The organism is Kibdelosporangium banguiense, assembly GCF_017876405.1.
Taxonomy (GTDB): Bacteria; Actinomycetota; Actinomycetes; order Mycobacteriales; family Pseudonocardiaceae; genus Kibdelosporangium; species Kibdelosporangium banguiense.
This window is the reverse complement of the sequence record NZ_JAGINW010000001.1, coordinates 5,041,493-5,155,354: the sequence shown is the minus strand read 5'-3', so window position 1 is coordinate 5,155,354 and position 113,862 is coordinate 5,041,493. Positions and strand designations below refer to the sequence as shown.

The window sequence follows — 113,862 nt, the reverse complement described above, 5'->3', positions numbered from 1 at the left end:
TCTTCAGCTCGCCGACCACGCGCGGTTTGGCGGGCTGCGACAAGTCCAGGGTGTACAACGGATCCACCTGCCGGAACGTGACCACGTACCCGACCGGTCCGAAGAATCTGACCGCGTAGATCCGCTCGCCCTTGCCCAGCCCGTCCACGCGGCCGACCTCGGTCAGCGAGTTCGGGCCACGCGCGAGGACAGTCACCATGCTGTGCGACTGCTGCGGAGCGTTCGGACCACCCGGCTGGCCCACAGTCGTGGCGACCCGGAGATGTCCATTGTGCTCAGACAGCGAGAACTGGTTGAGCAGGGTGCCTTCGACCTCGCCCGAGCCGGCGTATTTCGGCGGGCCGGAGCCGGCGATGTCGAACCGGTGGATCTGGGTCCTGTCCGGCAGCCGCGGGATTCCGGGCGTGGTCGTCCGGTCGAATGTCATCGGGACCATGCGGCTTTGATGATCATCGGCGATGTAGAGGCTCGAGCCGGACCCGTAGACCGTATCGCCGTCCGCGGCAACGGAAACGGGGTCACCGGTACCCAGATCCCGCGTCAGGTCAAGCGTGAGCACGGTAAGCATGCCCGTACCCGTGTAGTACGCGGGGTGGCTGATCCGGTTGCAGTCGACCAGGCGGCCTTCGGATTTCGCGCCCTCGCGTTCGAGCTGATAGCGGGGCAGCCAGTCGTCGATCGGCGCACTCGACACGATTTCGCGGTTCTCACTCAGCAAGGAGGCGGGTGTCCGTGTCCCGTCGGGATAGGCGAACTTCAGCTTCGGCTGACTGCGCACGACAACCCGGGCCACACTACCGATCTGGCGTGCGTCCACGTATCCGCCGTCAACCGCCAGGCTACCCAGGATCCGAGGCGTACCAACGAGATCGACGAGCAGCAGTTTCGACCCCATACCGAGCGGCATGCCCGGCATGGGCTTGCCACGGCCAGGCGGCATCGGCATGTCGTAGACGATGGCATTGCTCTGGTTGGTCACAAGCAGGGCGCGGTCGCCGGAGATGAGCATGTTCGACACATACACATCGGGCACGTCGAGGGTGCCTGTCACCTTGCGGGAGGCCACATCGACGACTTTGAGCCGTCCGTCGGCGATCGACACCAGCCTTCTGCCATCGGTCTTCACGATGTCCGGCTCGTCCACACCGGCCTCATGAGTGTTGGTGGTGGAATGGCCGGGTGTCTGGCGAGTGCCCTGGCCGGCCGCGCTTTCGCTTTGCCCGGCGGCGGCCTTCCCGCTCTGTTGCTGAGGCGCTCCGGCAGCCATCGGCGCGGCAGGCACGGCGTCCAGTGCGATGCCACCGCTGCGGGAGTCCGTTGCCATGTAGGACGGGCCACTGAACCCATACAGTCCGACGTACGGCATCGCGGCCCGCCTGAAACCGTTCAGAGCGGTCTCGCAGGAGTTGAACGACACAAGCGAGATCGCACCGGACGGTGTGTCAATAACCACATCCACTGGTTGCATGGTCAGACTTGCCGGCGCCGCGGCGGCCGCCGCACCAATGGCGATCGCAATCGCCCCACCAGCAACGATCCTGCGCGTATCAACTCTCGGTAGTCCCGCTCTGCCTGCCATACACACAAGACGGTGACAGCGCCGGAATGCGTTGCCGCTGACATCGATAACGGTTAGATTTCGGCCCGTGATCGTCAGCGGCGACAGACCCGGTACCTGGCAGCCATCCGATCATCTTCTGGCTCCCAGTCCACCGCCGCCACCGGACGAACCGGTGGACCCTGGCCAAGCCGAGGAGTTCGTCAGGCTGTTCCACGCGGAGCACCCGGACGCCGGTGACGTCGACCGGCGTGTGGCCTGGGTGCACGCGGAGATCGACCTGACCGGCACCTACCAGCACACCACTGCCGAGCTGACTTTCGGCGCCCAGGTGGCGTGGCGCAACAGCGCACGCTGCATCGGTCGCCTGTACTGGCGGAGCCTGCGTGTCCGCGACCTGCGGGCCGTGCGCACCGCTGATGACGTGGCCGAACAGTGCGTACAGCACCTTCGGCAGGCGTGGAACGGCGGCAAGATCCGGCCCCTGATGTCGGTCTTCGCCCCGGAGGGCCCCGGCAGGCCTGCTCCGCGCATCTGGAACGAGCAACTGATTCGCTATGCGGCGTACCCACAAGAAGACGGGAGTGTGATCGGCGATCCCCGATACCTGGGCTTCACCGACTCGGTAACGAAACTCGGCTGGCGCCCGGCCGAGCCGCACGGCGCCTTCGATGTCCTGCCCGTGGTCATCGAGACCGCCGAGTCAGGTCCCCGGCTGTACGAGTTGCCTTCCGACGCGGTGCAGGAAGTCCCCATCACGCATCCTGATCTGCCTTGGCTGGCCGAACTCGGCCTGCGCTGGCACGCCGTGCCCGCCATCAGCAACATGCGCATGGTCATCGGCGGCGTCTCCTACCCCGCCGCCCCGTTCAACGGCTGGTACATGGGCACCGAGATCGGCGCCCGCAACCTCGCCGACACCGAACGCTACGACCTGCTGCCCGAGATAGCCCGCCGCCTCGACCTCGACACAAGCAACGCCACCACCCTCTGGCGCGACCGCGCCCTCGTCGAACTCAATCGTGCCGTCCTGCACTCCTACGCGGCAGCCGGCGTCACCATCACCGACCACCACACCGAATCCGACCGCTTCATCAAACACCTGGAAAAGGAACAACGCGCCGGCCGCACCTGCCCCGCCGACTGGAGCTGGATCGTCCCGCCCATGTCGCCCTCCCAGACCCCCGTCTTCCACCGCTACTACGACACCGACCACTTACGCCCCGAATTCCTCCTCGACGACTCTTCCGCCCACCGCGCCACCCATGGCGCCCCACCCCAAACCGCCCGCACCCAAACCGAATCCCCCACCCTCACCCAGACCGCCTGCCCCTGGACATACCTCCGCTGACAACCATCCACCAACAAAGCAAGCCAACCTGCGGGTCCATGGCGGCCGCCTCCCGTGGCGCGATGCCGAAGAAGTCGCCGTCGAACTCGGCGGCGTCTGCACTGAACTGACAGCATCTGGCCCGCATCGAACCCACAGCTACGGAAGGACGACCAATATCAGAACCACGACCATCACGAACAAGGTCGACCACAGCGCCGCCCATTTCTTGCCTGCCCGCCAGTTCACCAGATTCTCGGCCAGCAGCAGCACCGCGGCCACTATCCCAGCCAGGCGGAGCCCAGTTTTCCCGGGACGTCCACGAGCATCGGCTGCTCGCGCGACCGGTCGACAGCCGCGGGCTGATCAAACGACTACTGGCTCGCAGACGGCCACAGTCCAGGTAGCAGCTTTCATTTCGTGCAGACGTCGTTGGTTTCCGAGGGAGTTGCTGCTGGAGTCCGGTCACCCGGGACGATCCGGGTCCAGAGTCCGGCTTGGCTGTGACTGAGCGTCAGACGTGTGATGGTCCCCTCTGGCATTCGGGTCAAGGCTCGGGGTTCGCTTGCCTGCGAAGCAGGGCAGCGTAAGCAGGCCTTTGCTGCCGGTCGGCACGGGTTTGGCGGCCGATAGCCAGAACGCGAACGAACCCCCTGGAACAGCATCCGGCTCCCGTCGGTGACCGCGCCGGAGGTCGCTATCCCGGCGGCCAGTGAGTAAAAGTCTGGCTGCACGCCATGAGTGGTTCACGGCGACGGGCGTGAGTTCAGCCTGGGCCGGCAGCGCAGTCCTCGGTGGCGCGAGTGTCCACTCCACACAGGATCGAATTGCCCGAGGCATCTGGAGGCAAGCTACGACCGTCCCTTGCAGACTTCGCCAGGACACCTTCCTGATGTCCTTACCAACAAGCGCGTCAGGCCCGCGTGAACTCGTCGAGAGTGACGCCCAGCAGGGAGCAGGCTGTGCGCACAGTCGCACGGTGATCACCAGGTATGGCGTGGATGTGGTTGGCACCGAACCTGGACAGGAACATCTCGGCCGGTGCGTCAAGCCTGGCGAAGGCGTGCGGCCATTCAAAAGTCGACTGTTTCATCAGGGCCTGATTGGTGTCCTCGTCGTATGACTCGAACGAGCCCAGCATCAGTTGCATCCTGTATGCGCCGTCTTTACGGGTCAGGCGGCCCAGGGTCATCTCGCCCGGCGCTGCCAGGTGGTGCACGGACGCGCCTCCCGCTGGGAAGAAGAACACCTCTGGATATAGGTGTACCCGCGCGAGGTTCTCGGCTGGGTCGTCGCTGCGGGCGGCGAACCAGGTTGCGTGCTGCCCGGAGTTGCACAGGTCCCAGATGTCCCGGTCGCTGTGGTAGTGCCGGACGTCCGCGAACAGTACCGGCGTATGGGCAATCTGCTTGAATAGTTGCATCGTCAACGCTCCGTCCATGTCCGCCTCGGTCGCGCAGACATGAGACTCTTTCGGACCGTTCCAGTCGTACGGATCGTTCAGCAACGCCTCTGCTATGTCCATCGTGGCGAAGTACTGCGTCAGCTCCGGCTGCCCCTTGATCCCGGTGAAGTCCAGGTTCCACTCGTCGATCAGCTCGCGCATCGCCATGTAGGAGCCGATCTGCCGTTCGAGCAACGCGGGCGTGAGCTTCTCGCCGTCGTAGTGAACGTTTGCATGCTGCTCCAACCACTCCCGCGCCTTGACTTTCTCCCCGGCGTCGGCGAGTTCGGCACGCCGGACGATCTCCCACTGGTCGATCTCCTCGACGTCGATACCGAACTGCCGTTGCCACTGATCCGTGTTGGCCACCGCGGTGTTCATCCCCATCGGCCGGCCTCCGATCCGACCGAAGGTGGCGCCGCGCAGGCTCGCGACCGCGGCGGCGGCCTTGGCGTGCACGCCGATCTGGATGATCAGCTCAGCCGAGTCCGGGTCACCCCACAGGCGGATGTGCTCGCGTCCAATCTGGTCCAGAGCGCCACCGGCGGCGAGCATGCCCACCATGCCGGGCTGGACCGGATCAACGTTGGACAGCAGCAACAACGGGCCGGGCAGCGACCCAGCGGCCAGCATCGTGAAATGCGGGAAGGCCCAGACGGCATAGTGCAGCACAGTCAGATCCACGCCCACCGCCGCGACTTCCCGTGCGACGGAGGTGGCCAGCGTGTTGGTACTGACCGGGGCGCTGCCGCGGATCACCGTGTGCCCGGCCGCGCCGAGCCGGTCGGCGAGTTTGTCCTCAGCGGTACGGATGAAACCGGCGATCCCGCCGTGTACGTAGTCTCGGCCGTCGGAAATGCTGATCACACCGATCCGGGCCACGAATCCTCCAACACGTTCGGGCGACACTGCCCTAGAGTCGAGTAATCGATTACTCATGACGCTATTCTCCAGCCGGAGTAGTGTCAACATGGTGCGGCTCGGGGGATGCCGTCATGACGTGCCGCAGTGGGTATTCTGGTTCCAACTCGAGTGAGGCCGGTGGGTTGTGGCGACCATCAATGACGTGGCGACCAAGGCAGGAGTCTCCACGGCGACCGCGTCCCGGGCCCTGAACGGCAAGTCCACAGTAGACCCGATACTGGCCGCGCGGGTGCTGTCGGCAGCCGCTGAGCTGGGCTATCAGCCCAACGGCCCGGCCCGCAACCTGCGCCGCCAGGAGACCGCGGTACTGGCCTTGATCATCTCCGACGTGGAGAACCCGTTCTTCACATCGATTGCGCGCGGTGTCGAGGATGTCGCACAAGCAGTGGGGTATTCCGTGGTGCTGTGCAACGCCGACGAGAATCCGGACAAGGAGCGGCGTTACATCGACGTGGCGATCCAGGAGCGGGTGGCGGGCGTCGTGCTCTCCCCAACAGGGACAGCGACCAATGTAGACGCGCTGACCACACGCGGGACCCCGCTGGTCGCGGTGGACCGCCACCTGCCGGACGCGTCGGCCGACATGGTACTGGTGGATACCAAGCAAGCAGCCAAAGAAGCGACCGCCCATCTGATCTCGCAAGGCTATGACCAGGTCGGCTGCATCACCGGCCCGATCGGTATACCCACGGCCGACGATCGTCTCGCCGGCTACAAGGACGCCACGCGGGCGGCAAAACGGCGCTATTCAGCCAAGTTTGTCCGCCGCACCGCGTACCGTGCCGACGGCGCCCGTGACGCCACCATCGACCTGCTGACCCAAGACGAACGTCCGGACGCTTTGCTCGTGGCCAACAGCACGATGGCCATCGGGGTGCTGGAGGCACTGTCCGAACTAGACCTCAGGCTCGGCGAGGACGTCGGCGTGGTCGCGTTCGACGACGCCCCGTGGGCACCGCTGGTCAACCCTCCTCTCTCGGTCGTGTCGCAACCTGCCTATGACATCGGCAAAGTCGCGGCCGAACTGCTCATGGCACGCATCGCGGACAGCACACGCACCTTCACCACGACTACCCTCCGCGCCAACTTGATCACTCGGGGCAGTTCGACCCGCAAGCGGTGAAGGCCACCAGGCAGGTGACCTTCACCGCGGCTGTCACACGGTCTTGGTCAGCATCCGGTACCGGGCAGCCGTCCAAGCCGGCGGACCAGCCGGCACAATCTGGATACTCACCGAAGTCTTGCCTGCCACCATGCTCTCCGGCAGCTCGAACGAATCCTCCAGCCAGCGTGACGACGTGTTGCCCAGTGGCTGCAGCCAATTACCGATCAGAACACTGTCGACGAAAACGCTTGCCTGCTGGTAGCTCTCGTTCTGATCGCCCATCCGCAGCAGCCGCGCGCCGGTACTGCCCGGGCCCAGCCTGGCGTTGAACGTGATCGCTCCCGTGGTGACGGCGACACCGTCCGTGACAACGACTCGATCGTCCTTGCCTTCGAAAGTCGACTGCAGCGTCCGTCGCGTCTCGCCTGTCGCCTGGTAGCTGTGTGCCGCGCGGCTGGCGTCGTCGGTCACGTCAAGAACGTCTGTCTCCGATATGGCCGGCTGCGCCTGGCTGTACCAGTAGGACGTCGAACTGTAGTTGGCCGGCGCGTCGTTGACAGGTCCATGCTGAATGTCGAACCGCAGGCTGGAAGAGAACGACACGGCCTCACCGACCATCAGCCGGTATGCCCCGGTGCAGTCATGCGCGCACCCGTCGGCGTTCAACTCCCACGCCGGGTTTCCGGCGAGCGGCATGGAGTACGTGATGCCGTCGCGGAAGTACCAGCCGGACTCGTAGAAGTCCTCGGTCCCGGTGCCGTAGATCGTCGGCGTGGCCGCGCCGTCGACGTAGACCCGTTCATCTCCTTCCAGGTAGAGCCGCATGTTGCCGTTGGGGATGTCGCCGCGCATGGAGTGGGTGACGCCGTAGTAGACGCCGCGCCCGCTGGTCTCCAGGAAGGTGAAATCCCGGCCGGGCACGGTGTTCCCGGCCTGCTTGGTGGCCCGGAAGTAGCCGAGCCGGCCTGCCTGCAGCGCCGGGGCGACCGCGGGATCGTCGATGTGTTCGGTTTCCACGGTCACATCGCCGAGCGCGATGCCGCTCTCGTTCACCAGCACCACGGTCGCATTACGGCTGTACGGCATCGGCCACCAGGACGTGTACCAGCCGTCAGGTGCGGTGTCGATGGACGACATCAGAGAACGCGTGTCGTACTCGCCGAGTCCCGAACCGAAGAACTCACCGAGCGGTGCGTCCACCCCTGTCTTGCCGTCAAACGAGATCACCACCCGGACGCCGGCCAGCAGAGCGTCGGACCGGGTCACGTCGGCGGTCGCGACCGGGTACCGGAACACCCGAAAGCCCTGCCAGTTCAGGCCGCGGATGGTGTACCCGTGTGCCTGCTCGTCGCCGGGATGATTCGGGCCGACGTCCATCACGTCGGTCCGGCGCCAGTCCCCGCCGACATCGCTGTGGATGTCGTACCGGAACTCGTTGACGTCCAAATCAGACGAAAGGTACTCGTTCAGCACGGTCAGCGACGCGCGGCCCGCGGTCAGCGCGGGCGGCACCATGATCGTCTGGTCGCGCCACTGACCAGTCGAAATCCGGGCACCGCTCTCCCAGAACCCGACTTGGGTGCCGTCGACGGACAAGCGCGCCCGCTGGTTGCCCACCTGCGGGTCATAGCGCCGAGTGATCCGCACGCCCTGGTTGGCCGGATCGATCGCCACCTTGAACGTGGACGACCCGCCGATCGCGAACGCCCGGCCGTCGTCGCCGACCCGGGGACTGCTGAGGATCTGCGGCACCTTGACCCGCAGCTGGCTGATCCACCCCGAACCCGCCATCGTGGCCACGTTCTTCGAAGCACCAGTGGCGATCGAACCCGTGGCTACCGGCAACTGCTGGGCAGCAACGCCCTTGGGGTCGCGAATGCCGTGCGCCCGAAGTTTGGCGATCACGTCGAGCGCCTGGTCGGCGGGGTTGAAGGTCTGCACGCCGTCGGCGTCCGCGAAGTCGCGGAAGCTCACGTGGTAGAAACGCGGATTCGCTTGCAGCGTCACGCGCATCGACTCGCGGTACGGCATGGGCACCTTGATCACCGCGCCGCCGGACGTATCCTCACCGTTGCCGACAAGCGGCCAAAGGTAAGGCGCACCGGCCTTTCCGTCGACAACCTCCTGCAGCAGCCGGTCCAGGACAACAGCGCCGTCCAGCTCGACCTTGATCCGGCCGTTGGCCGCCATCGAGCCGAAGTCCCGGGTGAACCACATCGAGTCGATCTGCCCGGGCCCAGCCCGTTCGGCCAGCACGCACCCCGTCGCCGTGGTGCGCAGACACGAATAGGTGCCTTCGAACCCGTCGTCATTGCCGCCGGTCCGGTCGAAACTGGAGAACTGGCGCGACACAGCACCTGGTCTCAACCTGGCGAGCTGGCTGACATCGCGATAGACCTGCCAGCCGATAGGGCCCTTGTCGAGCGCACTGACCGCCCGCGGCGCGGCCTCGGCCGCACCCGGCGCCAGAGTCAGGACAAGAGCGGAGATAAGTGTCGATGCGAGCAGGGACCCGAAGCGCATCCCGCCTCCTCATTATGGTGTTGTCCGGTCAGACACCCTCCGCACATCGATCAGAGCCGCCACCCTGGTGAGAAACCCAGCGATATCCCGCCGGCCATCACAGCGACATCCCGCGACATCACAGCGCCCATTTCAGCGCCCACCGCGGGCATCCCGACGCCAACCACAGAGACATCCCCAAGACATCACGGCGACATCCTCGGGCGACCATCGCAATGGCATCCTGGCAACGATCCCGGTAGTCATCGAAGTGGTCATCGGAGCACCCGTTCACGGCGCCCGATTTCAGCACTCGTTTACAGCGCCCGTTTCGGCGCCCGTTTCAGCGCCTGTTTTACGGCGCCCATTGCCGGGTCCTGCACAGCACCCATTGCAGTGGCATTTCGGCCAGGGGACCCCTGATCTTCACATTACCGAAGGGGTCTGACAGTTTTAAGTTTTCGCAGGTCAGCCGCCATTTGCTCGGGCATACACCTCCGTTGCGTTCGCCTTGGTGATCAATTGGGTTTGCAGTGTCTGGGTTTTGGGGATCTGCTGGCAGTCCACCAGGATCTTCTTGGCCGACTCGACGGCTTCCCTGCCCGCGGTGGGGTAGATGAGGGTTGCCGAGAGTCGGCCTGCCTCAACGGCTTTCAGGCCACCTGATGGGATCGGCAGGCCGTCTATCCCGATGAACTTCAGGGTGTCCTGCTTGCCCGCGGCTCGTGCAGCCAGGTAGGCGCCTTCGGCCATCGGGTCGTTGTGCGCGTAGATCACTGAGATGTCCGGATTGGACTTCAGGATGGCGTCCGCCTTCTCCTGGCCTTTCTCCCTCAGCCAGTCGCCGTCCTGGCTGACCACGATTTCGATGTTGCGGCCGCGGATGGACTCGCGGAAGCCGTCGCCGCGTTCCTTGGCCGGAGTTGAGCCTGCGAGGCCGCGGATCTCGGCGATCTTCCCGCCATTGGGCAGCAGTTGTTCCGCGACATACTTGCCTGCCTGACGGCCGATTTCCACGTTGTCCGCGCCGATCCAGCCGGTGTAGGCGTCGCCTTCGACCTTGCGGTCCAGCACGAGGACCGGAATTGCCTTGTCGTAGGCCTTCTTCACGACCGCGGTGAGCGGTTTGGCCTCGTTCGGGCTGATGATCAGCAGGTCGATCTGCTGGGTCATGAAATTGTCCACATCGGATACCTGGCGGGCGTTGTCCTGTTGTGCGTCGGCGAACCGGACCTCGAACTGTGGCACGCCGCGGGCCGCTGCCCGGATGTCGTCGTCCATTCGCTGCCGGTAGGGCTCGGCCACGTTCGCCTGGCTCATGCCGATGACATACTTTCCGGCCGGGCCTTTGCAGTTTGCCGGCGCGCCCTGTTGCTGTGTGCCGCCGCCTCTGTTCTCGCTCGTGGTCCCGCAGCCCGCAAGGACCACCAGGGCCACACCGGCGATGGCGCCGCCGCGGAGTAAGGACATGTTTCTCCTCCTTGCCGAGGGTCAGGCAGCCGGCCGGAGCTGTTGCAGCCCGGCCACGACCACGATCACGAATCCCTTGATGAGCAGCTGGATGTCGTTGTTCACACCGTTGAGCGACAGAATGTTGTTCAGTACGCCCAGAAGCAGCGCACCGGCGACCGTGCCCAGCACGGAACCCCGGCCGCCGGCCAGGCTGGTCCCGCCGATCACCACGGCCGCGATGGCGTCGAGTTCGTAGCCGATGCCGTCGTTGGGGCTGCCCTGGTTGAGCTGGCCCGCGTGGATGATCCCGGCCAATGCGGTGAGCAGCCCGCAGATTCCGAACACGATGATCTTCACTCGGGTGACCGGGACACCGGACAGCCGGGCAGCCTTCTCGTTGCCGCCGATGGCATAGACGTGCCGAGAGAACGCCGTGCCCCGCAGGAAAAGGATTGCCGCGACCGCGATCACGATGAAGATCAGCGCCGGAATCGGTACCAGCCCGTTGAATGTCCGTTCACCGAGCAACGAGAACGTCATCGGCGCCTCACCGGGACCGTCGCCGTACGCGATCGCGACGCCTTGACCGCCCGACCAGATCCGCGCCAGCCCACGCGCGATCTGCAGTCCGGCAAGCGTGACGATGAACGCCTGGATCTTGAACACCGCCGACGCCACGCCCTGCAGCAACCCGAAGACCAGACCGACCAGCAGTACGATCGACACCGCCGGGACCAGGCCGAAGTCGTTCTCCACCAACAGAACCGCGGATCCGACGGCGGCCAGGCCGAGCAGCGCGCCGACCGACAGGTCGATCCCGCCGATCAGGATCACGAACGTCATCCCGACCGCGATGATCCCGATCTCGGACACCGCGCGCACCACGTTGAACAGGTTCCCGCTGGACAGGAACACCAGGTCGCCGTTGCGGCTGGGCGAGAACACGATCGCCGCGACGAACACGGCGACCAGCCCGAACAGGCTCTGGAACTGGAACACCATCGACAGGACACTCGGCCGCCTGACTGCTACGAAGTCCGTGGTCTCCTGCATCTGTTTTGTCACAGCGGCACGACCTCCCCCATCGAAGCGGCGAGCAGGTCGGCCTCACCGGCATGTGCCGTCGTCAGTTCGGCGACAGTGCGCCCGCCGCGCAGGACGATCACCCGGTCGCAGACCCCCACGAGCTCCGCCAGCTCGGAAGACGCGAGCAGCACACCGATGCCGCGTTGCGCGGCTTTGCCCAGCAACTGGTAGATCTCGGCTTTCGCACCCACGTCGACACCGCGGGTCGGCTCGTCGAGCAGCAGCAGATCCGGCTCGGTGAGCAGCATCCGGCCGAAGACGACCTTCTGCTGGTTGCCGCCGGACAGGGTGGCCACTGCCGAGTACACGGTCGCCAGCTTCACCCCGAGCTCCCGGACGATCTTGCGGGTCTGACCGACCTCGGAGCGGCGCGGCACCACGCCGAGCCGGGCAATTCTGTCCACAATGGATAACACAGTGTTCGCGAGGACCGAATGATCCAGGCAGAGCCCGGAGATCCGGCGGTCCTCGGGGACGTAGACCAGTCCCAGCCGGATCGCGTGCCGGGGGTTTCGCGGCCGGACAGGGCGGCCGTTGACGAACATCTGGCCGGTCCAGCGCCTGCCCGCGCCGAACAGCGTCTCCAGCAGCTCTGTCCGGCCGGACCCCAGCAGTCCGGCCAGGCCGACGATCTCGCCGCGCCGGACCGTGAGGCTGATCCCGGCCGGATCGCGGCGGCCGGGCCGCGACCGGGGCACGACAAGGTCGTTGACCTCAAGCAGTTTCTCGCCGGCCTCGTCGGTGTGGTGCGCGGTGAACATCGTCCGCACCGGACGTCCGATCATCGCCTCAGCGGCCTGGTCCGCGGTCATGTCCCTGGCGTCGAACTGCGCCACCACCGAGCCGTTGCGCAGGACCGTTGCCCGGTCGGCGATCCGGCCGATCTCGTCCATCCGATGGGAGATGTAGACGATTGCGGTGCCACCCCGGCGCAGCTCGGCAATGGCGGTGAACATCCGGTCGACCTCAGCGGAAGACAGCGCGGACGTCGGCTCGTCCATGATCAGGACCTTGGCGTCGAGCGACAACGCCTTGGCGATACTGACAAGTTGTTGCTCGCCGGTCCGTAGCTCACCGACCATCCGTCGCGGGTCGAGGTCGATTCCGGTGCGGCGTAACAGATCGCGGGTCTCACGGGTCATCGCGCGACGGTCCAGCGTGCGTAACCGGGTGCGGGGTTCACGCCCCAGGAAGATGTTCTCCGCGACCGAGAGCCCCGGCACGAGGTCGAGTTCCTGGTGGATCATGGCGATCCCGGCTTTCTGCGCGTCAGCCGGACTGTGGAAACGCACGGCGTGACCGGCCACAGTGATCTCACCGCTGTGGTCGGTCACATCGCCGCAGAGCACGCGCATCAGCGTCGACTTGCCCGCGCCGTTCTCACCAAGCAGGGCATGCACTTCGCCGGAGTGCACAGTGAAATCCACGTCGTGGCAAGCCCTCACCCCGCCGTAGGACTTGCCGATCCGGACCAGTTCAACCAGTGGCACGACGCCGTTGTCCATCCACAACCCTCGCCAGGAGGCCGAGAAAACGATTACTCGCGACGCTAGGGAGGACCCCGCGACGTGTCAAGAGCAGACAGATCGATTACAGGTTGGTTGTTATCCGACAACCGCCCGGCCACGGGCCGAGAGCCGGTAGCCGACTTCGAGGCTCTCGGTGAGGCCCAGGTCCTTGAGCTTGCGGACGTCCGCTTTGAACGGCCGCGTCTCCAGGCCCAGCCGCGCGGCGAGAGCGGGCGCGCGCACACCCGGGTTCTCGGCGATCAGCCTGAGCACAGTGAGGGTCCACGGTCCACGCCTGCTTCGCTCGTCCATCCGGCGCAACCGGTCCCGGATCTCGCCGAACTCCGCCACGTCCGGCACAGACTCCCGCAGCGACACCCGCGGGTCCTCGCCGACGAACCGCAACTCGACCCGATAGACGTCACCTTCCCGGCCTGCCAGGAACGCGGTCAACTCCGAGAGGGTCCGATAGCCCGCTTGACGGGCGTCCTTGGCCGTGATCCGCCGCAACGCGACCGGCTCGACGCTCACGACAGCCAGTACGCCGACCGCGGTCCGTAGCATTCCGCCCGCCTTGACAGTCGGTCTGCGCCAGCGACGAAACGCCAGTGTGACGTCGCCGCTGCGGATCGCCTCCAGGACGTTCAGCCTGATCAGCATCGCCGCACCTCTCGACAGAGCACCCTCCGCCCGGCATAGTGGGAAGAGTTGCACACACCGTGTTGAACTATGTGCGATCTGTATTCATCTTCGTGAAATTCTTCACAAACCCGCACGAACCCGCACATCCGCGCTAGTCTATGCGCATGAGCATCGCGCTGGAGACGGTTTTGGCCAAAGCGGGGCTACGCGTCACCCCCGGTGAGTTCCTGGGCCTGGTCGAGGACGCGGCACGGCGGCTTTCGCCACCCAACCCGAACCCGGCCGAGTACTTCTCGGCCGACCAGCGGGAGACACTCACCGAAGTGGGCCTCGACCTGCACCCCCGCCGCCCGGACGAAGTCGATTCCCGGGCCAGGACGGTGGCCGCGCAGGCCGTTCTGCGGGACTCGGCGCTGACTGTGTCCGACGCGGCGGCCACGGTCGGTGTGGACACCAGCCGCATCCGGCACAGGCTCGCAGCCGGGCGGCTCGTCGGCTGGAAGGACCGTGGCGGGTGGCGACTTCCTGCCTGGCAGTTCACCGGCTCAGGCGTGCTGCCGGGCCTGGAGACCGTGCTGGCGGCACTGCCGATCGACCAGCCCCCGCTCGTGGTCGCGGCATTCATGACCACCCCGCAGGAAGACCTCGTGCTCGGCGGCGAACCGGGTACACCCCGGCAGTGGCTGCTGGCCGGCGGTGATCCCGATAGGGTTGCGGCGCTAGCCGCCGTCCTCGGAACCCCGGCGTGACGGCAGGACGACTGACAGGCTGACGACAGAAACGTATGGCTCGGCTCCCCCAGCCACCAACTCCGGCTGCGCTCAGATCACTGCTGCGGGTCGACGAGGACGTGGTCGCTGTACACAGCGGCACGCGCCTGGTCCGGATCTTCGCGGCGGGCGGCGCACACCGGCAGCGGTGGAACTCCTTCCGGTACACCGGCCCGTTGCCGCACGGCCGGTTCGACCCGCACCCGCTCGGCCCGGAGGGCCGCCCGGCCGACAGCCCCGGCAACGGCGTGCTGTACTTCGGCCTCTCGGTGCGCACGAGCCTCGCCGAGGTCTTCCAGTCGACATCCATCGTGGACAGGTCGACCAGACGGCCGCACCTGGTGGTCTTCCGGCCCCAGCGCACGTTACGCCTGCTGGACCTGTCCGGGCTCTGGCCGACCCGCGCCGGTGCCTCCCAGGAGATCAGCAGCGGCTCGAAAACCGTGACGCAGACGTGGGCACGCGCCATCCGCACGGCACATCCCGAGCTGGACGGCGTCTGGTACCGCTCCTCGATGGACATGGGCGAACCGGCGATCTGCCTGTTCGACCCGCCCGCGGGCACCGCCATCCCGCCCGCGCCGGACATGCTGCTGCCGCTGGACCACCCCGGCCTTGACCTGCCGTTGGGCCGGATCTGCGAAGAGCTGAACTACACGCTGCTCGGCTAGCCGAGGTGGCGGGACCACCATTCGAGCACGGCCTCGAACCGCTCGGCCCTGTGCCTGGGCTGGCCGGAACGGGTCAGCTCATGGCCTTCGCCGGGGAACAGCAGGAATTCGACGGGCGTGCCCTGCCGGTGCAGCGCCACGAACATGCGCTGGCCCTGTTCGACCGGGCAGCGCCAGTCGTGTTCGGAGTGCACGACCGCGAACGGGATCCTGATCTGGCCCGCGTGCGTCAACGGGCTCGTCTTGAGCTGGGTCTCCAGGTCGGTGCCGACGTAGCTCTCGGTGAACCCCCAGCCGATGTCCGAGCTGCCCGAGAACGAATCCCAGGCGTTGACGGCACGTTCGCTCCAGGCGGCACGGAAACGCTGCCCATGGTGGGCGGCGAGCCAGCTGGTCATGAAACCGCCGTAGGAACCGCCCATCACGCCCACTCGGGACGAATCCAGCTCCGGCAGCTCCAAAGCCTTGTCCAGAACCGACAAAACGTCGTCGACATCGACCGTGCCGAAGGCGTGCACGATCGCTCGGCCGTGTGCCTCGCCGTAACTCGCCGAACCGCGGGGATTCGGCAGGACGACGGCATATCCGGCGGACGCGTACACCTGGGCCTCGTCGAAGAAACCCCATCCGTGAAACGCGTAAGGCCCGCCGTGCACGGCCAGCAGCACCGGGTGCGGGCCTGGGCCCTCAGGGAGCACGACCCAGCCATGCGAGGGGTAGCCGTCCGGCGATTCGCCGTCGATCTCCCGGATCTCGCATAAACCACTGGCCCGCAACGGCTCGGAGAAATCCGCCAGAACCGTGCCCGCGAACTCGACCCGGCCGGTGCTGTCCGGAGTGGACACAATGGTGACCACACGGGAGCCGTCCACCGCGAAATCCTTGAGCTTGCCGCGCGCGCCCGCGAGCAATTCGGTGTCCGCCAACGTGACCGATTCCCCGGACAACGCGACCGACCGGAGTTCCACCGCACCGCGGTTGCTGACACCGAAAAGCACAGCGGAATCCGTCAGCTGCGGGGTTATGTCCTCGCAGTCCACGCTTTCCACATCGGTCAGCCGCCGGGCGGTGGCCGGTTTGTCCACTGTGAACGGCGCGGTCCACAGGCCGGTGTTCGCCACAGCCGTGAAATCCCCGTCGAACGAACGCCCGGTGAACACCAGGAACCCGTCACCTGCGGTGATCTGGAATGCGTCGCCTTCGGTCCGGACGACTGGATTCGGGGAACCGCCGGATGCCGGGATGGCGAACACGTCTCGCCGCTGCGTCTGCGGGCTGTCCGCCCAGTCCGGCGGCGCGGCCACGACCAGATACGCACCATCGGGTGTCCACGCGGGCCGGCCGATATCGGCAGCACCCCCAGCGAGTTCGGTCACCTCACCGGCCAGATCGGTGACGAACAATCGTGGCAGCCGGTCGAGAATGAATCCGACGTCATCCCATCGGTAATCCAGCCGCGTGATCCGGCGGAACGACTCGGACTGCGCAGGCACCGAAGACGAATAGCGGCCCTGTTGGGGAATCCGGGCCAGGAACGCGATCCGGCCGGAATCCGGCGACCACACCGGGGCCTGGACGCCCAGCGGTAGATCATCCGCTTTTGTCAGGGCACGTGCGTCGCCGCCGTCGGTGGGCTGCACGTAGAGCTGCGGCCGGTCCTCAGTCGAGGTCCGGCGGAGGAACGCGACCCACTTGCCGTCCGGTGAGATCTCCGGCGCCGCGTCGCTGTAGCCGTACGTCCAGGGCCTGGTGCCGGAACCGTCGAGGGCGACCCGATGCAGGCCACCGAGATAGGTGTTGTCCGCCAGTACGGGGCGAGTCGCCGCCACCAGCAGCAACTCACCCCGCAGGCTGACCGAGTCGGGAACCGTCAGCAGCTCGATGTCACCAGGACGCACGCAGCCGACGCTACCCGATCATTAGCCAAGCTCACGACCCGTCTTTCGGCCGTTCAGCTGGAAGTCGTAACCTCCGCAGGCTCCTTCTTGCCGGCATTGTCCCGCCTGGTCTTGAGCAGGCTGGCGATCGTGGTGATGGCCAGCACACCCACGATCACGCTGAGCGACACCGTGATGTTCGGCACCCAGACGTTGACGTGCTCACCGCCGTTGATGAACGGCAGCTCGTTGGAGTGCAGCGCCTCGAGCACCAGCTTCACACCGATGAAGGCCAGGATCGCGGCCAGCCCGATCTGCAGGTACACCAGCTTGTTGAGCAGACCGCCCAGCAGGAAGTACAGCTGGCGCAGGCCCATCAGGGCGAACGCGTTGGCCGAGAAGACCAGGAACGGTTCCTTGGTCAGGCCGAAGATCGCCGGGATGGAGTCGACCGCGAACAGCAGGTCCGCGGTACCGATCGCCACCATCACGATGAACATCGGCGTGACCATGCGCTTGCCGGCGACCCGCACGAACGACTTCGCACCGTGGTAGTCGTCGGTGACCGGCAGGAACTTGCGCGCCAGCTTCGTGGCGCCGTTCTCCTTGTACTCCTCTTCCTCCTCAGCGTGGTTCTGCTTGAGGAACGTGTACGCGGTGTAGATCAGGAAGGCACCGAACAGGAAGAAGACCCAGCTGAACTCGGCGATCACGGCCGCGCCCAGGAAGATGAAGATGCTGCGCATCGCCAGGGCCAGCAGGATGCCGATCAGCAGGACCTTGTGCTGGTGGATCGCGGGCACCTTGAACGCACCCATGATCACCAGGAAGACGAAGAGGTTGTCCACCGACAGCGAGTACTCGGTGATGTACCCGGCGAAGAACTCACCGGCGGGCTGGCCTCCGGCGAAGTACCAGAGCCCCAGGCCGAACACCACGGCACACGCGACGTAGAAGGTCACCCAGCGGGCGGCCTCACCGATAGTCACCTCATGTGGCTTTCGATCCACGATGACCAGATCGATGGCGAGCAGGATCAGAAGTCCTGCGATCGTCGCGATCCACAACCACACGGGCACACTCATTGATCACCTCCGGATAGGCGGGCACAGCCGACCAACCGGAGGTCTCTCCCGCCGGTGCTCACATGCACACCGACCGACGGCGCCGGGCTCATTACCACTGGTCCAGCGGTCGAGATCCGTGTTGACGACACCGCCGCGAAGGAATACTCCCCTCCACTGCAGCCCTCATTGTCCCCATCGGCCCGCTCCAGCGCCAGACGGAGTCGCCCATCCGGTTGTTGTTCTTGGTCACACCGCCCGTTCGGCGGTATTTGGCCGCACACTTGGTCACCCACAGCAAGTTCTCAGCAACGCTCCAATACGGTTCGCAGGTGCCCCGAATGTCCAAAAACCAACTCCGATGGCTGGCGTCCGCGCTGGTCGCCGTGATAGTCGCGGCCGGAGCCCTGATCTGGGTGAACAGCGGCAGCGACGGCCCGGTGATCAAGACCGAGGACCGGATGGTCCCGGCAGGCGAGTCCCAGGGCAGGCCAGTCCAGCTGGACACCACGCTCTATCTACCGGAACAGACCCCTGCGCCCGCTGTGCTTGTGGCGCATGGGTTCGGCGGGAGCAAAGAGAGCGTCGACGGTGACGCCCGTGAACTCGCCGCGCGGGGCTTTGTCGTGCTGACGTGGTCGGCGCGCGGTTTCGGCCGCAGCACCGGCCAGATCGCGCTGAACGCACCGGACGCCGAAGTCGCTGACACCAGCCTGCTGGTGACCGAACTCGCCAAGCGCCCCGAGGTGCAAAAGGACGGTGACAACGACCCGAGGGTCGGTATCACCGGCGGTTCCTACGGTGGCGCCATTTCTCTGCTGGCAGCCGGTTACGACAAGCGCATCGACGCGTTGGCTCCTGTCATCACGTACAACGACCTGTCCCAGGCGTTGATTCCCAACTCGGCGACCGCCGCCCAGGTGCCCAACACCCCGTCGGCCAACGCGTTCGCCGACCAGGGCGTGTTCAAACGGTCCTGGGCCGGCGTCTTCTTCGCCGCGGGCATGGGCGGGGCGGGCTTCGCCAACCCGAACGCCGAAGCCGCCGAACCCGGCACGGACAACGACGAGCAGCTCGACGCGCAGAACCCCGCGGCCGCGGCGGCCGCCGGTTCGGACCCGCAAGGTGGCGGAATGCCTGGCAGGCGCGGCGCCCCAACCGGGGAAACGGGCCCGTGCGGCCGGTTCACCGCACAGATCTGCGCGGCCTACACGGAACTGGCCACCACCGGGCGTGCCAGCCAGCAGACCATCGACCTGCTCAAGTCGGTGTCGCCGTCGTCGGTCACCAGCCGGATCACCCAGCCGGCCATGATCGTGCAGGGCGAGCAGGACACGCTGTTCGGCCTGGACCAGTCCGATGCCACCGCGCGGCAGATCGCGCAGGCGGGCGGCAAGGTCAAGGTGGTCTGGTACGCCGGCGGCCACGACGGCGGCCGGCCGGGCTCGAGCCTGCGCTCAGAGATCGCCGACTGGTTCGACTTCCACCTGCGCGGCAAGGGAAGCGACCCGGGCACCAGCTTCGAGTACGCGGTACAGGGCGCGCTGCGTGCCCAGGGGACACCGAACGTCCGCACCATCACCGCGCCGACGTACCCAGGCCTGACCGGTGGGTCGCAGACCGAACGGCGACCGGTCACTTTGAACGGTCCACAACAGATGGTCGTCAACCCGCCGGGCGGCAACCCGGGGTCGATCACCAGCATGCCGGGCCTCGGTTCGGTGGTGGCGGGATCGTCCCGGCTGGCCAGCCAGCTCGCGATCGACCTGCCCGGCCAGGTGGCCCGGTTCTCCAGCGAGCCGTTGACCAGCCAGCTGCTGATCAGTGGCGCGTCCACTGTGCGGCTTCGAGTCGAGGGCGTGCCAGGGCAGCCGTTGCCGGCCGACGGCGTCGTGCTGTTCGCGAAGCTCTTCGACGTCGGTCCGACCGGAACGCGCACGCTGCCTGCTTCGGCAGTGTCGCCGCTGCGGATCACGCAGCTGCCGGCGGACGTCACGGTCACGCTGCCGGGCATCGTCCGGCCGATCGAGGCGGAGCACCGCATCGAGGTCGCGGTCACCACGACCGACCAGGCCTACGCCGTGCCCTCCCAACCGGCCGCGTTCACGGTCTCGTTGGCGGACAACGCCTTGCAGGTCCCGATCGTGCCGGGCACCAGGTCGACCCAGACCCCGCCGATGTTCGCGCTGATCGGGATCGGCGTCGTGATCGGGCTCGCGGTCATCGTGGCGATCATCGCCGCGATCCGGCGTCGCCGGGCCGATGACGTCGACCCTTCGCTGACCGATGTCCCGTTGGTGATCGAAGGGCTGGCCAAGTCGTACCCCGGCGGTCTGCGCGCGGTGGACAACCTGTCGTTCCGGGTGGAGAAAGGCCAGGTCCTCGGCCTGCTCGGGCCCAACGGCGCGGGCAAGACGACGTCGTTGCGGATGCTGATGGGCCTGATCCAGCCGACCGAGGGCAGTATCCGGGTCTTCGGCCACAAGGTCTACTCGGGCGCGCCGGTGCTCTCGCGCATCGGGTCGTTCGTGGAAGGTTCGGGCTTCCTGCCGCACCTGTCGGGCGAGATGAACCTGAAGCTCTACTGGGCGGCCACCGGCCGGCCGGACGAGCAGGCCCACTTCGACGAGGCGATCGAGATCGCCGGCCTGGGCCACGCGGTCCGCCGCAAGGTCCGGACCTACAGCCAGGGCATGCGCCAGCGGCTGGCGATCGCGCAGGCCATGCTCGGCCTGCCCGACATGCTCGTGCTCGACGAACCGACCAACGGGCTCGACCCGCCCCAGATCCACCAGATGCGCGAGGTCCTCAAGCGCTACGCGGCCACCGGCCGGACAGTCCTGGTCTCCAGCCACCTGCTCGCCGAGGTGGAACAGGCCTGCACGCACGTGGTCGTGATGCACCGCGGCAAACTCGTCGCAGCCGGCGAGGTCGCGGACATCGCGGCAGTCGGCGGCGAAGCCACCTTCCGCGTCGACCAGCCGGACGAGGCCGCTTCGGTGCTGCGTGCGTTGTCCGGCGTGACAGACGTGGTGGTGGAGGGCCGTCAGGTGCACGCCAACCTGGACGGGACTCCGCGCTCCGACGCACTCGGCGCCCTGGTCAAGGCCGGTGTCGCAGTGGAGCAGGCCGGTCCGCGCCGTCGCCTCGAGGACGCGTTCCTCGAGCTGGTCGGGGAGAACAAAGCATGAGTATTTCTGCCATATCCCCTATAGGTATGCCCCCACCCATCCCAGGGGGGCGACCCCTGGCCATTCTATCGCTGGTAGGGGCTTGGGTGAGGGTTGTGCGGGTGCGAGACGGTGCGAATGGGCCGTTCGCACTGGGATCACTGGGATGGCTTAACGAGCCCAGCTTGTGTGGAGAGGGCGCATGAGTCAGAACAACGTCCATACTGATCCGTCCGCCATCGGTGCGATGGAGGAAGCGGCGTCGCACGAGCATCTCAAGGTGGCGCCGGACGGCTCGGTCGTCGGATACAAGGCGAGCCGGACTCTGCGGCTGCGCGTCGAACTGATGCGGCAGTTGCGCAGGCGGCGGACTCAGCTGATGCTGGGCCTGCTGGTGCTGTTGCCGATCGTGCTGGTGATCTCGTTCGAGATCGGGCAGAGCAACCCCAACCGCAGGCAGGGCGGGTTCGTCGATCTGGCCACGGCCAGCGCGCCGAACTTCGTGGTATTCGCGCTGTTCGTGTCGGGCACGTTCCTGCTGCCGATGATCGTGGCGATCTTCTTCGGCGACACGATCGCCAGTGAGGCGTCCTGGTCGAGCCTGAAGTACCTGCTGGCGATGCCGATTCCCCGCAACCGGCTGATCCGGCAGAAGGCGATCGCGTCCGGGATCCTGTCGATGTTCGCGCTGCTGTTGCTGCCGACGGTGTCGCTGCTCATCGGGATCATCTGGTACGGCGCGGGAGAAGCGGTCAGCCCGACCGGTGACGCGGTGTCGTTCTCCGACGGCGTGATGGCGATCTACGCCGCGACGATCTACATCGCGATCAACCTGCTGTGGGTCGCCGCGCTCGCGCTGTTCCTGTCGGTGTCCACGGACGCGCCGCTCGGCGCGGTCGGTGGCACGGTCCTGGTGGCGATCATCTCGCAGATCCTCGACCAGATCACCGCGCTGGAGGACCTGCGCAACTACCTGCCGACGCACTACGCGTTCGCCTGGTCGGACCTGATCTCCACCGATATCGACTGGTCGGAGATGACCAGGGGCGCGTTCTCGGCGGTGTGTTTCGCCGCGTTCTTCGCGTTCCTGGCTGTCCGCCGCTTCACGCGCAAGGACGTCACCAGCTGACAACGTCGCGGGGGTGGCCGTCCCGCCACCCCCGCTTCGCCTCAGGCTCGCGCGTCAGAGCACACCTCCAGAGCGCTCTGCGAACGCAAGCCTGACGGCCGTAGTCACGAGCGCGAGTATGCCCAAACCGAACAGCCGTTATGCGACAAAAAGGCGCAGTGACAGCAAGTTGCAGGCGCGTGTTGCAGCAAACTGCCAGGCCGGCTAGCAGGCCAGGTGGGCGTTCACCCAGTCGGCATGATCGAAGTTCTTGCCATCTCCGCCGTCGGACACGTGCAACGACAGGACCTGAACGCTGGCGAGATCCACAGCGATCGGCGCCGCGGGAGTCCCGGTCCGCATCACGCCTGTTTCGCCGAGCACCCGGCCGTCCCCGACAACTTGGAACGCCACCGACCCCGGCGAGGTCGTCTCGTCGTCAAGCCCGACCGACGCGGTGAACGTCCGGCAGGTACCGCCCAACGAGATCACGACGTCGGACACCGCGTGTACACCGAGGCCTTTGGCGTACGTGGTTCCAGCGACAGTCAGCGTCCGGCCGTCACCACCGCCCGTCTCGCCGTTGGACATGTCCCGCTCGACTGGGCCCCAGCCGTTGGTCGCACTGTCGAAGGGCAAGTCACTCACATAGGCGCTGCCGGTGAGCGGCACGAGACCCCGCACAGTCCTGGCCACGTGAACTCGCGGGAAGTCCGGCACCTGATACTCGGCGGCAATGGGAACCTCGAAGCCGCCGGAGCTCACGTTCGCCGGTACCGTGATAGTCCATCGTGCATTGAGGACAGCATTCGGCCGGAGAACCGTCGCGGTGACGGGAGCGCCCGTGACAGTCCAGCCAGCCGGCACGCTTGGTTTGAGTTCGACGTCCGTCAACGGGCGCATCGAACTGTTCGTGAACGAACCTGTCACCTCGAAACTCGATCCGGGCGTGACAGTGACCGAGCCGGCCGGAGTGACCGTTAACGAAGTGTCCGGGACCTGGGCAATCGGCTGGTAGCAACTCGTCCGCCCAGGCGTCACCGGACAGATGACCGCCGCGAACCCACCGTTTTCCGGCACCGGCACAGACAGCGTGTCCGCGGACGAATGCACAGAAGTCGTACGCACGACGTCACTTCGCCCACTGCCATCCTTGATCGTCTCCACGAGCCAGGAGCCTGATCCGAGGAAACTCAGCGGCACCGTCATCGTCCTGGCCCCACCCAAGGCGATCCCGCCGACGAACCATCGATCACCGTTGCGCCGCGCGAACACCGCGGACTCGCCTGGGAAGCCGTTGACCAGTTCGGTCTGATGCCACACAGTCGGCACCTGGTTCAGGAAGCGCAACGCCTCCGGGAACCGGCCGTATGCCTCAGGTTTGTCGGCGAAATGCGTCCAGCCGGACTCGAACACCACCGGCAGGGCGATCTCGTGTGCGATCGACGCGACCCTCGGACCGACTTCCAGCGACACCGGCGTGAAGTCCATGGACCCAACGACATTGCGCGTGAACGGCTGAATGGGATTGCCATTCGGCTGCGGCAACTGCTCGGCGCCGTGAACAGCCTCCATGGTCAGCAGATGCGGCCATGCCCTGGCCAGACCGTGCGGAATCGTCGACCCATGGAAGTTGATCATCAGATGGCGTTGCGCGGTCTCGGCGAGGATGGCGTCGTAGAACTGATACCGGGACTGGCTGTCGGACTCCATGAAGTCGACCTTGACGCCCTTGACACCCCACGCCTGCAGCAAGTCGAATTCCCGCTTGCGCTCATCCGCGGTGTCCACACTGTTCCAGTGATACCAGAGCAGAATGTCGACGCCCTTGGCCCGTGCGTACCTCGTCAGCTCAGGCACCCACTGGCTGCTCCAGCCCTCGTCGACAAGCGCGTACGGCCAGCCATTGCGCGCGGCAAAGTCCACATAGACCCTTTGCCGCTCGAAGTCACTGGGACTGCTGTGTTCCGACAACCACGACCACGCGACCTTCCCCGGCCGGATCCAGCTCGTGTCGGAGATCCTGGACGGATCAGCCAGGTCGTCGACCAGTGTCGACTCGGTGACCGTGGCCAGATCCCCCACGATCATGGTGCGCCACGGCCCGATCCGCGCACCCAGCACCCGTTGGTCCTTCAGCTGAACCTGATATCTGCCACCGCCGGTGTGCACAAGCGAGCTGCCCGCATACCGTCCATCCACATTGGATTCAGTCAGCAGAACGAAATCCTGGCCGATCTGGAACAGGGAGGGATTGCCGTACTCCCGCAGCGCGGCCCCGCCCGCTGTGGTCCGGAACCGCTGGTTCTCATGCTGCGGGCTGTAGTCCATCAACCAAGCGCTTGCGTTGCCTGGTATGGCGAACGCTGACGCCTCACTCAGGACGTCGGTCGCCGCCTGCAGCTCGTACCGATAGGCCACTCCGTCCGGGGCAACCCTCAGGACCAGGTCGAACCGTGCATTTCCCGTGTCGGCAAGGGAAATCCTGGTCTCGGTGTGCTGGACAGCCCGGTCCAGGCGTTTGCCCGTGGTCATCCGGTAGGTCTCGTTCACAACCCTGGTACTTCTGGCCGTTTCCCGCAGCCCGGTCGTGAGGTCCGCGGTCGCGGTGCGAATCCCCAGTGGACTCGCGGGCAGCACCACACGGCCTGCCTTCTGGACAGTCAGTTCGAAGATCCCGGTAGCCGGATTTCGCGAGATGTCGGCGGTGACGTCGCCCGCCGCCGCAGGAGCGGCGATCACAGGCGGACCACTTACGGCTGCGAGAGCCAGAACTCCGGCCAGGACAAGTGTTCCCCGCATGGCAGCAACTCCGTTGTCGATCCGTGGGCGGACGGCAATCGAACAGCATTCATCACAACCACACCCAAGCCAACAGCACCCGCCCATGAGAGCGCAACCACAGACCCGGTGACAAAGCGGACAGAATTCCTGGTATTAGGCCGGAAAATGAACAAAGTCGGCTCGTTCAGCCCGCATCATGACTGCGGCGCAAGGGCCGATCGCAGGTCGGTGTGACCGAAGTCGTCACCAACGAAAAGCAGTGGTTCGCGCGCCACATACGCGGTCGCGTATGTGAAGCAATCACCCATGTTCAGTTTCGCGACATGCCTGCCCTTGCCGAATCGGTAGTAGGCGTCCTGGGCTACTTCGGCATGCTGTGGAGTGAAGGGCACAGTCTCCACAGCGAACCTCTGAACAAACCGAGCGAGATGGCCGCGCCCCTGCACACCACGGCGCGCAAGAAGCACCACGCCTGTCTCCGCCAGAGTCGGAGCCCCGATCCGGACGACATCAGCCCTCACCAGGCTACGCAGCAGATCTTCATGGCCTGGCTCGCCCTGCATGATGGCGATGATCGCCGACGTGTCGACGATCACACACCATCAGGGCCGTAGCCCAGGATCTCCTCACGCTCGGCTTTGGTGATCGGCTTGCCCAACTCGTCGGCGGGAATCTGAGACCAGATCTCGTCCTGGAGAAACTGCCGGGCCTCAGCCATACGCCGGTCGTAGTCACGCTGAGCGGACAGTCGATCCCGTCGCTCACGCAGAGATGTACGAACCGCAGCCGTCTTGCTCTCGCCTGTCAGCTCCGCGACTTCGCTGGCCAGCCGCTCTGTCTCGGCGTCCTTGATGTTCATGGCCATGGTGTAAATGTAACTTACATGGTGTAAAGGTGCACCTTGAGCTACTTGATTCCTGCTGCGTCCATGCCGCGGAGTTCTTTCTTCAGGTCGTGGATTTCGTCGCGGAGGCGGGCGGCCAGTTCGAACTGCAGGTCGCGGGCGGCGTTCATCATCTGGTCGGTGAGTTGCTGGACCAGGTCGGCGAGTTCGGCGCGGGGCATCTTGGTGATGTCGCGGTCGGCCAGGACGCCGGAGCTGCGGCCGCCGGTGCCGGACTTGTTCTTCTCGCCGGTCGGTTTCTTGCCGCGGGAGACGTTGCGGCCGGAGCCGCCGACGGGGACCTCGTCGTCGTCCGCCTCCTGGTAGACGCGGTCGAGGATGTCGGCGATCTTCTTGCGCAGCGGCTGGGGGTCCAGGCCGCGTTCTTCGTTGTACGCAATCTGCTTGGCGCGGCGGCGGTTTGTCTCGTCGATGGCGTGCTGCATCGCGGCGGTGACCTTGTCGGCGTACATGTGGACCTGGCCGGAGACGTTACGGGCGGCACGGCCGATGGTCTGGATCAGGCTTGTGCCTGAGCGCAGGAAGCCTTCCTTGTCCGCGTCGAGGATCGCGACCAGGGAGACCTCGGGCAGGTCCAGGCCTTCACGCAGCAGGTTGATGCCGACCAGCACGTCGTACTCGCCGGTCCGCAGCTGGCGCAGCAGCTCCACGCGCCGCAGCGTATCGACCTCGGAGTGCAGGTACCGGACCCGGATACCGAGCTCCAGCAGGTAGTCCGTCAGGTCCTCGGCCATCTTCTTGGTCAGCGTGGTGACCAGGACGCGCTCGTCCTTCTCCGCGCGCTCCCTGATCTCGCCGACCAGGTCGTCGATCTGGCCCTTGGTCGGTTTGATGATCACCTCGGGGTCGATCAGGCCGGTCGGCCGGATCACCTGCTCGACGAATTCACCACCCGTTTGGCCCATCTCGTACGGGCCGGGGGTTGCCGATAGATAGACGGTCTGACCGATCCGGTCCTGGAATTCCTCCCATGTCAACGGCCTGTTGTCGAGCGCGCTCGGCAGCCGGAAGCCGTGTTCGACCAGGTTGCGCTTACGCGAGGCGTCGCCCTCGTACATGCCGCCGACCTGGGGCACGGTCCCATGCGACTCGTCGATGACCATCAGGAAGTCTTCGGGGAAGTAGTCGATCAGCGTCGCCGGCGCGGACCCCGCCTCCCGGCCGTCGATGTGCCGGGAGTAGTTCTCGATGCCGGAGCAGAAGCCGACCTGCCGCATCATCTCGATGTCGTACGTCGTGCGCATCCGCAGGCGCTGCGCCTCCAGCAGCTTGCCCTGCCGCTCGAACTCCGCCAGCCGCTCCTCGAGCTCCTTCTCGATCGCGACGATCGCCCGCTCCATCCGCTCCGGCCCCGCGACATAGTGCGTGGCCGGGAAGATCCGCAGCGTGTCGACCTCGCGGACGATGTCGCCGGTCAGCGGGTGCAGGTAGTACAGCTTGTCGACCTCGTCGCCGAACAGCTCGATCCGGACCGCGAGCTCCTCGTACGCCGGGATGATCTCGATGGTGTCGCCGCGCACCCGGAAGGTGCCACGCGCGAACGCCAGGTCGTTGCGCGTGTACTGAACATCGACCAGCGCGCGCAGCAGCACCTCGCGCTCGATCTCCGCGCCGACCGTGACCTCGATCGACCGGTCGAGATACGACTGCGGAGTACCGAGGCCGTAAATGCACGACACCGAGGCGACGACGATGACATCCCGCCGCGAGAGCAGGTTCGACGTCGCCGAGTGCCGCAGCCGCTCGACGTCGTCGTTGATCGAGGAGTCCTTCTCGATGTACGTATCCGTCTGCGGGATGTACGCCTCAGGCTGGTAGTAGTCGTAGTAGCTGACGAAGTACTCGACCGCGTTGTGCGGGAAGAACTCGCGCAGCTCGTTGGCCAGCTGGGCGGCCAGCGTCTTGTTCGGCGCGAGCACCAGCGTCGGGCGCTGGATCTTCTCGATCAGCCAGGCCGTGGTGGCCGACTTGCCCGTACCCGTGGCGCCCAGCAGCACGACGTCCTTCTCACCCGCGCCGATCCGGCGATCGAGCTCGGCGATGGCCGCCGGCTGGTCACCGGCAGGCTTGTAGTCACTGACCACCTGGAAGCGGCCGGACGTGCGGGGGATCTCGCTCACCGGCCGGAATTCGGAGTGGGCGAGCACTGGGTACTCAGTCGCGAAAGCCACGACAAAGACTCTATGCCCAGGGTCCGACAGTTTTCGATTTGCCCAGGTCAGCAGTCACAACCGCACCCATCGCAGCAGCAGCCGTCACAGTCACAGCAACTGCAGTCACAGCAGTCGCAGTCGCAGCGGTGGCACCAGCCTGGCTTGGGCTCGCCGGTCCACGGGTCGTGGTACGGATCCGCACAGCAGTACTGGCACGTGCAGAACATGAACATGGCGACGCCGCACGCAGCACCCCAGCTACGCGGCAGTTTGCGCTCCGAGTACCGCTTGTCCCGCCGCTCTTCCTTCTCCGTCTTTTCCGAGGTGGGGTGGCCGTGCACGTCGCCGAACGCACGCTGAATCGCATGGTCGAGCTCGTGCGCCAACAAAGCGTGGATGAGCTTGTCGTCGACGAACTCCGCCTCACGCAACGCCAGCCGTACGCCGAGCACGGCGTCGTCGCACAACCGACGGGTCTCCTCCAGCGAGGTACCGGTCGCCAGCAATGGGTTCCAGGCACCGGACGCGCGGTCGTCCTCAAGATCCTCTACCGCGTCGACCAGGTGCGCGATCCGGCCGAACAGCCTGCCGGCCTCCGACAGCGCGGGCACGTTCTGCGGGCGCCCGCTCAACACAGCCGTATGCGCGAAGGCAGCCGCGGTGGCGGTCTCGGTCGGCTCGGTCGCGGTGAGCAACGAACCGCCGAGTCCCAGTGAGGCCTCCACGGCGGGCTGGGCGGCGACGGCGTCCAGCAGTACGGCCGTGTCGAAGTCGATCGACGAGCCGGTCAGCGCACCCTGCTTCGCCCACCGCCCGGCGACTCGTTGCGCCACACCGGAAACGCCGCGCCTGCCGAAAACACCGTCCCGGTCCGCGACGTGATCGTTGATCTTGGCGGAGGCGAGTACCAAGGACACCGCGGCGGCCAATCGGGCACCGGAACCCTGCACGATCGGGCTGGTACGCATGCCCCGAAGGGGGCACGGACCGGCCTTGCGCATCGTGGTCGTCTCGGACTGGGCTTGCACGAGCGCCGAGACCACCAGGCCGTCGTAGTTCGTCACGGCCCGCGCCAGTTGGCCGTGATCGTCGCGCAATGCCAGGCAGAGACCGCAAAGGTGACTCAGCCACGAAGTCGAAAGCTGTGGTGAAAGCCGGTGACGACAGGGTCTGATGATCCCGAACATGAGCGCCCACCCCTCTGTATGCCGGCGGGCATACTAGCCCGTAGTCACCCATTCGGACGCACAATCCCCCCTTCGCGGAGGGTGCCCCGGAGCCGTCCCCCTAGGCACCATGACCTTGTGAGCTCCGACTACATCGCCCCCGTGACCCGCCCCCGCGTGAGCCCCGACGATGTGGCGCACATCCACCCGCCCAAGGTCGAGTTCTTCGACGTCGCGGCGATGTCCAACACCGACCCCAAGGGATTCCGCCGGGTCGTGGACGACTACCGGCTCGAGGACTTCGGGCTGTACATGGCACGCGCGGTCGACCGTCATCCCGAACTGACGTACGTCGAATCGTGGCTGCTGCCGGAACTGGGCCTGCGTGTCTCCCGCTGGCAGCGCCGGCCGGGCACGCCGCCGCGTGAGGACATCTACATCGACCTGGTCGACATCGATCCTGGCTACGGCGAGCGAAGCGGCGCGGCCGGGCCTGTCTGGCGCGTGGTCGACATCTATCTGGACATCCATGTCTGGACCGGCAGCCGGGTCGAGGTGGTCGACTCCGACGAGTTGCTCGCCGCGCTCGCCGAGCGCCTCATCGACGCCGAGACCGCCCAGCGCGCGCTCGAAAGGACCTACCGGACGGTCGAGGGCATCACGCGCTACGGCTACGACACGGGGGCCTGGCTGAAGGAGCACGGCGTCCAGCTCGAGTGGATCGAGCGGGACTGAGCTGCGAGAACAGCGTTTCAACCAGTGTAGCGGAATCACTACACACCGTCATTTGATCTTGTCAACCGCCATTGGAGGGACGGCCCTGCCGTTCACAGATCGATACTCGCCCGAACACAAGCCGTGATGTAACGAAACAAGCCCGGGTGATCACGCAACGCACCGTGCCGACTACCCTCAGGCCGCGTGGGAACGGCTATCACCCCGCAGCTGGTCGACATCGTCGACACAGTCTCAGCGGTTCGCAGGTACTCGTCCGGTACGTCCCGGCGCCTCCGGACATGCCAGGAGGAACGCTGGGGGCTACGGCTGGAATGCCCCACTCCGGAGGACCCGTTCCACGACTCCGAGGTGACGTGGCTACTGCCGGAGATGAACCTCCGGCTGACGCACCAGCGCCCGCGTTCACGCCACGCCCGCAGCGGCCCGAGCGTGCTCACGGCCGCTCGTGTGCAGCGCGAGGGAACGTCATGGCGCACCACCGATCTCCTGCTCGGCCTGTCCTCGGCGCAGGGCGCCGCCGCCAGGATCGTGCGGACCGAGGAGTTCGCGGCCGCGGTCGCGGGCCGCGTCCTGCGCACCGGAGATGCTGATCTTGCACTGCGGACCGTGCACCGGACGCTGGACGACCTGAGCTACTACCGGCACGACCTGAGCGCCTGGCTTACCGGGCAACACGTCTTCGAGGTCTGGCCGCCCTACTAAACCCACGCCAAAGATCCACCTCAACCCCTCGCATCTGGGTGCTCATTTGCGAGGGGTTTGCCGCGTTCTGGGCCGATTACGCACCGGAACCGGCTTGATGACCCACAGCTTCGTGCTCTTTTACAACGTCTTGGCAACCGGCTTGACAGTTGATGTGGTCCGGACCACGCTGCTCTGCATTGGTCTACACCATTTGCGCGCCCGGGGTGGCCGGGCTCGAAAGGACGGCACGAGTGAAGCGCTGGATGAAGCTGGCGACAGGAATTGCCGCCATCTCCCTCGCGACTGCGGGCTGCGCCGGCTCAGGTGGGTCGGGCGAAGCCCCAGCAAGCAATGCGCCGCAGCAGATCAGCGGCGACCTGACGGTCTGGCTGATGACGGGCTCCGCGCCGGATACCCTTACCAGCGCACTGCACAAGGAATTCCAGGACGCCAACCCAGGCGTGAAGATCAAGTACGAAATCCAGCAGTGGAACGGCATCCAGCAGAAGCTGACCACCGCGCTGGCCTCACAGACTCCGCCGGACGTGATCGAGCTCGGCAACACCCAGACCCCGGCGTTCGCCTCCGAGAGCGTGCTGGCCGACGTCACGGACTCGGTGAACGACTTCAACGGCGCGCAGTGGCTCAAGGGGCTCAAGGACTCCGCCACGTTCGACGGCAAGCAGTACGGTGTCCCGTTCTACGCCGCCAACCGGGAAGTGCTCTACCGCAAGGACATGTTCGAGCAGGCCGGCATCACCACGCCGCCGGCGTCCAACGACGAGTGGCTGGCCGCGATCGACAAGCTCAAGACCAAGTTCGGCAGCGACCCGGAGTTCCAGCCGCTGTACCTGCCGGGCCAGTACTGGTACGCGTACCTGTCCTTCCTCTGGGACCAGGGCGGTGACATCGCCAAGGCCGACGGCAAGAAATTCAAGTCGACCCTGAACACCCCTGAAGCCAAGGCAGCACTGGAGTTCTACAAGAAGCTGGTCGACGCCTCGGGCACCAAGGCGCCCAAGGACAACGACGAGGCCAACCCGCAGCAGTCGGGCATCTACGGCGGCGGCAAGGTCGCGATGTTCATCGGCACCCCGGGCGAGGTGGCCACGGCCGCCAAGACCGACCCGACGATCAAGGACAAGACCGGCGCCTTCGCCGTTCCCGGCAAGAGCGCGGGCAAGAGCGCTCCGGTGTTCCTGGGCGGCTCGAACCTGGCCATCCCGCTCAACAGCAAGAACCAGGCCGCTGCCAAGGCCTACATCAAGCTGCTCTCGTCGCAGAAGTACCAGACCGAGATCGCCAAGGGCGGCTTCGTGCCCGGCACGTCGACCGACATCAGCGCGCTGAGCTCCGACCCGTACGCCAGTGTGATGGCCAAGGCCGCGCAGAACGGCCGTGCGGTCCCGTCCAGCCCGAACTGGGGCAACGTGGAGTCCGGCCAGAACCCGCTCAAGGACATGCTGACCGCGTACCTGACCGGTGCGAAGTCCGCTGACCAGGCCACAGGCGACGCCAACAGCGCGTTGGACAAGCTGCTCGCGGGTTCATGACCTCGACGAAGGACGTGGCGGCGATGCCGGCGGGTACCACCCCGCCGGCATCGCCGCGTGTCCCTGCCCCGCGACAACGGCGCCGCCGCAAGGGTCTGGGCGAATCCGTTGTGCCGTACCTGCTTCTGGCGCCGGGCGTGATCGCGATCGCCGCCCTGCTGCTGTGGCCGACCTTCCAGCTGGTGCTGATCAGCTTCCGCAAGCTCGACCTGCGCGAGCTGGTGACCGGGCAGCTGGTGTGGGTCGGGTTCGACAACTTCGCGAGCGTGCTGGCGGATCCGCAGTTCTGGGAGATCACCCTGCGGACGCTGGTGTTCACCGCGTCCGTGGTCGCCGGGACGCTGGTGATCGGGATGCTGGTCGCCCTGCTGATGAAGCACATCAACCCGGTCATCCGGGTGATCCTGCAGGTGACGCTGGTGCTCGCGTGGGCCGTGCCGGTGATCGCGGCGACCACGATCTTCCAGTGGATCTTCGACCAGCAGTACGGGATCCTCAACAAGACGCTGGACAGACTCGGCTTCGACGGGTTCATCGGCTATTCCTGGTTCTCCAGCGGGACAAGCACGATGACCGTGATCGGGATCCTTATCGTCTGGCAGGCCGTGCCGTTCGTCGCGTTCAGCCTTTACGCCGGGCTGATCGGTGTGCCGCGCGAGCAGTACGAGGCGGCCGGGATCGACGGCGCCAGCGGGCCGCAGACCTTCCGCGCGGTCACCTGGCCCGCGCTCAAGCCGATCCTGACGATCGTGACATTCCTGTCGGTGATCTGGGACTTCCAGGTCTTCGCCCAGGTATGGGCGGTCAAACAGGGCGGGCCGGACGGCCAGAGCACGACGTTGCCGATCCTCATGTACCTCAAGGGCATCGCGAGCAGCAAGTTCGGCCCGGCCGCGGCCGTGTCCATGCTGATGCTGGTGATCCTGATCGCGCTGACCGCCCGCTACATCCAGATCCTGGTGCGGTCCAAGGAGGTGGAGTTGAAGTGAGGAAGTCTCTGCCGCAACGGATCGCGCTCAGCGCAGCCGGTCTCATCACGGCGTTGCTGTTCGGGTTCCCGACCTACTGGCTGATCACGACGTCGTTCAAGACGCCGGGCGAGGTGCTCTCCCCCGCCTACGACCTGATCCCGTTGTCGACCACGTTCGAGAACTTCGCCTCGGCGCTGACCAAGCCGGGATTCGGCACGTTCCTGACCAACAGCCTGATCGTCACGCTCGGCGCCGTGGCCACCGCGCTGATCGCCGGCCTGCTCGCGGCCGTCCCGCTGGCCCGGATGAAGTTCCGCGGCCGCAAGGGATTCCTGATGCTGGTGCTGATCGCCCAGCTGGCCCCGACCCAGGCGCTGCTGATCCCGCTGTACCTGCTGATGCGGGACGCGGGCCTGCTCAACCAGCTGCCGTCGCTGCTGCTGGTGTACATGACGCTGACGCTGCCGTTCACCGCGTGGATGCTCTACGGCTTCGTCAACGGCATCCCGATCGAGCTGGAAGAGGCCGCGATGATCGACGGCTGCGGCCGGTGGGCGGCCTTCCGCCGGGTCACGCTGCCACTGCTCGGGCCCGGCCTGGTGGCCACGTCGGTGTTCAGCTTCATCACCGCGTGGAACGAGTACCTGTTCGCGCTGGTGCTGATGCGCGATCAGGACATGCAGACACTGCCGGTGTGGCTGTCGACGTTCCGTACCGCGTTCTCCGTGGACTGGGGCGGGATCATGGCGGCGTCGGTGATCTACGCACTGCCCGCGCTGATCTTCTTCCTGATCGTGCAACGCAAACTGGTGTCCGGCCTGACCTCGGGTGCGGTGAAGGGATAACTGTGTCAGCACTGGAGAAGCTCGCTGAATCCGTTCTGCTGCCCGGCTTCGGCGGGACGACCGCGCCGGACTGGTTGCGCCGCAGGATCGGTGAGGGTCTCGGTGGTGTGGTGTTGTTCGGCCGCAACGTGGTCGACGACGAGCAGGTGGCCGCTCTGACCGCGGGCCTGCGCTCAGAGCGGGAAGACGTGATCATCGGGATCGACGAGGAAGGTGGTGACGTCACCCGGCTGGACGTCGCCACCGGGTCGTTCGTCCCCGGCCCGCTCGCCCTCGGCTCGGCCGGAGATCCGGCGCTCACCACAGAAGTAGCGGCCGCTTTGGGCGAACGGCTGGCCGCGTGCGGAGTGACGGTCAATCTCGCGCCCTGCGCGGACCTGACGTTGACGCCCGAGGACCCGATCATCGGCGTGCGCGCGTTCGGCTCGTCGCCTGCGATCGCCGCGGAACATGTCGCCGCGTACATCTCCGGGCTTCAGCAGTACGGTGTCGCGGCCTGTGCCAAGCACTTCCCGGGCCATGGAGCGGCCACAGAGGACTCTCACCTGAGTCTGCCGACATTGCCGCGGACAGAGCAAGAGCTGCGAGCCGTCGAGCTGGTTCCGTTCACCGCGGCGATCAAGGCCGGGACACGCGCGATCATGTGCGGGCACCTTGTCGTGCCGCCGTGGGGCACGGCTCCGGCGACGTTGAACCCCAAGGCGCTCACCGATGTGCTGCGCGGCGAGCTGGGCTTCACCGGCGCGGTCATCACGGACGCGTTGGACATGGGCGCGGTGGCCGGGGCATTCGGTAACAATGCCGGGATTCCGGGTGCGGCCGTCGGCGCACTGATCGCTGGGGCTGACGCACTGTGCATTGGCGGACAAGCCTTTGACGCTTCAGTATTGGACGAGATCACCGCCGCGATCGTGGCGGCCGTGCAGGATGGTTCGTTGTCTGAGGAGCGTTTGACCGAGGCCTCGCAACGGGCTTTCCAGCTGCGCACTCCGCCTGTGACCACTGCGATCAAGCCGGTCGACCTGGAACTGGGGCTGCGCGCGGCTCGTCAGGCGCTACGGATTCACGGCAGGCCCAGGCCGGGCGGTCCGACTCTGGTGGTCGACGTGGAGTCCACGCCGAGCATCGCCGCCGGCCCCATGCCCTGGGGCCTCGGCCGGCACCTCACGTGGTTCGAGCCCGGAAGTCAGGCGCTGCGCAATCCTGAACGCGACGAGATTCTCAAGGCGGCCAAGGAGTTCGACACGGTCGTCATCGTGACCCGGGAGGCGCATCGGCACCCGCACGTGCGCTCGCTGCTGGAGTCGTTGGGCGACTTGGACTTCATCCACGTCGAGACCGGCACCCCCGGCGCCGACCTCGGTTCACCGCCCCGGATCGACACTTTCAGCGGTTCCCGCGTCAGCATGATCGCCGCCGCCGAATGGCTCGCCAGTCACGGGTGATGTTTTGCCCCCAATGCCACATTGGGGACGTGTGATGCCCCCAATGTGGCATTGGGGGCACATGCTAGGGCTGCCAGCCGGTTGCGGTGGCCCATTTCTCGGCGCGCGGCAGGGCTTCGTCGAACCAGGAGTCCTTGGCGGGGGCGGCTTCAGCGAGGTTGTCGGCTGAGGCGAACCGTTTGGCGATGTCCTGCTTGAGGTCCAGGTAGCTTGCGCGCTCGGCCTCCTCGGCGCGCAGCCAGTCGCGGAACATCAAGGCGTGCCGCCAGTCGCGGGTGCCTTCCACACGCAGGTGGATGTTGGCGGGCCGGCCTGGGTCGGCGGAGTGGTGGAAGGTCTTGGTCTCCTCTTCGCCCCGGTCGCCGCGGTTTCCCGCGCTGACAGGGAAGCCGGCCTCGGACAGGGGTTCGGCGAAGGAGTCGGCCTGTTGCATCGAAGACACCGTGATCTGCAGGTCGATGATGTCCTTGGCGGGCAGGCCAGGCACGGACGTCGACCCGATGTGGTCGATGCGCACGCCGCCGGTGAGCATTTGCAGCCGGGCGATCAGCCGGGCCGCCTGCGCGGGCCATTCCGGGTTGTAGTCGTACAGCCTGGGGTTGCCGTAGCGGGCGAAACGCCGGAGCCGGACGTTGGCCTCGAACGGCACAAGCCGGTCGGCCCACAGTGCGTCCGCCATGGCCAGGACCTGGTCGGGCGTGCCGGAGTTGTCCAGCCACACGTCAGCGACCGCCCGGCGCTGCTCTTCGGTGGCCTGGGCGGCGATTCGGGCGCGGGCGTCGGCTTCCGACATGCCGCGCGTCTCGGTCAGACGGCGGACGCGCTCCTCGACGTCCGCGTGCACGACGACAACGAGGTTGTACATGGGTGCGTAGCCCTTCTCCACGAGCAACGGCACGTCGTGCACCACGACCGCGTCTTCCGCCGCGTCAGCGAGCATCTCCGCGGATCGTTGGCCGACCAGGGGATGCACGATCCCGTTCAGCCGCTCGCGCTGCTCATCGGAGTTGAACACCACGGCCGCGAGTTTGGGGCGGTTCAACGAACCGTCTTCAGCCAGGATCTCCTGCCCGAACGCCGCCGTGATCGCGGCCAGCCCAGGCGTACCCGGCTCGACGACCTCACGAGCGAGCTTGTCGCCGTCGATCAGCACCGCGCCATGCTCGGCCAGCCGACCCGCGACGGTCGACTTGCCCGACCCGATCCCACCTGTAAGCCCGACACGCAGCATGCCTTGATCGTAGGTAGACCTAGCCCTACCTGTGTCATGGGCCTGCGAGCAATGCCAACTGTTCACTCTGGAAGGCAGACTTGGGCCGTGATCCGGGACGCCGCCAACGCGACATTACGGGGCCTGGTGCTGGCCGGGCTGTCGGTGGTGGGTCTCGTCGCGCTGCTGGCGCACGCGATTGTGCTGGTCCTGAGCGTCTCGGTCGGCTTGATCGTGCTGATCCCGTGGGCAGTCGAGTTCGGCCGGTGGGTGGCCGACCAGCGCAGGCGGTTCGCGGCCAAGTGGGACGGCGTGCTCATCGTGCAGCCGTACCAGCCCGCGCCGCCTCCGCCGCAGCCGGACGACGAAGGCATGTACGTCTCCGACAACACGCTCTACAAGACCCCGCGCATGCCCGCGCTGGCCAACCAGATCGACTGGGTGGTCGACGACCGCTCGACCTGGCGGGATCTATGGTGGCTGCTGGTCAACGCGACTCTCGGCAACATCTTCGCGCTGACGCCCGCGTTCTTGGTCGTCTATGGCGCGTTGAATCTGCCCTGGGGCGGGTTGCTGGCGATCTGGGGTTTGCTGTCCGCGCCGATTCTGATGCGCGTGCACACCAATCTGACCGTGCGCTTGCTCGGGCCGTCCAAGCGGCGCACTTCTGCGCAGCTCAGCAGGCGGCTGACCTCGTGGACACGCAGCATGGGGTTGTTCGGGATGGGCATGCTGAGCCTGGTGCTGCTCGTGGAGCACCTGCTCGCGCTCGTCACAGTGGTGCTGTTTCCCATCGCCGCGGAGAAAGGCCGCGAAGCCACGAACCTGCGCAGGGACTTGTCGGGCAAGTGGTCCGGGACGCCGATCGCACGGCCGTATTTGCCTCGGCCACAGGGAATCCCCCGGTGGAAGTGGGTGATCCACGACCGGGCGACGTGGCGGGATCTGCTGTTTCTGGCCGTGGATCCGATCGTCACGCTCGGGCTGACCGTGTTGCCGTCGATGCTGGTGATCTACGCCGGCTGGGGACTGCTGGTGCCCCAGTCGTGGCGCTGGTTTCTCAGCGACAAGGACCAGGAGTGGGGCGGTGGCTTCTACGGCCAGTTCGCCGGTTCCGACCTGCTCGCCGTGCCGATGGCCGCCGTGATCACCGCGCTGGCGGTGTGGATGGCGCCATATTCGATCAAGCTGACCGGGCGGTGGACCCAGATCCTGCTCGCGCCCACCGAACAGGCGCAGCTCGCGCTGCGGGTTCAGGAGCTGACCCAGACCCGGGCCGAGACCACCGACGCGCAGGCCGCCGAGCTGCGCCGGATCGAGCGCGACCTGCACGACGGCGCCCAGGCCCGGCTGGTGGCGATGGGGCTCGGGCTGGGCGCGTTGGAACGGCTCATCGACCAGGATCCTGCCGCGGCGAAAACACTGCTGGCCAAAGTCCGTGACAACTCCGCCAAGGCATTGGTCGAACTCCGTGGCCTGGTGCGTGGCATCCACCCGCCGGTGCTCGCCGACCGCGGGCTCGGCGACGCGGTGCGGGCGCTGGCGTTGGACACGCCGATGCCTGTGCAGGTGTGCGTGAACTTGCCGCGTCGGCTGGATCCGCCGGTGGAGTCGGCCGCCTATTTCGCTATCAGTGAGGCGCTGACCAACGTCACCAAGCATGCGCGGGCAAACACTGTGACAGTCGATGTGGTTCTCGACGGCGTAGTGCTCAGGCTGACCGTGCGGGACGACGGATGCGGTGGCGCTGACGTGTCACGTGGCACGGGTCTGCTTGGCATCCAGCGACGGTTGAGCGCTTTCGACGGCTCAATGACTGTGCACAGTCCTGTTGGCGGACCGACAACAGTGACGATGACCTTGCGCGTCAGCGGGGACTGAGGGCGCGGTTCGCGATCTTGCCGAGCATCGACGGCGCCTGGTTGGCCGGGACGAGGCTCAGCTGCGCGATGACGACCACCGTCGTCGCCTGATAGGTGGCGACCAGCGTCACGGTCTTCTTACCGACCAGCAAAGTCCCCTTGTCCGGGCCGACCTGGACCTGGCTCGCCTTCGCGCCCGCCCCACGCTCCTCGTCGACGGTCTTCTCGACACGAGTCGTCGCGGCCTTGGCGTCGGCGTAGCTGGCGAGGCCCACCCGGATCGGCGCGTCCTGCAGCTCCTGGCCGTCGGTCAGGCCGTAGTAGCAGTCGATCCTGGCCGTGCGGCCGATTGACTGGTCAGCGGTTCCCGCGACCGGCCGGGCCGTGCCCGCCATCGCCTGGCCGACCGCGTCGGAGACCTCCTCAGCCGTGGCGATCGCACCACACCCGGTCGGCAGGGCACCGACGATCCGCGCGGGCGCTGACGACGCACCCGTTGACGAAAACGGGGTGAACTCCGGCACCGGAACTACCAAGGGTGTGCGCTCCTTACTCGCACAACCCACCAATCCGGCGATCACGATCGCGACCGACGCAGTGCGTGTCCACGCCTTAGCACTCACAAGCTGAAGACCGTAGTCCCCTCGTCGAGTGACGAGTGCGGCAATCCCCCAAAAATCATAGTTACTCAGGGTGTTCGGTTGGTACGTTTTCCCAGGCAGCGTACTGATCAGCGGTTTCTTCGATCATGGTTGACGGTGCAAATATGTTGACTGTGCCGGGGTCTGCTGGGGACCTTCGGCCTTGTGTTTTGCTCGTGTCCGGGGTTGGGGCGGCTCGATATGCCCCCAAAGTGGCGTTCGGAGCATCCAGCGCTCCCAAAGTGGCGTTCGGGGCATCACATGGGTGTCCGGCTTGGGATGGCACGAGGCCCCCGGACCGTTGCCGGTCCGGGGGCCTCGTGGTCAGTCAGCAGGCGTCAGGCTGCTCTGGCGGGAGTGATCAGACTCCGCCGGAGAGCTTCTCGCGAAGCGCTGCGAGCTGCTCGTCGCTGGCGAGGGTGCCACCGCTCTTGGCGGGGGTCTCGGCGCCGGCCGAGGAGTAGCTCTGGTCGCCGCCGGCTGCTGCGGCGCCTTCGCTCTCGGCTTCCGCGTCGGCCTCGGCGGCCTTGCGGATCTGCGACATGTGCTGCTCGTAGCGGGCGTGCGCCTCGGCGTACTGGCGCTCCCACTCCTCGCGCTGCTTGTCGAAGCCTTCCTGCCACTCCTCGGTGGTGGGGTCGAAGCCTTCGGGGTAGATGTAGTTGCCCTCGGAGTCGTACTCCGCGGCCATGCCGTACTGGGTCGGGTCGAACTCGGAGTCCGGGGTGAAGCCCTCATTGGCCTGCTTGAGGCTCAGCGAGATCCGGCGACGCTCGAGGTCGATGTCGATGACCTTGACCATGACGTCGTTGCCGACCTGGACGACCTGCTCGGGGATCTCCACGTGGCGCTCGGCCAGCTCGGAGATGTGGACCAGGCCCTCGATGCCCTCGTCCACGCGGACGAACGCACCGAACGGAACCAGCTTGGTGACCTTGCCCGGCACGATCTGGCCGATCGCGTGGGTGCGGGCGAACTGGCGCCACGGGTCTTCCTGGGTCGCCTTGAGCGACAGGGAGACGCGCTCGCGGTCCATGTCGACGTCGAGGACCTCGACGGTGACCTCCTGGCCGACCTCGACGACCTCGGACGGGTGGTCGATGTGCTTCCAGGACAGCTCCGAGACGTGCACCAGACCGTCGACGCCGCCGAGGTCCACGAACGCACCGAAGTTGACGATCGAGGAGACGACACCCTTGCGGACCTGGGACTTCTGCAGCTGGTTGAGGAACTCGCTGCGGACCTCGGACTGCGTCTGCTCCAGCCACGCGCGCCGCGACAGGACCACGTTGTTGCGGTTCTTGTCCAGCTCGATGATCTTGGCCTCGAGCTCGCGGCCGACGTACGGCTGCAGGTCGCGGACCCGGCGCATCTCGACCAAGGACGCCGGCAGGAAGCCCCGCAGGCCGATGTCCAGGATCAGACCACCCTTGACCACCTCGATGACGGTGCCCTTGACGGGCTCGTCGGCCTCCTTGAGACCCTCGATCGTGCCCCACGCCCGCTCGTACTGCGCGCGCTTCTTGGACAGGATCAGGCGGCCTTCCTTGTCCTCCTTCTGAAGGACAAGCGCCTCGACCTCATCGCCGACCTTGACGACCTCGTTGGGGTCGACGTCGTGCTTGATCGAGAGCTCACGCGAGGGGATGACACCCTCGGTCTTGTAGCCGATGTCGAGAAGAACCTCGTCACGATCGACCTTGACGATGACGCCTTCGACGATATCGCCGTCGTTGAAGTACTTGATCGTCGCGTCGATAGCGGCGAGGAAGTCCTCCGCCGTCCCGACGTCGTTGATAGCGACCTGCTGCCTTGGCGCGCTGGAAGCCGGGACAATGGTGGTGTCGGTGGACATTAGGTGGGTTGCTCCGGTACGGATTGGGGTCGTTGGGTGTGCAGTTTGTGCGCGCGGCTGGACGGCCTGCGCCCTGTGTGTGTCGTTAAGCATGCACAGGGTTCAACACCGAGACGCGCAACCCGATTCCCAGATTCCCTGACCTGAACAGCAGGCAGCGCGAAATTCACCGCGCGGGCGGTATCGTACGCGCCCGCGCGAACATGGGGCAAACCGGATGCCCAGAAGGAGCAGGCGTGGACAGCGAGAACGACCGGTACGCCGGGACCCAAGCTACTCTCGGCACAGTCGGTCCCGCCCGGCGAAGTGTTGACGCGCGGGAGTCGGTGGCCGCCAACATCGCGTGGTGGGACGCTGACGCCGGCGACTACCTGGCTGAGCACGGCGCTTTCCTCGGCGACGCGGATTTCCTCTGGTGCCCCGAGGGCCTGCGGGAACGTGATCTGGGACTGCTCGGCGACGTGGCAGGCAAGGACATCGTGGAGGTCGGCTGTGGCTCCGCGCCGTGCGCCCGTTGGCTGGTCACGCAGGGTGCACGGGTCGCCGCGTTCGACCTTTCGGGCGGGATGCTCAAGCACGCCGCGCATGCCAACGATGTGACGGGTATCACTCCTTTGTTGGTGCGGGCGAACGCCGAACGGCTGCCGTTCGGCACCGAACGCTTCGACATCGCGTGCTCGGCGTTCGGTGCGGTGCCGTTCGTGGCGGATGTTCGCCCGGTTTTCCGGGAGGTCGCCCGGGTGCTGCGGCCGGGCGGGCGCTGGGTCTTCGCCGTGACTCACCCGATCAGGTGGATATTCCCGGACGATCCGGGGCCGGACGGGCTGCGGGTGATCACTTCCTACTTCGATCGCACCCCGTACGTGGAAGTCGACGCCGAGGGCCGGCCCACCTACGTCGAGCACCACCGCACGCTCGGGGACTACGTGCGTGCGCTGACCGGATCTGGTTTCGTACTGGAAGACATGATCGAGCCGGAATGGCCGGAAGAGCACACGCGCGAGTGGGGCCAGTGGAGCCCGTTGCGCGGAGAGCTGTTCCCCGGGACGGCGATCTTCTGCTGCCGGAAGAAGGCCTAGGGCGGATGAAGTTCACGGACGGGCTGGTGGACACGCAGAGCGCGTGGTTCGCCCGGCTCGACCCGATGCTGCCCGCGGCGGTGCGGCCGCCGGACGGCGACGTGATCACAGCGGCGCTGCCGGACGGTTCACGCGCGGCGGGCGTGGTGGTGGCGAGCCGGCTGGCGCCGGACGCGATGCCGACGCTGTGGTCCGCGCTGGAGGTCTGGGAGCTGCACCCGATGCTCGGCGAGCACGGCATGGCCGAGCTGATGGCCCAGTGGCAGGTGATGATGGACCGCCGCGCCCCCGGCCCGGACTCGTCCTGCCTGGTCACGTGGCCGAGCCGGGACGTGCGGGCGGCCCGGGTGCTGCTCGACCACGGCCTGGTCCCACTGTCCACTTTGGCCATCCGGACCGGTGGCCGCACCACCCCGTCGCCCGGGCGCCTGACCATCCGCCGGGCCCGGCTGCGCGATCTGGACGTGGTGTTCCCGCTGGCCATGGCCGAGCTGGAGTACTCGGCGATGGTCGGCGGGACGGTCTTACGCCCGGGCGCGCTGAAGGTCAAACGGGAGGCGCTGGCCCGGCATCTGGACCAGAACGACCCGGTGTGGCTGGCCGAGAGCGACGGGATCGCGGTCGCGCTGGCCGAATGCTGGTTCAGCGACTCGGAGGCCGGGTCCTGGAGCGAGACCCGGGTCCGGCACGGGCTCTGGGGTTACATCAACAGTTTCTCGGTCGCACCGCCGTTACGCGGCACGGGCATCGGCCGGGAGCTGATCGCGCACGTGCACCGGGAACTCGGCGCGGCCGGGACGGTCGGCACGTTCCTCTACTTCAACCCGCCGAACCCGTTGTCGACGGTGTTCTGGGCCAGGCAGGGTTACCGTCCACTCTGGACGATCTGGGAGGTCCGGCCGGCCTCGGCGCTGAGGTAGGCGACCCCTGACGAAAGTAGGGGTGCGGGCCTGGCGTAAGTCCGATGTGCGGCTGGACCTGCGCGAACAACACTGATCCCATGAGGATCTTGGTAATCGTCGCCGCCCTGCTGGCGGCGCTCGCGGCACCGGCGGCGGCCGCCACGAAGACCGCCCTGATCGAGCCCGGCGGGCCCTATCCGATCGGGCTGCGGACGCTGCATCTGACCGACCAGTCCCGCGCTGAGCAGTGGGAGCCCGACCGGCGCCGTGAACTGATGGTTTCGTTGTGGTACCCAGCGTTCCCGGTGGGCAGGCCTGGTGCCTACATGACCGCGGCCGAGTCCGCGGCCACTGTCAAAGGCCTGAAGCTGGATCTCCCTGAGGACGCGCTGAGCAAGATCAAGGTGCACTCCTATGCCGATGCCCCGGCACTGCCGTCCCGCTGGCCCCTCGTGGTGCTGTCGCCCGGCGCGGGCAACAGCAGGACGACGTTGACCACACTCGCCGAGCAGTTGGCGTCGAAGGGGTTCGTGGTCGCGGCGATAGACCATGCCTATGAGGCGTACAACGTCGAGTTCCCAGGCGGCCGGATGCTGCAGTGCCTGGTTTGCCAGACACCGGGCCAGCCGTGGCCGGCGGTGCTGGAGAACCGGGCAACCGACGTCTCCTTTGTGTTGGACACGTTGCTCAAGCGCGGATCACCACGGATCGACGCGGCCCGGATCGGGATGGCCGGGCATTCCGCGGGCGGGGTGGCAACCGCGGAGACGATGGCCGTGGACCGGCGAGTCAAGGCCGGTGTGAGCCTCGACGGACCGTTGTACCGGCCGCTGGTGATCGACAGGCCGTTCGCGCTGCTCACCAGCCCGGTCGGCGAGCAGGAATTCGGCGCGGGCTGGGACGCGGCCTGGCCGTCGGTGACCGGTTGGAAAGAACGACGGCACTTGCCTGAGACCGGGCACTCGTCGTCGACCGACAACGGCTATCTGACGGTTGCGCTGGGTCAGAAGGACAAGATGCCGCCCGCGACATGGACCCGGCTCTACGGCACGCAGGACCCGGTCCAGTCGATGCACTTCTTCCGTGACTATCTCACCGGGTTGTTTCAGGCCAGGCTCTCGACGAGGCCGGCTTCGTAGGCGACGATCGCGGCCTGGACGCGGTTTTTCACGCCGAGACGGCTGAGGATCGTGCTCACGTGCGCCTTGACGGTTCCCTCGACGATGAAAAGCCGGGCCGCGATGTCCGCATTGGACATTCCAGAACCCAGCAGTGCCAGCACTTCTGTCTCCTTGGGTGTCAGCAGCTTGACCTGTTCGCGGGACGTCGCCCGGCCGGTCAGCTGCTCGATCACCCGCTTGGCGATCTTCGGGGACAGGAACGCGGCGCCGTCCGCGACCGCCCGTACCCCGGCCAGCAGCTCGAACGGGTCGCCTGACTTGAGCAGGAAACCGCTGGCGCCTAAAGCAAGCGCTTGTTCGACGTAGGTTTCCTCGTTGAACGTGGTCAGCATGACCACGCTGGTCTCGGGACGCAGCCGCCTGATCTCCCTGGCCGCTGCGAGGCCGTCGAGCTCAGGCATCTGAATGTCGAGCAGCACGACATCAGGCCTGGTGCGCAGTACTTCGTCCACGGCTTCGCGGCCGTCCACGGCTTGCGCGACGACTTCGATCCGGTCGTCGCTGCCAAGGATGGCCGCGATGCCCGCGCGGATCATCGCCTCGTCGTCGGCGAGCACGACCCGGATCACGTTGTCTCCCTGAATGTTGCTGTCACGGCGAACCCGCCGTCCCGTGGCCCTGCCTGAAAATACCCGCCTGCCAGCTTCACCCGGTCCCGCAGTCCGCTGAGTCCGTGCCCGCCGGAGGCCAAACCTGGTGACGGCGCCGCAGGTGGCTCGTTGATCACCGAGACACCGGTCCGGGTGACCTCGACGACGACCGTGGCTCCCGGCGCGTGCTTGGCCGCATTGGTAAGCGCCTCCTGCACAACGCGGTACGCGACCGGCTCGACTTCCGGCGAGACGTCTTCTACTTTCGCCTTGATGACCATCCCTGACGCTTCGCTGCGCGCGATCAATCCAGCGATCGTCTCGGGAGGACCGCGTAACACACCGATGATCTCGCGCAGCCGTTCAGTCGCGGCGGCAGCACTTTCCCGTAGCTCCCCCACAGCTTTGCGTTGCTGTTCATCAAGACCACTCGACACCTGCAACACGCTCGCGCGCACAGCAATAAGCGTCAGCTCATGCCCCAGAGAATCATGCATGTCCGCGGCAATCCGTGCCCGCTCACGCAGTCGTCCTCGCGTCTCGGTCTGCCGAGTGCGATGCCGGAAATACACGCAGTAGGCCACGGACGCCATCAGCAGCATCGGCCACACAGGCACGCGGCCGCCGTAGTCGAACACCAGCGCCACACCCGACGACATCGCCAGAGCAAGCGAAATCACCGGGAAACGCCGGATGGCCGCCACCGCCAGGGTGACGACCACCAGTCCGCCGACGAGCTCCCAGGGCACGGGATTGCGCCGGCTGTCGATCAAGAGCAGGCCCGTCACAACAAGCCAGATGAGCCCTTCCGTCACCCCCGAACGCATGCCCCCACGCTACAAGCAGGCTTTTGGGGTGTGCCCCCAATGTGGCATTGGTGGCATCGCATGCCACCAATGCCACATTGGGGGCAAAACTCAGAGTTTGAGGCCGCGGCGGAGGTCCTCCAGTGCGTCGGCCTTCATCCGCTTGGTCACGGCGGCCTCGGTGATCATGCCGGAGCCGTGGAATGTCCCGGCGTAGTGCCGCAGCTCGACGGGGATGCCTGCCTGCATGAGGCGCTGCGCGTAAGTGATGTCCTCGTCGCGCAGCGGGTCGAACTGGCACGCGGTCACCACGGTCGGCGGCAGTCCTGAAAGGTCGGTCGCACGGGCAGGCGCTGCGTAGATGGGGACATCGGGGCTGCCGGGCTCGATGTCGCCGAGGTACGAGGTCCAGCTGAAGATCGCCTTGGGGCGGTTCCACACCGGGGTGTCCACGTACTCGCGCATGGACGGCGTGTCGAGCCGGTCGTCGATCTCGGGCACGCCGAGGTACTGGAAGACCAGCTCCGGGCCACCACGATCCCGCGCGAGCAACGTGACGCCCGCGGCGAGCCCACCGCCCGCGCTTTCGCCCGCGACGCCGATTCGGGACGGATCGATGCCCAGCTCACTGGCCTTGTTCGCCATCCAGGTCAGTGCCGCGAAGCAGTCCTCGACCGGCGCCGGGTACGGGTGCTCGGGCGCCAGCCGATAGTCCACGGAGACCACGACGATGCCGAGCTCGTCGGCGTACGACTTGGTGGCCGAGTCGGATATGTCGACGTCACCGACCACGAAACCGCCGCCATGGATGTAGAGCAGGCCAGGGCGGGCGCCGTCGCGCTCGGCCGGCGCGTAGATCCGGACTTTGACGTCGGGCGCGCCTTGCGGGCCGGGCACGGACTCGTCCCGGATGTCCAGCGGGCGCCCTGGTTCGTAGGCGGGCATCATGGACACGACCTCGCGCATCCGGGCGCGCGACACGTCCAGGGTCGACTGGTCGCTCAGTTCGGTGGCGGGCAGCATGTCCAGCCAGGGCAGAAGTTCGGCGTCGATGGCGTAACTCATGTCTCCAGGCTGATCCACGGGGCCATGGTGGCTCAACAGCCACGTGTCGGCCAATTCTCGCAGTGCAACCGCCAGCTGGCGGGCGGTAGTGTCAGCGGGATGGAGGGCCTGCTGCTGCGGCTGTCGGGATTGGACGCCGACGCGGAGAACGCGGTCCGGGTGATCGGGTTCTTCGATCGCCTGGTGGCCGGCCGGGCGAGCCTGGACATGCTCGTCCACCGAGCCGGTGAGCTGGCCGAATGCCCAGTGGGCGTGCAGTCGCCCGCGCGTGGGCTCCTGGTCGGCGGTCCTGTGCCCGCCTCAGCGGCCCGGCGCACACTGGAAGACGGAACCGTGGTCTGGCTTGCGCGACAGGGAAAACCGTTGCCGCTGGACGAGATGGTGCTGGAACGGTTCTCCATCGCGGTCGCCCTGCTGCTGGACCACAACCGGTTGCCGTTGCCCGCGTTGGGCGATCCGGCCTTGGTGGAATTGGTCTTGTCGGACAGCGCGGGTGAAGCCGAACGGTCCCGCGCGCTGCATCTGCTTGGTCTCAGGCCGGACACCCTGCTGCGCGTGCTCGCCGTCAAGGGCACGCCGAACGGTATGTCGGCCGCGCTGGGATCGCTGCACGCCGTGCTCGTACAGACGGAGAAAATCCCACCGCAGGAAGGGAAAGTAGGCGTCAGCCCGTTGCTCCCCGCGATCGAGGCGCCCGCCGCGTGGCGTGCCGCGCGAACCGCGGTGCGTTTCGCGGAGTCCTCGATGGTGTGGGCTGAACGGCTTGGTAGCGAGATGGCGCTTGCGTCACTGCCGGCCGACGAGATCGCCAAGCTCCCCGACGTGCTCGCGCTCGACAAGCTCGCGCCCGAGCCCGAGATGCTGACGTTGCTGGAAGCGTTGTGCCACACCGGTTCAGCCCGTCAGGCCGCGGCCGTGATCCACCGGCATCACAGCACGATCCAGGCACGCCTGGAGCATGCCCGCGCCACGCTCGGTTTCCCGATCGACACGCCAGAAGGCCGTTTCCGGCTCTACCTGACGCTGGTTCTCCGGCGCCTACGCGACAACGGGTAGGTCTTTGGCGAGCCAGTAGGCGACGTAGTCGTCGTCGTTGAACGGCTCGACTTCGACGTACCCGAATTTGGCGTAAAGGCCTCTGGCTTCGACCAGATCCTCCCGCACGTCCAGGCGCATCGTCACGGCGTCGTGGTCGCGCGCCACCTTCTCGGCTTCGGCGAGCAGCGCCTGCCCGATGCCACGTCCACGCGCTTGCGGCACGACATATACACGCTTGACCTCGGCGAACGGCGGGATCGACAGCCTCAGGCCGACACAGCCGAGCGGCTTGCCGTCCTCGCTCGCGACCAGCATGAGCAGATCGTCGCTGGGCTCGTCGAGCAGAACCTGGTCGATCTGTTCGTCGGTGGCGGGCCTGCCCCAGTACCGGCCGACGATGTCGAAGTAGTACTCACGCAGGAGCGGCCGGGCGTCGGCAACCGGGGTGACGGCGATCTTCACACTCCGATCCTCACGACCAGGTCAACCGGTTTCGCGCTCAGACGATCAGCAGGATCTGCAGCAGGCAGAAGCCCAGAACCGCACCGCCGACCAGCCTGGCCACCATGCGGGCGGCGTCGGCCTCGGCGGGATCGCCGGCCAGCGAGAGACCGGCCAGAGTCCGGGCACCGGGGTCGTCAAGGACCCCTGCGGCGAGCACGATTCCCGCAGCGCCGCCGATGAGGTCGACGAACAGCGTCACGCCGCCCACCGCGATCAGCGCGTAGTCCAGATTCGTCCCGCCGCGGACAGAGCGGACAGATGCGTAGACCATTCCGCCCACCACGCCGAGAGTGCAGATCACCGCAAGGCTCAGCAGAAGCCATAACAAGACCGTCATCCTCACAGCGTCGCCCTGCCCGGACACTATATCAAGACAGACTGTCCGGACATGATGTCCAGACAGTTGGAGCACTAGGCTCGCGGCATGCCCTCAGTGACTCGTTCGGATCGGTCCAGCAGGCGTGACCGCCGGGAGGCGATGGAACGCCGTGTCCTGGCGGCGACCGAGCAGCTGATCCAGGAGGGCGCCGGCTTCACCGAGCTGAGCGTGGAGAAACTGGCCGCTGTCGCGGGCATATCGCGTTCGACCTTCTACGTGCACTTCGAGGACAAGAGCGACCTGGCCCGCCGCATGACGAAGACCGTGCTCGCCGAGCTGGAGACCGTGTCACGGGAGTGGTGGTCGACGGCAGACAGCGCCGACCGGGAGCACCTGCAGACAGCACTGACCTCGATCATCGATGTCTACCGGCGCCGCGGGGCCGCGTTCACCATGGTCGTGGAGGCCGCCGCGTACGACGCCTCGGTCGCCGAGGAAGTCCGCAGCCAGATGCAGAGCATCATCGAGGCCACACGCAAGGCCATCGAGCTCGGCCAGGCCGCGGGCGTGATGCGTGCAGTCGAGCCTGCGGAGACCGCCGCTGTACTGACGTGGATGGTCGAGCGCGCGGGTTACCAGCTTGTCCGGATGTCCGATCCGGACGGCGACGCGAAGATCGTCTCGGTGCTGACCGACGTCATCTTCTCGACCCTCTACCGGCTCGATTCGGACTGAACGCACAAAAAGCACGTCTTCCCATGTAAGAGCGTCGAGCATCACAGCGCTCCGGCTTGCGGGACGATCTTCTACGGCGCAGTATTTGAACTGACCGGTCAGTTCAAAGAGAGGTCCGATCGTGGAGATCCGAGCCGAGCGAGTCGGCGTGAACGGCCCCCATGGCCCGTTGCTGCAGCCGACCTCGCTGCGCGTCCGAGGTGGCGAGATCGCCCTGGTCACGGGCGAACCTGGCCCAGGGCACACCACACTCGCACTGACGCTCGCCGGACGGCTCCGCCCGTCATCCGGCTCGGTGACGCTGAACGGTCGCACCGACGCTGCCGTGTTGCGCAAGCACGTGGCCCTGGTCGACGCGCCGGACGTCAACGAACCCGAGGATGGGCTGAAGCTCAGCAACGCGATCGCCGAAGAGCTCCTGCACGCCGGCCTGCCGTCGAACCGTAACGCCGTCCGTAAATGGCTGCAAACGCAAGGCGCCGACATCTACGCAGGTGAGCGAGTCGAGCACGTGCCAGCCGCGGTCCGCACCCGGCTGCTGGTCGAACTGGCCGCGTCCCGGCCCGGCGTCCAGGCACTGATGATCGACACGCCGGACCGGCACACCAGTGATCCCGGCACCTGGTGGCCGCACGCGCTGCGGCAGGCCGAACAAGGCCTGGCCGTCGTCGTGTTCTGCTCGCCCGCGTCGGCGAGCGCCCTTCCCCTTCCCGCCGCCCGGCTCGGCCACGACGACCAGCCGGACCCCATGCCTGTCCTGTCTGGAGAACCCCAGTGAGTGCCTTCCGCCTGGCGAGCAACGAGATCCGCCGGATCACCGCGGGCCGGCTGCCCAAGCTCGCAGTGCTCGCCCTCGTGCTCGTCCCGCTGCTCTACGGCTCGCTTTACCTGTTCGCCAACCACGATCCGTACGGCCGCCTGGACAACATCCCGGCCGCGCTCGTGATGCAGGACGCCGGTGCGCCGGACACCGAGAACGCCGGTGACAAGGTCGCCCGCAAACTCCAGGATTCCGGTGCGTTCCAATGGAACCGGGTCAGCGCCGAGGAAGCCGACGCCGGTGTGCGTGACGGCCGCTACTCGTTCTCGATGACCATCCCGAGCGACTTCACCGCCGCGCTGACCTCCAGCGGTGACTTCAAGCCCCGGCAGGGCCTGATCACGGTCACCACCAACGACGCCAACAACTATCTCGTCGGCACGATCGCCGACAAGGTCGCGGGCACCCTCCGCCAGTCGATCACCTCCGAGGTCGGCCAGAGGGCCGCGGACAAGTTCCTGGTCGGCTTCGGCACGATCTTCAGCAAGACCCAGGAAGCCGCCAACGGCGCCACCCAGCTCGCCGACGCCACAGCGCAGGCGCGGGACGGGTCGGCGAAACTCAGCGAGGGCCAGCACAAGCTCGCCGACGGCGCGGCTCAGGTCGCGGCCGGCACCAAGGAGCTCAACAGCGGCCTGAACACGTTGCGGGACAAGACAAAGGACCTTCCAGCCGCGTCCGCCAAACTGGCTGACGGCGCCGCGCAGGTCGCGGCGGGCAACGCACAGGTTGCCGCACAAGGACAGCACATCGCCGACGTGGCGAACCAGTTCGTGGGCGGACTGGACAAGGTCAACGGCGACATCGCGGCGAAGCTGCGCCAAGCAGGTTTCACCGAGGAGCAGGTCCAGCAGGTGATGGCCACGCTCGGCCAGGCCCGTCAGCCCATCGACGACGCGAACAGCAAAGTCCAAGGCGCAGCGGCACAGTTGAACAAGCTCGCGGCCGGTGCCAAGCAGGTCTCCGACGGCGCGGCCCAGCTCGCTGCCCAGTCCCCCGCCTTGACCGACGGCATCAGCAAGGCCGCCGCCGGGATCGGCAAGATCAACGATGGCGCGGCGGCGGTGGCCGGCGGCGAGCAGACAGCTGTCGGCGCCACCGACAAACTGGCCGACGGCACCCGGCAGATCGCCGACGGCACCGCCAAACTGCGGGACGGGCTCGACCAGGGACTCGGCCAGATCCCGCACCCGGACGACCCGACCCGGGACGCCACCGCCAGGACCATCGGCAACCCGGTCTCGATCAACACCGTCGGCGACGTCCGCGCGGGCAGCTACGGCGCCGGGCTGGCCCCCTTCTTTCTCAGCCTGGCCACGTGGATCGGCGCGTTCGTGTTGTTCCTGCTGGTGAAGCCGCTCTCCAGCCGGGCCGTCGCGGCCGGGCAACCGGCCTGGCGGATCGCGATCGGCGGCTGGCTGCCCGCGGCCGGTCTTGGCCTGGCACAGGTGGTCCTGCTGTTCGGCGTGGTCACGACCGTGGTCGGGATCGACGCGCACCGGCCGGTCGCCGCGCTCGGACTGCTGGCCCTGGCGTCACTGTCGTTCACCGCGATCCTGCACGCGCTCAACGCGTTCTTCGGTTCGGTCGGCAAGTTCCTCGGGCTGGTGCTGCTGATCCTGCAGCTGATCAGCTCCGGCGGCACGTTCCCGTGGCAGACCCTGCCGGACGTGCTGTACCCGTTGCATTCGGTGCTGCCCATGGGGTACGTGGTCGACGGCATGCGCCACCTGCTCTACGGTGGTTCGTTGTCGAATGTCGGTACGGATGTCCTCGTGCTGGCCGCGTATCTGGTGGGAGGGTTGGCTGTGTCGACGTTGGCCGCGCACAGGCAGCGGATGTGGACACCGTCGCGGCTGCGTCCGGAGCTGGTCTTGTGAGCCCGCGAACCCAGGCAACCAAACAGAAGTTGTTCGACGCGACGCTGCGGCTGGCCGGCAGCAAGGGAATGGTCGGGCTGACCGTCGACGAGATCGCAGCCGAAGCGGGCGTCGCCAAAGGCACGGTGTACTACAACTTCGGCAGCAAAGACGGGCTCATCGACGCGTTGCTGCGCTACGGCGTCGATCTGCTGGCCGACCGGCTGCGCAGGGCCGACGAGGTCGAGGAACTCGTGGGCGCGGCGCTGTCGTACTTCGGCGACTACCCCGCGTTCGCCCAGTTGCTGGTCAGCGAGCTGTGGCGGACACCAGGCCAGTGGCACGAAACGCTGACGCTGCTGCGTGACGACATCATTTCGATCATCAAGGAACACATGCAGCGGCTGACCGACGAAGGGCGGATGCCGGACGGCGTCCTGGCGGGAACGGCGTCGGCCGCCCTGTTCGGCACCCTGCTCGTGGTCGCCTTGGACTGGCAGGTCTTCCAGCCGCAGCGCACCCATGAAGAAGTCCGCGACTCGGTGATGTTGCTGGTGCGGGGCCTGGGCAAGAAAAGTTAGGCACCCCGGGAACCTGGCGGGCCGCCCGCGTCTCGTGACAGGTGGTTGCGATCGGAAGCCCGCTGGGGCCAGATGTCCGGGCCTCCGGTCGCAACCACCACCACCGCCGGGAAGGGGGGCGAGAGGTGTCCGACCAGTGGTTCGCCGAGCTGTATGAGACCTCGTACCGGCGCATCGTGGTGGCGACGTACAGCTTGGTGGGCGACCTCGGGGACGCGGAGGAGCTGGCGCAGGAGGCCTTCGCGATCGCCTACAGCCGGCGCCGCCGGGTGATCGCGACCGACAACCCGGAAGCGTGGTTGTACACGGTGGCGATCAACCTCGCGCGGCGGCGTTGGCGTCGCAGGCGTGCACTGGACCGGTTGCTGCGCCGGGAGATCCCGGTTCAGCCGGTGCCACCGCCCGACGTCACCGGCGAGCACGCGGACCTGCACGCGGCGATCAAAGGCCTGACCTACGATCACCGTGCTGTTGTCGTCCTGCACTATCTGGCCGACATGCCGGTCGACGAAGTCGCGCTGGCCCTGTCGATTCCTGTGGGAACTGTGAAATCCCGGCTGTCCCGGGCGCGTGCGGCGCTCGCCGTCACGCTCGGTGTGGACCGGGAGGTGGAGAATGCGTGATCTCGACTCAGAACTGACCGGCCTGCGCCGGCAGCTGCACGACTCGGTCCGGCAGCCCGCCACCAAGGACATGATCAAGCGTGGCCGCCGCCGGACGCGACGCCAGCAGGCCCAGGTGACCGCGGTGATCGCCGTGATCGTCGCGCTGGGCATGTGGCCGTTCCTGCAGGCACCGGAATCGGCGGCACCGGCCGTACCCAACCGCAGTCACATGCTGTCGTATGACTACTTCGAAATCGGCAGCGGTTTCGCGCTCGGCCGGGTGTGCGTGCCGAGTGAGCAACAATGCGACCCGTGGTTCATGTCGACCTCGGACGGCCAGAACTGGGTGAAGCGCACCGTGCCGCCGGTCGAGGTCGCCGACAACGGCAACTTCGACCGAGTGATCGCATTGGGCAACAGCAGCGTGGTGATCGAGGACTACCGGGTCAGCTCGGCCGACCGCTATTTCAGCAAGGACAGCGGCCGCACCTGGGTGCCCGTCCAGGTCCGCCCGGACACCACCATCCAGCAGATCCCGCCGGACGCCGTACTGGAGACAATGGCCATACCGCCCAACCTCGGCCAATGCCGCGACGGCGCCGTGATCGCGATGCTCGGCGAGTCCGGGCAGAGCGCGAAACTGGCCAACCAGCCACCGATCGAGCTGACCTGGTGCCAGCCCTATCCGGACGCCAACGGCGCTCGCTGGGTCGCCGGCAGCGATCCACGCACCCGTCAGCCCGTCGTCGCCTCGACCCGGGATCGGGGGCTTACCTGGCAGGTCACGCCGTTGCCCCCGTTCACCCCGCCACCGGCGAGCAAGATCACGTCCTACTACCCGAAGGTCACCGTGGTGTCCACGTCCACCGCGAGCTACGCGACGGTGACCAATCCGGAGAAGTCCGAGCTCGTCGCGATCTTCCGCAGCACTGATCACGGCGTCTCCTGGACCCGGACCTGGGAGGCGTCCGAGGGCAAACAGCCCGCCCGCGTACTGGGCACGCCGGTCGCCGGGGCCGACGGGAGTCTCTGGATCACCCAGCCAGGCGAGGTCTGGGTCAGTACCGACGGCGCGAAAAGCTTCACCTTGCAGACACCTCGCACCACCCCGCCGAACGGGACAATTGACTGGACGCGCGCCGGATATCTGTCGACATCCGCGGATTCAGGGACGACCGGGCAGTTCTTCCTGTCCTCTGACGGCATCACCTGGCATCCGGTACGTATTCCGGTACCCGAATAGTCGTTTGTACGGCTTATATATGTCGCCCCGGAACACTCCGGCGGATGAGACCTACCCCGAAGCGGCTCGGCGCTGTGCTCATAGCGGTGGTCGGGCTGATCCTGGCCGGGGCGGCCCCGGCGTTCGCGGCCACCGGCACCATTTCCACCGCCGGCGACCCCGTCAACGTGCGCCGGGCACCGACCACCAGCTCGACCATCGTGGGCAGCGCGGCCAACGGCCGGGCAGTGACCATCGACTGCCAGACCACCGGCATCTCCGTGACCGGCCACCTGGGCACGACCTCGCGCTGGGACTACATCCCCGCGCTCGGCGGTTACGTGTCCCACGCCTACGTGCAAGGGCAGGCCGCGCCCGAGTGTGGAGTCGGCACCGGCAGCGCGGAATGCTCCACCGGAATCTGCGCGGGGGAAGGGCAATTCAAGTCCAGCAACGGGCATTTCCTGGTGTACGACCGTGATGCCGACGGGAAATCCGCGGTGGTGGCGTACTGGCTCAAGGGCGGCGTCGGCCCGCTTTACGCGTGGAATTCCAACGGCAACGGAACCAGTACGGATCGCGCCACGAATGTCCCATCGGGCGACTGGGTCTATTACAAGGTCTGTATCGCCGACTATTCCACGACTCCCACGCTGGAAGCATGCAGCAACGGCATCACCGACTACGTCGCCTGATCTGGAGGAAAACCTGTTATGGCTCAACTGAATCGGCGACTGGTACTGCTTGGCGGAGTCGCGGCGGCGAGCACCGCCGCGCTTCCGGCGTGGGCGAACGCGCGCACGACCGCGGCCGCTCCGGCGATCCGGGATCCGTTCCAGCTCGGCGTCGGCTCCGGCGATCCGTTGCCCGACAGCGTGGTGCTGTGGACGAGACTGGCTCCGGCGCCGCTGAACCCGGACGGTTTCGGCGGGATGCCGGACGCGACCTACGACGTGGAGTGGGAACTGGCCGACGACGCCGGTTTCACCTCGATCGCGCAGCGCGGAACCGTGGCCACGACCCGGGCCATCGGGCACAGCGTGCACGTCGAACCGGCCGGGCTTGAGCCGGCGCGGCAGTACTTCTACCGGTTCAAGGCGGGCGGCCACATCTCCCCGGTCGGCCGGACCAGGACCGCGCCCGCGCTCGGCGCCGCGGTCAACCAGCTGAAGTTCGGCTTTTTGTCCTGCCAGCACTGGGAAGAAGGCTGGTACCACGCGCATCGTGGCGTGGCCGCGGACAACCCGGACCTGATCCTGTTCCTGGGCGACTACATCTACGAGAAGCCGTCCGGACGGGCTGCCGCCGAGAAGGTACGTGGCCTCGCGGTGCCCGCCGAGACCACCACTCTGGCGATCTACCGGGCCAGGCACGCCCAGCACAAGACCGATGCCGATCTTCAGGCCGCGCACGCGGCGGCGCCGTGGATGATCGTGTTCGACGACCACGAGGTGGTCAACAACTGGAACGCCGGCACGTCCCCGGCGACTGCCGCACGCAAAGCGTTGGCGTTCCAGGCTTTCTACGAGAACACGCCGATCAGGTCGACCGCCAAGCCGGTCGGTTCGACGATCAAGCTGTACCGGCAGTTCCTGTGGGGCAACCTCGCACGCTTCCACATGATGGACACGCGGCAGTACCGCAGCACGCAGGCCGGCGCCACGGACTGCACCGCCATGCGGAACACGTCCCGCACGCTCACCGGTAGCGCACAGGAACAATGGCTGCTGAACGCGTTCGAAACGCATCCCGCGACCTGGGATTTCCTTGGCCAGCAAGTGTTCTTCGCATCCCGCGACGGCGACGGCGACCGCGCCACCTGCGAGTCGCCGGACTCGTGGAACGGCTACGAGGCCTCCCGCGACCGGATCACCAAGGGCTGGGTCGACCGCGGTGTGCCCAACCCGATCGTGCTCACCGGGGACGTGCACCGGCACTGGGCCGCCGACCTGCGGCAGGACTACTTCGACCACAGCGACCCGATCGTCGGCTCGGAACTCGTCACCACCTCGGTGACCAGCAACCCGGGTACCGGCGGCCCGCCCGACGCGACCTGGTTCTCCCGCAACCCGCACGTCAAGTACAACAAGAATCAGCGCGGGTATGTGCGCGTGACCGCGACTCCGCAGCAGACCAGGGCGGACTTCATGGTCGTGTCGAACGCCCTGGAGCGTGACCCGGCCAAGGTCACGATCAAGGCCGACGCCAGCTACGCCATCCAGGCGGGCACTCGCGGTCTGCAGAAGCTCTAATGCAAAGCCGTCCACGGACGGAACTCGCCGACCTGGTGGACGGCGTGCTGACGGCCTTCCAGCGCTCGGCGCACCGCCGACAGCACGCCGGCTGACGTCTCCCGGTGCGTCAGCCACCGCGTGCGGCCGGCGTTACGCAGGAAGCCGAGGACGACCTGCTGCGTGGGATGCCCGGACAGAACCGGTTCCGGGCATCCCTGCACAGGATTGGCCGACGCACTGCCGTGCACTTCGACCACCGGGCAGTCCTCGGTGAGCAGCGGGCTGACCGATCGCAGGACCGGCACCCGGAAACTGCCGTGCACCCAGGCGACAAGCAGGTCCGCGAGGCCACCGAGGGCGATGTGCGCGCGCTCGGCCAACTCGTCGGGCTGCGACCAGTCGGCCTGGACCCAGATGGCGCCGTGCGTGTCCGGCGGGCGCCGCCGGCTGGGCGACACCACCTGCCAGCCCTCTTCGGTCAGCGTTTGCACGCACCCGGCAAGCATTCCGGTACCACCAAGGACTAGCGCGCGGCGTTGCGGCATCGCTTCAGGCTACCCAGGCAGCCTGATTCCGCAAGATTGACCGAATCTCTCGTCGTGCAGAACGTCCGACAGAGGAAGGCGTTTACGCCATCCGTGTCGTTCCAGGTCGGGTGTGCTGTGCGTCTGCGAGACAGGTCCCACGCACAGCCAGGCCACCGGCCGGATCGGTGCCGGAATCCCCAGCAGGCCGGACAGGAATTCCTCGCGATAGAAACTGACCCAGCCGACACCCAGGCCCTCGGCGGTGGCCGCGAGCCAGAGATTCTGGATCGCCAGGCACACCGAGTACAGCCCGGCGTCCGCGATCGCGTGCCTGCCCAGGACCGCGGGTGAACCGCGCTGCGGGTCGTAGGTAACGACGATCGATAACGTCGACTCCAGGATGCCCTCGATCTTGATCCGACCGAACGTCTCGGCCTGCTGTCGGCTCAACCCGGCCGCGAACACGTCCCGCTCCCCCGCGACATGCTCCTGAAAAGCCTTACGGGTAGCCGGATCGCGAACCAGCACGAAATCCCACGGCTGGCTCAGCCCGACGCTCGGGGCGGCGTGCGCCGCGGCCAGCACCCGGTGGAGGACCTCGTCGTCCACCGGGTGTCCCGTGAACTCGGCCCGGACATCACGCCGCCTGCCTATCACCTGATAAAGATCCACGCCTGGACGTTAGCGGCCCAGCTTGCGGTAGCGCCGGACCGACAGCGGCAGGAAGATCGCGATCAGCGCGACCGGCCACAGAATCGCCAGCAACACGGGGTTCTGCGAAGCCCAAGTGACCCCGCCCATACCCGGATTCCCGAACAGCTCACGAGCCGCGCCCACAGTCGCGGACAACGGATTCCACTCGGCGATGACCCCCAGCCAGCTCGGCATCATCTGCGGCGCCACAAACGTGTTGGCAATCATCGACAACGGGAACAGCAACCCCCACGCGGCCGCACCGCTCTCCGCGTTGGGCAGCAGCAACCCGACATAGATCCCGATCCAGATGAACGCGAACCGCAGCAACAGCAGCAAGCCAAGTGCGGCCAGCATCGCGCCGAACCCGCCGTGCCACGTCCACCCGACAATCAGTCCGCAGAGGACAAGCACCACAAGATCGAGCACAGAGTTGAGCATGTCGGCCAGACTGCGGCCGACCACAACACCGGACCGCGCCATCGGCATCGACCGAAACCGATTGGTGATGCCCAGAACCTTGTCGGTCACCACAGCGGTCATCGTCGTGCCGATGCCGAACATCATCGCCTGCCCGAACATCCCGGGCATCAGAAACTCGCGATAGTTCCCCCCACCCGGCACATTCATCGCACTACCGAAGACATACCCGAACAACAGCACCGAAACGATCGGAAACATCAACCCGGCGATGATCTGCGTAGGCTGCCGCACCCAATGCGTCAGATCGCGCCGGGTCACCACCCACGCGTCGATCACGCCCCATTTCGCACGTTCCCACGGAGTTCTGGGAATAACCGGATTCAGAATCATGCCGCCACCTTCTGTCCGGTCAGGCGGAGGAATACTTCGTCGAGTGTCGGTTTGCGCAGTCCGATGTCCTCGGCCTGGATACTTGCGTCCTCCAGTGCCCGGGCAACGCTGCTCAGCGCGGCGACGCGGTTGGTGACCGGTGCGGAGATCCGCCGGTTGTCCTCGTCGGTCTCGGCTGTGCTGCCCGCGATCGCTTCGATGATCGAGGTCGTTTTGGGCATGTCGGCGATGTCGTGCAGGACAACGTCGATCTGGTCGCCGCCGATCTGGGACTTCAGCTGGGCGGGTGTCCCCTCGGCGATGACCTTGCCGGTGTCGATCACGACGATCTGGTTGGCGAGCTGATCCGCCTCTTCCAGGTACTGCGTGGTCAGCAGCACGGTGGTGCCGCCGGTCACCAGTGCGCGCAACGCCTCCCAGACTTCGTTGCGGTTACGCGGATCCAGCCCGGTGGTGGGCTCGTCGAGGAAGATCACCGGCGGTGCCATGATCAGGCTCGCGGCCAGGTCCAGCCGCCTGCGCATGCCGCCGGAGTACTGCCTGGGCGACTTGTGCGCCGCGTCGGTGAGGTTGAACTGTTCGAGCAGCTCGTCCGCGCGACGCCTGGCCACCTTGGCGCTCAGGTGGTACAGCCTGCCGAACATCACCAGGTTGTCGCGTGCGGTGATGATCTCGTCGATCGCGGTTTCCTGGCTGCCCAGGCCGATCCGGTATCGGACCTCGGACGCCTGGCGCACCACGTCGAACCCGGCCACCTCGGCGTGGCCTTCGTCGAAGTCGAGCAGTGTGGACAGAATCCGCACCGCGGTGGTCTTGCCCGCCCCGTTCGGCCCGAGCAGTCCGCAGACGGTTGCCTGCGAAACCTTCAGGTCAAAGCCGTCCAGCGCTTTGGTGTCCCGATATCTCTTGTGTAGTCCTTCCGCGAGGACCGCAGGACTCACCCTTGCCCTCCAAACTGAGTACACCGTACTCGCTATTTAGTACACCGTACCCAGTTTTATGATGGGCGGCAAATGAGTACCGAATACGGCGGTAGCGGCGACCTGTCCATCAGCTTGAAGTTGCTCTGGCGAAGGCAGGAGCGGCCGAGCAGAGGCCCCAAACCGAGCCTGACGGTCGACCGGATCGCCCAGGCGGGTATCGAGCTGGCCGACGCCGAAGGGCTGACCGCCCTCTCGATGCGGCGCGTGGCCAAGCATCTCGGCGTCGGCACGATGTCGCTCTACCGCTATGTCCCCAGCAAGGCCGAGCTCGTCGAAGTCATGCTCGACCTGGTCTACGCCGACGAAGCCAGCTGGGTGGACGTCGGCGAAGGCACCTGGCGGGAGAACCTGGAGAAGCTCGCCCGCGGCACCCGGGAACTGCACCTGAAACACAAGTGGTTGCTGCAGATCTCACAGGCCCGGCCGATGCTCGGCCCGAACGTGCTGGCCAGCTTCGAGCGGTCGTTGGAGGTGCTCACCGGCACTGGCCTGACCGGCGCCGAGATGCTCAACGTCATCGGCCTGGTCGACGGCTATGTCATCGGCGCGACCCGCAACGAGATCGACGCAGGCCAAGCCGCCGAACGCACCGGCGTGACTGACGAACAGTTCTGGGCCGCGCACGAACCGTTCCTGGTCGAGATGTTGAGCACGGGGAACTACCCGCTGATGGCCGGCCTGACTGAGGACGTCTTCCAGGAGATGGCGGCCACATCCTTCGATTTCGGCCTGCAACGAGTCCTCGACGGCATCGAAACCCTGATCAACGTCAGGCAAAAGGCTTCTCGGGGTCCCACCCCCGGCGTTCAGTGAGGCTGAACCAGTTGCCTGAGTCGTCGCGGAAGACGGCTTCGACGCCGTACGGGCGTTCGGCGGGTTCCTGGGTGAAGACGACACCGGCCGCGGAAAGCTGCTCGTAGGTCTTGCGGCAGTCGTCGGTGTCGAAAACGCCGCCGCCGAGCGCGCCCTTGGCGATCAGGGACCGGATCTGCGCCTCGGTCTCCGGGTCGTGTGCCGGGCTGCCCGGCTCCATCAGCACAAGCCGGATGTCGGCCTGGTCAGGCGGGCTGACGGTGAGCCAGCTGAAGAAGTCGGTGGTCACCTCGTCGCGGACCACGAAGCCCAGGGTCTTGGTGTAGAACTCCTTGGCCGCGGCCTGGTCGAGAACCCAGATGGTGCTGTGGCTGAATCGTGTGATCATGGCCGGAACGCTAGTCCGGCCCGGCCGGGCTCGCCTTCTCCAAAATTGCGGGCCGTGTCCACGTCATCAGGAAACACCCGGGGATGGGCGCGGCCGCGGGATGAGCGGCCCGGTATTGCGACGGCGGCATCCCGACGACCGCGGTGAACCGGCTCGAGAACGAGCCCAAACTGGAAAACCCGACCAGCATGCAGATCTCGGTGACAGTCAGGTTCGCCGACCGCAGCAGGTCCTTTGCCCGCTCGATCCGCCGCATGGTCAGATACCGCCCCGGCGTTTCCCCGTACGCGGCCCGGAACGACCGCACGAAGTGATACCGCGAGCACCCGGCCGACCGCGCCAGGTCGTCGATGCCCAACGCGGACGCGTACTCCCGGTCCATCAAGTCCTTTGCCCGCCGCAAATGCACCACAGCAGGCACTTTGACGACCGCACCAGGCTTTCCCGCCGCGGATCGACCGCGGCGGGCGGACTGGGCGGCTGACTGCGTCAATGTGCCGCGTCGTTCCAGGAACGGCCGAATCCGACAGAGACATCGAGGGGGACATCAAGCTGGTAGGCGCTGCCCATGCCGTCGCGGACGAGCTGCTCGACGGTGTCGCGTTCGGACGCGGTGACCTCGAGGACGAGTTCGTCGTGCACCTGCAGGAGCATCCGGGACTTCAAGCCGGCTTGCGTGAGTTTGTGCTGCACGTTGAGCATCGCGACTTTGATGATGTCGGCGGCGCTGCCCTGGATCGGGGCGTTGAGGGCCATCCGCTCGGCCATCTCGCGGCGCTGCCGGTTGTCGGAGTTCAGATCCGGCAGGTAACGGCGGCGGCCGAAGATGGTCTCGGTGTAGCCCTCGCGGCGTGCTTTGTCCACAACGGACGTGAGATAGTCGCGGACACCGCCGAACCGCTCGAAGTACTCCTCCATCAGCCCGCGGGCCTCTTCGGTGGAGATCCGGAGCTGCTGCGACAGGCCATAAGCCGACAGACCGTAAGCCAGGCCGTAGTTCATCGCCTTGACCTTGGCCCGCTGCGCGCCGGAGACCTCGGTCGGCTCGACGGTGAAGACGTGCGCGGCGGTGGCGGCGTGGAAGTCGAAACCCGAGTTGAACGCCTCGACCAGGCCCTCGTCACCCGAAAGGTGGGCCATGATCCGCATTTCGATCTGCGAGTAGTCGGCCGTCATCAGATCGTCGTACCCGGCGCCGACCACGAAGGCGTCGCGGATGCGGCGGCCCTCGTCCGTCCTGATCGGAATGTTCTGCAGGTTCGGCGCCTCCGACGACAGCCGGCCGGTGGCCGCGATCGTCTGGTTGTAAGTCGTGTGGATGCGGCCGTCGTCGGCCACCGACTTGATCAGGCCGTCCACAGTGGTCTTGAGCTTGCTGGCGTCCCGGTGCTCCAGCAGGTGCTGCAGGAACGGATGCGCGGTGGTCTCGAACAGCGTGGTCAGCGCGTCCGCGTCGGTGGTGTAGCCGGTCTTGGTCTTCTTGGTCTTGGGCATCTGCAGCTCGTCGAACAGCACGACCTGAAGCTGCTTGGGCGAGCCGAGGTTGATCTCCTTGCCGATCACGCCGTACGCGTCCTGCGCCGCCTGCTTCACGCGCGCGGCGAAGTGCGCCTCCAGCGAGGCGAGGTGCTCCATGTCGATGCAGATACCGATGCCCTCCAGCTCGGCGAGCACCTGCTGCAGCGGCAGTTCCATCTCGGCGAGCAGCTTCTCGCCGCCGGTCGCCTCGACCTCGCCGGCCAGCACCTCGGCCAGCTCGGCCACGGCCCGCGCGCGGACGAGCTCGGCAGCGGCGAGCTTCTCGCTCTCGTCGGCCTCGTCGAACATGGACAGCTGCTTCTCGCCCTCGACCTCCTCCACGCGCAGCTCACGCTTCAAGTGCCGCATCACAAGGTCGTCGAGGGAGAAGGACCGCTGACCGGGGCGCACCAGATAGGCGGCCAGCTCGGTGTCCATCACGAGACCGGCCAGCTTCCACCCGCGCTGAGTGAGCCCGTGCAGCGCCAGCTTCACGGCGTGCCCGACCTTCGGCACCGCGGGATCGGCCAGCCAAGCGGTCAGCGCGCGCTCGTCTCCTTCGCTCAACGTCGTGACATCGACGAAGGTTCCGTCCCCGTCGATTCCGGCCACGGCTATTGACAAAAGGTCCACCGCTCCGGGCAGGCCCGTGTGACGGAACGACATGCCGGTCCGACGGCCTGGACCAGCGTGTTCGGCCAGCCACGCGCCGAGGCCGCCCTCGGCCACCGTCGCCGGCGTGATCTCGAAACCGGCTTCGGCCTCGGGTTCCGGAGTGGACAGCGAGTCGAACAGCCGGTCCCGCAGCACACGGAACTCCAGCTCGTCGAACAACCGGTGCACGGCCTCCCGGTCCCACGCCTGAGCCGCGAGGTCGACCGGTTTGGCGGGCAGATCGAGATCCCGCACCAGCTGGGTGAGCTCCCGGTTCATCATCACCGAGGACAGGTTCGCCCGAAGGTTGTCACCCACCTTGCCGCGCACCTCGTCGACCCGGTCGACCAGGCCGGCCAGCGAGCCGTACTCCTGGATCCACTTGGTGATCGTCTTCTCCCCCACACCGGGGACCTTCGGCAGGTTGTCCGAGGGGTCGCCCCGCAGCGCGGCGAAGTCGGGGTACTGGGCCGGCGTCAGGCCGTACTTCGCCTCGACCGCCTCCGGGGTGAACCGGGTCATCTCCGAGACGCCACGCGACGGGTACAGCACCGTCGTGTGCGGGGTGACCAGCTGCAACGCGTCCCGGTCGCCGGTACAGATGAGCACGTCGAAGCCGCCCTCGGCCTCCGCCTGGGTGGCCAGCGTGGCGATGATGTCGTCGGCCTCGTAGTTCTCCTTGGTCAGCATCTGGATCTTCAACGCGCCCAGCACGTCCTCGATGAGACTGACCTGGCCTTTGAACTCGTCCGGCGTGGCGCTCCGGTTGGCCTTGTACTCGGTGTACCGCTCACTGCGGAAGGTCTTGCGGGAGAGGTCGAACGCCACCGCGATGTGCGTCGGCTTCTCGTCGCGCATGAGGTTGATCAGCATCGAGGTGAACCCGAAAACGGCATTGGTGTGCTGCCCTGTGCCGGTCTGGAAGTTCTCCTTCGGCAGGGCGTAGAACGCTCGGTAGGCCATCGAGTGGCCATCTATCAGGAGAAGTCGCTGCTGGTCTGCCACGCGGACTACTCTAGGCCGACCCACCGACAGTTCTGTGCCCGCCTTGCTTAGGCTGGCAAGTGGTTGCGTGCTGAAACTTTCGAAAGGCGTGGCGTTGGCAGAGGACTACAGCGAGGCCGCTGGTCAGCTGGTCGAGCAGCTCAACGACAAGATGGGCATCGAGATCGTCGACTGGAACCCCGACCGGGTCGTGGCGACAATGCCCGTCAAGGGCAATCGCCAGCCGTACGGCCTGATGCACGGCGGGGCGAACGCGGTGCTGGCCGAGGCCGCCGGGTCGACGTGCGCGGCGCTGAAGTCAGGCGGCCGTCCCACGGTCGGCCTGGAACTGTCGTGCACCCACCACCGCGGCGTGAAGGAAGGCCTGGTCACAGCGGTCGCCACGCCTCTGCACATCGGCCGCAGCACGGCCACGGTCGAGATCGTGATCAGCGACGAGGAGGGCAGGCGGACCTGCACGGCGCGGCTGACCTGCATGGTGCTCGACAAGCTGCCGGGCAAGTGAGTGGATCTCGACCTGGCCCAGGTCAGGGCGTTCGTGGTGACCGCCGACCAGCGGCACTTCAGCCGGGCCGCGCAGGCCCTGTTCGTCACCCAGCAGGCGCTGTCCAAACGGATCAGGCGGCTGGAGGAGGTGCTGGCCACACAGCTGTTCGTCCGGTCCAACCGGTCGGTCGAGCTGACCGAGGACGGCCGGAAGTTCCTGCCGCACGCCCGTGAGCTGATCCGGGTCGCCGACGCGGCGGTCGCCGCTCTCGGTGACCAGCCGCTCCGGCTCGACCTGCTGGACTACCGGCTCGCCCCGATGTCCATCCTGCGCAAGCTCGCCGAGCAGGACCCGGAGCTCCGCGTCGACCGCAGCGCCCTGGGCGGCCTGGACAAGGCGATCGGCCCGTTGCTGAAGGGCGAACTGGACGTCGCCTTCGGCTGGGTGCACGGCATCGGCGGGCCTGTCCCCGACGAACTCGACCACCGCGTGATCCGGCTGGAACCCTTGCTGGCCCTGCTGCCGCCGGAGCACGTCCTCGCCGGTCAGGACGCGATCCACATCGACGATCTGAAGGACGAAGGGCTGTGGCTGCCAGGCCGGGAAAGCCCGACCGAGTGGCACCGGTTCACCAGACTGATGGGTGAACGGCTCGGGCTGCGGATGGATCACAGCGGCATCAGCTACGACCTGCGGCACACCCTGGAACAGGCCCGGTACGGCAAGCCTCGTGTGACGCTGGTCGGCGCGGACATGGAACTGCCACGGGATTTGAATCTGCGCGTGCTGCCGTTCGCGCCGTTGCCGCTGTTCCCGTGGTCGATCGTGTGGCGCAAGGGCAAGCTGCGCACAGCCCTCCGCCAGCTGCTTGCCTCGGCAGACAGGACAAGCAGGGCAGAGGGCTGGTGCGACCGCGATCCGGTCACGTCCTGGGTGCCCTAAGGCAACGGCACCACACGGGTGTTCTGGAAGGACTCCTGCAACCACTTTCCGTTTCGTTTGACCAGGACATTCGTGTTGCGGGACAACGAATCCGGGCGGCACTCGGTGCTCGGCGGGACAAGCTGGCAGCTGGTCCGCACGATCACGGCCATGTTCGGGCCGGCGAACCGGATGTGCTGGTCGACGTCCTTGAGCTGGGTGTGGTCGATGTACTTGTCGAAGTAGTACTGCATGCCCTTGGCAATGCCCTCACGGGTGGTCAGGTGGTCACCGTTGAAGGTCACCAGATCCGCGTCCTTGGTGAACGTGGCCGCGAACTTGGCGCCGTCCTCCTCGTACCAGGCATCGTGCTGCTGCTGGAGAATCCGGTCGAACGCGGCGAGATCCCCCTTGCTGTCAACGGTTTGAGCCTGGGGCGAAGCTGCTGATGCCACTACTGTCAGGATGGCCGCCCCCACGGCGGCCGCGATTCGAGTGCGCATGAAATCAAGCTAGGAGCGCGGTCACGCCCGCATCGTCACCCCAGAGTTGTAACCGCGCGTCAACTTCAGAGGTACTTCGTCAGCTTCTCGGCTCTGAAGGGCCGAGCTTGCGGCTCGGGCACCACTGGCTGTGGTGTGGCCGGCCGCGTCCAACAACCGGCTAGGCGGCTGTAGGGGCGGATGACTGCCGCCCCGCGTTCCACGCGGTCTCGGCCTTACGGCCGATGTTGCGGGAAGCGTTGTGGTCGGCGTTCGCGGTGTAGCGGCAGGCTTGGCAGGCGAATACAGCCTGACTGGGCCGGTTGCGCTTGTCGACATGGCCGCACTCGGAGCAGGTGCGGGAGGTCTCGCGCGGGTCCACCAGGGCCAGGGGTACTCCGGCGCGCTGGGCCTTGTAGGCGATGAAGGCCCACGGTGAGACCGACCATGTCCACCTGCTGGTGCACTACCCGCCCCAGGTTGCCCTGTCGCGTCTGGTCAACAGTCTCAAGGGCGTGTCCTCACACCGTCTACGCCGCGAGTTCCCCACCCACGTCCGCCAATACCTATTGGGCGGACCTTCTGGTCCCCGTCCTACTTCGCCGCCTCCTGCGGCGGAGCACCCTTGTCGATCATCAAGGAGTACATCGACCAACAACAACGCACCGACTAGCGGGCGATGCTCCACACCACCATGAGCAAAGAGCACATCTTCCCGGCCCCGAACAACTGGAATCAAGCGACTAGTTTCTTGAACCATCGCGTGAACTCGGCGTCCACACGCTGTGCGTCCGCGTTCTGCGGCGCGGCTTCGACGCCGGGTCCGTCAGCGAGCGCGTGCCCCATGCCCGGAATCATCACGAGTTCGGACTGTGCGATGCCATTGTGCGCCAGCTCAGCGGGTTCACGGACGGCGATGTCGTCCTCCGCGCCTGCCACGATGAGCAACGGCACGTTGATCTCGTCGGCCCGGCGCACGAAGTCGTAGTGCTCCGCGATGGCACGCGACTCGTCGGTCCAGGTGTAGGTGATGTCGAAATGCCTGGCGTTGGCCGCGATCACCGGCGCGAGCTGCGACACCGGGCTGACCACTGCGCCTGCCGCGATCGGCACGTCGGCCCTGGCGATCACCTCGTAGGCGACCATCGATCCCGCCGAGCCGCCCGCGACCCCGATCGGCGCGTCCGAAATAGACAGTTGCCTGCGCAGATCCGCCACCGCGGCCGGGAACTCGGCCACAGCCTGATCGGTCATCGGCCCGAACACATTGAGCACGGCGTCCTGCGCGGCGAGCCCGAAGAACTCCTCGTCGCCGCCGGGCAGAGCGCGGCGGCCGGACATCGGAAGTCCGAAGTAGACACGCCAGGCCGGCACGCCGTTCATGGGCAGCGCTGCGGCCATCGCGACCTCGCTGCGTGGCGGGTCCATCAGGTGCCAGGTGACCACCAGTGGCGCGGGCCCGTCAACACCCGACGGCGGCAGCGCCACGAACGGAACTCCAGTTGCGATACCCGTGACCGTCATGTCCAACTCCTTGCTGTTCGGCTGATATGTACAGCAAACAGCCTGGTAAAGCGTTACGTCCAACAGCCTTGCAGGCCTTGGTGACAACCACCGGTTGTACTTGCTTACCAGCGGTAGATTGTTCCCATGCGTCCCGCCTTAATTGTCGCGGCCATTCTGATGCTGGCCGGTTGCTCGCCCAGCGACCCCGCACCGACGCCCACGACCACGTCCAGCCGGCCGACCTACGAGCTGAGCCCGCGCACGGCCCGGCCGGACGAGACGCCGCTGAAACTTCCCGCCAAGCAGGACGGCGAAACAGAGTTCGTCCTTGTCGGCATCACCCCCAAGCTGCCCAGCCTGACCGGCAGCCACATCGACTTCGACGCCAAAGGCGTCTTCTACCGGATCAGGGTCGCCGCCACGAACACCGGCCGCACCAACGTCGACTTCGACACGCGCAAACAGTTGCTCGTCACGCAGGACGGCGCCACCCACGTCCCCGACGACCCGGCCATGACGGTGAAACGGCAGCCCGACCAGTTCGTGCTCGGTGCCAACGTCCGGCTCGAGTTCGACCTGTACTACGACATCCCGAAAGACGCGCAACCCAAGGCGCTCAAGGTGTTCGGCGGCAAGACGCTGACCGACCAGGACGACGCCACCGGCACCGACATCCCCCTGACGTAGAACGGCAGAACGACAACAGCCCGCCCGGCGTGGCCGGGCGGGCTGTGTGCCGGTACCTGTCAGTGCAGGCCGAGGTCACCGCCGAGGTAGGCGGCCCGGACAGCCGGGTCGTGCAGCAGTTCCTGAGCCGGGGCCGACTTCACGACCATGCCGGTCTCCAGGACGTACGCGCGGTGCGCGATGCTCAGCGCCTGCTGGGCGTTCTGCTCGACCAGCAGCACGGTGGTGCCGCGAGCGTTGATCGTCTGGATGATCTCGAAGATCTGCTGGATCAGCAGCGGGGCCAGGCCCATCGACGGCTCGTCGAGCAGCAGCACGCTCGGGTTGGTCATCAGCGCGCGCCCGATCGTGAGCATCTGCTGCTCACCGCCGGACATCGTGCCGCCGAACTGCGACTTGCGCTCGGCCAGCCGCGGGAACAGCTCGAAGACCTCTTCCAGCTGCTTGGACACGTCGTCCTTGCGGGCGTACGCACCCATCATCAGGTTCTCCAGCACCGTCATGCCGGGAAAGATGCCCCGGCCTTCCGGTGACTGCCCGATGCCCAGGATGACCCGTTTGTGGCCGGGCACCTTGGAGATGTCCTGGCCCTTGAAGCGGATCGCGCCGCTGGTCAACGGCCGCAGCCCGGAGATGGTCTTGAGCGTGGTCGTCTTGCCCGCGCCGTTGGCGCCGATCAGCGTGACGATCTCGCCCTCGTCCACCTCGAGCGAAACACCCTTGAGCGCCGCGATCTTTCCATAGTGGACATTGATGCCCTGCACCTCAAGAAGCATCGGCGCCAGCTCCCAGGTATGCCTCGATGACCTTCGGGTTCTGCTGCACCTCGTGCGGCAGGCCCTCGGCGATGAGCTGGCCGAAGTCCAGCACCGCGATCCGGTCGCTGATGTCCATCACCAGTCCCATGTCGTGCTCGATGAGCAGCACGGTCCGGCCCGAGTCCCTGATCTTGCGGATCAGGTCCTGCAGCGCCTTCTTCTCCGCCGGGTTCATGCCCGCGGCGGGCTCGTCGAGCAGGATCAGCTTGGGATCGGTGGCCAGTGCCCGGGCGATCTCCAGCCTGCGCTGGTCACCGTAGGGCAGGTTCTTGGCCGCCTCGTGCATCCGCTTGGGGATGCCGACGAAGTCCAGCAGCTCCTTGGCCAGTTCCTGGCCCTGCTTGCGCTCCTTGTAGTGCCAAGGCATCCCGAAGATGGCACCGAACGCGCCGGTGCGGTGGTGCGCGTCCGCACCGACCATCACGTTCTCCAGCGCCGACATGTTGTGAAACAGCCGGATGTTCTGGAACGTGCGGGCGATGCCCAGCTTGGTGATCTTGTAGCGCTTGTTGCCGTCGATGCGGGCGCCGGCGAACCGGATCTGTCCCTCGGTCGGCTTGTAGACACCGGTGACCACGTTGAAGACCGTGGTCTTGCCCGCGCCGTTGGGGCCGATCAGGGCGAAGATCTCACCCTTGTTGATGGTCAGGTTCGCCTCTTTGAGGGCGACCACACCACCGAACCGCATGACGACCTTGTCGATCTCGAGCAACGGCTGGCCGTTGAGCACGTCGGTCACTTGGTCACCTCCTCGGAGGCCTGGGAGTCCGGTCCGGAGACTTCCGCGCCGAGTGCGCCCATGCCACCTGTTCCCTCATGCAGTTCAGCACGTCTCTGCCGGGACGGCCACAGGCCTTCCGGCCGGAACGCCATGATGACGACGAGCACGGCACCGAACACGAGCACGCGGTATTCCTTGACCTCACGTGAGATCTCCGGCAGCCACGCGATCACGAACGCGCCGAGCATGACACCGGGCAGGTTGCCGGCGCCACCGAGCACCACCGCGGCGAGGATCGTCGCGGAGAGGATGAACGGGAAGTTCGTCGGTGCGATGAAGATGACCTTGCCGGCCCAGACCGTGCCGGCCACACCACCGATCATCGCGCCCATCGCGAAGGCCAGCAGCTTGAACTTGAACGTCGGCACGCCCATCAGCTCGGCCGCGTCCTCGTCCTCGCGGATCGCCGTCCACGCCCGGCCCACGCGGCTCTTCTCCAGCCGCTTGGACACCACGATCATCAGCACGATCGCGCCGACGATCAGGTAGTAGTACGGCGCCGGGTCCAGGGCGAACTCGGTGCCGAACATCGGCGGCGGGTGCGGGATGCCGAAGATGCCGTTGGCGGCGCCGATCTCCTTGGTGTTGTTGGCCGTGATCCGGACGATCTCACCGAAGCCGAGCGTCACGATCGCGAGGTAGTCACCGCGCAGGCGCAGCGTCGGCGCACCGAGGACGACGCCGGAGACGGCCGTGATCAGCACGCCGACCACCAGCGTGTACCAGAAGTCCCAGCCGTACTTGGTGCCGAAGTAGGCCAGCGAGTAACCGCCGATGGCGAAGAAGGCGACGTACCCGAGGTCCAGCAGGCCGGCCATGCCGACCACGATGTTCAGTCCGACGGCCATCAGGATGTACGTGCCGATCGGGTCGATCAGCACCGTCACCCAGTCCGCACCGGGCGACATGAACGCGCCGATCGCAGGGGCGGGCAGGATCAGCGCGCCGACGATCAGTGCGATGTAGACGATCCAGCGCTGCCAGTGCGGCGCGTCGGCCCACCAGTCCCTGAGTTTGTCGATCTGGTGACCGATGACCTTGAAGGGGTTCGAACTCTGTGTCACTTCTCGCCCCTCACGCTCGTGCCCGTTGCAGGGATTCACCGAGAATGCCTGTCGGCCGGAACATCAGCACCAGGACCAGCACCGCGAACGCGATGACGTCCTTCCACTCCGAACCGAGGAAGATCGCGCCCCAGTTCTCGATGAGACCGAGCGCGATCCCGCCGAGCAGGGCACCGCGCAGGTTGCCGATACCGCCGAGCACAGCTGCGGTGAAGGCCTTGATACCCAGCACAAAACCGATGTTGTACTTGATGATCTCGAATTCCAGCACGTACAGCGCGCCGGCGATACCCGCCATCGCGCCGCCGAGCAGGAACGTGACTCGCACGATGGTGTCGATGTTGACACCCATCAGAGTCGCGGCCTCGGGATCCTGGGCGGTGGCCCGGATACCGCGGCCGATGCGGGTGCGGTTCACCAGCTGGTCCAGCACGATCATCATCGCCACCGCGGCGATGATGACGATCAGGTGGTCGGTGCGGACCTCGGCGTTGCCGATGGTGAACACGACGTCCCGGTCGACCAGGCGTGGCGTGGGCACCTCGTTGGTGCCGGGGATGCCGGTCATCGGCTTGATGACGACCAGCTTGAAGAACTCCTGCAGGAACAGCGACGCGCCGATCGCGGAGATCAGGGCCGCGAGGCGGGTGCCACCTCTTTTGCGCAGCGGCCGGTAGGCCACCTGTTCGAGCAGAACGGCGGAGCCGCCGGATACGGCGGCCGAGAACGCCATCATCAGCAGGAGCACGCCGATCGCGGCCAGGCCGGACAGCGGCGCGGACAGGCCGAGGATGTTGCTCAGCACGAACATCGAGGCGAACGTACCGATCATGAAGATCTCGGAGTGCGCGAAGTTGATCAGTCGCAACACGCCGTAGACCATCGTGTAGCCGAGCGCCACCAACGCGTAGATGGCGCCGACTCGCAGTCCGTCCACGGTATTCGGGCCGAACTGATGGATGAACTCATTCATGGTGTCTCGTGGCCTTATTGGACTAAATCGGGAAGAAGTGGAGACATAAGGCGGGAGCGGGAGTCCACTCGGGACTCCCGCTCCCCAGCGATGAGTGTCGTCCTGGCTTCCGCCGGACTCAGCCCTCGAGCTTGGCCTCGGCCGACGGGCCGAGCAGCTTGATCTTGCCGCCGACCACCTGGTAGACGAAGATCGAGTTGGCCTCGGGCTCGCCGTTGGCCTTGAACTTGATCGGCTTGGAGATGCCCTCGAAGCTGACCGTCTTCAGGAACTCGTTGATCTTCTCACCGGTGGTGTTGCCGGCCTGGACTGCCTTGATGATGGCGGTCGCGGCGTCGTAGCCCTCGGTCGCGTAGATCGCGGGGTCGGCACCGGCGGCGGCCTTGTACTTGGTCGCCCAGTCCTTCAGCGCGCCGGTGGCGGTGTCGAACGGGATCTTGCACGGGCAGCCGATGACGGCGCCTTCGGCCTGGGCGGCACCCGCACCGGTCACCAGCTGGATGTCCAGCGAGCCGTCGCCGGTGGCGAAGGTCGCCTTCACGCCGCCGTCACGCAGCTGCTTGATCAGCCGGGCGCCCTGGGCGTAGTAGCCACCGAAGACGACGACGTCAGGGTTGGCGGCGCGGACCTTGTTGACCGTGGACGAGTAGTCCGAGGCGTCCTTGGCGAACTTGTCCCGGTCGACCGGGATGCTCTTGTCCTTGAAGGTCTTCTCGAACGCGTCCGCGATGCCGACCGAGTACTCCTGGTCGTCGCTCAGGACGTAGGCCTTCTTCGGGCTCTTGGCCGAGATCAGGAAGTTGACGATGCCGGGGCCCTGGTCGTCGTCGTTGGCCACGACGCGGTGCCAGAAGGTCCAGTTGTTCTTGGCCAGGCCCGGGTTGGTCGCCGACGGCGAGACGCTCGGGATCTTGCCCTGCTCGAGGATCGCGCCGACGGCCTTGGACTCACCGGAGAAGGCCGGGCCGATCAGGGCCGAGATCTTGTCCTGGGTCAGGGCCTTCTGGGTCAGCGCGGTGGCCTGCTCGGTCTTGGCCTGGCTGTCGTACTCGACCAGTTCGATCTTGGTCTTGGGGTTCGACTTGTTGTACTCGTCGATCGCCATCTTCGCGCCGTTGCGCGGCGGGATCACGATGGCCGAGTTCTCGCCAGTCAGGTCGCCCATGAACCCGACCTTGATCGAGGCGGGCGCGTCGCCACCGCTGCCACCCGTGGTGCCGCCCGGCGAGTTGCTGCTACCGGCGCAGGCGCTCAGCGTGAGGGAGGCGGTGGCCACCAACGCCAAGGCTCCTACGAGTCGTGTTCTTGACACTACGTTCCTCCAAAGACCAACCGGGTGCCTGAAACAGGCGTAAGCCCCACCTGGGACTTGGCTGGGGAGCAAAGTAGCCGCCGTACCATCTGATGGACAGATGCACCCCTGCTCTGTATCCACATCGTGACGGTAGTCGCCATCACGCGATGACATTTGGCCTAGACAACTACGGATTGACCGCCCAAGCGAACACGGACGGTAACCAGCATCCCATGATGGGACGAATTCACGACAGCGAGTCCACCACGGCCTCAGCGACAGCCTTCATGGTGGTTCGCCGATCCATGGCGGTCCGCTGGATCCACCGGAAAGCCTCCGGCTCGGTCAGGCTCTGCTTGCTCATGAGCAGGCCCTTGGCGCGCTCGACAACCTTGCGCGTCTCAAGCCGGTCGGTAAGCCCCGCCACCTCGTTCTCCAAGGCCTGCATCTCCGAGAACCGGCTGACAGCAAGCTCGATAGCGGGCACAAGGTCATGCTTGGCAAACGGCTTGACCAAGTAGGCCATGGCGCCGGCATCCCGCGCCCGCTCGACAAGCTCCCGCTGCGAGAAGGCGGTCAGGATGACCACCGGAGCAACCCGATCCCCCACGATGGAGGAAGCGGCCTCAATGCCGTCCATCTTCGGCATCTTCACGTCAAGAATGACAAGGTCAGGCTTGAGTTCGGTGGCCAGGCGCACGGCCTCCTCACCGTCCGCGGCCTGCCCCGCGACCTCATACCCTTCCTCGTTGAGCATCTCGACCAGGTCAAGCCGGATGAGCGCCTCATCCTCAGCGACAAGCACTCGCCGCTGCACACGGGCCTCGGTAGCCACCTCGGTCACCGGGGTCCTCCTGTCGCCGTAGTTAGGGACATCAAAAGCCGGAAACAGCAGCGTACCGGCACAACACACCCCCACGCCCCCGCAGCGGAGTTATCCGACACACACCCCCACCCACCTCCAGCCCCACCCAACCCGATCCCGTAGAGTCCCCTCCCACGCCCCCGTAGCCCAATCGGCAGAGGCAGCGGACTCAAAATCCGTCCAGTGTGCGTTCGAGTCGCACCGGGGGCACGTACAGGATGCACACAGGCTTTGACCTGCCGTTTTGCTGCATCCCATTGGGCTTTTCTCCTCCAATTCGCTGGCTGTTTCGGCGACTTCCGGAATGTGGTCCTGTGGCAGCGTCACGGTGAGTGTCGCTTCGCCGGTCTTGTAGTGGACCTGGATGGTCAACTGTGTGAGATCGAACAACCTGTTCAGCTGCTCCTGTGGCGCTCGATGCAGGTTCACTGCGAGCTGCGGCAACGCTTCCAAGAGGTCTACGGCGTCCAGGCTCGGGCGGTCTGGCTGCTGAGCCTCCTGCGAGTCGAGCTCGGCGATGGCTGATAGAGCTGCCTGTCGTTCGGCTTCGAGCTCGTTGTAGCGATTGCGCAAACCCTGTGCGAACGGGTCGCTGGGATCGGCGTTCTCGGCCTGCCGAAGCACGTTGTCCTGTTTCCTCGTCGCGTCTGCGACCTTGCGCTGGAGACGCTCGCGCTGCTCGTCACGTTGGCGACGATCGTCGTCGCCTGCTTGATCCAGCCCGGCGACGAACATCTCGCGCCGGGCATTGCCAAAGACACGATGCGCAAAGAACTCATTCACTGCATCAACAACGAGGTCCTCTCGCATGTAGATGGTGGCCGGATGACCCTCGTACTTGTCCGGCCGTCCACGGTTGTTGTTTTCCGGGTGGCATCGGTAGTAGGTCCGGCCATGCCGCGGGTTACCGATCATCCGACGGCCGCAATCACACAGCACCCGGCGCCGGAACAGGTAGGTGCGTTTCGCACGAGGATCTTTCTTGATGCTTGCGCCATCGCGAGAGCCTTGGCGTTCGCTGCTCTGCGCGTTGATCTCATCGAACATCCACTTGGGAATCAGCGGCTCGTGCGCCGGCTCCGGCGACCACACCCACATCTCCGGCGGGTTGGGCTTGTTGCGTCCGCCTCGACTCCGCCGTGCTCGGCGGTTGTAGACCTGGTAACCGGTGTACTTCGGGTTCTTCAGGATCTCGGCCACACTGGACTTGGACCACGCGCCCCGGGTCCGCAGGCCACCCGGCGGTTCCGGAGGCGGATGCTTCTCCAGATTGAGATTCAGCCGCTCTGCGATCGTGTCGGCGCCGAGCCTCTCGTAGTAGCGCCACTTCGCCATCAGAGTGACCGTTTCACCCTTCAGCCCGTCTGGTTCCAGGCGGGACTTGGTCAGCCCTTTCTCGGCTTTGACCGGGTTCGGGTGCCGGAACTTCTTGGCCTTGTAGCCGTGCGGCGGTTTGCCGATGTTGTAGCCCTCGCGGACGTGGGTGCAGGTGCCGCCCCACGACTGCTCCAGCATGTTGAGGACTTCGTACTCGGCCACCGACTGGTTGATCCGCCGCTGGAGGATCTGCTGGGCGCGGCCTCCGGTGAGCAGGATCGGCTCGTTGGAGGCGAACACGGGGATCTCAGCGCGTTCGAGTTCCCGCTCCGCTGAAAGGGTTTCGAACATCTTGCGGGCCAGACGCGACATCGACTCGCAGATGACCACATCGAACCGGCGGTCCGGCCGCTTGGCCTCCTGCAGTAGATCAGCGATGTCGCCATCGCGCGCGATCGGGATGTCGAAGCGTTCGTAGTTCGCCCCTCGGCCACGCTTGTCGAGTTCCATGCGACCGGACTCGACGTCGTAGAAGTGGCAGACGACCACCCAGGACTCGGGCAAGGCGGACTTGGATCGCCCCAACTGACGCAGGAGCGATTGACGGGGATCCTGATGTTCCTCGGTGGAGGTCCTACCAACCCACGCCACGCGAACTTCCTTGGCATGCAACGCCAGCGGCAAGCCAAACGGCGACACCGCCAGATCGCTCAACCCAGCCCGACCCACGTGAGATTCGGCTGCAGGCATCGGTGGATCCGGCTTACGAATAGTCATGCAGCTCGCTCCTCATGATCGTCCGAGAGCTCGGAACCGGACAGGTCCTCGCGGGCCCACAAGAGAAGCTCCCGAACAACGGCAGAGAGTTCGCGACGCAGCCACTCCCCTCGGCTCCGCCGACCCCGCGGACTTCGACGGCGAGCTTCCACCTCTCGGTCCGGTAATCATTTGGGTTCCGAGCGGCCAGAGGGAACGGAATCACCGTCCCCCTGGTCGAGTCCGTGTCGTCCACCGAAGGCTGGCATGACTTGTTGGGGTGCTCAGCAGTCATGGGGCGACCCCGTCGTAAAAGGCTCGTCGAGCGGAAGTCTCCGCAGGGGTTTGCGCCGCCTGGGACAAACCCCTGCGGAGCAGATTTCAGCCCAGGTCAAGAGTGGCTGCAACGGTCAAGATTCCGCGAAGTGTTACTGAACTATCGGTCGGTTTCCGTAGGTCGGCACGTTCACGTAGCCGCGGTTTCGAGGTGCCGGGCCGACTGTGAACTGATGGATGATCTTCAAGCGGGACAACGATTCCGGCCAGCAGGTCGCTGAGCGCGTTGATCGTCTCGGGATGCAGTGTGACCTGGTAGCGAGCCTGGTGTGTCCGCTTGTCGAAGTGGATCTCCAAGCGGCTCAACTCGAAGACTTGCCGCAAAACTGTTCGCCGCCACCCTCACCGCCCTGCTGGTACCGCTGACCGAAGGACAGTCACTAGGATGGCCGTGGTGGACATGGCTGCTGCTCGCACTCGCGGTGGTCCTCGGCGTCGCCACCGTCGTGGTGGAGAAGCGAGCCGAGCAGCGCGGGGAGATCCCGCTGCTGCCACCGTCGCTGCTGCGGTTGCCATCGATGTCCCGCGGACTGGCAATGGTGTTCGCGTTCAGCATCGGCTTCGGCGCCTTCATGTTCGTCTTCGCCCTCACCGTCCAAAACGGACTGCACGAGGACGCCCTGCACGGCGGCCTGGCCATCCTGCCGATGGCCTTGCTGTTCTTCGCCGGTTCCCTGGCCGCCCCAGGGCTGATCAGCCGATTCGGACGGGCCGCACTGACCGCCGGCGCAGTCGTCCAACTCCTAGGACTCACATCGCCGGTGATCGTGCTCGTCACGGCATGGCCGCACGTCAGCCTCTGGACCACTACTGTGCCGCTCGCGGTGGTAGGTGCCGGACAGTCGATCCTGTTCACCGGACTGTTCCACAGCGTGCTGGCCGACGTCCCCGCCCACCTGGGCGGCGTCGGCAGTGGAGTACTGATCACCTTGCAGCAGAGCGGCCTCGCGCTCGGCGTGGCCACCCTCGGCATCCTCTACCTCACGCTGGAACCACGCGACATCCCGCACGCGTTCGCCAACGTCGAATACGTCCAGATGGGCATCGTCGCACTCCTCGCCATCGGCGCAGCCACGCTCGCTGGTCCGCTGAGGCCTCAGCATGAGAACGTCAGGTGACTTCGGCGTCCTATGGCTTCACCTTGACGGTCATGGTCGCGTTGCTGACCATGACCGGGTCGTCCGCGTCCGCGGCCTGATGCCGATAACCGACGCTGATGTCGGGTAGGGTCGGATTGGTCGATCGGGGAGGTGTGATGGCAGAGGTGGCCCGGCCGGTGCGTTCACGTCTGCGTGGTCCCGCACGGCGCGCGAAGATTGTCCAGGCCGGGCTGGAGGTGCTCGCTGCCACCGGCTATCACGCGACGGCGATGAGCGCGATCGCCTCGGCCGCCGGGGTCACCAGATCCGTTCTGTACGACCATTTCCCGAACAAGCGGGTGCTGTTGCTGGCGGTGTTGCAGGAGCAGAATGCCGCGCTGATCGAGCACGTCGGCGCCCGTATCACCGGTACCGGCACGCCTGAAGAACGCATGCGCGCCACGATTGACGCCTACTTCAGCTTCGCCGAAAGCCAGCCCGCGGCCCGCAAGTTGCTGTTCGACCGGACCGACGAGGATGACGCGGAGATCCAAGCGGTCCGGTGGGGCATCAGGGAATCACGAACCCGTGCGGTGACCGCGTTGCTGGCGCGGGATCTACGACGCGTCAGCCTCGATCCCGAGTCGCCCGCGGCGGTGGCCATGGTCGAACTGCTCATCACTGGCCTCGACGGGATGGCCCAATGGTGGGCGCGGCACCGCGACGTGCCCAGAGAAGAGCTCGTCAACGCGGCCATGCGGCTGTTGTGGGACGGGCTCGGCCCGCGTTCCTGACCACCCCTTTCGATTCCGCCGCCCGGCCGGAGGCTTGACTCCGGCCGGGCGGACGCATCATGCTGCTCGCACACCATAACCGACAGCAGTGTCGGTTAGTGTCCCTGTCGAGGAGTCTCCAATGGCGGATGACGTCCACTCGTCGAACACGTCCGAACAACCAGGCATCGACCGCAGGCGGTTCTTGGGTACCTTGGCGGCCGGGGCGGCAGTCGCGGGCGCGGCAGGCTTCGGCATCACCCCAGCGGCTCAAGCCGTTCCCGGCGCCCGATCCGCCGGTCGCCGGGTCGCGGTCTTCGGCGGCGGAATGGGCGGGCTGACCGTCGCGCACGAACTGGCCGAGCGCGGGTACCAAGTGACCGTCTACGAACGCAAGGCCTGGGGCGGCAAGTGTCGTAGCATGCCGTCGCCCGGTACCGGAACCGGAGGCAGGCTGGATCTGCCGGGTGAGCACGGGTTCCGGTTCTTTCCCGGCTTCTACCAGAACCTTCCGGACTCGATGAGCCGGATCCCGTTGCCCGGCGGCGGCACCGCACGCGACAACCTCGTGTCCGGCAGGGAGGAGGTCGCGTTCTACAAGGGCATCACGTTGAAGCTCCCGGCGGAGGGCAGCATCGGAGGCACGCTCAGCCCACAGTCACTGCTGGCCTTCCTGCAGACCGCGCTCCAACTCGGTGCCTTGGTCCCGGCCCACGAAGTCGCGTACTTCCTGCAAAAGATCATCGTCTTCGTCACCAGCGGCCCCAAACGCAGGCTCGGGCAGTGGGAGAAGATGAGCTTCGCGGACTTCGTGCGCTCGTCGCGGATGTCCCAGACCTACCGGGACGTGCTGGTGGACATGTTCACCAGCACGCTGGTCGCGGCCAAACCGGACAAGGCCAACACGCGGACCATGGGCCTGATGGCCGAAGCGTGGGCGTACAGCACGCTCGGCCTCGGCGGATACAGCCCGCCCGACCGGTTGCTCAACGCGCCGACCAACGAGGCGCTGATCGACCCATGGCTTGAGCATCTGCGCAGCCTCGGCGTCACCTTCCACCTCGGCGCCACCCTCACCGATCTGCAGGTCAGCAACCGCGCGATCAGCGGTGCGCGCGTCACCACCGCCACTGGGACGTCCACGGTAGACGCCGATCACTACGTGCTCGCCGTCCCGGTCGAGCGTGCAGTTCCCCTGCTCAACGCCGACATCCTCGCCGCCGACCCCAGTCTGGCCAGCCTCCGGAAACTCACCACGGACTGGATGAACGGCGTCATGCTGTACCTCAAACGGCCGCTCAACCTCAGCGACGGTCACGTCACTTATCCGGGTCAGCCCTGGGCGCTCACCTCGATCAGCCAAGGGCAGTTCTGGCGCAAGAAGTTCGCCGACACCTACGGCGACGGCACCGTCCAGGACTGCCTCTCGCTGGACCTGTCCGCCTGGGACAAACCCGGAGTCCTGTACGGCAAGCCGGCCAAACAGTGCACGCCCGCCGAGATCATCGACGAGATCAAGGAACAACTGCGCCGGTCCATCCCGTTCGGCCCCGCGGTACTGCCCGACTCGCTCATCCACTCCCACTTCATCGACCCGGCGATCACCGGCACCGGCACACCGGGCGCCGCCAACGACGAACCCCTGCTGATCAACACCCCCGGTTCCTGGAACTACCGGCCCGAGGCCAGGACCGCCATTCCCAACCTGTACCTGGCCTCCGACTACGTGCGCGCCGACATCAACCTGGCCACGATGGAGGCCGCGAACGAAGCCGGCCGCAAGGCGGCCAACGCCATCATCGACAACTCCGGCGGATCCGAACCCCACGCGAAACTGTTCACCCTCTACCAGCCACGCGAGTTCGCGCTCATCCACGCCGACGACGACCTGCGTTACTCCCTGCGCCTGCCCAACGCCTACGACATCATCGACCCCTTCTGGCCCTGAGGTCCACACCAAGGAGACAGCGTGCGCATTGCCATCGTGGGCAGTGGTTTCAGCGGCATCGGCCTGGCGATCCGGTTGAAGCAAGCCGGTTTCACCGACCTGACGGTCTTCGAGAAGGCCAGTGACCTCGGTGGCGTGTGGCGGGACAACACCTATCCCGGAGCGGCCTGCGACGCCCCGTCACACCTGTACTCGTACTCGTTCGAACCCAATCCCGGCTGGTCGCGCCGGTTCGCCGAACAGCCGGAAATCCTCGCCTACCTTCGGCATTGCGCTGCGAAGTACGACATTTCCGGCCATATCCGGTTCGGCGTCGAAATCACCCGCGCGGTGTTCGACGCCGGCCGGTGGATCCTGCACACCAAGGACGGCGCTGTCCACACTGCCGATGTGCTGGTGGCCGCGTGCGGGCAGCTCAGCCGGCCCGCGCGACCGGATGTCCCAGGGCTGGACGATGTGTTCGCGGGCACGGTTTTTCACTCCGCGGACTGGGACCATGGCCACGATCTGCGCGAGCGGGATGTGGCGGTGATCGGCAACGGCGCCAGCGCCATCCAGTTCATTCCGCACGTCGCCGCCCAGGCTCGGCGATTGACCGTGTTTCAACGTCAACCCCACTGGATCAGTCCCAAACCCGACCGCCGCTACCCCGCCTTGCGCAAGGCCCTCAACCGATGGCTGCCGTGGGCGCAGAAAGTGCCGCGGCTGGGGATTTTCTTGTGGTTCGAGCTCGTCCTCAACCCGATGCTCATCTCACCGCGAGGACGGCGGGTGCTGGCCTGGCCGATCCGGGCGTTGTGCCGGTTGAACCTCCGCCGGATCCACGACAAACGCCTGCGGGCCGCTCTCGTTCCCCAGTACGAGGTCGGCTGTAAACGCATCCTCACCTCCAACGACTACTACCAAGCGCTCAACCGGCCCAACACCAACCTGATCACCAGTCCCATCAACGAGATCAGCGCCGATGCAGTGGTCACTGTGGACGGACGCAGGCACCCGGCCGACACCATCATCCTGGCCACCGGATTCCGCTCGCACGACTTCGTCGCACCCATGCGAGTCACCGGTCTGAACGGGCAGGACCTCACCACCGTGTGGCAGCACCGCCCCAGCGCCTACCTCGGCATGACCGTGCCCGGATTCCCCAACTTCTTCCTCATGTACGGCCCCAACACCAACGTCGGCTCCGGCTCCATCGTCCACATGCTCGAAAGCCAGATGACCTACATCGTCGCCGCGGCAACGCTCCTCGCTCGCGGCGGACACTTGAACCCACGCACCGACGTCCTCCAGGACTTCGACACCGCCACCCAGCACCGTCTGGCCACCACGGTCTGGAACGCCGGCGGCTGCGACAGCTGGTATCTGACAAGCGATCTGGTCAACACCAACAACTGGCCCGGCTCGATGACCGGCTACCGGCGCCGGACCCGCCGAGTCGATCCCACCGACTACCACCTCGTCACACCGGTGCCCGCTGATCTTCGGACGGAAGCCCTCGATGCGTGAAACACCCCCGCTGCGGTTCCGCCAGACCGAACCACTCAACCGCCTGCTGGGCAGGCCATTGCGGCTGTTGACCCGGCAGGACACCCCGGACGCCGCACTGCTGGACACGATCGGCCGGCAACTGATGGCACGGGACGAAACCGGAGCGGCACTGGCCCGCGCGATGCGCACCGCTTCCCCAGGTCATCCGGACAGGGTGACGATGAAACAGTTCAGCCGGGCGATCGCTGGCGGAATCGACCGGGTACCCGACGCACCACAGCCGCTACGCGACTTCTTCACGGTCGTCGACACCGTTCCGGACTGGGTGGATTTCGACCTGGTCAACGAAGGCGGCCAGGCGTTCCGGCGGTTCGGCCGCAACGCCGCCGACGTCCTGCTCCAACTGGCACTGATCGGCTCCTACCGTTTCGGCGGCGCGCCTGATCTGCTGGTGGAAACCGGTGGTTTGACCGGTGCCGCAGCCCAGCGCAGGCTCGCCGAAACCCAGCATTGGGCCGTGGCCATCGCCGGCCCGGACGCGATGCGGCGCCACGGCGTGGGATTCAAGCTCACCGTGCACGTCCGCCTCATGCACGCGCTGATCAACCACCGGTTCGAAACCAGTGGGCGATGGAACATCGACCAGTGGGGACTACCGATCAACCAGGCCGACCAAGCCGCGACGCTCGGCCTGTTCAACGCCGTCTCCCTGCTGGGCGTCCGGCTGCTCGGCGTCCGCGTGACACCGGCCGAGTCGCGCGCGGTGATGCACCTCTGGCGTTACGTCGGCTGGCTCATGGGCGTGGACGAGGACTGGCTCTGTGACAGCGAACGCCGCCAGCACCGGCTCAACTACCACCTGCTGCTCACCCAAAGCTACGGTACCCCCGCCGGACCGCCACTGGCCAAAGCGATCGTCGACGCCCAGCGCACCCTCCACTTCGGACGACTCGCTGGTCTACGCGGAGAGTACGCCCGGGCGCGCTTGCTCAGCATGCTCAGCTTCTTCCTGGGCCGCAAAGGCATGCGTGACCTACACCTGCCGTTCACCCTCCCCTGGGCCATACCGCCCCTCTTCGCGGTCAACATCTTGCGATACCACATCCTCGGCCGGACCACCGCAGGCCGCCACTACCTCCAACGCCACGGCGACCGATCCATCCGCAAACTCCTGCACCAGTACTTCGGCGAAGACGTACCCGACATCGGCGACCTGCGTGTGTGATCACCAAGGGGACAATCATGCGGTCGTGGAGCCCTCGATCGTGATCTCCCACAGGCGCGCGGCATTGCCGGGATCCAGTGCGTAGTCGGCGACTCCCCCGTGTGGGTTGTCCGGGCTGAGAGGTCCGGCTTCTTGGCAGTCTTCGAAGTAGCGGCCGCTGACTCCCACGAGTAGTGGGGAGGCGGCGACGAGGACGGAGGTGGCAGCGCCTTGTTCCACCGTCTTCCATGGCAGCTTGTCCAGTAGACCGCTGGCCTGCGCGCGAGCCATGTCGTCGGGGTTGGCGTGGCGCATCAGGTTGGTGCGGATGATGCCGGGCATGACGGCGTTGACGGTGATGCCGTCACCGGACCAGCGTTTGGCGGCCTCGACCGCGAACAACGCGTTGGCTGTTTTGGACTGTCCATACGCGACGTTCGGGTCATACGGGCGATGCTCGAAGTTGATGTCCTCGAACACCACCGGGGAGAGCCGGTGCTGGGATGAGCTGACCGAGACCACCCGGGCGTCGCCGGCTGCGGCGAGCGCGCGATGCAGGCCGGTGGCGAGTGCGAAGTGGCCCATGTGGTTGGTGGCGAAATGCAGCTCCCAGCCGTCCGGGGTACGGGTCAGCGGAGGGCCCATCACGCCGGCGTTGTTGACCAGGATGTGCAGCGGGCCCGCCCAGCCGGCGACGAACCCCGCGATCGAGGCTCGGTCGGCGAGGTCCAACTGTGCGACGTGGACCTGCTCGTTGCCCGTGCTGGCGGTGATGTCGCGGGCGGTGCGCTGTCCGGCGGCCTGGTCACGGACCGCGATGGTGACCGCGGCCCCGGCACCGGCCAGTGCGCGGGCGGTCTCGACGCCGATGCCGGACGCACCACCGGTGACGACGGCCCGGCGGCCGGTCAGGTCGACGCCGGCCGTCACGTCGGCTGCGGTGGACTCGGCCGTGAATGGCGTGGTGATGCGGGTGGTCATGGTCATAGTCCCTTCAGGCGGCAACAAGGTGTTCGGGCCGGTCGCGGCGGGTGTGGAGATCCCAGTAGATCTGGGCGATGTCGTCCGGGTCGGCGTGCGGGACACCTTCGGGGGCAGTGGCGCTGGGCAGGAGGTTGATGGCCACGACCGCGGCGTGGATGCCTTTGTCGGCAAGGGTCTTGTGGAGGTTGTGCACCCAGTTGCGCAGGCCGGCCTGCGCTGTGTTCACGGTGGCGAGCATCGGGTACGGGTCGATGGCGCCGCCACCCATGGTGTACAGCAGCGTCCCGGCGCCGGCCGTCAGCATGGCGGGCAGCACGGCCTGGGTGGCGGTGACCGCGCCATAGAGGAGGTGCTGGATCGCGGGCTGGAGGTTGTCCACGGTCACCTCCGGCGGGTTGACCATGGTCAGACCGCTGTGCGGGGAGTACTCCAGGACATCAATGGCGCCGAAGCGTTCGGTGGCCTGTGCCAGTGCAGCGGTCAGCGCTGAAAGATCAGCGACGTCGGCCGGGAAACCTTCCGCGGTGATGCCGGATTCGGCCAGTTGCGCTACGAGGGCGTCGAGGTTGTCCTTGCCGCGGGAGATCAGTGCGACATCGAAGCCATGGCCACCGAAGACCTTGGCGATCGACAGACCCATGCCGGGTCCGGCTCCGACGATGGCGATTGTGGGCATGCGTCAGCTCCTTGCTGTGGTACGAAAATCACCCGAAGGTGCGATGTGGTGCGGTGTCCGCTACTCGCCGTTGAGCGGTGGCGCGGCTTTCGGGAAGCAGTCCTCGATACTGGGTGTGTCAGGATCGATGGCGTGGAGGATGCGCTGGGCGATCCGGCCCACCTGTTGTTGCTGCGCTTTGGTGAGTGGGTCGAGCACGAGGCGGCGGATCTCGTCGACGTGTGCGGGCGCGGCGGCGGTGACCGTGGCCCAACCCTCGTCGGTGAGGGTGGCGAGGGTGTAGCGGCCGTCGGTCGGGTCCGGGGCGCGACGCACCCAGCCCCGCTTCTCCAGCCTTATGACCACATTGGACAGACGGGACAGCGTGCTCGCGGTGTACACGGCCAGCTCACTCATCCGCTGGGTGCGGTCGGGCATCATCGACAGCCCGGACAGCACGAGGTACTCGAAGTGGCTGATGCCCGCGTCACGCTGCATCTGCGCGTCCAGCGCGGCCGGTAGCCGGATCAGCGCATAGGCCAGCGCATACCAGTTCCGCTGCTCCTCGACATCCAGCCAGCGCGGCTCCCTCGAGTCCTCCATGACCACCACTGTACTACAAGCTTGGAGCAACCGCAGTGTTCCATCACTCCATGCTTGGAATGAAGCCGTGCTACATTTGCTCCAAGCTTGGACTGACGAGGCGAAGGACTGAACGGCGATGAATGTGGTTCTGTGGGTCATCGCGAGCTTGCTCGCCGCGGTCTTCCTGGTCGCGGGCGGCATGAAACTCGTCCAGCCGAGGGAGAAACTGGCCTCGAATGGTCTCGAGTGGACCGAGGACTTCAGCGCAGGCCTGGTCAGGTTCATCGGCACGGCCGAGGTCCTCGCCGCCGTCGGGTTGATCCTGCCCGCGCTGCTGGGGATCGCGGAGGTGCTGGTGCCGCTCGCCGCCGTGGGCGTGGTGCTGCTGATGATCGGTGCCGCGATCACCCACGGCCGCCGCAAGGAAGCACAGCTGATCCCAGCCAACCTTGTCCTGCTGGTCCTGGCGGCCGTGGTCGCCTGGGGCCGGTTCGGCCCCTACTCGTTCACCTCCTGACCGCACTTTCCGAAAGGGAAACCACATGAGCAAGCCCGAGACCAGGCTCCAGGTCGTGTTCGGCGACCTCCGCCGGGCCATTGACGACGTCATCCTCAAACACCAGGTCACCATCGAGGAACTGTTCGCGGCGACAGGGTGGATCCAGCGGCTCGTCGAAGCCGGTGAGCTGCAGCCGGCGGGCATCCTGTTCTTCAAGACGGTGCTGAAAGCCACCGAGGGCGCCCCCTATGCTCACCCAGAGAAGGACGGCGCGAGCCACTGGGAGATGGAGGGACCCGCCTACATCCCCGGCGCCCCGCTGCTGGAAAGCCCCGCCGTGCTACCGATGCGTCCGGACGAGCCCGGCGAGCCGCTGATCGTGTCGGGTACGGTGCGGTCCACATCGGGTGATCCGCTGCCGGGCGCGATCCTCGACATCTGGCAGATCGACGCGAACTGCGTCTACTCCGGAATGACGAGCGACGACTTCCCGCTGCTCGACATCCCCAACGACTCCACGGGCATCCCGAAGTACAACCTCCGGGCGAAGATCGTCACCGACAGCCAGGGACGCTACGAGTTCCGCACCGTCATGCCCGGCACTGAGACACTCGGCTTCAAACAGGACAGTCCACTCACTGACCTGACCAAAGCATTGGAACTGCCGGGCATGCGACCCCTGCACATTCACTCCATCGTCTCGGCAGACGGTTGCATCCCGCTGACCACCCAGATCTACTTCGACGGCGACCCGCTCGTCAGCGGCACCATCGAAGGCCCGATTCCCCGATCCGCCGTCAAGACCACCCAACTGCACGACGACCTGGCTGACTACCAGGCCCGTGGCCTGAGCGTGCCGTATCGCACTCTCACCTACGACTACGTCCTGCGCCCGGTACCGGCACACGCGGCGGTGTGAGGCCATGAAGTCCATTCTGGTCAGTGGCGGCAACAGCGGTATCGGCCTGCAAGCCGCACGGGAGTTCGTGGCCCAGGGCCACCGCGTCGCCATCCTCGGGCGCGATCGCCACAAAGGTGAACAGGCGGTCAGACCTCTCGGTGGGCGAGCCACGTTCCACTCCGTCGACCTGTCCACTCATGACGGGGTTCGGGATGCGGCCAAACGCGTTCTCGACGAACACGAGCACCTCGACGCGGTCCTGCACACGACCGGGGTGATGACGTTCGAGGACGTGCGTACCGCGGATGGGCTCAATCTCTTCTTCGCGGTCAACTACCTCAGCCGCTACCACCTCACGCAACTGTTGCTGCCCGCACTGCGCCGCGCCGAACGTGCACGCGTCGTCATGATGACAGCGCACGTCTCCCTCGCCACGACGATCGATCTGCAGGTGTTTCCCGGGTTCGAGTCGTTCCACTTCGGACGGATGCGGGAACAGGTACAGATCGGCAACCACCACTATGCCGCCTACCTGGCACGCACCGAACCGGGCCTTCTCGCGGGGGTGGTGAACGCGGGCGGGGCGAAGACGGACATCTTCCGGATGCAGCCGTGGTACTTCCGTCTGCTCGCTACGGCCGTCATCCCGGCGTTCTACGGTTCTGTCACGAAAGCAGCGCACAACGCCGTCCACGCCTCGGTACGCGACGACTGGCCTGCCGCTACGTATTGGGAGAAGCCCGGAAACTTCGACCGGCGAACGTCAATCGCCCTCGACGAATCGACCACCCACCACGTCATGGACGTCTCCCGGAAACTCACCGGCGCATGAGCGAAGAAAGCAAGCCGATCCGTCCGCGTTGGAGCCGACGCCGCTTCCTGTCCACGGCGACGGCAACCGCCGCAGCAGGTGCGACATCCGTCATCGGAGGCGCCTCCGCAGCCGCGGACAATGGGCATAGACCAGGACCGCTCGTGGTGGCCGAGCAGGGCAGCTATGCCGCCGGAGGCACCATCGAGACAACACCCGGCACGTTCGATCCCGTCGCGTTGATCAGCACGCAAGGCAACACGAATCACGGCGACCATGCCTATGTGCGTTACCAGACCCCGGTGCGTGCCCGCCGCCTTCCACTGGTGTTGTGGCATGGCGGCGGACAGTTCAGCCGCACGTGGGAGACCACGCCCGACGGCCGGGAGGGTTACCAGTCGATCATGCTGCGGCGGGGCTGGTCGGTACACCTCGTCGACCAACCTCGCAGAGCGGGAGCCGGCCAGTCCACGGCCGATGCGCCGGGCCAACTGGCAGGGCCTGTCGATCGGTCGCTGTGGCAGTTGTTCCGGCTCGGCGTGTACCCGGACTTCTTCCCCGGCAGCCAATTTCCTCAACGCCGTGAAGCAGTCGAGCAGTACTGGCGCCAACGCGTGCAGGACACCGGGCCTGAGGAGCAAGAGGTCGTCGTGGCAGGCGTCTCGGCAGTCTTCGACCGAGTCGGGCCCAGCGTGCTGATCACCCACTCCAACAGCGGCAAGTACGGATACCTCACTGCGGCGCGGCAGCCCCATGTGCGGGCGATCGTCTCCTACGAGCCGGGCCAGATCGTGGTGCCTGACGACTACAACCCCAGGCCCGTATCCACCACCGACCCGACCATCCGAGCCCTGACCGCCCCCGTGGTGATCCCGGCGACCGCGTTCCGGCGGCTCACCAGGCTTCCCATCCACGTGGTCTTCGGCGACAACATCCCCACCACGCCGAGCCCATACGCTGCCCTCGACTTCTGGCGCATCGTCATGGCGCGAACCCTGGAGATGCGAGACCTGGTCAACGCTCGTGGCGGGGACATGACCGTCCAGTCGTTGCCCGAGATCGGCATCACGGGCAACACACACTTCCCCTTCTCGGACCTCAACAACCTCGAGGTCGCCGACGAGCTGTCGCACTGGCTGCGCAGCAGGGATCTCGACCGTCGCTGACGATCAACATCGACCACGATCGGCCGGCCTGCGGAACTGGCCCCATCCTCAACGACATCAAGGAGTTGTCGCAAACCATGAGCATCGTCGTCACCGGCGCCACCGGAATGCTCGGCCGTCTCGTCATCGACGGGCTGCTGGCGAAGATCCCGGCCGACCGCGTCACCGCATCCGTCCGCAACGAAGGCAAGGCCGCCGACCTCGGGCCCCGTGGGGTACGGATCGCGGTGGCCGACTACAACTACCTGAGGAGTACACCCGGATCATGACGGTCCCGGCCGAGTTCATCGCCCGCGGTGAGCTGGATGCCACCACTGGTGAGCTGTCCAGGCTGATCGGCCGCCCGACCACGCCGATCGCTACAGGGCTGAAGGCGCTCGAACATGAGTGACCTCGGTTTCATGCTCGTGCACGGGGGCGGGCAGAGCGCGGGTGACCGCATCTCGACTTCGTCGATTCGGCGGTCGCCGATCTCGACCGCCCTGCACGGCTCTGACCAACGCCACATACTGGAGTCATGTCCACAGAAAGGTGCTGGACGCGATCGCCGATGCCCTGGGGCTGGGCAAAACCGCCCGCATGCACCTGCACGACCTGGCGCACACCGGTCAGCGCCGCCGAGACGGCAGGCGTCAGCAGATGCGTCTCGGCCGAGCTGCGCCTGCTCGACACGCTGGAGCCCGGACAGCGCGACACCCGAACCTGACACCACGACCCAGGAGACCCATTGACCCCAGCAGCCAACAGTGCCCACCGACCGCTCGCGCTGGTCACCGGCGCCTCCGGCGGCATCGGGCTGGAGATCGCCCGGGAACTCGCTCGCCGCGGACACGACCTGGTCGTCACCGGCCGTAGCGACCGCACCGACAGCGCCGCCGAGGAGCTGCGCAGGCTTGGCGTCGAAGCCCACGCCGTCCGGGCTGACCTCGCCCACTACGACGATGTCGAACAGTTGTGGCAGCAGACCACCGTGCTCGGCCGTCCACTCGAGATTGCGGTCCTCAACGCTGGCGTCGGTGTCGGCGGTGCGTTCGCCGACATCGACCTCGCCGAGGACCTCAAGCTCATCGATCTGAACGTTAAATCCGTTGTGCACCTGGCGAAGCGGGTCGTGGTTGACATGATTCCGCGTCGCCGTGGCCGCATTCTGATGACCTCGTCGGTCTCCGCCACTCTGCCCACTCCGTACGAGACCACCTACGGTCCCTCACGCGCGTTCGTCTACATGTTCGCCGAAGCGCTCCGCGCCGAAGTACTCGAACACGGCATCACCGTCACCGCATTGCTCCCGGGCGCCACCGACAGCGACTTCCACGCCAACGCCGGTATGGGCAACACCCGTTTTGGTGACAACAGTTGGAAGAACGACAAACGGCTCGTCGCCCGGCAAGGCGTCGACGCACTCCTCGCCGGTAAGGACGCCGTCGTCGGAGGCGACCGGGCCACCAAGTTCGCCGTGCTCCGCAACCGTTTCCTGCCCGAACGGCTCAAGGCAGCGAAACACGCCCGGATGGCCCGTCCCAGCTGAATCTGCCCGTTTCTGCCCGTTTCGACGTTTACGGTGCCCGTTACCGCGGAAATGTTGCCGCTGGGCATTCCGCGATGTAGAAATCCTGAAACAGCCGGACTTGTTCGGGCAGATTCAGGCCAATACGGGCAGGTGAACGTGTACGCAGTGGAGCGTCAGTCGTGGCTCGTCGAGCACGCTCGTGCCGAGGGCCGTATCGATGTCAATGACGTGGCTCAGTTGCTCGATGTCGCGCCGGAGACTGTTCGCCGGGACCTGAACACGTTGGAGCGGCACGGGTTGGTGCGCCGAGTCCACGGTGGAGCGGTGCCGGTCGAGCGGCTGGGCTTCGAGGGCGCATTGGTCACACGCGCCACGACACGGACGGAAGAGAAAAGTCAGATCGCCCGTGCCGCACTCGCTCACCTCGACAATGTCGAGTCGATTTTCCTCGACGAGGGGACGACAGCGGCCGCTGTGGCCGAGTTGCTCGAGCCGCAGCGGCCGCTGACCGTGGTGACCAGCGCGCTTCCGATCGCCTGCCGGCTCGCCGAGCAGCCGAATCTCACCGTGATGATCCTGGGTGGACGCGTACGCGGCCACACGCTCGGCGCGGTGGACCAGTGGGCGACCCGCATGCTGGAGGACCTTGTCATCGACCTCGCTCTGGTCGGCACCAATGGCATCACCGTCGCGCACGGCCTGACTTGTCCGGACTCGGCTGTCGCCGCGGTCAAGCGGCGCGCCATCGCGTCGTCACGGCGCGCCATCCTGCTCGCGGATCATTCGAAGTTCGGAGCCGACTCGTCAGTGCGCTTCGCGGACGTCCGTGACATCGAAATGGTCGTCACGGACCGGGGCACACCGGAGAGCGAACTACGTTCGTTGCGGCGCTTGGGGATCGAGGTGGTACAGGCATGATCCTCACTGTCACGCCCAATCCCAGCCTCGACCGCACTTACACCACCGGCTCGGTGGTGGCGGACGGCGTCAACCGTGCACTGACCGACACCGTGGAGGCGAGCGGCAAGGGGGTCAACGTCTCCCGGGCGCTACACGCCGCCGGGATCGCCACGATGGCGGTACTCACCGCCGGCGGCAACGAAGGCGAGCAGCTCCGCGCCCTGCTGGAGGAGGAGGCGTTACCACACATTCTGGTTCCCACTCAGGTGTCGACCCGGACCAACGTCACCGTCGTGGAGCCGGGCCGTACCACCAAAATCAACTCACCCGGGCAACCGCTCACGCAGCAGGACTACGACGCGCTCGTGGCGGTGGTCTCGACCCGGGCGCGCGAGGCACGCCACGTGGTCATCAGCGGGTCGATGCCACCCGGCGCCAGCGAAGACTTGGTGCCTCGGCTGGTGGCGACGGCGCGACAGGCAGGTGCACGCACCACAGTGGACGCCTCCGGCGCAGCGTTGCGCGCCGCCGCCAAGGCCGAACCGGACCTGCTCGCGCCCAACGCGGATGAGCTCGCGGAACTGACAGGCCGGACGCTCTCCGGTAACGGCAGGGGCTTGGTGTACGCCGCGCTTGGCGCTGCGGTCGCCGTGTCGCGCAGCACGGGCAGCGCGCTGCTGGTCAGCCTCGGCGCCGATGGAGCGCTGTGGGTGGAGCGTGGCGGCAAGCGAGCGGTGCACGCGGCTGCGCCACCGCTGACCCCGGTGAACACCGCGGGCGCCGGAGACGCACTGTTGGCCGGCTGGCTGGCCGGTGACGAGGACATCGCGAGCGAACGCCTCGCGCGTGCGGTGGCCTGGGGCACGGCAGCTTGCCTGCTGCCAGGCACGTCCGGGGACGTCCCGGGCGGGGCCGACGTCGCAACGGTCACGGTCACGGATCTGACCACGGCCGCGGGATCCACCATCAGGGAAGACCAAGACCGCTTACACACGTGACTCCGTGTTGAGCTCCGGCCGGGTCAAACCGGCGTAACCCCACCATTTTCACTCCTTCCCATGGAGGTTTGCCATGCGTGCAACGAGGCATGTGGCACTGATATCAGCTGTTGTGACCGTCGCGAGCCTCGGGCTTGCCGGATGCAGCGGAGCAGGCGGAGGCAGCGACAGCGGCAGCGGTCAGTCGATCAACGTGTTGATGGTCGCCAACCCGCAGATGACCGACATCCAGAAGCTGACAGCGGACACTTTCACCAAACAGACCGGCATCACGGTCAACTACACAGTGCTGCCCGAGAACGAGCTGCGCGACAAGGTCACCCAGGATGTCGCCACCCGGGCCGGTCAGTACGACGTCGCCACCGTGGGGATGTACGAGGTACCCATCTGGGCCAAGAACGACTGGCTGCACGAGCTGGGTACCTACGCCAAGGGCGATCCGGGCTTCGGCTACGACGATCTGCTCAAACCGATGGTCACCGGTCTGTCCGGTGAGGACGGAAAGCTCTACGGCGTCCCGTTCTACGGCGAGTCGTCCTTCCTGATGTACCGCAAGGACATCGTCGCGGCCAAGGGCCTCACGATGCCCGAGCGGCCGACCTGGCAGCAGGTCGCCGACCTGGCCGCCAAGCTCGACGGCGCGGAGCCGGGGATGAAGGGCATCTGCCTGCGCGGCCTGCCCGGCTGGGGAGAGCTCTTCGCCCCACTGACCACTGTGGTCAACACCTTCGGCGGCACGTGGTTCACCAAGGACTGGCAGGCGCAGGTGAACTCGCCCGAGTTCACCCAGGCGGTCAAGTTCTATGTGGACCTCATTCGGGCGCACGGCGAACCCGGCGCGGCGCAGGCCGGGTTCACCGAGTGCCTGAACGCGATGAGCCAGGGCAAGGTCGCCATGTGGTACGACGCCACGTCCGGCGCCGGCTCGCTGGAGGACTCGAACGTCAGCAAGGTCGCGGGCAAGGTCGGGTACGTCCACGCGCCGGTGGTGAAGACCAAGTCCGCCGGCTGGCTGTGGGCCTGGGCGTGGGTGATGCCGAAGACGACCAAGAAGGCCGACGCGGCGGCGAAGTTCGCCCTGTGGGCGTCCAGCAAGGACTACGAGAAGCTCGTCGGTGAGAAACTCGGCTGGTCACGCGTGCCGTCCGGCAAGCGGGCCTCGACCTATGAGATCCCGGAGTACCGGCAGGCCGCGGCCGGCTTCGGCGACATCACGCTCAAGGCGATCCAGGAGGTCGACCCGGTCAACCCGGGCCTGCAGCCCCGCCCGACCATCGGCATCCAGTTCGTCGACATTCCGGAGTTCGCCGACCTGGGCACGAAGGTCTCCCAGGAGATCAGCTCCGCGATCGCGGGCGGGACCACGGTCGACAAGGCGCTCGCCAACGGCCAGGCCATGGCCGAGCAGGTCGCCAAGAAGTACGCCAAGTAGCCGGCGACCACGGTCCGCCGGGCGCTCGCCCGGCGGACCACCTCAGGGAGTACCGATGACTACTACTGTCACCACGGAGCGGCCCGCCCCGCCTGTGCGGTCCTTGGACACCCGCGCGCGGTGGCTGCGCCGTGCGCCGCTGCTGCCCGCGCTCGCCTTCACCGTCGTCGTCACCCAGATTCCGTTCCTCGCGACGCTTGTCATCTCCTCGTTGAACTGGAACATCCTGACCCCGGGCGACCGCAGCTTCGCCTGGTTGTCCAACTACCAGTTCGTGTTCACCGACGACCGGCTGCGCGCCGCGGTGATCAACACGGTCGTGCTCACCGCATCCGTGGTGCTGGTCAGCATGTTGCTGGGACTCGGGCTCGCCGTGCTGCTGGACCGCCGGTTTCCCGGCCGGGGCGTTGCCCGGACGTTGCTGATCGCGCCGTTCCTGATCATGCCGGTCGCGTCGGCGCTGCTGTGGAAGCACGCCCTCTACAACCCCGCCTACGGGCTGCTCGACGGCGTGCTGAACGCCCTGTGGCAGGCCTTTGGCGCGTCACACGGCCCAACCATCGACTGGATCTCGGCCAGCCCGATGGTTTCGGTCGTCGCATCCCTGGTCTGGCAGTGGACCCCGTTCATGATGCTGATCCTGCTCGCCGGGCTGTCGGCCCAGCCGGCCGACGTGCTGGAAGCGGCGAGAATCGACGGCGCCGGCGGCTTGCAGACCTTCCGCTACGTCACGCTGCCACACCTGCGCCGCTACCTGGAGCTGTCGGTGCTGCTGGGCTCCATCTACGTGCTGCAGACCTTCGACGCGGTGTTCACGATCACCCAGGGCGGTCCGGGAACGGCGACCACGAACCTGCCGTACGAGATCTACCTGACCATGTTCCGCAAGTACGAGTACGGCCAAGCCGCAGCCGCAGGCGTCGTCGTCGTGGCCGGCACCATGATCGTGGCCACGTTCGCGCTGCGTGTCATGTCGTCGCTGTTCCGCGCGGAGGTGCACCGATGACCGCGAAAACCAGACGCCATGACACCACTCTTGGACAGCGCGGAGGTCCGATGTGGACGTTCGTCGCGTGGAGCCTGACGCTGCTGTTCTTCGCCCCGGTCGGCTGGATGGTGCTGACCTCGTTCCACCGCGAAGCCGACGCCGCCACCAATCCACCGTCGCCGTTCGCACCACTGACCACAATGAACTACGGCGAACTGTTCGATCGGGGCATCGCGCCGTACCTGATCAACTCGGCGACGGCGAGCATCTTCTCCACCGCACTCGTGCTGGCCCTCGCGCTGCCGGCGGCGTATGCGCTGGCGATCAAGCCGGTGGAAAAGTGGACCAACGTCCTGTTCTTCTTCCTCTCCACCAAGTTCCTGCCCGCGATCGCCGCCCTGCTGCCGATCTACCTGATCGTCAAGCAGGGCGGCATGCTCGACAACGTCTGGACGCTCGTCGTGCTCTACACGGCGATGAACCTGCCGCTGGCGGTGTGGATGATGCGTTCGTTCCTCGCCGAGGTCCCCCGCGAGATCCTCGAAGCCGCCCAGGTCGACGGCGCCGGACTGCTGCTGACCATCCGCAAGGTCATCGCCCCCGTCATCATGCCCGGGATCGCCGCCACCAGCCTGATCTGCGTCATCTTCAGCTGGAACGAGTTCCTGTTCGCGGTCAACCTCACCGCCGTGCGCGCGGGCACTGCCCCGGTCTTCCTCGTCGGCTTCATCACCAGTGAAGGCCTGTTCCTCGGCAAGCTCTGCGCGGCCGCGACGGTGGTGTCCCTGCCCGTGCTCATCGCCGGTTTCGCCGCGCAGGACAAGCTCGTGCGCGGTCTGTCGCTAGGAGCCGTCAAATGAAAGCCATTCTCCTGTGAGGTTCGTCGACGTGCACACACCGATAGACACACTCGTCGTAGGCGACGAGTTCATCCCCGCGGACAGCTACGTCGACGCGTTCTCCGACGCCACCAACCTGGTACGCGTCCGCACCGTGCGATGGGGCGGCACCAAAGCGCGCCAACACGAGCAACAGCAGACGATGGAGCACTCCGGCGCCAACGCGATCCCGGCGCCGACAGAACTGCTCGACGCCGTACCGGGCGCCCAGGCACTGTGCCTCCACTTCGCACCCGTCGGAGAGCAACTGCTGGCAGCGGCGACCGATCTGAAACTCGTCGCGGTGGCGCGTGCGGGCCTGGAGAACATCGATGTCGCTGCCGCCACCAGACGTGGAATCGGTGTCGTGCCGGCGTACGGCCGCAACGCCGGAGCGGTCGCCGAACTGCAGCTCGCACTGATGCTCGCCGAGGCACGCAACGTCGCCCGAGCTGACGCGAGCGTCAAGTCCGGCGGCTGGCGCAAGGAGTTTCCCGGCGCCCGCATCGAGGTCGCGGGCCGCACTGTCGGGATGGTCGGTTTCGGTCATGTCGGCCGGGTGTTCACCCGGCGGCTTTCCGGCTTCGGATGCCGGATGGTCGCCTACGATCCCTATGTGGCCGATGAAGTACTGGCCGAGCACGGCGTCGAGCGGGCTGACACAGTGGACCAGGTCCTCGCCGAGGGAGACTTCGTGCTCGTCCAGGCCCGGCACAGCACAGAAACCGAACGGATGATCGGTGCCAGGCAGTTGCGGCTGATGCGCCCGACCGCGTACTTCATCAATGTCTCCCGCAGCCGTCTCGTTGACGAAGCGGCGTTGCTGGATGTCCTGCGCGAAGGCGCGATCGCAGGCGCCGGCCTCGACGTCTACGACGCCGAACCCCTCCCGGCCGACAGCCCGTGGCGCACGCTCGACAACACCACACTCACCACCCACTTCGGCGGCGACACCGAAGACACCAACCGCACGTCCGCCACTCTGGTGGCGCAGGCCGTGCTGGAACTGACCCGTACCGGCAAAGTGGCCCACGCGGTCAACGCCGCCGAACTCGGCTGGACGTCATGACTGAGTATCTACTTGGGATCGACGCGGGCCTCACAGTCACCAAGGCCGCTCTCTTCGACGTACACGGGCACGAGATATCGGTCGCGTCCGCCGAGACTCGCACGACGTCGCCCGCGCCGCGCTGGCAGGAGCGCGACATGGACGAAGTCTGGACACAGACCGCGTCGGCCATCCGCCGATGCCTGGCCGACGCGGGCGTCGCCTCCACCGCGGTGCGCGGGGTCGGCATCTGCGCACACAGCGACGGTCTGTACCTCGTCGACGCCGACCTACGGCCGGTACGCCCCGCGATCCTCGCTACCGACTCGCGAGCGCACGCCTACGCCGAGACCTATCGACGCTCCGACACTGCACTGCACCTGACCGGCCAGGCACAGTCTCCCTACAACCCGGCATCCATCCTGGCCTGGCTACGCGACCACGAACCCCAGACGCTGAAGCATACCCGATGGATACTGTCCTGTAAGGACTGGATACGACTGCAGCTCACGGGCGAAGTCGCGACGGACCCCACCGACGCGAGCTCATTCTGCACCGACGTACACACCCAAACCTGGTCGAAGGACGCATTGGCGACGTTCGGACTATCCGATTTAGACGGTCTACTGCCGACTATCGCCCCCAGCGCCGCACAGGCCGGCACGATCACGAACGCCGCAGCCGAGCAAACCGGGCTCACCGCCGGCACACCAGTCGTCGCCGGAGCGCACGACGTCGATGCCGCCGCACTCGGCATCGGCGCCAGCGGCGTAGGCGCCCTCAGCATGATCATGGGCACCTTCAGCATCAACCAAATCGTCGCCGACACACCGGTCACCGACCCACGCTGGCAGGCACGCACGTTCCTGCGCCCCGGCCAATGGCTGCACATGTCCACCTCACCGAGCAGCGCGTCCAACCTGGAATGGGTACTGCGTCTCTGCGGGCCGTGGTCCCCGGACGGTATCCCTGCCCACGACACGGCGATCGCCGAAGCCGCCGCCGCCCGGCAGAGTCCTGTCTACCTGCCATTCCTTTACGGCGCACCATATGGGGTCGACATCGGCGGTGCGTTCGTCGGATTGCGTGGCTGGCACACCCGCGGTGACCTGCTACGCGGAGTCCTCGAAGGCGTGGTCTTCAACCACCGCTGGCACGTCGATGCGCTTGCCGACAGCTTCGACGTCCGCGCCCGCCCTGCCCGCCTGTGTGGCGGCGGTGCCCGCAGCGCCGCCTGGACTCAGATGCTCGCCGACGCCCTCGCTACGACCATCGAGGTCACCGACGCGGCCGAAGCGGGAGCTCGCGGCGCAGCCATGCTCGCTGGCGTCGGCGCCGGTGTGTACCACGATCTCGACGAGGCGGTTGCCACCTGCGTGCGCGTCCTTCGCAGCCACTCCCCTGACCCGGACCAGGCCGCGCGGCTCGACACCGGATACGCGCGCTACCGCCGCGCCATCGACGCGCTCGCCGACATCGACATCTGAAGGGGGACACATGAGTCTGGCCGACCCCGTGACACTGCTGACCGAAGCCGCCGACGCACGACGTGGCATCGGGGCCTTCAACGTGATCCAACTCGAGCATGCCGAGTCCTGCATCGCGGCCGCGGAGTCGCTCGGCGTGCCGGTGATACTGCAGATCAGCCAGAACGCCGTCACCTACCACGGCGCTCTGCGTCCACTCGCGAGCGCGGCGCTCGCCATGGCCAGTGCCGCGTCGGTACTCACCGTGGTCCACCTCGACCACGCCGAACGTCCGGAACTGGTCAGGGAAGCAGTCGCCCTGGGCATCGGCTCCGTCATGTTCGACGCCTCCAAACTGTCCTATGAGGACAACGTCGCTGCCACCGCGGACATCGTGGCCCACTGCCACGCTGCCGGTGTAGCCGTCGAGGCGGAACTCGGTGAAGTGGGAGGCAAAGACGGCGCCCACGCCCCAGGTGCCCGTACCGATCCCCGGCAAGCGGCCGCGTTCGTCAAGGAAACCGGCGTGGACAGCCTCGCCGTCGCGGTCGGCACCTCCCATGCCATGACGTCCCACGACGCCGTCGTCGACCTGGACCTGGTCGCGGCGTTACGCGCGGCAGTGCCCGTACCGCTTGTGCTGCACGGCTCTTCCGGACTGGACGACGCAGGGCTCACCGCGGCGGTTCGCGCAGGAATGACGAAAATCAACGTCGGCACACGCCTCAATGTCGCCATGACGCACGCCGTGCGCCGCGTCCTGGACACAGACCACGCTGTGGTCGACCCACGCAGATACCTGTCCGCCGCACGCACAGCCATGACCGACGAAGCAACACTGGTGCTACGCCGGTTGCACATCACTTCACACCACGAGTGATCGATCGCCTTGAATCTCTCCAAGCTTGGAGATATGTTGGCTTCATGGAGGACAGTAGGGAGACGCGCTGGCTCGACGCCGAGGAACAGCAGAACTGGTACGCGTTCGCCTATGCGCTGATCCGCCTGCCGGGCACGCTGGACGCGCAGACGCAGCGTGACGCGGGCATGAGTCACTTCGAGTTTCTCGTGCTGTCCGGACTGTCCATGATGCCCGGCCGCACCCAGCGGATGAGCGATCTGGCCCGGCACAGCGCCAGCACGATATCGCGGCTGTCCAACGTCATCATCAGACTGGAGAACCGTGGCTGGGTCCGCCGGACACCGGACCCCGCCGACGGCCGTTACACCCTCGCCACCCTGACTGACGACGGCAGGGCCAAAGTCATGGCCAGCACACCCGCGCACGTCGCCGAACTTCGCCGTCTCGTGTTCGACCCGCTCACCAAGGCGCAGCAACGGCAGCTGGGCCAGATCGCGCAGCGCATCCTGAGCGCCATCGACCCGGACGTCCCGCACCTGCAGGACGCCATTCCCACCCCTACCCCGCTCGGAGGTTTTCCCCTCGACGAGGAGTGAAACCTCGAGCGCGGCCGGGTCCTCAACGACCCTTCGTCGACACCGGCGTCGCTGAAGTGGCCACCACCACCCAGGCTGGACGCTGCGCTTGTGCGCGGCGTGCCAACGCCTGCCCACGCCGAGGAGAAGCACATGACTGTCACTGACACGGCCGGTTTGCCGGCCTTTCCCGGAACGCGTTCCCAGCGCTGTCCTTTCGACCCACCCACCCAGTACACGCAATGGCGTGAGGCAGGAGGTCTGCAGCGAGTCCGGTTGTGGAACGGCCACACCGCATGGGCGGTGAGCCGCTCCGAAGACGTCAAACAGGTTCTGACCGATCCGCGGATCAGCGCGGACATTCGCCGCGACGAACACCTGGCGCCACAGATGCAGAACCAGCCTCCGACGTTCCCGCGGATGGACGATCCCGAGCACGCCCGGCTGCGTCGCATGCTCACCGGAGACTTCACGGTCAAACGGATGCAGGCACTGCGCCCGCAGATCGAGAACGTGGTCAACGACTGCCTCGACGCCATGATCGCGAAGGGCCAGCCGGCGGATCTCGTCCAGGAATACGCCCTGCCCGTCCCATCCCTGGTGATCTCCCTGCTGCTCGGCGTGCCCTACGCCGACCATGAATTCTTCCAGCAACGCAGCGCGGTCATGAACTACGCGCACGCGACGCCCCAAGAGAAAGCGACGGCGAACAAGGAACTGTTCGGCTACCTCATGGGCCTGGTCGAACAGAAAGAGCGGGAGCCCGGCGAGGATCTGCTCAGCCGCCTGCTGGCCGAACGGGTCGCCACTGGTGAACTCGACCGCGCCGGCGCCGCGATGAACGGCCTGATCCTGCTGTTCGCCGGGCATGAGACCACAGCCAACATGATCGGCCTGAGCACGGTGACCTTGCTGCGCAATCCCGAGCAGGCCGCCCGCATCCGGGACACCGACGATCCCACCGTGGTCGCCAACGCCGTCGAGGAACTGCTGCGCTACCTCTCGATCGCCCAGGACATGATCTTCCGGGTGGCCACAGAGGACATTGTCATCGGCGGCCAGCTCGTCCGCGCCGGAGACGCACTGACGGTCAGTCTGCCCGCCGCCAACCGGGACACCGCGTTGTTCGACGACCCCGACACCCTCGACTTCGACCGCAAAACCCTGGGACACCTGGCCTTCGGCCACGGCGTCCACCAATGTCTCGGCCAGAACCTGGCCAGGGCGGAACTCCAGATCGCCCTGCCCGCGCTGTTCCGGCGGCTGCCAGAGCTGCGTCTGGCGATCCCTTTCGAGGAAGTGAAGTTCCGCCACGACATGTCCGCCTACGGCGTCCACGAACTCACGATCGCCTGGTAACCCTCACCGCCGCCACAAACAGTCCATCATGGATGGTTACGGAAAACGCCGCGCCGAGAACAGGAGCAACCGTGCAACCTGCACCGCGCCAGGACACCGACCAGGAGGGCGAAACCGCTGAGATCACCGGTCCGGACATGCGGGAGAGGGTCCGCGGCGCGATGCTCGAAATCGCGCCGATCTTCTGCTTCACCGCCAGTTTCGCGATCACGCACGAGATCGCGGTGGCCTTGCCGCTCGCCCTCACGGCCGGCATCGCCGTGTCCGTTTACCGCCTGGTTCGGCGGGAACCCGTGTGGCGTGCGCTGGCCGCGCTCGGTGTGGTCGGCATCGGCAGCCTTCTTGCGCTGAGCAGCGGGGAAGCCACGGAGTTCTTCGTGCCGAACCTGATCACACACGGCGTTGTCGCCGTGGTGAGCCTGGTACTGCTGATCGCCGGCTGGCCACCGATGGGTCTGCTCATGGGTCTGGTCACCGGCGACGGCACCAATTGGCGACGCTGTCCGGTCCGCCGCCGCGCCTTCAGCAAAGCCAGCCTGGCCCTGCTCGCCTCGCCAGTGCTGATGTCCTCAGTAGAAATTCCCTTGTACCTGGCCGATCAAGCGATCGCGCTCGGCGTGGTAGACACCTTCGGGCCGCTCGTGTTCGTGCTCGCCGTGATGCTGGGCTGGCGAATCTACCGCAGTGCCGCGGCCACGCATCGCTGCCAAGGCGACCCCTGTACCGTCACGTCTCATCAGTGAGGACGAGCACGCCACCACAGATTCGCCGACCATCTTCGGCAACCGTATTCCCACCAGAGAGGCAGACGGTGGTCGGTTTACCACGGAAGGTGGGGTGGTAGGTCGGTGCTGATCCGGCCGGGAAAGCTGGGGTTTCGTCGTTGGAGGAACGACGTCACGCCTTCGATGGCGTCGGGCGTGGTGAGGATGTCGGCGATGAGCTTCGACTGGAGGCGTTCGGTGGGCACCGGGGATTCGTGTGCGCTCATGCGGTAAAGCATCTGTCTGGTGATCGCGACTGACACCGGGGCGACGGTGGTGGCGAGTTGTCGGGCGAGTTCGTGTGCCCGTTCGAGGAGACGTTCGCGTGGGTGTGTCTCGGACACCAGTCCCGCGGCGAGCGCTTCTTGGGCACCGAACACGCGTCCGCTGATCATCCAGTCGAGTGCGGTGGCCATGCCCACCAGCCGGGGCAGGAACCAGGTCGACGCGCCTTCCGGGACGATTCCCCGTCGGGTGAAGACGAATCCGAACCGTGCGTCGTCGGCGGCGAGGCGGTAGTCGGCGGGCAGCACGATGGTCGCGCCCGCACCGACCGCGGCGCCGTGGATCGTGGCGATGACGGGTTTGTTCATCGCGAAGATCCGCATCGAGCATCGGCTGGCTGGCTGGCTCCACGAACGATTCGTCGGGGGTGTTGTCTCCGTCGCGGCGTTCGAAGCCTCCGTCTGACAGGTCGGCGCCTACGCAGAAGTCGTTGCCTGCTGCGGCCAGCACCACGACACGGACAGAGTCGTCGGCGTCCGCGGCGGTGAACGCTGCGGCGAGTTCGTTGGCCATCGTGATGGTGTAGCCGTTGCGGGCGTCGGGGCGGTTGAGCGTCACGGACGCGACCGCGTCGTGGATCGTGTAGGTGATCCGGTACTGCACTGCGACCTGCCTGGTGTCGTGATGAAACGGGCTATTTCCATGAGTGCGGCGTGGGATTCGGGCAGCATGCGGAGCAGGGGGAAGGCGTGTACCTGTCCTGGCCACACCTACAACTCGCACGGCACGTCGGCGCCGCGCAGCCGACGTGCCATGGTTCGAGCTTGCAGGCGTCCGGTGCCTGCGACCGTGCGGTCGATCACGCGTCGTGCCCAGCGCAGTGTCCGAGGGGTGAGCGGAGCGTGGGCTGCCAGTGGCCGCACCGTTGTGGCAAAGACGTTGGCGAGCAGGCGTGACTGCCATGAGGTCATGGTCATACCCGGGCAGGGGCGGCCGACTCGTGCACGTGTTCGGCGGGCGGCTCGGCGTAGAGTTCGTCGATTTCCTGGGCGTACTTGGTGTTGACGGGTTTGCGGCGCAGTTTCATGGTCAGCGTCAGCTCGTCGGAGCCGGGTTCCCAGAAGACCGGCAGAATCCGGAACCGTTTGATCTGCTCCACGCGGGACAGCCCTGCGTTGGCGGTGTCGATCGCGGCGGCGACGCGAAACACGACGGCCTCGTTGTGGGGCAGGTCGGTGGCCGGGCCGGTGAACCCTTCTGCCAGCAGGGCTTCTGGGTCGAGCACGACCAGCGCGGTGTTGTAGGGCCGGGCATCGCCGATGGTGACGGCGCTCGCGACGAGTGAGGACGCGGCCTTGACGGCGTTCTCGATGTTGGCCGGGGACATGTTCTTCCCTGACGAGTTGATGATCAACTCTTTCTTGCGGTCCACAATAGACAGATAGCCGTCGGCGTCGACGGTGACGATTGGGCCGGCAGTCGGGCAGCGCCGCCGCGATCTCCGCGGGCGAGGCGACGACGGTGATCTGGGTGCCGAACACCAGCTGGAAGTACAGGGCTGTCATGCGGTCGGCGATGTGTGCCGACGGCAGGAACGAGGTGATCCGGTCGCCGAACTCGATAGGCAGCACACTGTTGACCGCACGCGCCTCGGCCAGCAGAGCGGCGTGGGTGGATTCGACACCTTTCGGGTCTCCCGTGGTGCCGGAGGTGTAGATGAGGGTGGCGACGTCGTCGGGCGCCACTGCCTGCCAGGCCGCGTCGAAATCGAAACCCGGTGTGGCCAGCGAGGTCAGCTCGGCCAGCGGCACGGTGCCCGCTGGTGCCGGGGAGTCGATGACGACAATGTGCTCGAGCGGCGCGCCGGAGGAACGGACGCGCTCGACGTACTGGGCCTCGCAGACCACCACCTTCGCGCGGGCGTTGCCGAGGACGAACCGGATCCCGTCTGGGGACAGCGTGTTGTAGATCGAGAACGAGGTCGCGCCGAGGTGCAGGGCGCCGACGTCGACGGGGTAGAACTCGACGCGGTTGCCCATCATCAGCGCGACCGTGTCGCCCCCGCGGACGCCGAGCGCGGCGAGTCCGGTGGCAACAGCACGCACCTGGGCCGCGTACTCCTGCCAGGTGAGGGTCTGTGTGTCGCCGGGGGTTCGGATCGCGACCGCGTCCGGGTCGATCGCGGCGGTCGCCTGGAACGCGGCACAGAGGGTGGTGGTCATCTGGAGCCTCCTGTGTACCGGGTCTCGAGGTCGTGGATGAGGCGGTGGAGGTTGCGGTCGTCGGCGAGGTAAGCATCCGCGGCCACGTTGACCAGCCCGCGCAGCAGCGCCCACGGTTGCCACACGGCCGGGGCGAGGGTGCGCCCGGCGCGGCGGGCGATGGCGTCGGCGAGCACGGTGGCTGCCTGGTTGGCGGTGATGCGGCGGCGCAGGGGCGGTGGGAGACGGCGCTCCAGCTCGCGACCGAGGAGATCGTCGTCCAGCGTTGTCCTGGCCAGCTGGGTGTCGACGACGCCGAAGTAGGCGACCCCGACGGAGACGCCGTGCGCAGCGAGCTCAAGGCGCAGCGCCCGGCCCAGCTGCTCGACGGCTGCCTTGCTGATCATGTAGGCGGCGCCACCCGGTCCTGGCACGAACGCCGCGACCGAGGAGACCACGACGACGTGCCCGCGTCGGGTGACCAGGGCGTCCACGGCGGGGCGAACGGTGTTGAACGCGCCCGTGAGGTTGATCGCCATCACCCGGTCGAACTCGGCCGGGTCGACCTGCCGCAGCGTCGCGGGTGACGGGGTCACCCCCGCGTTGGCAACGACGACGTCCAGCCCGCCCGCGCGCTCGGCCGACTCCCCCACCGCGTCGGCGATACCGGTTCGGTCACGTACATCGGCGACCACGGTGAACACCCGCTCGTCACCCAGTTCCTTCGCAGTCTCCGCGAGCGCGGCCTCGTCGCGGTCGACGAGCGCGACGATCGCCCCGCGCTGGTGGAGGGCATGCGCGAGCGCGCGACCGATCCCGGCGCCACCGCCGGTGATCAGTACTGTCCTGCCAGCCACGCGGTAGGTCTGGCCGCCGGGCAGTGGGAGCCCGAGGTCACGCAGCGTCGAGGTGATCCTGGTTGCCATGCCAGTCATGCGTGCGCTCCTTCGTCGGTCCGGGCTACGCGGTCCGCCACACCGGCCGTCCAAGCCGCGGTGACGCGACGCAATACGGGGCGCGCCAGTTCGAGCAGCGGCACGAGCCAGGGCCGCGCGTCGAACGCGAAGATCCAGTACAACCGGGTCCCGGGCGGCTCGCGAGTCAGGACGAGGTCCTCGGCGAAGCGGTGGAACCCGGGGCGGCTGGCCGCGGTGGCCGTGAACGTCATCCGGTGGCTGGGTTCCCAGCGATAGAAGTACTCCCGCAGTGCCGCGGCGCCGTGGCCGACCGTCACGGTCCGCGTGGTGCCGGCACCGAACGGTCTCGGTGACGTCCACTGTGCACCGGTGATCCCTCGTGCCCACGACACGAGCGCGTCGTCAGCGGTCAGTACCTGCCACACACGTTCGGCGGGCGCGGGGATCACGACCTCGTGGTCGAACCGGAACCTCGCGGTGCGGAAGAACTCGTCGTCGCTCCTCGTGAGCGGATACCAGCGCGTCATCGGGCGGCGTCCCTTTCGTTGCTGTTGCTAGAGGTCCAGGACCAACGGACCGGCGGCCGCGCGGGAAACGCACACGAGCATCGAGTCGCGGCGCTGCGTATCGGTGAGCAGGCGGTCGCGGTGCTCGACCTCCCCATCGAGGACACGGACCCGGCAGGTGCCGCAGAACCCCTGCCGGCACGAGTAGGTCACGTCGGGCAGCGCGCGACGGATCGCGGCGAGTGCGCTCTCGGCGGCGCCCACCTCGACGGTGATGTCGCTGCGTCGCAGGTGGATCGCGAACGGCTGCCCTCCTGCCACAGTTGGCGGGCTGAACCGTTCCGCGTGCAGTGATCCGGATGGGTTGACCGAGCGCATGATCCGCTGTGCCGGCGCCATCAACGGCGGCGGACCGCACAGGCAGACCGCCGCTCCCCGTGGGGCGTGCGAGAGGATCGCGGCGAGGTCGGGCGGCCCGTACTCGTCGTCAGGACGGATGTCGACGGCACCGTCGTGGCGCTCGAGTTCGGCCAGGAACGGCATGCTTGTCCTGGACCGTCCCAAGTAGACCAGCCGCCACGGCGCGCCCCGTTCGTGGCACGCGCGCACCATCGGCAGGATCGGCGTAATGCCGATGCCGCCCGCGACAAACAGGTACGCGTCGGCGGTGCCCACGAGAGAGAAGGCGTTACGCGGACCACGCACCCGCAGTAAGTCCCCTTCGGACAGTCCATCGTGGATCTCGCGCGAGCCTCCATCGCCGTCGGCCATCCGCCGCACGGCGATCCGGTAGACCGACCGGTCGTTGGGGTTGCCGCACAACGAGTACTGGCGCTGCCGGCCGGATGGCAGGAACACGTCGAGGTGTGCACCGGGCAGCCATGCCGGCAGCGGGTAACCGTCTGTCGGCGCGAGCGTGAGGCTGACGACGTCCTCGGCTTCGTGGGCGATCCGCCGGACCACCACGTCGAGGTCATACCCCGTGCGGTGCACTGGGTTCGGGCGGGACAGTAGCGGGGCGAGGCGGCTCGCGGCGAACACCCGCCGGTACGCCTGACTGGCGACGGCAGCCAGCCGCATGGCACGGCTCGGTGTGGCGGTCCTCATGCTGCCCCGTTCGCGGCCGGCGACCGGGCCAGGTACCGCACAGCCCTGTCCATGCTGCCCAGCTGTGACGGGTGGAAGCTCGGCCGCAGGTACTTCGGGATCTCGGTGAGGAAGATCGTGGCCTTCGGAATCACCCCGCGCCGCGTCGCACCGACCAACTCCCGTAGCCAGTGCCCACCCTTGCCCGGTGTGGGATCCGCCCGGTACAGGTACCGGGCCGTGCTCACGAACAGCACTGCGAGCGTGAAGCTGGCGACGAGCGCCGTGCGCACCCGACGGAAGTAGCTACCGTCGACGTGCATGAAGGCGTCGAAGGCGACGTTGCGGTGCTCGACCTCCTCCGCGCCGTGCCACCGGACGAGATCCAGCATCACCGGGTGCATCCCGCCGCGCTCCAAGTGGTCGGCGCCGAGTAGCCACTCCCCGACGACTGCGGTGTAGTGCTCCATCGCCGCGAACAGGCCAAGACGTTCGCACAGCCACGCATGCCGCGCCTTCCCGGTCAGGCCGTGGTCGCCGAGCACCTTGTCCACCAGCCAGTCCATCTTGCGTGCCACCGGCTCGACCGGCAGTCCAAGCGCGGCCAGATGCTCGCGGGCACCCTTGTGCGACGACGCGTGGACAGCCTCCTGCCCGACGAAGCCGATGACCTCTTCCCGCAACCTGGGATCGCTGATCAACGGCAGAGCCTCGCCGAGCGCCGTGGACATGGCACGCTCGCCCTCCGGGAGCACCAGGTGCATCACATTGATGATGTGCGTGGCCATCGGTTCGCCGGGGATGTAGTGCAGCGGCACCCCGTCCCACGAGAAGTGCACGTCCCGCGCGGCGATCGCGTGCGCCTGCTCGGTGTACCGCCGCGCACCGCGTGGGTCGACGACGGGTTTCCTGCCGATCCGGAACATCAGGCGGTCCTCACCTTCTCGTCGTGCACCCGGCTCACGCGGTAGTCGGTCAGGTCGACCTGCCGGGTCCTGGCGCGGAAGCGGCGGTTGAAGCCGGGGTAGAACACGAAGTTGCGCCCGGAGGAGTCCAAGTAGTAGCTACGGCAGCCACCGGTGTTCCAGACCGAGCGGCGCAACCCATGGTCGACCTGCCGCACGAACTCCCGCTGCACCTCCTCCAGAACCTCTATTGTGGACAGTCCGGCTCGCTCCATCCCGTTCAGGCAGCTGAGGATGTAGGCGACCTGCGCCTCGATGGTCACGACCTGCGAGGTGTAGACCACCGAGTTCGGTCCCAGCAAAAGGAAGAAGTTGGGGAACCCGGCAACGGTGGTGCCGAGATGGGCACGCGGGCCGCCGTCCCACACCTCGGCGAGGCTGCGGCCGTCCCGGCCGTGCAGGCGTGCGAAGCCGGGGTGGTCGGTCGTCCGGAACCCCGTGCCGAACACGATGGTGTCGACCTGATGCTCGGCACCGTCGCCGGTCACGATGCCGGCAGGCCTGACCTCGCTGATCGGCTCGGTCACCACGTCGACGTTCCGCTGGGACAGTGCCGGGTAGTAGGCGTTGGAGAAGGTGGGCCGCTTGCACCCGAAGGCGTAGGTCGGCGTGAGCTTGGCCCGCAACTGCGAGTCCCGCACCTGACGGCGCAGATGCGCCCGAGCGACAGCGGTCACCCCTCTGAGTAGCCACGGCCGGTACACCAGGCCCGGTACCAGCGCTTCTTGCACCAAGTCCAGCCCAGTACGAGCGGCCCGCAGCGCGCCGGGGACCCGGTCGAGGACCCGGCGCGGCCAGCCGTTCACCGGCCGGTCGAGGTGCGGCATGATCCAGGTCGGCGTGCGCTGAAAGACAGTGAGCCGCTCCACCATCGGCTGCAGCCGCGGAATGATCTGCACCGCCGAGGCGCCCGTTCCGATCACCGCCACCCGACGTCCGGCCAGGTCGTGCTCGTGGTTCCACCCCGAGGAGTGGAACGTGACACCGTCGAAACGCGACAGTCCCGACAGGTCGGGCGTCGCGGGCTCGCTGAACGGGCCGATGGCGCCGACGAGCACCTGGGCCGTCCAGTCGCCACGGTCGGTGCGGATCCGCCAGACCTCCGTGGCGTCGTCCCAGCGCGCATCGAGCACCTCATGGCGTAGACGCAGGTGCGGCACGATCCCGAAGTCCTCCGCGCACCGGCGCAGATAGTCGCGGATCTCCGGCTGATACGGGTAGAGCCGGCTCCATCGCGGGTTCGGCGCGAACGAGAACGAGTACAAAATGGACGGAATGTCGCACCGGCGTGAGAACACCTGTCCGGAGTATCCAAACCAGATCCGCAGGCGCCTTACTCCTCCACCGACGCCCGTACTGCAACTGCATGGCCACGACCGCCCGACGAAGCTGCATCTCCATATCCAATGCCGCCAAGTAACTCGTGACCTGCCACAACACCATCCGCCGCCACAACAACCAGGTGACGTCTGCGGAGTTCTGGGTCAGTTCGCAGCCGAGATCGGAGACACTCCCGAACAGGATGGGGACGAGACACCCTCGGAGCAACGCTGACGCCCCGAAGACAGCGGATACTGCTTTTCGGTGAATTGCCGCAGTGTTCGATGCCGTGACCTGAGCTGTCCGGGAACATGTCCCACGACATGACGCAATACCAGGGGGGACGATGGGAGTACACGGGGCGGATCTCGGAGCTGATCTTTACAAGCTCCTGGTAGTGGCAAAGGACAATCTGCCGTCAGTGGCAGCCGAATATCACGAGGCTGCGAACAAGCTGAACGCGGTGCTGTCCAACCTTGACGGCGTCATGCACAGGCCCGACCGGTTCGGGGATGCCCTCGGGCCTGTGCACAGCGCTTGGGTCGCGCTGCACGGCGATCTGGCCGAATTTCTGGCTGAGACCGATACCAACCTCACCGACACGGCCGAGGCACTGAACCAAGCGGTAGAGCAATACGCGGCCACAGACCGTGGCGCCAAGGCGGAGCTCGACCGCCTACGCCACACGGTGGGTGAACCGAAGCCGGACCAGGGGTGAGACGGATGAGCTTCGACGAACTCATGACTCACGCAGCGGCCATTCAGCAGAAAGCGGTCAAGCGTGCCGTCACCAACAACGAAACAGACCCTGAGTATGCCAGGGGCGGCGTTGAGGGCTACTACCGTGACATCCCCGAGCTTTTCCGGCCGTTCGCCGACATGCCCAAACCAGCCGCCTACCAGCCTCTGATCGACGATCTGAAGATCGTTCTGCGAAAACTGTCCAGCGGCGAGAACAAGGACCCCGTCACCAACGACGTCTACCTCGCCAATGTCGTCCTGGCGAACATGACCACCGCGAGTGACTATCTGGAGGACTGGACCGGCAAAGCCGCGATGGCCTTCAAACAGAACTTCCTGGACACGTTTCCGCCGGTCGCCCGCAACCAGTTCATCCTGGCCAGCATTCTGAAAGCGTCCCTGGAGGCGCACCAGTCCATGTGGGCGAAGGCCCGCGAGGACGTGGACAAGATCGCGCACACGACCATGGACGCGCTGGACAACGCCACATGTTGCGACAAGAACGCTTGGACCATCGGCTTCACCGTCGTCGCCTCAGTGGCGGCGGTCGGCGCGTCATTGCTCACAGCCGGCACTGCCGCTCCGGTCGCGATCACCGCTGTAGGCGCCGCGGCTCAGGTAGTCGCGGCTGCGCCACCCTCGAATACGGAGAAGCAATACGCTGGCGAAACTGCCATCCAAATCACCAATGCGATGAAACAAGCTCTCAACGCGTTGGCAGACCTCATCCATGACGTGGAGAACAAAGGGAACGAACGTACTCCAGGAATCGCTCCGGCGCTGAATGCGGTAGGCGACCTGGTCGGTGCGAACCGCACGCTCCTGGTCGCCAATCGGCCCGCCCTGGCGGATGGCCGAGGACGCAACATGACCGGGGCCGACCAGATGGGCGAGGCGAGCTGAGATGGAGTCACTCGCCGACCGACTGGACAGCATCCGCCTTAGGGTCCAGGCACCCGGCTCGGAAATCTACGCCGACCTGCGAAACCGCAAGAACGTCTCGATCTCGTTCGGCGAGAGCGTCTATGGGTGGATGAAGGAGAGCACCCTGGAACGACTCCTGGCGAGTACCGGCCGTCTGCTCTACGTGGAGTGGGTCCGCAGGTACCGCGCTGAACTCGACGAATCATTCCTCAACGCGGCAGGAGCTGAGACCCAGAACGACCGGGACTTCATCGCGGCCCGTGCTGCCATGGAGTCAAGTGGGCGCTCGCGGGACGGGCGGGTGACATTCTCCGTGGTGGGAATGCAGAATCTGGAGGTTCACATCGTCTGGGGAACGATCCGTGAACTGGACGAGAACGAGTTCTCCGCCCGGGTCCAGGAGGCTGTCCAGGACCTGGCTGACAACTACCAGGCGAATATTCGTGATCTCAAACTCAGGTACTTCGCGTGACACGACGTCATCGGTGGATCGCGATCGTGATTGTAGCCATCCTGGGAACGGCCACGGCCATCTTGCTCGGTGGCCATAGGTGGTTCGGGAGCTCATGCGACATCCTTGAGACGGTCCCGCCGAACGAGGCGTCGGCTGATGTACCGCAAGGCGGTTTGCGCGTGGCCGAGCAAGGGTTCACACAACCGGTGGACGAATTCGACTCCGTAAGTCTTGGTGCAATGCTGGAGAACCCTCACGACCGGATCGCGTATCACACGCAGGTCACCCTGCGGCTCCTCGACGCGCAAGGCGCGGAGATCACTGGTTTCGAGAGCGCCACGGATGAGATCCCCATCGTCATGCCAGGTCAGCGGATCGGTGTCGGGATGACGGTCAGCCCGACAAGGGTCGGCGACCTGCGAGTGGCCAAGTTCGAGGTCGAAACGCGGACATCCCAGTGGCTTGCCGCCGACGCATTGGGAGATGACTTCGGTCAGGTGACCGCCGAGTACCGGCAGACTGTTCGCAAAGATCCGAAGGTTCCGAACAGCACGCAGATCCGGTTTGTACCGCAGTCGACGGCCTGTCGTCCGTTGTGGGGTGCGAATCCGGCAGCGGTTTTCCGTGATACCAACGGAACTCTCATCGGCGGCACCCGGCAGTACACCGTGGTCACCGGGGCCTGCTCGAACTTCGGCCGGGAGACGTGGGTCATCCCCCGCAAAGCCATCCCGCCCGCTGACGACAACCGCACCCAGCTTTACCCCTATTGCGACATCCGCTGACTGCCTGGTCCGCTCAACTGCGGCCAGCCGAGGTGGCCGCTCTTGACCGCGCTGAGGAACCAGCGCTGGCGTGATGCCGCAACGCCATGGACGTTCAGTCCTTCACAATGCTTTGTGGACCTCTGAGCGCAGGACGGGGAGTACCTCTGCCTCGAACCAGGGGTTTTTGGATTGCCAGCGGAAGTTGAGGGGTGAGGGGTGGACGAGAGGGAACATTTCGGGGAGGTACGTCTGGTAGGAGCGGACGGTTTCGGTCAGGGAGGTTTTGGGGTTCAGATAGCGCTTTTGGGCGTAGCTGCCTATTAGGAGGGTCAGTTGGATTTTGGGCATTTCGTGAAGGATCTGGGGGTGCCATTTGGGGGCGAAGTCTGGTCTGGGTGGGAGGTCTCCGTGGGCGGCTTTGCCTGGGTAGTAGAAGTCCATGGGGAGGATGGCGAAGAGGTTGGGGTTGTAGAACTGTTCGTCGGTGACGGCGAGCCATGCCCGGAGTCTGACGCCGCTGGGGTCGTTGAAGGGGATACCTGTCTCCTGGGCGCGCTTGCCTGGGGCTTGGCCGATTACGGCGATTCGGGCGTCGGGGGCCGCCGTGTAGACGGGCTGGTAGCCGAGTTCGGTTGCCCAGGCGTTGGCTGGGTCCGCCATCAGGGCTTTGCGGATTCGGCCGAGCTTGGTCATTCGTTGACCGTAGCGAGGTTGTCACGAGAAGACCGGATGGGGTTGCCTGCGAGTGACAGTACTGTGTCTGCATGGATCTTGACGGTTCGGTTGTGCTTGTTACCGGGGCGAGTGGGCTGATTGGGCGGGGAATCGCGCGGCAGTTCGCTGGGGCGGGTGCGCGAGTTGTTGCGCACTATCACCGGGGCGAGGTTGAAGAGCTGGCTGATTCTGTTGCGGTGCGGGCTGATCTCAGTGATGAGGCAGCTTGTCATCGGCTTGTGCGTGAGGCTTTTGGGTGGTTGGGGCGGTTGGATGCGGTCGTCAACAATGCCGGGGTCCAGCCTGTGCAGGATCTGGCGGGGATGACTGCCGCGGATTGGCGCGCTGTGGTGGATACCAATGTTTTGAGCGCGTTCGCTTGTACGCAGGCTGCCGCAGAGGTTATGCGGGACAGTGGGGGTTCGGTCACGCATATTGCCTCGATTGAGGGGACGCAGCCTGCGTGGGGGCATGCTCATTACAATGCGTCGAAGGCTGCGTTGATCATGCATGCGAGGTCGGCGGCGTTGGAGTATGGGCGGTTCGGAATTCGGGTGAACACGGTCTCGCCCGGGTTGATCGACCGTCCTGGATTGGGTGATGCGTGGCCTGAGGGTGTGCGGCGCTGGGAAGCGTCCGCGCCTCTCAAAAGGCTTGGCACGGCTGAGGATGTCGGCAATGCCTGCGTTTTCCTGGCTTCGCCGCTGGCCACGTGGATCACCGGGCATGACCTCGTCGTGGATGGTGGTGTGAGCGTTCACCCGACTTGGTGATTCGACTGCCGACCAGCATGAGCCGGAGCACTCGCTCGGCAGCGTCCGACAGCCCACCGTTCGAGGGCGTCGGACAGGACCGAGACCTGTTCTGGCGTGGCTCCTTTCTGTGGCCCGAACACGCGAGCGACTCCGTTGGGACCACAAAGGACATTGTGTGGGTTGACCGCGAGCAGGACTTCGGCCTCCGCCAGTCCCTGATGCATTCCCGCAATGTCAATGGATTTCACCGGTGCCAGGCCCGCACCGCCCGGGTTCACCGGGTCGCCGCTCTCACCCAGGATCACCGCTCCAACGAGAGTCCGGTGAGTCCCCGATGAAGCTCTCTTCATGAAGGGACCCCTCGTTGAGCTGCGCATTTCAGTACTCCGAAAAGACAACGCGGCAACCTGCGTAACGGCGATGACGCATCCGCGATTGGGAGGTGAGAACTGTACATTGAATTGTGCTTCCGGGAGGTTCTTTTGAACTCGGCGACCGACGGCGTGCGTGAACTGCTGGTCGAGCGATTGACCAGCACTGCGGATCCGGCGGTACACACTTTGGTGCTCGCCGCGTTCGACGGCAGAGACGATCCCGGCGACAGTTCCGGCCGTCCGCTGGAAGAACAGCCGGACAGTCCGCGGCAGGTATTTCTCAACGCGATCCATGTCGAGGGGTTCCGGGGAATCGGGCCGAGAAAGACATTGCAGGTCACGCCCGGTCCGGGCCTGACCCTGGTCACCGGCCGCAACGGCTCGGGCAAGTCGAGCTTCGCCGAGGCCGCCGAGGTGGCGATGACCGGCGACAACGAAAGGTGGAGCGCACGAACCTCGGTCTGGCGCGAGGGCTGGCGCAACCTGCACCACGACGGGCCCGCGACGGTCGCCGTCGACCTGGTGTCGGCGCACCGGGACAGCAAAATCCGGATCAGCCGGAGCTGGCAGAACGACAAGATCGACGATGCCGGCTGGTGGATTCGCACCGGTCAGGATTCTGTTGCCTACAATGGCGACAGATGGCGTTCGGAGCTGGTCACCTACCGGCCGTTCCTGTCTTACAGTGAGCTGGGCAAACTCATCAACAGCAAACCCAGTGAACTCTATGACTCGGTCTTCCGGCTGCTGGGCCTCGAGTCGCTTTCCGACACTCGCAAACGCCTGCAGGAGTC

Annotated in this window: 111 protein-coding genes, 1 tRNA gene and 4 pseudogenes (2 of these 116 only partly in view); 61 read left to right on the top strand and 55 right to left on the bottom strand. The window is 66.4% G+C overall.

Going from position 1 to position 113,862, the window contains the following annotated elements:
* Positions 1-1,459, bottom strand: the 5' portion of a protein-coding gene (locus JOF56_RS24440) for a beta-propeller domain-containing protein (protein ID WP_209641862.1). 473 nt of this gene lie to the left of the window's left edge; the window shows 1,459 of its 1,932 coding nt (coding positions 1-1,459); it begins with the start codon at positions 1,457-1,459; the stop codon falls past the left edge of the window.
* 187 nt (positions 1,460-1,646) lie between these two features.
* Here JOF56_RS24440 and JOF56_RS24435 point away from each other — a divergent pair, with 187 nt between their 5' ends.
* Positions 1,647-2,909 (top strand): nitric oxide synthase oxygenase, encoded by a 1,263-nt coding sequence (locus JOF56_RS24435; RefSeq protein WP_209641861.1) that lies wholly within the window; start codon positions 1,647-1,649, stop codon positions 2,907-2,909.
* Here the strand turns inward: JOF56_RS24435 and JOF56_RS24430 are convergent.
* The 3 genes from JOF56_RS24430 to JOF56_RS24425 form a co-directional block, all read right to left on the bottom strand.
* Positions 2,872-3,036: a beta-ketoacyl synthase N-terminal-like domain-containing protein gene (locus JOF56_RS24430; RefSeq protein ID WP_245378376.1), complete on the bottom strand. Its 165-nt coding sequence runs from the start codon at positions 3,034-3,036 to the stop codon at positions 2,872-2,874. The two genes, JOF56_RS24435 and JOF56_RS24430, sit on opposite strands and share 38 nt — an antisense overlap.
* Before the next feature lie 11 nt (positions 3,037-3,047).
* Positions 3,048-3,170 carry a hypothetical protein gene (locus JOF56_RS59565; protein ID WP_281065481.1) on the bottom strand — a complete coding sequence of 41 codons (123 nt, stop codon included), beginning with the start codon at positions 3,168-3,170 and terminating at the stop codon, positions 3,048-3,050.
* A 631-nt stretch (positions 3,171-3,801) separates the two neighbouring features.
* A complete protein-coding gene (locus JOF56_RS24425; RefSeq protein ID WP_209641859.1) occupies positions 3,802-5,214 on the bottom strand; it encodes an L-fucose/L-arabinose isomerase family protein in 1,413 nt (470 codons plus the stop codon).
* 166 nt (positions 5,215-5,380) lie between these two features.
* Between JOF56_RS24425 and JOF56_RS24420 the strand changes: the two genes are divergently transcribed.
* Positions 5,381-6,379, top strand: a complete 999-nt coding sequence (locus JOF56_RS24420) for a LacI family DNA-binding transcriptional regulator (RefSeq protein ID WP_209641858.1) — start codon at positions 5,381-5,383, stop codon at positions 6,377-6,379.
* A 33-nt stretch (positions 6,380-6,412) separates the two neighbouring features.
* Here the strand turns inward: JOF56_RS24420 and JOF56_RS24415 are convergent, their stop codons facing one another.
* From JOF56_RS24415 to JOF56_RS24395, 5 genes are all read right to left on the bottom strand, one after another.
* The gene (locus tag JOF56_RS24415; protein ID WP_209641857.1) at positions 6,413-8,884 is read right to left on the bottom strand and encodes a glycoside hydrolase family 172 protein; all 2,472 of its coding nucleotides are present in this window, start codon (positions 8,882-8,884) and stop codon (positions 6,413-6,415) included.
* A gap of 447 nt (positions 8,885-9,331) precedes the next feature.
* Positions 9,332-10,333 (bottom strand): substrate-binding domain-containing protein, encoded by a 1,002-nt coding sequence (locus tag JOF56_RS24410; RefSeq protein WP_209641856.1) that lies wholly within the window; start codon positions 10,331-10,333, stop codon positions 9,332-9,334.
* 21 nt (positions 10,334-10,354) lie between these two features.
* On the bottom strand, positions 10,355-11,368 hold the full coding sequence (locus tag JOF56_RS24405) for an ABC transporter permease (RefSeq protein WP_209648451.1): 1,014 nt from the start codon (positions 11,366-11,368) through the stop codon (positions 10,355-10,357).
* Between the two features lie 8 nt (positions 11,369-11,376).
* Positions 11,377-12,906, bottom strand: coding sequence for a sugar ABC transporter ATP-binding protein (locus JOF56_RS24400; RefSeq protein WP_209641855.1), 1,530 nt, complete (start codon positions 12,904-12,906; stop codon positions 11,377-11,379).
* Positions 12,907-13,005: 99 nt separating this feature from the next.
* Positions 13,006-13,569 (bottom strand): ASCH domain-containing protein, encoded by a 564-nt coding sequence (locus JOF56_RS24395; RefSeq protein ID WP_209641854.1) that lies wholly within the window; start codon positions 13,567-13,569, stop codon positions 13,006-13,008.
* Between the two features lie 146 nt (positions 13,570-13,715).
* Between JOF56_RS24395 and JOF56_RS24390 the strand changes: the two genes are divergently transcribed.
* Positions 13,716-14,300: a DNA-binding protein gene (locus JOF56_RS24390; protein ID WP_209641853.1), complete on the top strand. Its 585-nt coding sequence runs from the start codon at positions 13,716-13,718 to the stop codon at positions 14,298-14,300.
* A gap of 35 nt (positions 14,301-14,335) precedes the next feature.
* Entirely contained in the window at positions 14,336-14,992 is a 657-nt protein-coding gene (locus JOF56_RS24385; RefSeq protein ID WP_209641852.1) for an RES family NAD+ phosphorylase, read from the top strand.
* On the opposite strand, the gene JOF56_RS24380 is transcribed toward JOF56_RS24385, so the two are convergent.
* Both JOF56_RS24380 and JOF56_RS24375 read right to left on the bottom strand, forming a co-directional pair.
* The gene (locus JOF56_RS24380; protein ID WP_209641851.1) at positions 14,989-16,890 is read right to left on the bottom strand and encodes a S9 family peptidase; all 1,902 of its coding nucleotides are present in this window, start codon (positions 16,888-16,890) and stop codon (positions 14,989-14,991) included. The genes JOF56_RS24385 and JOF56_RS24380 overlap by 4 nt on opposite strands.
* Positions 16,891-16,943: 53 nt before the next feature.
* Positions 16,944-17,954: a TerC family protein gene (locus JOF56_RS24375; protein ID WP_209641850.1), complete on the bottom strand. Its 1,011-nt coding sequence runs from the start codon at positions 17,952-17,954 to the stop codon at positions 16,944-16,946.
* A gap of 320 nt (positions 17,955-18,274) precedes the next feature.
* Here JOF56_RS24375 and JOF56_RS24370 point away from each other — a divergent pair, with 320 nt between their 5' ends.
* Together JOF56_RS24370 and JOF56_RS24365 are read left to right on the top strand one after the other, a co-directional pair.
* A complete protein-coding gene (locus JOF56_RS24370) occupies positions 18,275-21,124 on the top strand; it encodes an alpha/beta fold hydrolase (protein WP_209641849.1) in 2,850 nt (949 codons plus the stop codon).
* A 181-nt stretch (positions 21,125-21,305) separates the two neighbouring features.
* Positions 21,306-22,232: an ABC transporter permease gene (locus JOF56_RS24365; RefSeq protein WP_209641848.1), complete on the top strand. Its 927-nt coding sequence runs from the start codon at positions 21,306-21,308 to the stop codon at positions 22,230-22,232.
* 204 nt (positions 22,233-22,436) lie between these two features.
* Here the strand turns inward: JOF56_RS24365 and JOF56_RS24360 are convergent, their stop codons facing one another.
* The 5 genes from JOF56_RS24360 to JOF56_RS24340 all read right to left on the bottom strand — a co-directional run bounded on the left by JOF56_RS24360 (position 22,437) and on the right by JOF56_RS24340 (position 29,239).
* A complete protein-coding gene (locus JOF56_RS24360) occupies positions 22,437-25,013 on the bottom strand; it encodes an NPCBM/NEW2 domain-containing protein (RefSeq protein ID WP_209641847.1) in 2,577 nt (858 codons plus the stop codon).
* Between the two features lie 176 nt (positions 25,014-25,189).
* Positions 25,190-25,591: a type II toxin-antitoxin system VapC family toxin gene (locus JOF56_RS24355; RefSeq protein WP_209641846.1), complete on the bottom strand. Its 402-nt coding sequence runs from the start codon at positions 25,589-25,591 to the stop codon at positions 25,190-25,192.
* Complete coding sequence (locus JOF56_RS24350) at positions 25,588-25,860, bottom strand: type II toxin-antitoxin system VapB family antitoxin (protein ID WP_209641845.1); 273 nt, start codon at positions 25,858-25,860, stop codon at positions 25,588-25,590. The genes JOF56_RS24355 and JOF56_RS24350 overlap by 4 nt, the downstream gene beginning before the upstream one ends.
* Before the next feature lie 41 nt (positions 25,861-25,901).
* The gene (gene uvrB / locus JOF56_RS24345) at positions 25,902-28,070 is read right to left on the bottom strand and encodes an excinuclease ABC subunit UvrB (protein ID WP_209641844.1); all 2,169 of its coding nucleotides are present in this window, start codon (positions 28,068-28,070) and stop codon (positions 25,902-25,904) included.
* A 47-nt stretch (positions 28,071-28,117) separates the two neighbouring features.
* Positions 28,118-29,239 (bottom strand): DUF5685 family protein, encoded by a 1,122-nt coding sequence (locus JOF56_RS24340; RefSeq protein ID WP_209641843.1) that lies wholly within the window; start codon positions 29,237-29,239, stop codon positions 28,118-28,120.
* A gap of 117 nt (positions 29,240-29,356) precedes the next feature.
* Between JOF56_RS24340 and JOF56_RS24335 the strand changes: the two genes are divergently transcribed.
* From JOF56_RS24335 to JOF56_RS24310, 6 genes are all read left to right on the top strand, one after another.
* Entirely contained in the window at positions 29,357-29,953 is a 597-nt protein-coding gene (locus JOF56_RS24335; RefSeq protein WP_307855238.1) for a ribonuclease FAU-1 family protein, read from the top strand.
* A gap of 186 nt (positions 29,954-30,139) precedes the next feature.
* A complete protein-coding gene (locus JOF56_RS24330) occupies positions 30,140-30,658 on the top strand; it encodes a ribonuclease FAU-1 family protein (protein WP_209641841.1) in 519 nt (172 codons plus the stop codon).
* 233 nt (positions 30,659-30,891) lie between these two features.
* Complete coding sequence (locus JOF56_RS24325) at positions 30,892-32,193, top strand: sugar ABC transporter substrate-binding protein (RefSeq protein ID WP_209641840.1); 1,302 nt, start codon at positions 30,892-30,894, stop codon at positions 32,191-32,193.
* Entirely contained in the window at positions 32,190-33,182 is a 993-nt protein-coding gene (locus tag JOF56_RS24320) for a carbohydrate ABC transporter permease (protein ID WP_209641839.1), read from the top strand. The genes JOF56_RS24325 and JOF56_RS24320 overlap by 4 nt, the downstream gene beginning before the upstream one ends.
* Positions 33,179-34,009 (top strand): carbohydrate ABC transporter permease, encoded by an 831-nt coding sequence (locus JOF56_RS24315; protein WP_209641838.1) that lies wholly within the window; start codon positions 33,179-33,181, stop codon positions 34,007-34,009. The genes JOF56_RS24320 and JOF56_RS24315 overlap by 4 nt, the downstream gene beginning before the upstream one ends.
* A gap of 2 nt (positions 34,010-34,011) precedes the next feature.
* Entirely contained in the window at positions 34,012-35,454 is a 1,443-nt protein-coding gene (locus JOF56_RS24310) for a glycoside hydrolase family 3 protein (protein ID WP_209641837.1), read from the top strand.
* A gap of 64 nt (positions 35,455-35,518) precedes the next feature.
* Here JOF56_RS24310 and coaE read toward each other — a convergent pair whose 3' ends face one another.
* Complete coding sequence (coaE, locus tag JOF56_RS24305; protein ID WP_209641836.1) at positions 35,519-36,685, bottom strand: dephospho-CoA kinase; 1,167 nt, start codon at positions 36,683-36,685, stop codon at positions 35,519-35,521.
* Between the two features lie 87 nt (positions 36,686-36,772).
* Here coaE and JOF56_RS24300 point away from each other — a divergent pair, with 87 nt between their 5' ends.
* Positions 36,773-38,545 carry a sensor histidine kinase gene (locus JOF56_RS24300; protein WP_209641835.1) on the top strand — a complete coding sequence of 591 codons (1,773 nt, stop codon included), beginning with the start codon at positions 36,773-36,775 and terminating at the stop codon, positions 38,543-38,545.
* On the opposite strand, the gene JOF56_RS24295 is transcribed toward JOF56_RS24300, so the two are convergent.
* Together JOF56_RS24295 and rpsA are read right to left on the bottom strand one after the other, a co-directional pair.
* Positions 38,532-39,062, bottom strand: a complete 531-nt coding sequence (locus JOF56_RS24295) for a hypothetical protein (protein ID WP_209641834.1) — start codon at positions 39,060-39,062, stop codon at positions 38,532-38,534. The genes JOF56_RS24300 and JOF56_RS24295 overlap by 14 nt on opposite strands.
* 466 nt (positions 39,063-39,528) lie before the next feature.
* Positions 39,529-41,022, bottom strand: a complete 1,494-nt coding sequence (gene rpsA / locus JOF56_RS24290; RefSeq protein ID WP_209641833.1) for a 30S ribosomal protein S1 — start codon at positions 41,020-41,022, stop codon at positions 39,529-39,531.
* A gap of 203 nt (positions 41,023-41,225) precedes the next feature.
* Here rpsA and JOF56_RS24285 point away from each other — a divergent pair, with 203 nt between their 5' ends.
* The 3 genes from JOF56_RS24285 (at position 41,226) to JOF56_RS24275 (ending at position 44,142) form a co-directional block, all read left to right on the top strand.
* Positions 41,226-42,101, top strand: a complete 876-nt coding sequence (locus JOF56_RS24285; RefSeq protein WP_209641832.1) for a class I SAM-dependent methyltransferase — start codon at positions 41,226-41,228, stop codon at positions 42,099-42,101.
* 5 nt (positions 42,102-42,106) lie between these two features.
* Complete coding sequence (locus JOF56_RS24280) at positions 42,107-43,021, top strand: GNAT family N-acetyltransferase (protein ID WP_209641831.1); 915 nt, start codon at positions 42,107-42,109, stop codon at positions 43,019-43,021.
* Between the two features lie 80 nt (positions 43,022-43,101).
* Positions 43,102-44,142 carry an alpha/beta hydrolase family protein gene (locus JOF56_RS24275; protein ID WP_209641830.1) on the top strand — a complete coding sequence of 347 codons (1,041 nt, stop codon included), beginning with the start codon at positions 43,102-43,104 and terminating at the stop codon, positions 44,140-44,142.
* Here JOF56_RS24275 and JOF56_RS24270 read toward each other — a convergent pair.
* The 3 genes from JOF56_RS24270 to JOF56_RS24260 form a co-directional block, all read right to left on the bottom strand.
* Positions 44,109-44,753: a response regulator gene (locus tag JOF56_RS24270; RefSeq protein ID WP_209641829.1), complete on the bottom strand. Its 645-nt coding sequence runs from the start codon at positions 44,751-44,753 to the stop codon at positions 44,109-44,111. The two genes, JOF56_RS24275 and JOF56_RS24270, sit on opposite strands and share 34 nt — an antisense overlap.
* On the bottom strand, positions 44,750-45,601 hold the full coding sequence (locus JOF56_RS24265) for a sensor histidine kinase (RefSeq protein WP_209641828.1): 852 nt from the start codon (positions 45,599-45,601) through the stop codon (positions 44,750-44,752). The genes JOF56_RS24270 and JOF56_RS24265 overlap by 4 nt, the downstream gene beginning before the upstream one ends.
* Positions 45,602-45,691: 90 nt before the next feature.
* On the bottom strand, positions 45,692-46,645 hold the full coding sequence (locus JOF56_RS24260; RefSeq protein ID WP_209641827.1) for an alpha/beta hydrolase: 954 nt from the start codon (positions 46,643-46,645) through the stop codon (positions 45,692-45,694).
* A gap of 99 nt (positions 46,646-46,744) precedes the next feature.
* Between JOF56_RS24260 and JOF56_RS24255 the strand changes: the two genes are divergently transcribed.
* Positions 46,745-47,701 carry a helix-turn-helix domain-containing protein gene (locus tag JOF56_RS24255; RefSeq protein ID WP_209641826.1) on the top strand — a complete coding sequence of 319 codons (957 nt, stop codon included), beginning with the start codon at positions 46,745-46,747 and terminating at the stop codon, positions 47,699-47,701.
* Here JOF56_RS24255 and JOF56_RS24250 read toward each other — a convergent pair.
* The gene (locus JOF56_RS24250; protein WP_209641825.1) at positions 47,684-48,145 is read right to left on the bottom strand and encodes a GNAT family N-acetyltransferase; all 462 of its coding nucleotides are present in this window, start codon (positions 48,143-48,145) and stop codon (positions 47,684-47,686) included. The genes JOF56_RS24255 and JOF56_RS24250 overlap by 18 nt on opposite strands.
* 37 nt (positions 48,146-48,182) lie before the next feature.
* A complete protein-coding gene (locus JOF56_RS24245; RefSeq protein ID WP_209641824.1) occupies positions 48,183-48,524 on the bottom strand; it encodes a hypothetical protein in 342 nt (113 codons plus the stop codon).
* A gap of 87 nt (positions 48,525-48,611) precedes the next feature.
* Here JOF56_RS24245 and JOF56_RS24240 point away from each other — a divergent pair, with 87 nt between their 5' ends.
* The 8 genes from JOF56_RS24240 (at position 48,612) to JOF56_RS24205 (ending at position 56,580) form a co-directional block, all read left to right on the top strand.
* Entirely contained in the window at positions 48,612-49,241 is a 630-nt protein-coding gene (locus tag JOF56_RS24240) for a TetR/AcrR family transcriptional regulator (RefSeq protein ID WP_209641823.1), read from the top strand.
* 121 nt (positions 49,242-49,362) lie between these two features.
* Positions 49,363-50,019 carry an ATP-binding cassette domain-containing protein gene (locus JOF56_RS24235; RefSeq protein WP_209641822.1) on the top strand — a complete coding sequence of 219 codons (657 nt, stop codon included), beginning with the start codon at positions 49,363-49,365 and terminating at the stop codon, positions 50,017-50,019.
* Complete coding sequence (locus tag JOF56_RS24230) at positions 50,016-51,941, top strand: YhgE/Pip domain-containing protein (protein WP_209641821.1); 1,926 nt, start codon at positions 50,016-50,018, stop codon at positions 51,939-51,941. Before JOF56_RS24235 ends, JOF56_RS24230 begins: the two co-directional genes overlap by 4 nt.
* Positions 51,938-52,501: a TetR/AcrR family transcriptional regulator gene (locus JOF56_RS24225; protein ID WP_209641820.1), complete on the top strand. Its 564-nt coding sequence runs from the start codon at positions 51,938-51,940 to the stop codon at positions 52,499-52,501. The genes JOF56_RS24230 and JOF56_RS24225 overlap by 4 nt, the downstream gene beginning before the upstream one ends.
* A 125-nt stretch (positions 52,502-52,626) precedes the next feature.
* Positions 52,627-53,124, top strand: a complete 498-nt coding sequence (locus JOF56_RS24220; RefSeq protein ID WP_209641819.1) for a SigE family RNA polymerase sigma factor — start codon at positions 52,627-52,629, stop codon at positions 53,122-53,124.
* A complete protein-coding gene (locus JOF56_RS24215; RefSeq protein ID WP_209641818.1) occupies positions 53,117-54,349 on the top strand; it encodes a WD40/YVTN/BNR-like repeat-containing protein in 1,233 nt (410 codons plus the stop codon). Before JOF56_RS24220 ends, JOF56_RS24215 begins: the two co-directional genes overlap by 8 nt.
* A gap of 44 nt (positions 54,350-54,393) precedes the next feature.
* Positions 54,394-55,023: an SH3 domain-containing protein gene (locus JOF56_RS24210; RefSeq protein ID WP_209641817.1), complete on the top strand. Its 630-nt coding sequence runs from the start codon at positions 54,394-54,396 to the stop codon at positions 55,021-55,023.
* Positions 55,024-55,041: 18 nt separating this feature from the next.
* Positions 55,042-56,580: an alkaline phosphatase D family protein gene (locus JOF56_RS24205; protein WP_209641816.1), complete on the top strand. Its 1,539-nt coding sequence runs from the start codon at positions 55,042-55,044 to the stop codon at positions 56,578-56,580.
* On the opposite strand, the gene JOF56_RS24200 is transcribed toward JOF56_RS24205, so the two are convergent.
* Genes JOF56_RS24200 through JOF56_RS24185 form a run of 4 tightly spaced genes read right to left on the bottom strand, consistent with a single transcriptional unit; the run spans position 56,577 to position 59,536 of the window.
* On the bottom strand, positions 56,577-57,107 hold the full coding sequence (locus JOF56_RS24200; protein WP_209641815.1) for a Rossmann-fold NAD(P)-binding domain-containing protein: 531 nt from the start codon (positions 57,105-57,107) through the stop codon (positions 56,577-56,579). The two genes, JOF56_RS24205 and JOF56_RS24200, sit on opposite strands and share 4 nt — an antisense overlap.
* A gap of 9 nt (positions 57,108-57,116) precedes the next feature.
* Positions 57,117-57,761, bottom strand: a complete 645-nt coding sequence (gene bluB / locus JOF56_RS24195; RefSeq protein ID WP_209641814.1) for a 5,6-dimethylbenzimidazole synthase — start codon at positions 57,759-57,761, stop codon at positions 57,117-57,119.
* A gap of 9 nt (positions 57,762-57,770) precedes the next feature.
* Positions 57,771-58,595, bottom strand: coding sequence for an ABC transporter permease (locus JOF56_RS24190; RefSeq protein ID WP_209641813.1), 825 nt, complete (start codon positions 58,593-58,595; stop codon positions 57,771-57,773).
* Positions 58,592-59,536 (bottom strand): ATP-binding cassette domain-containing protein, encoded by a 945-nt coding sequence (locus tag JOF56_RS24185; protein ID WP_209641812.1) that lies wholly within the window; start codon positions 59,534-59,536, stop codon positions 58,592-58,594. The genes JOF56_RS24190 and JOF56_RS24185 overlap by 4 nt, the downstream gene beginning before the upstream one ends.
* Positions 59,537-59,608: 72 nt before the next feature.
* Between JOF56_RS24185 and JOF56_RS24180 the strand changes: the two genes are divergently transcribed.
* Complete coding sequence (locus tag JOF56_RS24180; RefSeq protein ID WP_209641811.1) at positions 59,609-60,391, top strand: TetR/AcrR family transcriptional regulator; 783 nt, start codon at positions 59,609-59,611, stop codon at positions 60,389-60,391.
* On the opposite strand, the gene JOF56_RS24175 is transcribed toward JOF56_RS24180, so the two are convergent.
* The 3 genes from JOF56_RS24175 to polA form a co-directional block, all read right to left on the bottom strand.
* Complete coding sequence (locus tag JOF56_RS24175) at positions 60,348-60,779, bottom strand: VOC family protein (RefSeq protein WP_209641810.1); 432 nt, start codon at positions 60,777-60,779, stop codon at positions 60,348-60,350. The two genes, JOF56_RS24180 and JOF56_RS24175, sit on opposite strands and share 44 nt — an antisense overlap.
* A 10-nt stretch (positions 60,780-60,789) precedes the next feature.
* Positions 60,790-61,161 (bottom strand): helix-turn-helix transcriptional regulator, encoded by a 372-nt coding sequence (locus JOF56_RS24170; protein WP_209648450.1) that lies wholly within the window; start codon positions 61,159-61,161, stop codon positions 60,790-60,792.
* A 107-nt stretch (positions 61,162-61,268) separates the two neighbouring features.
* Positions 61,269-63,956 (bottom strand): DNA polymerase I, encoded by a 2,688-nt coding sequence (gene polA, locus JOF56_RS24165; RefSeq protein ID WP_307855237.1) that lies wholly within the window; start codon positions 63,954-63,956, stop codon positions 61,269-61,271.
* Positions 63,957-64,044: 88 nt separating this feature from the next.
* Between polA and JOF56_RS24160 the strand changes: the two genes are divergently transcribed.
* Together JOF56_RS24160 and JOF56_RS24155 are read left to right on the top strand one after the other, a co-directional pair.
* Complete coding sequence (locus JOF56_RS24160; RefSeq protein WP_307855799.1) at positions 64,045-64,461, top strand: PaaI family thioesterase; 417 nt, start codon at positions 64,045-64,047, stop codon at positions 64,459-64,461.
* Positions 64,462-65,385 (top strand): LysR family transcriptional regulator, encoded by a 924-nt coding sequence (locus JOF56_RS24155; RefSeq protein WP_209641809.1) that lies wholly within the window; start codon positions 64,462-64,464, stop codon positions 65,383-65,385.
* Here JOF56_RS24155 and JOF56_RS24150 read toward each other — a convergent pair.
* The gene (locus tag JOF56_RS24150) at positions 65,382-65,867 is read right to left on the bottom strand and encodes an SgcJ/EcaC family oxidoreductase (RefSeq protein ID WP_209641808.1); all 486 of its coding nucleotides are present in this window, start codon (positions 65,865-65,867) and stop codon (positions 65,382-65,384) included. The two genes, JOF56_RS24155 and JOF56_RS24150, sit on opposite strands and share 4 nt — an antisense overlap.
* Before the next feature lie 160 nt (positions 65,868-66,027).
* On the bottom strand, positions 66,028-66,270 hold the full coding sequence (locus tag JOF56_RS24145; RefSeq protein ID WP_209648447.1) for a zinc ribbon domain-containing protein: 243 nt from the start codon (positions 66,268-66,270) through the stop codon (positions 66,028-66,030).
* Positions 66,271-66,280: 10 nt separating this feature from the next.
* On the opposite strand from JOF56_RS24145, the pseudogene tnpA reads away from it, so the two are divergent.
* Positions 66,281-66,519, top strand: a pseudogene (tnpA, locus tag JOF56_RS24140) (IS200/IS605 family transposase); the annotation flags it as partial.
* Between the two features lie 62 nt (positions 66,520-66,581).
* Here tnpA and JOF56_RS24135 read toward each other — a convergent pair.
* The gene (locus JOF56_RS24135; RefSeq protein ID WP_209641806.1) at positions 66,582-67,370 is read right to left on the bottom strand and encodes an alpha/beta hydrolase family protein; all 789 of its coding nucleotides are present in this window, start codon (positions 67,368-67,370) and stop codon (positions 66,582-66,584) included.
* Positions 67,371-67,496: 126 nt separating this feature from the next.
* Between JOF56_RS24135 and JOF56_RS24130 the strand changes: the two genes are divergently transcribed.
* Complete coding sequence (locus tag JOF56_RS24130) at positions 67,497-68,039, top strand: DUF4352 domain-containing protein (RefSeq protein WP_209641805.1); 543 nt, start codon at positions 67,497-67,499, stop codon at positions 68,037-68,039.
* Between the two features lie 59 nt (positions 68,040-68,098).
* On the opposite strand, the gene JOF56_RS24125 is transcribed toward JOF56_RS24130, so the two are convergent.
* From JOF56_RS24125 to JOF56_RS24100, 6 genes are all read right to left on the bottom strand, one after another.
* Positions 68,099-68,815 (bottom strand): ABC transporter ATP-binding protein, encoded by a 717-nt coding sequence (locus JOF56_RS24125; RefSeq protein ID WP_209641804.1) that lies wholly within the window; start codon positions 68,813-68,815, stop codon positions 68,099-68,101.
* Positions 68,805-69,545, bottom strand: a complete 741-nt coding sequence (locus JOF56_RS24120; protein WP_209648446.1) for an ABC transporter ATP-binding protein — start codon at positions 69,543-69,545, stop codon at positions 68,805-68,807. Before JOF56_RS24120 ends, JOF56_RS24125 begins: the two co-directional genes overlap by 11 nt.
* A 47-nt stretch (positions 69,546-69,592) precedes the next feature.
* Positions 69,593-70,702: a branched-chain amino acid ABC transporter permease gene (locus JOF56_RS24115; protein ID WP_209641803.1), complete on the bottom strand. Its 1,110-nt coding sequence runs from the start codon at positions 70,700-70,702 to the stop codon at positions 69,593-69,595.
* 10 nt (positions 70,703-70,712) lie between these two features.
* Positions 70,713-71,675: a branched-chain amino acid ABC transporter permease gene (locus JOF56_RS24110; protein WP_209641802.1), complete on the bottom strand. Its 963-nt coding sequence runs from the start codon at positions 71,673-71,675 to the stop codon at positions 70,713-70,715.
* A gap of 118 nt (positions 71,676-71,793) precedes the next feature.
* Complete coding sequence (locus JOF56_RS24105; RefSeq protein WP_307855235.1) at positions 71,794-72,987, bottom strand: branched-chain amino acid ABC transporter substrate-binding protein; 1,194 nt, start codon at positions 72,985-72,987, stop codon at positions 71,794-71,796.
* 229 nt (positions 72,988-73,216) lie between these two features.
* The gene (locus JOF56_RS24100; protein ID WP_209641800.1) at positions 73,217-73,813 is read right to left on the bottom strand and encodes an ANTAR domain-containing response regulator; all 597 of its coding nucleotides are present in this window, start codon (positions 73,811-73,813) and stop codon (positions 73,217-73,219) included.
* Between the two features lie 157 nt (positions 73,814-73,970).
* On the opposite strand from JOF56_RS24100, the gene JOF56_RS24095 reads away from it, so the two are divergent.
* Positions 73,971-74,044: transfer RNA gene (locus JOF56_RS24095), tRNA-Leu, on the top strand.
* 861 nt (positions 74,045-74,905) lie between these two features.
* Here JOF56_RS24095 and JOF56_RS60755 read toward each other — a convergent pair.
* Positions 74,906-75,523, bottom strand: a pseudogene (locus tag JOF56_RS60755) (recombinase family protein); the annotation flags it as partial.
* 989 nt (positions 75,524-76,512) lie between these two features.
* Here JOF56_RS60755 and JOF56_RS24080 point away from each other — a divergent pair.
* From JOF56_RS24080 to JOF56_RS24060, 5 genes are all read left to right on the top strand, one after another.
* Entirely contained in the window at positions 76,513-77,361 is an 849-nt protein-coding gene (locus tag JOF56_RS24080; protein ID WP_209641799.1) for an MFS transporter, read from the top strand.
* Positions 77,362-77,498: 137 nt separating this feature from the next.
* Positions 77,499-78,116 (top strand): TetR/AcrR family transcriptional regulator, encoded by a 618-nt coding sequence (locus tag JOF56_RS24075; protein WP_209641798.1) that lies wholly within the window; start codon positions 77,499-77,501, stop codon positions 78,114-78,116.
* Positions 78,117-78,237: 121 nt separating this feature from the next.
* Positions 78,238-80,043, top strand: a complete 1,806-nt coding sequence (locus JOF56_RS24070) for a hydroxysqualene dehydroxylase (RefSeq protein WP_209641797.1) — start codon at positions 78,238-78,240, stop codon at positions 80,041-80,043.
* 21 nt (positions 80,044-80,064) lie between these two features.
* Positions 80,065-81,552: a flavin-containing monooxygenase gene (locus JOF56_RS24065; RefSeq protein WP_307855234.1), complete on the top strand. Its 1,488-nt coding sequence runs from the start codon at positions 80,065-80,067 to the stop codon at positions 81,550-81,552.
* A complete protein-coding gene (locus JOF56_RS24060) occupies positions 81,545-82,759 on the top strand; it encodes an oxygenase MpaB family protein (RefSeq protein ID WP_209641796.1) in 1,215 nt (404 codons plus the stop codon). The genes JOF56_RS24065 and JOF56_RS24060 overlap by 8 nt, the downstream gene beginning before the upstream one ends.
* 15 nt (positions 82,760-82,774) lie before the next feature.
* Here the strand turns inward: JOF56_RS24060 and JOF56_RS24055 are convergent, their stop codons facing one another.
* The 3 genes from JOF56_RS24055 to JOF56_RS24045 are packed head-to-tail and all read right to left on the bottom strand — an operon-like array spanning position 82,775 to position 84,980.
* Positions 82,775-83,719: an SDR family NAD(P)-dependent oxidoreductase gene (locus tag JOF56_RS24055; protein ID WP_307855233.1), complete on the bottom strand. Its 945-nt coding sequence runs from the start codon at positions 83,717-83,719 to the stop codon at positions 82,775-82,777.
* Positions 83,720-83,732: 13 nt separating this feature from the next.
* The gene (locus JOF56_RS24050; protein ID WP_209641794.1) at positions 83,733-84,398 is read right to left on the bottom strand and encodes an SDR family NAD(P)-dependent oxidoreductase; all 666 of its coding nucleotides are present in this window, start codon (positions 84,396-84,398) and stop codon (positions 83,733-83,735) included.
* Positions 84,399-84,458: 60 nt separating this feature from the next.
* Entirely contained in the window at positions 84,459-84,980 is a 522-nt protein-coding gene (locus tag JOF56_RS24045; protein ID WP_209641793.1) for a MarR family winged helix-turn-helix transcriptional regulator, read from the bottom strand.
* A gap of 118 nt (positions 84,981-85,098) precedes the next feature.
* On the opposite strand from JOF56_RS24045, the gene JOF56_RS24040 reads away from it, so the two are divergent.
* From JOF56_RS24040 to JOF56_RS23955, 19 genes are all read left to right on the top strand, one after another.
* A complete protein-coding gene (locus JOF56_RS24040; protein ID WP_209641792.1) occupies positions 85,099-85,479 on the top strand; it encodes a DoxX family protein in 381 nt (126 codons plus the stop codon).
* Positions 85,480-85,504: 25 nt separating this feature from the next.
* A complete protein-coding gene (locus tag JOF56_RS24035; protein ID WP_245378372.1) occupies positions 85,505-86,380 on the top strand; it encodes a dioxygenase family protein in 876 nt (291 codons plus the stop codon).
* 4 nt (positions 86,381-86,384) lie between these two features.
* The gene (locus tag JOF56_RS24030) at positions 86,385-87,194 is read left to right on the top strand and encodes an SDR family NAD(P)-dependent oxidoreductase (protein ID WP_209641791.1); all 810 of its coding nucleotides are present in this window, start codon (positions 86,385-86,387) and stop codon (positions 87,192-87,194) included.
* Between the two features lie 143 nt (positions 87,195-87,337).
* Positions 87,338-88,339, top strand: a complete 1,002-nt coding sequence (locus JOF56_RS24025; protein WP_209641790.1) for an alpha/beta hydrolase — start codon at positions 87,338-87,340, stop codon at positions 88,337-88,339.
* 77 nt (positions 88,340-88,416) lie between these two features.
* On the top strand, positions 88,417-88,608 hold the full coding sequence (locus JOF56_RS24020; protein ID WP_209641789.1) for an SDR family oxidoreductase: 192 nt from the start codon (positions 88,417-88,419) through the stop codon (positions 88,606-88,608).
* Positions 88,605-88,730 carry a hypothetical protein gene (locus JOF56_RS59560; protein WP_281065480.1) on the top strand — a complete coding sequence of 42 codons (126 nt, stop codon included), beginning with the start codon at positions 88,605-88,607 and terminating at the stop codon, positions 88,728-88,730. Before JOF56_RS24020 ends, JOF56_RS59560 begins: the two co-directional genes overlap by 4 nt.
* A gap of 126 nt (positions 88,731-88,856) precedes the next feature.
* The gene (locus JOF56_RS24015; RefSeq protein ID WP_209641788.1) at positions 88,857-89,045 is read left to right on the top strand and encodes a hypothetical protein; all 189 of its coding nucleotides are present in this window, start codon (positions 88,857-88,859) and stop codon (positions 89,043-89,045) included.
* A 21-nt stretch (positions 89,046-89,066) separates the two neighbouring features.
* Positions 89,067-89,867, top strand: a complete 801-nt coding sequence (locus JOF56_RS24010) for an SDR family NAD(P)-dependent oxidoreductase (RefSeq protein WP_209641787.1) — start codon at positions 89,067-89,069, stop codon at positions 89,865-89,867.
* Positions 89,868-89,999: 132 nt separating this feature from the next.
* Entirely contained in the window at positions 90,000-90,767 is a 768-nt protein-coding gene (locus JOF56_RS24005) for a DeoR/GlpR family DNA-binding transcription regulator (RefSeq protein ID WP_307855232.1), read from the top strand.
* Positions 90,764-91,747 carry a 1-phosphofructokinase family hexose kinase gene (locus JOF56_RS24000; RefSeq protein ID WP_209641786.1) on the top strand — a complete coding sequence of 328 codons (984 nt, stop codon included), beginning with the start codon at positions 90,764-90,766 and terminating at the stop codon, positions 91,745-91,747. The genes JOF56_RS24005 and JOF56_RS24000 overlap by 4 nt, the downstream gene beginning before the upstream one ends.
* 73 nt (positions 91,748-91,820) lie before the next feature.
* Entirely contained in the window at positions 91,821-93,179 is a 1,359-nt protein-coding gene (locus tag JOF56_RS23995) for an ABC transporter substrate-binding protein (protein WP_209641785.1), read from the top strand.
* A 55-nt stretch (positions 93,180-93,234) separates the two neighbouring features.
* Positions 93,235-94,185: a carbohydrate ABC transporter permease gene (locus tag JOF56_RS23990; protein WP_209641784.1), complete on the top strand. Its 951-nt coding sequence runs from the start codon at positions 93,235-93,237 to the stop codon at positions 94,183-94,185.
* Positions 94,186-94,235: 50 nt separating this feature from the next.
* Positions 94,236-95,027, top strand: a complete 792-nt coding sequence (locus tag JOF56_RS23985; RefSeq protein ID WP_245378371.1) for a carbohydrate ABC transporter permease — start codon at positions 94,236-94,238, stop codon at positions 95,025-95,027.
* A 28-nt stretch (positions 95,028-95,055) separates the two neighbouring features.
* The gene (locus JOF56_RS23980; protein ID WP_209641782.1) at positions 95,056-96,114 is read left to right on the top strand and encodes an NAD(P)-dependent oxidoreductase; all 1,059 of its coding nucleotides are present in this window, start codon (positions 95,056-95,058) and stop codon (positions 96,112-96,114) included.
* On the top strand, positions 96,111-97,580 hold the full coding sequence (locus JOF56_RS23975; protein ID WP_209641781.1) for an FGGY-family carbohydrate kinase: 1,470 nt from the start codon (positions 96,111-96,113) through the stop codon (positions 97,578-97,580). Before JOF56_RS23980 ends, JOF56_RS23975 begins: the two co-directional genes overlap by 4 nt.
* A gap of 10 nt (positions 97,581-97,590) precedes the next feature.
* On the top strand, positions 97,591-98,439 hold the full coding sequence (locus JOF56_RS23970; protein ID WP_209641780.1) for a class II fructose-bisphosphate aldolase: 849 nt from the start codon (positions 97,591-97,593) through the stop codon (positions 98,437-98,439).
* Positions 98,440-98,483: 44 nt separating this feature from the next.
* Positions 98,484-99,017, top strand: a complete 534-nt coding sequence (locus tag JOF56_RS23965; protein ID WP_209641779.1) for a MarR family winged helix-turn-helix transcriptional regulator — start codon at positions 98,484-98,486, stop codon at positions 99,015-99,017.
* Positions 99,018-99,149: 132 nt separating this feature from the next.
* On the top strand, positions 99,150-100,355 hold the full coding sequence (locus tag JOF56_RS23960; RefSeq protein WP_209641778.1) for a cytochrome P450: 1,206 nt from the start codon (positions 99,150-99,152) through the stop codon (positions 100,353-100,355).
* Between the two features lie 71 nt (positions 100,356-100,426).
* Entirely contained in the window at positions 100,427-101,098 is a 672-nt protein-coding gene (locus JOF56_RS23955; RefSeq protein ID WP_209641777.1) for a DUF3159 domain-containing protein, read from the top strand.
* A 77-nt stretch (positions 101,099-101,175) separates the two neighbouring features.
* On the opposite strand, the pseudogene JOF56_RS23950 reads toward JOF56_RS23955, so the two are convergent.
* From JOF56_RS23950 to JOF56_RS23915, 9 genes and pseudogenes are all read right to left on the bottom strand, one after another.
* Positions 101,176-102,007: pseudogene (locus JOF56_RS23950) on the bottom strand (enoyl-CoA hydratase-related protein).
* Positions 102,008-102,114: 107 nt separating this feature from the next.
* Positions 102,115-102,315, bottom strand: coding sequence for a hypothetical protein (locus JOF56_RS23945; RefSeq protein ID WP_209641776.1), 201 nt, complete (start codon positions 102,313-102,315; stop codon positions 102,115-102,117).
* A 2-nt stretch (positions 102,316-102,317) separates the two neighbouring features.
* Positions 102,318-102,776, bottom strand: a complete 459-nt coding sequence (locus tag JOF56_RS58190) for an acyl-CoA synthetase (protein ID WP_245381303.1) — start codon at positions 102,774-102,776, stop codon at positions 102,318-102,320.
* A 130-nt stretch (positions 102,777-102,906) separates the two neighbouring features.
* Positions 102,907-103,566 (bottom strand): annotated as a pseudogene (locus JOF56_RS58185) (AMP-binding protein); the annotation flags it as partial.
* Positions 103,563-104,480 (bottom strand): short-chain dehydrogenase/reductase, encoded by a 918-nt coding sequence (locus JOF56_RS23935; RefSeq protein ID WP_245378370.1) that lies wholly within the window; start codon positions 104,478-104,480, stop codon positions 103,563-103,565. The gene JOF56_RS23935 and the pseudogene JOF56_RS58185, both read right to left, overlap by 4 nt.
* Positions 104,477-104,989: an SRPBCC family protein gene (locus JOF56_RS23930; protein ID WP_209641775.1), complete on the bottom strand. Its 513-nt coding sequence runs from the start codon at positions 104,987-104,989 to the stop codon at positions 104,477-104,479. Before JOF56_RS23930 ends, JOF56_RS23935 begins: the two co-directional genes overlap by 4 nt.
* Positions 104,990-105,016: 27 nt before the next feature.
* Entirely contained in the window at positions 105,017-106,075 is a 1,059-nt protein-coding gene (locus tag JOF56_RS23925) for a PDR/VanB family oxidoreductase (RefSeq protein ID WP_245378369.1), read from the bottom strand.
* Positions 106,072-106,980 carry a metal-dependent hydrolase gene (locus JOF56_RS23920; RefSeq protein WP_209641774.1) on the bottom strand — a complete coding sequence of 303 codons (909 nt, stop codon included), beginning with the start codon at positions 106,978-106,980 and terminating at the stop codon, positions 106,072-106,074. Before JOF56_RS23920 ends, JOF56_RS23925 begins: the two co-directional genes overlap by 4 nt.
* On the bottom strand, positions 106,980-108,317 hold the full coding sequence (locus JOF56_RS23915; protein WP_307855231.1) for a flavin-containing monooxygenase: 1,338 nt from the start codon (positions 108,315-108,317) through the stop codon (positions 106,980-106,982). The genes JOF56_RS23920 and JOF56_RS23915 overlap by 1 nt, the downstream gene beginning before the upstream one ends.
* A gap of 419 nt (positions 108,318-108,736) precedes the next feature.
* Between JOF56_RS23915 and JOF56_RS23910 the strand changes: the two genes are divergently transcribed.
* From JOF56_RS23910 to JOF56_RS23895, 4 genes are all read left to right on the top strand, one after another.
* Complete coding sequence (locus JOF56_RS23910; protein ID WP_307855230.1) at positions 108,737-109,057, top strand: type VII secretion target; 321 nt, start codon at positions 108,737-108,739, stop codon at positions 109,055-109,057.
* Between the two features lie 5 nt (positions 109,058-109,062).
* Positions 109,063-109,983 carry a hypothetical protein gene (locus JOF56_RS23905; protein ID WP_209641772.1) on the top strand — a complete coding sequence of 307 codons (921 nt, stop codon included), beginning with the start codon at positions 109,063-109,065 and terminating at the stop codon, positions 109,981-109,983.
* 1 nt (position 109,984) lies between these two features.
* On the top strand, positions 109,985-110,476 hold the full coding sequence (locus JOF56_RS23900) for a hypothetical protein (protein WP_209641771.1): 492 nt from the start codon (positions 109,985-109,987) through the stop codon (positions 110,474-110,476).
* Positions 110,477-110,697: 221 nt separating this feature from the next.
* A complete protein-coding gene (locus tag JOF56_RS23895) occupies positions 110,698-111,243 on the top strand; it encodes a hypothetical protein (RefSeq protein WP_209641770.1) in 546 nt (181 codons plus the stop codon).
* A 102-nt stretch (positions 111,244-111,345) separates the two neighbouring features.
* Here the strand turns inward: JOF56_RS23895 and JOF56_RS23890 are convergent, their stop codons facing one another.
* Positions 111,346-111,918: a uracil-DNA glycosylase family protein gene (locus tag JOF56_RS23890; RefSeq protein WP_209641769.1), complete on the bottom strand. Its 573-nt coding sequence runs from the start codon at positions 111,916-111,918 to the stop codon at positions 111,346-111,348.
* Positions 111,919-111,989: 71 nt separating this feature from the next.
* Here JOF56_RS23890 and JOF56_RS23885 point away from each other — a divergent pair, with 71 nt between their 5' ends.
* Positions 111,990-112,712 carry an SDR family NAD(P)-dependent oxidoreductase gene (locus tag JOF56_RS23885; protein ID WP_209641768.1) on the top strand — a complete coding sequence of 241 codons (723 nt, stop codon included), beginning with the start codon at positions 111,990-111,992 and terminating at the stop codon, positions 112,710-112,712.
* Here the strand turns inward: JOF56_RS23885 and JOF56_RS58180 are convergent.
* Positions 112,697-113,044 carry a glycerate kinase gene (locus tag JOF56_RS58180; protein ID WP_245378368.1) on the bottom strand — a complete coding sequence of 116 codons (348 nt, stop codon included), beginning with the start codon at positions 113,042-113,044 and terminating at the stop codon, positions 112,697-112,699. The genes JOF56_RS23885 and JOF56_RS58180 overlap by 16 nt on opposite strands.
* A gap of 132 nt (positions 113,045-113,176) precedes the next feature.
* On the opposite strand from JOF56_RS58180, the gene JOF56_RS23875 reads away from it, so the two are divergent.
* Positions 113,177-113,862, top strand: partial view of an AAA family ATPase gene (locus JOF56_RS23875; protein ID WP_245378367.1) — the 5' end (the start) only. Its footprint extends 1,720 nt past the window's final position; only the first 686 of its 2,406 coding nucleotides appear in the window; its start codon is at positions 113,177-113,179; its stop codon lies off the right edge, out of view.

Excerpts from the sequence above, each read along its gene's own strand:
- JOF56_RS24430 (WP_245378376.1), bottom strand. The coding sequence starts at position 3,036 with ATGCGGGCCAGATGCTGTCAGTTCAGTGCAGACGCCGCCGAGTTCGAC.
- JOF56_RS24415 (WP_209641857.1), bottom strand. The coding sequence starts at position 8,884 with ATGCGCTTCGGGTCCCTGCTCGCATCGACACTTATCTCCGCTCTTGTC.
- JOF56_RS24410 (WP_209641856.1), bottom strand. The coding sequence starts at position 10,333 with ATGTCCTTACTCCGCGGCGGCGCCATCGCCGGTGTGGCCCTGGTGGTC.
- JOF56_RS24405 (WP_209648451.1), bottom strand. The coding sequence starts at position 11,368 with ATGCAGGAGACCACGGACTTCGTAGCAGTCAGGCGGCCGAGTGTCCTG.
- JOF56_RS24400 (WP_209641855.1), bottom strand. The coding sequence starts at position 12,906 with ATGGACAACGGCGTCGTGCCACTGGTTGAACTGGTCCGGATCGGCAAG.
- JOF56_RS24395 (WP_209641854.1), bottom strand. The coding sequence starts at position 13,569 with ATGCTGATCAGGCTGAACGTCCTGGAGGCGATCCGCAGCGGCGACGTC.
- JOF56_RS24390 (WP_209641853.1), top strand. The coding sequence starts at position 13,716 with ATGAGCATCGCGCTGGAGACGGTTTTGGCCAAAGCGGGGCTACGCGTC.
- JOF56_RS24385 (WP_209641852.1), top strand. The coding sequence starts at position 14,336 with ATGGCTCGGCTCCCCCAGCCACCAACTCCGGCTGCGCTCAGATCACTG.
- JOF56_RS24375 (WP_209641850.1), bottom strand. The coding sequence starts at position 17,954 with ATGAGTGTGCCCGTGTGGTTGTGGATCGCGACGATCGCAGGACTTCTG.
- JOF56_RS24370 (WP_209641849.1), top strand. The coding sequence starts at position 18,275 with ATGTCCAAAAACCAACTCCGATGGCTGGCGTCCGCGCTGGTCGCCGTG.
- JOF56_RS24365 (WP_209641848.1), top strand. The coding sequence starts at position 21,306 with ATGAGTCAGAACAACGTCCATACTGATCCGTCCGCCATCGGTGCGATG.
- JOF56_RS24360 (WP_209641847.1), bottom strand. The coding sequence starts at position 25,013 with ATGCGGGGAACACTTGTCCTGGCCGGAGTTCTGGCTCTCGCAGCCGTA.
- JOF56_RS24350 (WP_209641845.1), bottom strand. The coding sequence starts at position 25,860 with ATGGCCATGAACATCAAGGACGCCGAGACAGAGCGGCTGGCCAGCGAA.
- JOF56_RS24340 (WP_209641843.1), bottom strand. The coding sequence starts at position 29,239 with ATGTTCGGGATCATCAGACCCTGTCGTCACCGGCTTTCACCACAGCTT.
- JOF56_RS24320 (WP_209641839.1), top strand. The coding sequence starts at position 32,190 with ATGACCTCGACGAAGGACGTGGCGGCGATGCCGGCGGGTACCACCCCG.
- coaE (WP_209641836.1), bottom strand. The coding sequence starts at position 36,685 with ATGCTGCGTGTCGGGCTTACAGGTGGGATCGGGTCGGGCAAGTCGACC.
- rpsA (WP_209641833.1), bottom strand. The coding sequence starts at position 41,022 with ATGTCCACCGACACCACCATTGTCCCGGCTTCCAGCGCGCCAAGGCAG.
- JOF56_RS24285 (WP_209641832.1), top strand. The coding sequence starts at position 41,226 with ATGGGGCAAACCGGATGCCCAGAAGGAGCAGGCGTGGACAGCGAGAAC.
- JOF56_RS24280 (WP_209641831.1), top strand. The coding sequence starts at position 42,107 with ATGAAGTTCACGGACGGGCTGGTGGACACGCAGAGCGCGTGGTTCGCC.
- JOF56_RS24275 (WP_209641830.1), top strand. The coding sequence starts at position 43,102 with ATGAGGATCTTGGTAATCGTCGCCGCCCTGCTGGCGGCGCTCGCGGCA.
- JOF56_RS24265 (WP_209641828.1), bottom strand. The coding sequence starts at position 45,601 with ATGCGTTCGGGGGTGACGGAAGGGCTCATCTGGCTTGTTGTGACGGGC.
- JOF56_RS24260 (WP_209641827.1), bottom strand. The coding sequence starts at position 46,645 with ATGAGTTACGCCATCGACGCCGAACTTCTGCCCTGGCTGGACATGCTG.
- JOF56_RS24255 (WP_209641826.1), top strand. The coding sequence starts at position 46,745 with ATGGAGGGCCTGCTGCTGCGGCTGTCGGGATTGGACGCCGACGCGGAG.
- JOF56_RS24245 (WP_209641824.1), bottom strand. The coding sequence starts at position 48,524 with ATGACGGTCTTGTTATGGCTTCTGCTGAGCCTTGCGGTGATCTGCACT.
- JOF56_RS24240 (WP_209641823.1), top strand. The coding sequence starts at position 48,612 with ATGCCCTCAGTGACTCGTTCGGATCGGTCCAGCAGGCGTGACCGCCGG.
- JOF56_RS24215 (WP_209641818.1), top strand. The coding sequence starts at position 53,117 with ATGCGTGATCTCGACTCAGAACTGACCGGCCTGCGCCGGCAGCTGCAC.
- JOF56_RS24210 (WP_209641817.1), top strand. The coding sequence starts at position 54,394 with ATGAGACCTACCCCGAAGCGGCTCGGCGCTGTGCTCATAGCGGTGGTC.
- JOF56_RS24205 (WP_209641816.1), top strand. The coding sequence starts at position 55,042 with ATGGCTCAACTGAATCGGCGACTGGTACTGCTTGGCGGAGTCGCGGCG.
- JOF56_RS24200 (WP_209641815.1), bottom strand. The coding sequence starts at position 57,107 with ATGCCGCAACGCCGCGCGCTAGTCCTTGGTGGTACCGGAATGCTTGCC.
- JOF56_RS24190 (WP_209641813.1), bottom strand. The coding sequence starts at position 58,595 with ATGATTCTGAATCCGGTTATTCCCAGAACTCCGTGGGAACGTGCGAAA.
- JOF56_RS24180 (WP_209641811.1), top strand. The coding sequence starts at position 59,609 with ATGAGTACCGAATACGGCGGTAGCGGCGACCTGTCCATCAGCTTGAAG.
- JOF56_RS24175 (WP_209641810.1), bottom strand. The coding sequence starts at position 60,779 with ATGATCACACGATTCAGCCACAGCACCATCTGGGTTCTCGACCAGGCC.
- JOF56_RS24170 (WP_209648450.1), bottom strand. The coding sequence starts at position 61,161 with ATGGACCGGGAGTACGCGTCCGCGTTGGGCATCGACGACCTGGCGCGG.
- JOF56_RS24150 (WP_209641808.1), bottom strand. The coding sequence starts at position 65,867 with ATGCGCACTCGAATCGCGGCCGCCGTGGGGGCGGCCATCCTGACAGTA.
- JOF56_RS24135 (WP_209641806.1), bottom strand. The coding sequence starts at position 67,370 with ATGACGGTCACGGGTATCGCAACTGGAGTTCCGTTCGTGGCGCTGCCG.
- JOF56_RS24130 (WP_209641805.1), top strand. The coding sequence starts at position 67,497 with ATGCGTCCCGCCTTAATTGTCGCGGCCATTCTGATGCTGGCCGGTTGC.
- JOF56_RS24125 (WP_209641804.1), bottom strand. The coding sequence starts at position 68,815 with ATGCTTCTTGAGGTGCAGGGCATCAATGTCCACTATGGAAAGATCGCG.
- JOF56_RS24120 (WP_209648446.1), bottom strand. The coding sequence starts at position 69,545 with ATGCGGTTCGGTGGTGTGGTCGCCCTCAAAGAGGCGAACCTGACCATC.
- JOF56_RS24110 (WP_209641802.1), bottom strand. The coding sequence starts at position 71,675 with ATGAATGAGTTCATCCATCAGTTCGGCCCGAATACCGTGGACGGACTG.
- JOF56_RS24075 (WP_209641798.1), top strand. The coding sequence starts at position 77,499 with ATGGCAGAGGTGGCCCGGCCGGTGCGTTCACGTCTGCGTGGTCCCGCA.
- JOF56_RS24070 (WP_209641797.1), top strand. The coding sequence starts at position 78,238 with ATGGCGGATGACGTCCACTCGTCGAACACGTCCGAACAACCAGGCATC.
- JOF56_RS24060 (WP_209641796.1), top strand. The coding sequence starts at position 81,545 with ATGCGTGAAACACCCCCGCTGCGGTTCCGCCAGACCGAACCACTCAAC.
- JOF56_RS24055 (WP_307855233.1), bottom strand. The coding sequence starts at position 83,719 with ATGACCACCCGCATCACCACGCCATTCACGGCCGAGTCCACCGCAGCC.
- JOF56_RS24050 (WP_209641794.1), bottom strand. The coding sequence starts at position 84,398 with ATGCCCACAATCGCCATCGTCGGAGCCGGACCCGGCATGGGTCTGTCG.
- JOF56_RS24045 (WP_209641793.1), bottom strand. The coding sequence starts at position 84,980 with ATGGAGGACTCGAGGGAGCCGCGCTGGCTGGATGTCGAGGAGCAGCGG.
- JOF56_RS24040 (WP_209641792.1), top strand. The coding sequence starts at position 85,099 with ATGAATGTGGTTCTGTGGGTCATCGCGAGCTTGCTCGCCGCGGTCTTC.
- JOF56_RS24035 (WP_245378372.1), top strand. The coding sequence starts at position 85,505 with ATGAGCAAGCCCGAGACCAGGCTCCAGGTCGTGTTCGGCGACCTCCGC.
- JOF56_RS24030 (WP_209641791.1), top strand. The coding sequence starts at position 86,385 with ATGAAGTCCATTCTGGTCAGTGGCGGCAACAGCGGTATCGGCCTGCAA.
- JOF56_RS24020 (WP_209641789.1), top strand. The coding sequence starts at position 88,417 with ATGAGCATCGTCGTCACCGGCGCCACCGGAATGCTCGGCCGTCTCGTC.
- JOF56_RS59560 (WP_281065480.1), top strand. The coding sequence starts at position 88,605 with ATGACGGTCCCGGCCGAGTTCATCGCCCGCGGTGAGCTGGATGCCACC.
- JOF56_RS24015 (WP_209641788.1), top strand. The coding sequence starts at position 88,857 with ATGTCCACAGAAAGGTGCTGGACGCGATCGCCGATGCCCTGGGGCTGG.
- JOF56_RS24000 (WP_209641786.1), top strand. The coding sequence starts at position 90,764 with ATGATCCTCACTGTCACGCCCAATCCCAGCCTCGACCGCACTTACACC.
- JOF56_RS23995 (WP_209641785.1), top strand. The coding sequence starts at position 91,821 with ATGCGTGCAACGAGGCATGTGGCACTGATATCAGCTGTTGTGACCGTC.
- JOF56_RS23990 (WP_209641784.1), top strand. The coding sequence starts at position 93,235 with ATGACTACTACTGTCACCACGGAGCGGCCCGCCCCGCCTGTGCGGTCC.
- JOF56_RS23985 (WP_245378371.1), top strand. The coding sequence starts at position 94,236 with ATGTGGACGTTCGTCGCGTGGAGCCTGACGCTGCTGTTCTTCGCCCCG.
- JOF56_RS23975 (WP_209641781.1), top strand. The coding sequence starts at position 96,111 with ATGACTGAGTATCTACTTGGGATCGACGCGGGCCTCACAGTCACCAAG.
- JOF56_RS23970 (WP_209641780.1), top strand. The coding sequence starts at position 97,591 with ATGAGTCTGGCCGACCCCGTGACACTGCTGACCGAAGCCGCCGACGCA.
- JOF56_RS23965 (WP_209641779.1), top strand. The coding sequence starts at position 98,484 with ATGGAGGACAGTAGGGAGACGCGCTGGCTCGACGCCGAGGAACAGCAG.
- JOF56_RS23960 (WP_209641778.1), top strand. The coding sequence starts at position 99,150 with ATGACTGTCACTGACACGGCCGGTTTGCCGGCCTTTCCCGGAACGCGT.
- JOF56_RS23945 (WP_209641776.1), bottom strand. The coding sequence starts at position 102,315 with ATGACCTCATGGCAGTCACGCCTGCTCGCCAACGTCTTTGCCACAACG.
- JOF56_RS23935 (WP_245378370.1), bottom strand. The coding sequence starts at position 104,480 with ATGACTGGCATGGCAACCAGGATCACCTCGACGCTGCGTGACCTCGGG.
- JOF56_RS23930 (WP_209641775.1), bottom strand. The coding sequence starts at position 104,989 with ATGACGCGCTGGTATCCGCTCACGAGGAGCGACGACGAGTTCTTCCGC.
- JOF56_RS23925 (WP_245378369.1), bottom strand. The coding sequence starts at position 106,075 with ATGAGGACCGCCACACCGAGCCGTGCCATGCGGCTGGCTGCCGTCGCC.
- JOF56_RS23920 (WP_209641774.1), bottom strand. The coding sequence starts at position 106,980 with ATGTTCCGGATCGGCAGGAAACCCGTCGTCGACCCACGCGGTGCGCGG.
- JOF56_RS23905 (WP_209641772.1), top strand. The coding sequence starts at position 109,063 with ATGAGCTTCGACGAACTCATGACTCACGCAGCGGCCATTCAGCAGAAA.
- JOF56_RS23900 (WP_209641771.1), top strand. The coding sequence starts at position 109,985 with ATGGAGTCACTCGCCGACCGACTGGACAGCATCCGCCTTAGGGTCCAG.
- JOF56_RS23895 (WP_209641770.1), top strand. The coding sequence starts at position 110,698 with ATGCTGGAGAACCCTCACGACCGGATCGCGTATCACACGCAGGTCACC.
- JOF56_RS23890 (WP_209641769.1), bottom strand. The coding sequence starts at position 111,918 with ATGACCAAGCTCGGCCGAATCCGCAAAGCCCTGATGGCGGACCCAGCC.
- JOF56_RS23885 (WP_209641768.1), top strand. The coding sequence starts at position 111,990 with ATGGATCTTGACGGTTCGGTTGTGCTTGTTACCGGGGCGAGTGGGCTG.
- JOF56_RS58180 (WP_245378368.1), bottom strand. The coding sequence starts at position 113,044 with ATGAAGAGAGCTTCATCGGGGACTCACCGGACTCTCGTTGGAGCGGTG.